96 protein-coding genes and 1 pseudogene (1 of these 97 only partly in view) are annotated in these 114,243 nt (G+C 70.5%); 54 read left to right on the forward strand and 43 right to left on the reverse strand.

Annotated elements, in window-relative coordinates:
• The 5 genes from HBB12_RS01865 to HBB12_RS01885 form a co-directional block, all read right to left on the reverse strand.
• Position 1, reverse strand: a 1-nt sliver of a protein-coding gene (locus HBB12_RS01865; protein ID WP_236987797.1) for an ABC transporter ATP-binding protein. 1,619 nt of this gene lie to the left of the window's left edge; a 1-nt sliver of its 1,620-nt coding sequence is all that appears in the window; its start codon straddles the left edge of the window (only 1 of its three bases is visible, at position 1); the stop codon falls past the left edge of the window.
• A 1-nt stretch (position 2) separates the two neighbouring features.
• Entirely contained in the window at positions 3-881 is an 879-nt protein-coding gene (locus tag HBB12_RS01870; protein WP_236987798.1) for an ABC transporter permease, read from the reverse strand.
• Positions 881-1,849 carry an ABC transporter permease gene (locus HBB12_RS01875; RefSeq protein WP_236987799.1) on the reverse strand — a complete coding sequence of 323 codons (969 nt, stop codon included), beginning with the start codon at positions 1,847-1,849 and terminating at the stop codon, positions 881-883. The genes HBB12_RS01870 and HBB12_RS01875 overlap by 1 nt, the downstream gene beginning before the upstream one ends.
• Before the next feature lie 32 nt (positions 1,850-1,881).
• Entirely contained in the window at positions 1,882-3,432 is a 1,551-nt protein-coding gene (locus tag HBB12_RS01880) for an ABC transporter substrate-binding protein (protein WP_236987800.1), read from the reverse strand.
• 306 nt (positions 3,433-3,738) lie between these two features.
• Positions 3,739-4,506 carry a class II aldolase/adducin family protein gene (locus tag HBB12_RS01885; RefSeq protein ID WP_236987801.1) on the reverse strand — a complete coding sequence of 256 codons (768 nt, stop codon included), beginning with the start codon at positions 4,504-4,506 and terminating at the stop codon, positions 3,739-3,741.
• A 235-nt stretch (positions 4,507-4,741) separates the two neighbouring features.
• Between HBB12_RS01885 and HBB12_RS01890 the strand changes: the two genes are divergently transcribed.
• The 3 genes from HBB12_RS01890 to HBB12_RS01900 are packed head-to-tail and all read left to right on the forward strand — an operon-like array spanning position 4,742 to position 6,807.
• On the forward strand, positions 4,742-5,425 hold the full coding sequence (locus HBB12_RS01890) for a GntR family transcriptional regulator (protein WP_236987802.1): 684 nt from the start codon (positions 4,742-4,744) through the stop codon (positions 5,423-5,425).
• A gap of 17 nt (positions 5,426-5,442) precedes the next feature.
• Complete coding sequence (locus tag HBB12_RS01895; protein ID WP_236987803.1) at positions 5,443-6,471, forward strand: histone deacetylase family protein; 1,029 nt, start codon at positions 5,443-5,445, stop codon at positions 6,469-6,471.
• 15 nt (positions 6,472-6,486) lie between these two features.
• Positions 6,487-6,807: a cupin domain-containing protein gene (locus tag HBB12_RS01900; protein ID WP_236987804.1), complete on the forward strand. Its 321-nt coding sequence runs from the start codon at positions 6,487-6,489 to the stop codon at positions 6,805-6,807.
• 70 nt (positions 6,808-6,877) lie between these two features.
• On the opposite strand, the gene HBB12_RS01905 is transcribed toward HBB12_RS01900, so the two are convergent.
• Together HBB12_RS01905 and HBB12_RS01910 are read right to left on the reverse strand one after the other, a co-directional pair.
• Positions 6,878-8,761, reverse strand: a complete 1,884-nt coding sequence (locus tag HBB12_RS01905) for a flagellin N-terminal helical domain-containing protein (protein WP_236987805.1) — start codon at positions 8,759-8,761, stop codon at positions 6,878-6,880.
• A 1,027-nt stretch (positions 8,762-9,788) separates the two neighbouring features.
• The gene (locus HBB12_RS01910; protein ID WP_236987806.1) at positions 9,789-11,672 is read right to left on the reverse strand and encodes a flagellin N-terminal helical domain-containing protein; all 1,884 of its coding nucleotides are present in this window, start codon (positions 11,670-11,672) and stop codon (positions 9,789-9,791) included.
• Positions 11,673-12,116: 444 nt separating this feature from the next.
• Here HBB12_RS01910 and HBB12_RS01915 point away from each other — a divergent pair, with 444 nt between their 5' ends.
• The 4 genes from HBB12_RS01915 (at position 12,117) to HBB12_RS01930 (ending at position 15,840) form a co-directional block, all read left to right on the forward strand.
• Entirely contained in the window at positions 12,117-12,521 is a 405-nt protein-coding gene (locus HBB12_RS01915) for a flagellar biosynthesis repressor FlbT (RefSeq protein ID WP_236987807.1), read from the forward strand.
• A gap of 58 nt (positions 12,522-12,579) precedes the next feature.
• On the forward strand, positions 12,580-12,795 hold the full coding sequence (locus tag HBB12_RS01920; protein ID WP_236987808.1) for a hypothetical protein: 216 nt from the start codon (positions 12,580-12,582) through the stop codon (positions 12,793-12,795).
• A gap of 94 nt (positions 12,796-12,889) precedes the next feature.
• Positions 12,890-14,440 carry a cation:proton antiporter gene (locus HBB12_RS01925; RefSeq protein WP_236987809.1) on the forward strand — a complete coding sequence of 517 codons (1,551 nt, stop codon included), beginning with the start codon at positions 12,890-12,892 and terminating at the stop codon, positions 14,438-14,440.
• 218 nt (positions 14,441-14,658) lie between these two features.
• The gene (locus HBB12_RS01930; RefSeq protein WP_236992631.1) at positions 14,659-15,840 is read left to right on the forward strand and encodes an alpha-hydroxy acid oxidase; all 1,182 of its coding nucleotides are present in this window, start codon (positions 14,659-14,661) and stop codon (positions 15,838-15,840) included.
• A gap of 69 nt (positions 15,841-15,909) precedes the next feature.
• On the opposite strand, the gene HBB12_RS01935 is transcribed toward HBB12_RS01930, so the two are convergent.
• Positions 15,910-16,173, reverse strand: a complete 264-nt coding sequence (locus tag HBB12_RS01935) for a hypothetical protein (RefSeq protein ID WP_236987810.1) — start codon at positions 16,171-16,173, stop codon at positions 15,910-15,912.
• Between the two features lie 252 nt (positions 16,174-16,425).
• Between HBB12_RS01935 and HBB12_RS01940 the strand changes: the two genes are divergently transcribed.
• Positions 16,426-16,569 carry a hypothetical protein gene (locus HBB12_RS01940; protein WP_236987811.1) on the forward strand — a complete coding sequence of 48 codons (144 nt, stop codon included), beginning with the start codon at positions 16,426-16,428 and terminating at the stop codon, positions 16,567-16,569.
• A 4-nt stretch (positions 16,570-16,573) separates the two neighbouring features.
• Here the strand turns inward: HBB12_RS01940 and HBB12_RS01945 are convergent, their stop codons facing one another.
• Complete coding sequence (locus HBB12_RS01945; protein WP_236987812.1) at positions 16,574-17,344, reverse strand: IclR family transcriptional regulator; 771 nt, start codon at positions 17,342-17,344, stop codon at positions 16,574-16,576.
• A gap of 85 nt (positions 17,345-17,429) precedes the next feature.
• On the opposite strand from HBB12_RS01945, the gene HBB12_RS01950 reads away from it, so the two are divergent.
• From HBB12_RS01950 to HBB12_RS01960, 3 genes are read left to right on the forward strand one after another with little or no spacing between them, the layout of a single operon-like run.
• Complete coding sequence (locus tag HBB12_RS01950; protein ID WP_236987813.1) at positions 17,430-18,743, forward strand: MFS transporter; 1,314 nt, start codon at positions 17,430-17,432, stop codon at positions 18,741-18,743.
• A 14-nt stretch (positions 18,744-18,757) separates the two neighbouring features.
• Entirely contained in the window at positions 18,758-19,651 is an 894-nt protein-coding gene (locus HBB12_RS01955) for a polysaccharide deacetylase family protein (RefSeq protein ID WP_236987814.1), read from the forward strand.
• 1 nt (position 19,652) lies between these two features.
• Positions 19,653-20,783 (forward strand): M20/M25/M40 family metallo-hydrolase, encoded by a 1,131-nt coding sequence (locus HBB12_RS01960; protein ID WP_236987815.1) that lies wholly within the window; start codon positions 19,653-19,655, stop codon positions 20,781-20,783.
• A 71-nt stretch (positions 20,784-20,854) separates the two neighbouring features.
• Here the strand turns inward: HBB12_RS01960 and HBB12_RS01965 are convergent, their stop codons facing one another.
• Both HBB12_RS01965 and HBB12_RS01970 read right to left on the reverse strand, forming a co-directional pair.
• The gene (locus HBB12_RS01965; RefSeq protein ID WP_236987816.1) at positions 20,855-22,027 is read right to left on the reverse strand and encodes a glycosyltransferase family 4 protein; all 1,173 of its coding nucleotides are present in this window, start codon (positions 22,025-22,027) and stop codon (positions 20,855-20,857) included.
• Entirely contained in the window at positions 22,012-23,091 is a 1,080-nt protein-coding gene (locus tag HBB12_RS01970) for a B12-binding domain-containing radical SAM protein (RefSeq protein WP_236987817.1), read from the reverse strand. Before HBB12_RS01970 ends, HBB12_RS01965 begins: the two co-directional genes overlap by 16 nt.
• 645 nt (positions 23,092-23,736) lie before the next feature.
• Here HBB12_RS01970 and mdoH point away from each other — a divergent pair.
• Positions 23,737-25,656 (forward strand): glucans biosynthesis glucosyltransferase MdoH, encoded by a 1,920-nt coding sequence (gene mdoH / locus HBB12_RS01975; protein ID WP_236987818.1) that lies wholly within the window; start codon positions 23,737-23,739, stop codon positions 25,654-25,656.
• Positions 25,657-25,911: 255 nt separating this feature from the next.
• Here mdoH and HBB12_RS01980 read toward each other — a convergent pair whose 3' ends face one another.
• Positions 25,912-26,376 carry a hypothetical protein gene (locus tag HBB12_RS01980; protein ID WP_236987819.1) on the reverse strand — a complete coding sequence of 155 codons (465 nt, stop codon included), beginning with the start codon at positions 26,374-26,376 and terminating at the stop codon, positions 25,912-25,914.
• A gap of 71 nt (positions 26,377-26,447) precedes the next feature.
• On the reverse strand, positions 26,448-27,602 hold the full coding sequence (locus HBB12_RS01985; protein WP_236987820.1) for a trans-sulfuration enzyme family protein: 1,155 nt from the start codon (positions 27,600-27,602) through the stop codon (positions 26,448-26,450).
• Positions 27,603-27,705: 103 nt separating this feature from the next.
• Between HBB12_RS01985 and HBB12_RS01990 the strand changes: the two genes are divergently transcribed.
• On the forward strand, positions 27,706-28,227 hold the full coding sequence (locus HBB12_RS01990; protein ID WP_236987821.1) for a TspO/MBR family protein: 522 nt from the start codon (positions 27,706-27,708) through the stop codon (positions 28,225-28,227).
• 213 nt (positions 28,228-28,440) lie between these two features.
• On the opposite strand, the gene HBB12_RS01995 is transcribed toward HBB12_RS01990, so the two are convergent.
• Positions 28,441-29,421 carry a quinone oxidoreductase family protein gene (locus HBB12_RS01995; protein WP_236987822.1) on the reverse strand — a complete coding sequence of 327 codons (981 nt, stop codon included), beginning with the start codon at positions 29,419-29,421 and terminating at the stop codon, positions 28,441-28,443.
• Positions 29,422-29,532: 111 nt separating this feature from the next.
• On the opposite strand from HBB12_RS01995, the gene HBB12_RS02000 reads away from it, so the two are divergent.
• Positions 29,533-30,432, forward strand: coding sequence for a LysR substrate-binding domain-containing protein (locus tag HBB12_RS02000; protein ID WP_236987823.1), 900 nt, complete (start codon positions 29,533-29,535; stop codon positions 30,430-30,432).
• 9 nt (positions 30,433-30,441) lie between these two features.
• On the opposite strand, the gene HBB12_RS02005 is transcribed toward HBB12_RS02000, so the two are convergent.
• From HBB12_RS02005 to HBB12_RS02015, 3 genes are all read right to left on the reverse strand, one after another.
• Complete coding sequence (locus tag HBB12_RS02005; protein ID WP_236987824.1) at positions 30,442-30,822, reverse strand: response regulator; 381 nt, start codon at positions 30,820-30,822, stop codon at positions 30,442-30,444.
• Positions 30,823-31,030: 208 nt separating this feature from the next.
• Positions 31,031-31,600, reverse strand: coding sequence for a hypoxanthine phosphoribosyltransferase (hpt, locus tag HBB12_RS02010; protein ID WP_236987825.1), 570 nt, complete (start codon positions 31,598-31,600; stop codon positions 31,031-31,033).
• Positions 31,597-32,331, reverse strand: coding sequence for a zinc-ribbon domain-containing protein (locus HBB12_RS02015; protein WP_236987826.1), 735 nt, complete (start codon positions 32,329-32,331; stop codon positions 31,597-31,599). The genes hpt and HBB12_RS02015 overlap by 4 nt, the downstream gene beginning before the upstream one ends.
• Before the next feature lie 162 nt (positions 32,332-32,493).
• On the opposite strand from HBB12_RS02015, the gene ftsE reads away from it, so the two are divergent.
• The 3 genes from ftsE (at position 32,494) to HBB12_RS02030 (ending at position 35,269) form a co-directional block, all read left to right on the forward strand.
• A complete protein-coding gene (gene ftsE / locus HBB12_RS02020; protein WP_236987827.1) occupies positions 32,494-33,213 on the forward strand; it encodes a cell division ATP-binding protein FtsE in 720 nt (239 codons plus the stop codon).
• A gap of 18 nt (positions 33,214-33,231) precedes the next feature.
• Entirely contained in the window at positions 33,232-34,191 is a 960-nt protein-coding gene (locus HBB12_RS02025) for a cell division protein FtsX (protein WP_236987828.1), read from the forward strand.
• Positions 34,192-34,465: 274 nt separating this feature from the next.
• On the forward strand, positions 34,466-35,269 hold the full coding sequence (locus HBB12_RS02030) for a YdcF family protein (protein WP_236987829.1): 804 nt from the start codon (positions 34,466-34,468) through the stop codon (positions 35,267-35,269).
• A 256-nt stretch (positions 35,270-35,525) separates the two neighbouring features.
• Here the strand turns inward: HBB12_RS02030 and HBB12_RS02035 are convergent, their stop codons facing one another.
• The 5 genes from HBB12_RS02035 to lptB form a co-directional block, all read right to left on the reverse strand.
• Positions 35,526-35,840 carry a hypothetical protein gene (locus tag HBB12_RS02035; RefSeq protein WP_236987830.1) on the reverse strand — a complete coding sequence of 105 codons (315 nt, stop codon included), beginning with the start codon at positions 35,838-35,840 and terminating at the stop codon, positions 35,526-35,528.
• A 19-nt stretch (positions 35,841-35,859) separates the two neighbouring features.
• Positions 35,860-36,324: a PTS IIA-like nitrogen regulatory protein PtsN gene (gene ptsN / locus HBB12_RS02040; protein WP_203153008.1), complete on the reverse strand. Its 465-nt coding sequence runs from the start codon at positions 36,322-36,324 to the stop codon at positions 35,860-35,862.
• Positions 36,325-36,415: 91 nt separating this feature from the next.
• Positions 36,416-37,027, reverse strand: a complete 612-nt coding sequence (hpf, locus tag HBB12_RS02045) for a ribosome hibernation-promoting factor, HPF/YfiA family (RefSeq protein ID WP_236987831.1) — start codon at positions 37,025-37,027, stop codon at positions 36,416-36,418.
• A 162-nt stretch (positions 37,028-37,189) separates the two neighbouring features.
• Entirely contained in the window at positions 37,190-38,752 is a 1,563-nt protein-coding gene (rpoN, locus tag HBB12_RS02050) for an RNA polymerase factor sigma-54 (RefSeq protein WP_236987832.1), read from the reverse strand.
• A 339-nt stretch (positions 38,753-39,091) separates the two neighbouring features.
• On the reverse strand, positions 39,092-39,958 hold the full coding sequence (gene lptB, locus HBB12_RS02055) for an LPS export ABC transporter ATP-binding protein (protein WP_236987833.1): 867 nt from the start codon (positions 39,956-39,958) through the stop codon (positions 39,092-39,094).
• A gap of 229 nt (positions 39,959-40,187) precedes the next feature.
• On the opposite strand from lptB, the gene HBB12_RS02060 reads away from it, so the two are divergent.
• Positions 40,188-41,432, forward strand: coding sequence for an amidase (locus HBB12_RS02060; protein ID WP_236987834.1), 1,245 nt, complete (start codon positions 40,188-40,190; stop codon positions 41,430-41,432).
• A 7-nt stretch (positions 41,433-41,439) separates the two neighbouring features.
• On the opposite strand, the gene HBB12_RS02065 is transcribed toward HBB12_RS02060, so the two are convergent.
• The 5 genes from HBB12_RS02065 to HBB12_RS02085 form a co-directional block, all read right to left on the reverse strand.
• A complete protein-coding gene (locus tag HBB12_RS02065) occupies positions 41,440-44,160 on the reverse strand; it encodes a bifunctional diguanylate cyclase/phosphodiesterase (RefSeq protein WP_236987835.1) in 2,721 nt (906 codons plus the stop codon).
• A gap of 281 nt (positions 44,161-44,441) precedes the next feature.
• Positions 44,442-45,728 carry an NAD(P)/FAD-dependent oxidoreductase gene (locus HBB12_RS02070; RefSeq protein ID WP_236987836.1) on the reverse strand — a complete coding sequence of 429 codons (1,287 nt, stop codon included), beginning with the start codon at positions 45,726-45,728 and terminating at the stop codon, positions 44,442-44,444.
• 13 nt (positions 45,729-45,741) lie between these two features.
• Positions 45,742-46,473 (reverse strand): amino acid ABC transporter ATP-binding protein, encoded by a 732-nt coding sequence (locus tag HBB12_RS02075; RefSeq protein ID WP_236987837.1) that lies wholly within the window; start codon positions 46,471-46,473, stop codon positions 45,742-45,744.
• Entirely contained in the window at positions 46,470-47,126 is a 657-nt protein-coding gene (locus HBB12_RS02080) for an amino acid ABC transporter permease (RefSeq protein ID WP_236987838.1), read from the reverse strand. The genes HBB12_RS02075 and HBB12_RS02080 overlap by 4 nt, the downstream gene beginning before the upstream one ends.
• A 17-nt stretch (positions 47,127-47,143) precedes the next feature.
• Positions 47,144-47,926, reverse strand: a complete 783-nt coding sequence (locus tag HBB12_RS02085; protein WP_236987839.1) for an ABC transporter substrate-binding protein — start codon at positions 47,924-47,926, stop codon at positions 47,144-47,146.
• A 157-nt stretch (positions 47,927-48,083) separates the two neighbouring features.
• Between HBB12_RS02085 and HBB12_RS02090 the strand changes: the two genes are divergently transcribed.
• Positions 48,084-48,644: a cupin domain-containing protein gene (locus tag HBB12_RS02090; protein WP_336886923.1), complete on the forward strand. Its 561-nt coding sequence runs from the start codon at positions 48,084-48,086 to the stop codon at positions 48,642-48,644.
• Between the two features lie 104 nt (positions 48,645-48,748).
• Complete coding sequence (locus tag HBB12_RS02095; protein ID WP_236987841.1) at positions 48,749-49,516, forward strand: EAL domain-containing protein; 768 nt, start codon at positions 48,749-48,751, stop codon at positions 49,514-49,516.
• Between the two features lie 6 nt (positions 49,517-49,522).
• On the opposite strand, the gene HBB12_RS02100 is transcribed toward HBB12_RS02095, so the two are convergent.
• A complete protein-coding gene (locus tag HBB12_RS02100) occupies positions 49,523-52,921 on the reverse strand; it encodes a DEAD/DEAH box helicase (protein WP_236987842.1) in 3,399 nt (1,132 codons plus the stop codon).
• Between the two features lie 187 nt (positions 52,922-53,108).
• Between HBB12_RS02100 and HBB12_RS02105 the strand changes: the two genes are divergently transcribed.
• On the forward strand, positions 53,109-54,530 hold the full coding sequence (locus HBB12_RS02105; protein ID WP_236987843.1) for a phospholipase D-like domain-containing protein: 1,422 nt from the start codon (positions 53,109-53,111) through the stop codon (positions 54,528-54,530).
• A 351-nt stretch (positions 54,531-54,881) separates the two neighbouring features.
• On the opposite strand, the gene HBB12_RS02110 is transcribed toward HBB12_RS02105, so the two are convergent.
• The 3 genes from HBB12_RS02110 to HBB12_RS02120 all read right to left on the reverse strand — a co-directional run bounded on the left by HBB12_RS02110 (position 54,882) and on the right by HBB12_RS02120 (position 57,608).
• Entirely contained in the window at positions 54,882-55,892 is a 1,011-nt protein-coding gene (locus tag HBB12_RS02110; RefSeq protein WP_442919215.1) for a lysylphosphatidylglycerol synthase transmembrane domain-containing protein, read from the reverse strand.
• Positions 55,889-56,650 (reverse strand): endonuclease/exonuclease/phosphatase family protein, encoded by a 762-nt coding sequence (locus HBB12_RS02115; RefSeq protein WP_236987844.1) that lies wholly within the window; start codon positions 56,648-56,650, stop codon positions 55,889-55,891. Before HBB12_RS02115 ends, HBB12_RS02110 begins: the two co-directional genes overlap by 4 nt.
• A gap of 163 nt (positions 56,651-56,813) precedes the next feature.
• A complete protein-coding gene (locus HBB12_RS02120) occupies positions 56,814-57,608 on the reverse strand; it encodes an SDR family NAD(P)-dependent oxidoreductase (RefSeq protein ID WP_236987845.1) in 795 nt (264 codons plus the stop codon).
• Between the two features lie 106 nt (positions 57,609-57,714).
• On the opposite strand from HBB12_RS02120, the gene HBB12_RS02125 reads away from it, so the two are divergent.
• Positions 57,715-58,611, forward strand: a complete 897-nt coding sequence (locus tag HBB12_RS02125; RefSeq protein ID WP_236987846.1) for a LysR substrate-binding domain-containing protein — start codon at positions 57,715-57,717, stop codon at positions 58,609-58,611.
• A 308-nt stretch (positions 58,612-58,919) separates the two neighbouring features.
• On the opposite strand, the gene gcvA is transcribed toward HBB12_RS02125, so the two are convergent.
• Complete coding sequence (gene gcvA / locus HBB12_RS02130; protein ID WP_236987847.1) at positions 58,920-59,861, reverse strand: transcriptional regulator GcvA; 942 nt, start codon at positions 59,859-59,861, stop codon at positions 58,920-58,922.
• Between the two features lie 109 nt (positions 59,862-59,970).
• On the opposite strand from gcvA, the gene HBB12_RS02135 reads away from it, so the two are divergent.
• Complete coding sequence (locus HBB12_RS02135) at positions 59,971-60,201, forward strand: DUF1127 domain-containing protein (protein ID WP_236987848.1); 231 nt, start codon at positions 59,971-59,973, stop codon at positions 60,199-60,201.
• A 294-nt stretch (positions 60,202-60,495) separates the two neighbouring features.
• On the opposite strand, the gene HBB12_RS02140 is transcribed toward HBB12_RS02135, so the two are convergent.
• Positions 60,496-61,527, reverse strand: a complete 1,032-nt coding sequence (locus HBB12_RS02140) for a cysteine synthase A (protein WP_236987849.1) — start codon at positions 61,525-61,527, stop codon at positions 60,496-60,498.
• 227 nt (positions 61,528-61,754) lie between these two features.
• On the opposite strand from HBB12_RS02140, the gene HBB12_RS02145 reads away from it, so the two are divergent.
• Entirely contained in the window at positions 61,755-65,246 is a 3,492-nt protein-coding gene (locus HBB12_RS02145; protein ID WP_236987850.1) for an indolepyruvate ferredoxin oxidoreductase family protein, read from the forward strand.
• 341 nt (positions 65,247-65,587) lie between these two features.
• Positions 65,588-66,439 (forward strand): urea carboxylase-associated family protein, encoded by an 852-nt coding sequence (locus HBB12_RS02150; RefSeq protein ID WP_236987851.1) that lies wholly within the window; start codon positions 65,588-65,590, stop codon positions 66,437-66,439.
• 87 nt (positions 66,440-66,526) lie between these two features.
• On the opposite strand, the gene HBB12_RS02155 is transcribed toward HBB12_RS02150, so the two are convergent.
• On the reverse strand, positions 66,527-67,282 hold the full coding sequence (locus tag HBB12_RS02155) for a TSUP family transporter (RefSeq protein WP_236987852.1): 756 nt from the start codon (positions 67,280-67,282) through the stop codon (positions 66,527-66,529).
• Between the two features lie 195 nt (positions 67,283-67,477).
• On the opposite strand from HBB12_RS02155, the gene ruvC reads away from it, so the two are divergent.
• The 6 genes from ruvC to HBB12_RS02185 all read left to right on the forward strand — a co-directional run bounded on the left by ruvC (position 67,478) and on the right by HBB12_RS02185 (position 74,742).
• Complete coding sequence (gene ruvC, locus HBB12_RS02160; protein ID WP_236987853.1) at positions 67,478-68,035, forward strand: crossover junction endodeoxyribonuclease RuvC; 558 nt, start codon at positions 67,478-67,480, stop codon at positions 68,033-68,035.
• 379 nt (positions 68,036-68,414) lie between these two features.
• Complete coding sequence (locus tag HBB12_RS02165) at positions 68,415-69,587, forward strand: isovaleryl-CoA dehydrogenase (RefSeq protein WP_236987854.1); 1,173 nt, start codon at positions 68,415-68,417, stop codon at positions 69,585-69,587.
• Positions 69,588-69,807: 220 nt separating this feature from the next.
• Positions 69,808-71,415 carry a carboxyl transferase domain-containing protein gene (locus HBB12_RS02170; RefSeq protein ID WP_236987855.1) on the forward strand — a complete coding sequence of 536 codons (1,608 nt, stop codon included), beginning with the start codon at positions 69,808-69,810 and terminating at the stop codon, positions 71,413-71,415.
• Positions 71,416-71,433: 18 nt separating this feature from the next.
• A complete protein-coding gene (locus HBB12_RS02175; protein WP_236987856.1) occupies positions 71,434-73,380 on the forward strand; it encodes an acetyl/propionyl/methylcrotonyl-CoA carboxylase subunit alpha in 1,947 nt (648 codons plus the stop codon).
• Positions 73,377-73,871 carry a MaoC family dehydratase gene (locus HBB12_RS02180; RefSeq protein WP_236987857.1) on the forward strand — a complete coding sequence of 165 codons (495 nt, stop codon included), beginning with the start codon at positions 73,377-73,379 and terminating at the stop codon, positions 73,869-73,871. Before HBB12_RS02175 ends, HBB12_RS02180 begins: the two co-directional genes overlap by 4 nt.
• A gap of 4 nt (positions 73,872-73,875) precedes the next feature.
• Complete coding sequence (locus tag HBB12_RS02185) at positions 73,876-74,742, forward strand: HpcH/HpaI aldolase/citrate lyase family protein (RefSeq protein ID WP_236987858.1); 867 nt, start codon at positions 73,876-73,878, stop codon at positions 74,740-74,742.
• Between the two features lie 241 nt (positions 74,743-74,983).
• Here the strand turns inward: HBB12_RS02185 and HBB12_RS02190 are convergent, their stop codons facing one another.
• Together HBB12_RS02190 and HBB12_RS02195 are read right to left on the reverse strand one after the other, a co-directional pair.
• Positions 74,984-75,256 (reverse strand): helix-turn-helix domain-containing transcriptional regulator, encoded by a 273-nt coding sequence (locus HBB12_RS02190; RefSeq protein ID WP_236987859.1) that lies wholly within the window; start codon positions 75,254-75,256, stop codon positions 74,984-74,986.
• Complete coding sequence (locus HBB12_RS02195; protein WP_236992633.1) at positions 75,257-75,547, reverse strand: type II toxin-antitoxin system RelE/ParE family toxin; 291 nt, start codon at positions 75,545-75,547, stop codon at positions 75,257-75,259. It lies immediately after the preceding gene.
• Positions 75,548-75,690: 143 nt separating this feature from the next.
• On the opposite strand from HBB12_RS02195, the gene HBB12_RS02200 reads away from it, so the two are divergent.
• A complete protein-coding gene (locus tag HBB12_RS02200; protein ID WP_236987860.1) occupies positions 75,691-76,881 on the forward strand; it encodes a phenylacetate--CoA ligase family protein in 1,191 nt (396 codons plus the stop codon).
• Between the two features lie 48 nt (positions 76,882-76,929).
• Here HBB12_RS02200 and HBB12_RS02205 read toward each other — a convergent pair whose 3' ends face one another.
• Both HBB12_RS02205 and HBB12_RS02210 read right to left on the reverse strand, forming a co-directional pair.
• Positions 76,930-78,606 (reverse strand): methyl-accepting chemotaxis protein, encoded by a 1,677-nt coding sequence (locus HBB12_RS02205; RefSeq protein WP_236987861.1) that lies wholly within the window; start codon positions 78,604-78,606, stop codon positions 76,930-76,932.
• Positions 78,607-78,944: 338 nt separating this feature from the next.
• On the reverse strand, positions 78,945-79,634 hold the full coding sequence (locus HBB12_RS02210) for a TetR/AcrR family transcriptional regulator (protein ID WP_236987862.1): 690 nt from the start codon (positions 79,632-79,634) through the stop codon (positions 78,945-78,947).
• Positions 79,635-79,826: 192 nt separating this feature from the next.
• Between HBB12_RS02210 and HBB12_RS02215 the strand changes: the two genes are divergently transcribed.
• From HBB12_RS02215 to ycaC, 7 genes are all read left to right on the forward strand, one after another.
• Complete coding sequence (locus HBB12_RS02215) at positions 79,827-80,636, forward strand: ABC transporter ATP-binding protein (RefSeq protein WP_048429763.1); 810 nt, start codon at positions 79,827-79,829, stop codon at positions 80,634-80,636.
• Positions 80,633-82,567 carry an AMP-binding protein gene (locus HBB12_RS02220; protein WP_236987863.1) on the forward strand — a complete coding sequence of 645 codons (1,935 nt, stop codon included), beginning with the start codon at positions 80,633-80,635 and terminating at the stop codon, positions 82,565-82,567. Before HBB12_RS02215 ends, HBB12_RS02220 begins: the two co-directional genes overlap by 4 nt.
• A 13-nt stretch (positions 82,568-82,580) precedes the next feature.
• Positions 82,581-83,474, forward strand: coding sequence for a branched-chain amino acid ABC transporter permease (locus tag HBB12_RS02225; RefSeq protein ID WP_048429761.1), 894 nt, complete (start codon positions 82,581-82,583; stop codon positions 83,472-83,474).
• The gene (locus HBB12_RS02230) at positions 83,474-84,547 is read left to right on the forward strand and encodes a branched-chain amino acid ABC transporter permease (protein WP_236987864.1); all 1,074 of its coding nucleotides are present in this window, start codon (positions 83,474-83,476) and stop codon (positions 84,545-84,547) included. The genes HBB12_RS02225 and HBB12_RS02230 overlap by 1 nt, the downstream gene beginning before the upstream one ends.
• A gap of 259 nt (positions 84,548-84,806) precedes the next feature.
• Positions 84,807-86,078, forward strand: coding sequence for an ABC transporter substrate-binding protein (locus tag HBB12_RS02235; protein ID WP_236987865.1), 1,272 nt, complete (start codon positions 84,807-84,809; stop codon positions 86,076-86,078).
• Between the two features lie 234 nt (positions 86,079-86,312).
• Complete coding sequence (locus tag HBB12_RS02240; protein ID WP_236987866.1) at positions 86,313-87,149, forward strand: ABC transporter ATP-binding protein; 837 nt, start codon at positions 86,313-86,315, stop codon at positions 87,147-87,149.
• Positions 87,150-87,657: 508 nt separating this feature from the next.
• Positions 87,658-88,290 (forward strand): isochorismate family cysteine hydrolase YcaC, encoded by a 633-nt coding sequence (gene ycaC, locus HBB12_RS02245; RefSeq protein ID WP_236987867.1) that lies wholly within the window; start codon positions 87,658-87,660, stop codon positions 88,288-88,290.
• Between the two features lie 19 nt (positions 88,291-88,309).
• On the opposite strand, the gene HBB12_RS02250 is transcribed toward ycaC, so the two are convergent.
• Entirely contained in the window at positions 88,310-89,239 is a 930-nt protein-coding gene (locus HBB12_RS02250) for a DMT family transporter (protein ID WP_236987868.1), read from the reverse strand.
• A 546-nt stretch (positions 89,240-89,785) separates the two neighbouring features.
• On the opposite strand from HBB12_RS02250, the gene HBB12_RS02255 reads away from it, so the two are divergent.
• Complete coding sequence (locus tag HBB12_RS02255) at positions 89,786-90,043, forward strand: helix-turn-helix domain-containing protein (RefSeq protein WP_236987869.1); 258 nt, start codon at positions 89,786-89,788, stop codon at positions 90,041-90,043.
• 161 nt (positions 90,044-90,204) lie between these two features.
• Here the strand turns inward: HBB12_RS02255 and HBB12_RS02260 are convergent, their stop codons facing one another.
• Complete coding sequence (locus tag HBB12_RS02260) at positions 90,205-91,869, reverse strand: alpha-amylase family protein (protein WP_236987870.1); 1,665 nt, start codon at positions 91,867-91,869, stop codon at positions 90,205-90,207.
• A gap of 271 nt (positions 91,870-92,140) precedes the next feature.
• On the opposite strand from HBB12_RS02260, the gene urtA reads away from it, so the two are divergent.
• The 5 genes from urtA to urtE all read left to right on the forward strand — a co-directional run bounded on the left by urtA (position 92,141) and on the right by urtE (position 98,009).
• A complete protein-coding gene (gene urtA, locus HBB12_RS02265) occupies positions 92,141-93,433 on the forward strand; it encodes an urea ABC transporter substrate-binding protein (RefSeq protein ID WP_236987871.1) in 1,293 nt (430 codons plus the stop codon).
• Positions 93,434-93,781: 348 nt separating this feature from the next.
• Positions 93,782-95,371, forward strand: coding sequence for an urea ABC transporter permease subunit UrtB (gene urtB / locus HBB12_RS02270; RefSeq protein ID WP_236987872.1), 1,590 nt, complete (start codon positions 93,782-93,784; stop codon positions 95,369-95,371).
• A 2-nt stretch (positions 95,372-95,373) separates the two neighbouring features.
• Positions 95,374-96,510, forward strand: a complete 1,137-nt coding sequence (gene urtC / locus HBB12_RS02275) for an urea ABC transporter permease subunit UrtC (RefSeq protein ID WP_236987873.1) — start codon at positions 95,374-95,376, stop codon at positions 96,508-96,510.
• Positions 96,507-97,298, forward strand: a complete 792-nt coding sequence (gene urtD, locus HBB12_RS02280) for an urea ABC transporter ATP-binding protein UrtD (RefSeq protein ID WP_236987874.1) — start codon at positions 96,507-96,509, stop codon at positions 97,296-97,298. Before urtC ends, urtD begins: the two co-directional genes overlap by 4 nt.
• A gap of 15 nt (positions 97,299-97,313) precedes the next feature.
• Positions 97,314-98,009 carry an urea ABC transporter ATP-binding subunit UrtE gene (gene urtE / locus HBB12_RS02285; protein WP_236987875.1) on the forward strand — a complete coding sequence of 232 codons (696 nt, stop codon included), beginning with the start codon at positions 97,314-97,316 and terminating at the stop codon, positions 98,007-98,009.
• A 74-nt stretch (positions 98,010-98,083) separates the two neighbouring features.
• Here urtE and HBB12_RS02290 read toward each other — a convergent pair whose 3' ends face one another.
• Both HBB12_RS02290 and HBB12_RS02295 read right to left on the reverse strand, forming a co-directional pair.
• Positions 98,084-98,569, reverse strand: coding sequence for a HEPN domain-containing protein (locus tag HBB12_RS02290; RefSeq protein WP_236987876.1), 486 nt, complete (start codon positions 98,567-98,569; stop codon positions 98,084-98,086).
• Positions 98,544-98,900 (reverse strand): nucleotidyltransferase domain-containing protein, encoded by a 357-nt coding sequence (locus HBB12_RS02295; protein WP_236987877.1) that lies wholly within the window; start codon positions 98,898-98,900, stop codon positions 98,544-98,546. Before HBB12_RS02295 ends, HBB12_RS02290 begins: the two co-directional genes overlap by 26 nt.
• 304 nt (positions 98,901-99,204) lie before the next feature.
• On the opposite strand from HBB12_RS02295, the pseudogene rimP reads away from it, so the two are divergent.
• The 7 genes and pseudogenes from rimP to HBB12_RS02330 form a co-directional block, all read left to right on the forward strand.
• Positions 99,205-99,801 (forward strand): annotated as a pseudogene (gene rimP / locus HBB12_RS02300) (ribosome maturation factor RimP); the annotation flags it as partial.
• A 71-nt stretch (positions 99,802-99,872) separates the two neighbouring features.
• Positions 99,873-101,594, forward strand: coding sequence for a transcription termination factor NusA (gene nusA / locus HBB12_RS02305; RefSeq protein ID WP_236987878.1), 1,722 nt, complete (start codon positions 99,873-99,875; stop codon positions 101,592-101,594).
• Between the two features lie 15 nt (positions 101,595-101,609).
• Positions 101,610-102,401, forward strand: a complete 792-nt coding sequence (locus tag HBB12_RS02310) for an RNA-binding protein (protein WP_236987879.1) — start codon at positions 101,610-101,612, stop codon at positions 102,399-102,401.
• Between the two features lie 114 nt (positions 102,402-102,515).
• Positions 102,516-105,560 carry a translation initiation factor IF-2 gene (infB, locus tag HBB12_RS02315; RefSeq protein ID WP_236987880.1) on the forward strand — a complete coding sequence of 1,015 codons (3,045 nt, stop codon included), beginning with the start codon at positions 102,516-102,518 and terminating at the stop codon, positions 105,558-105,560.
• Positions 105,561-105,745: 185 nt separating this feature from the next.
• Positions 105,746-106,153: a 30S ribosome-binding factor RbfA gene (gene rbfA / locus HBB12_RS02320; protein ID WP_442919337.1), complete on the forward strand. Its 408-nt coding sequence runs from the start codon at positions 105,746-105,748 to the stop codon at positions 106,151-106,153.
• Positions 106,154-106,372: 219 nt separating this feature from the next.
• The gene (gene truB / locus HBB12_RS02325; protein WP_236992634.1) at positions 106,373-107,452 is read left to right on the forward strand and encodes a tRNA pseudouridine(55) synthase TruB; all 1,080 of its coding nucleotides are present in this window, start codon (positions 106,373-106,375) and stop codon (positions 107,450-107,452) included.
• 14 nt (positions 107,453-107,466) lie between these two features.
• Positions 107,467-107,898, forward strand: a complete 432-nt coding sequence (locus HBB12_RS02330; RefSeq protein WP_236987882.1) for an acyl-CoA thioesterase — start codon at positions 107,467-107,469, stop codon at positions 107,896-107,898.
• A 214-nt stretch (positions 107,899-108,112) separates the two neighbouring features.
• Here HBB12_RS02330 and HBB12_RS02335 read toward each other — a convergent pair whose 3' ends face one another.
• Positions 108,113-111,757 (reverse strand): AsmA-like C-terminal region-containing protein, encoded by a 3,645-nt coding sequence (locus HBB12_RS02335; protein ID WP_236987883.1) that lies wholly within the window; start codon positions 111,755-111,757, stop codon positions 108,113-108,115.
• Between the two features lie 232 nt (positions 111,758-111,989).
• Between HBB12_RS02335 and HBB12_RS02340 the strand changes: the two genes are divergently transcribed.
• Together HBB12_RS02340 and HBB12_RS02345 are read left to right on the forward strand one after the other, a co-directional pair.
• A complete protein-coding gene (locus HBB12_RS02340) occupies positions 111,990-113,741 on the forward strand; it encodes a carbamoyltransferase family protein (protein ID WP_236992635.1) in 1,752 nt (583 codons plus the stop codon).
• A gap of 221 nt (positions 113,742-113,962) precedes the next feature.
• Positions 113,963-114,145, forward strand: a complete 183-nt coding sequence (locus tag HBB12_RS02345; protein WP_236987884.1) for a hypothetical protein — start codon at positions 113,963-113,965, stop codon at positions 114,143-114,145.
• Positions 114,146-114,243 lie beyond the last annotated feature (98 nt).

Genomic DNA, 114,243 nt, shown 5'->3' on the forward strand with positions numbered 1-114,243 from the left:
TCTCAGCGCTCCCGGGACAGGCGCGGGTTGAGGGCATCGTTCAGCCCCTCGCCGATCAGGTTGAGGGCGAGCACGGTGAGCAGGATCAGCAGGCCCGGAAAGGCGGTGATCCACCAGGCCTGCCGGATCACCGTGCGGCCGGCCCCGACCATGAAGCCCCAGGACATTCGGTTCGGGTCGCCGAGGCCGAGGAACGACAGCGAGGATTCGAGCAGGATCGCGGTCGCCACCATCAGCGAGGCCAGGACCACGATCGGCGACAGGGTGTTGGGCAGCACCTCCCGCCGCAGGATGGTGAAGGTGGTCTGGCCGGTCACGATCGCCGCCTGGACGTATTCGCGCGAGCGCAACGACAGCACCTCGCCCCGCACCAGCCGGGTCACCGGCGGCCAGCTCACCAGCGCGATGGCGAGGATCATCGAGGACAGGGAGGGCTGCAGGATCGCCACCAGCACGATGGCGAGCGCGAAGCTCGGCACGGTCTGGAACAGCTCGGTGAAGCGCATCAAGGCGTCGTCGACCCGGCCGCCGAGATAGCCGGCGAGCGCGCCGAGCGGCACGCCGATCAGCAGGGCGGCGAGCGTCGAGACCAGGCCGACGATCAGCGAGACGCCGGCCCCGTGCATCAGCCCGGCGGCGATGTCGCGCCCGAGCGCGTCGGTGCCGAGCGGCACCCGCTCCAGGGTGAAGGGCGGCACGAAGGGCCGCTGCACCATGCGCCAGGGCGAGGTCGGGTAGAGGACCGGCGCCAGCAGCGCCGCGGCGACGACGAGAGTCAGGATCACGAGCCCGAACACCGCGCCCGGATGGCGCAGGAAGGCGGCGAGCGGCCCGCGGCGGCGCGACCGGACCGGGGCGGCGAGCGGAACGGCATTCTCCATCACGCCACCTCGATGCGGGGATCGACCGCGCGGTAGACCACGTCGGTGACGAGGTTGAAGACCAGCACCATCGCGGAGGAGACCACGAAGACGCCCAGCAGCAGGTTGTAGTCGCGCTGGAGCAGCGCCTCGTACATCAGCCGCCCGATCCCCGGCCAGGCGAACACCGTCTCGGTGAGCACCGCGCCGCCGACGAGCGTGCCGGCCTGGAGGCCCGCCAGCGTCACCACCGGCAGGAGCGCGTTGCGCAGGATGTGCCGGCGCTGGATCACCCCCTCGGTCAGGCCCTTGGCCCGCGCGGTCTTCACGAAGTCGAGGCGCGAGACCTCCAGCATCGAGGAGCGGGTCATCCGCACGTAGACCGCCATGAAGAACAGCCCGAGGGTCATGGCCGGCAGCACTAGGTGGTGGGCGATGTCGAGGGCACGACCGAGCCCGGTATAGCCCGCCCCCACGGTCTCGAAGCCGAAGCTCGGCAGCCAGTCGAGCCGGACCGAGAACAGCAGGATCGCCATCAGCGACACCCAGAACAGCGGCGTGGCATAGAACAGGAGCGCGACGCCGGTGATCGCGGTATCGGCGAGCGTGCCTGCCCGCCGCGCGGCGAGAGACCCCAGCAGCACCCCGAGCGAGAGCGAGATCGCGAAGGCGCTGCCGGTCAGCAGCAGGGTCGCCGGCAGCCGCTCGCCGATCAGCGTCGCCACCGGCATCTGCTGGCGCACCGAATAGCCGAGATCGAGCCCGGCCATGCTGCGCAGGTAGGCGCCGAGCTGGCTCGGCAGCGGCTGGTCGAGGGCGAATTTTTCCCGGAGCTGGGCGATGAAGGCTTCGTCGCCCGCCCCCGCCTCGCCGGCCATCACCAGGGCCGGGTCGCCGGGGGCGAGGCGGATCAGGAAGAAGTTCAGGACCACGATGGCGAGGAGCACCACGATGCCCTTCGCGATCCGCCGCGCGATGAAGCCCAGCATGCTTTATCCTTCAGCCGTCGATCCGAGAGCCTTCAGCGGTCAATCCAAGCATCGCGAAACCCGTCATTGACTCCGATGCCGGTGGTGACGAGGTCGTGGACCTTGCAGCGGGTGATGGTCGGGAATTGCAGCTCCAGGAGCCAGGCCACCGGCGCGTCCTCGACGAGCGTCTTCTGCACCGCCTCGTAGATCGGCCGGCGCTGGTCGTCGCCGACCGCGACCGCGCCCTTCGCGAAGGCCTCGTCGACGCTCGGGTTGGAGTAGCCCTCGACGTTGTTGAACGGCGAGCCTTTGGCGATCTGCGACGAGACGTAGTTGCGGCCCACCCCGAGCGCCGGGTCACCGTACTGGTAGAGATACGTGAAGGCGATGTCGTAATCCCACTCGGAGGTCTTCTGGTTCCAGCCGGCGACGTCGGTCGCCACCAGCTCGACCTTGATGCCGACATCCTCGAGGTTCTGCTTCACGGCCTCGGCCCAGCGCTGCCAGGTCTCGCCGTAGGGCAGCGGCAGGAGGCGCACGGTCTCGCCCTTGTAGCCGGATTCCTTCAAGAGCGCCTTGGCCTTGGCCGGATCGTAGGAATACTTCGCGGCCTTCGGATCGTGGTAGCGCACGGTGGAGGCGAACGGGCCGGTGGCCGGCTTGCCGAGCCCGTTCCACACCACGTCGCGGGCGAAGTCGCGGTCCAGCGCGTAGGACACCGCCTGGCGGAAGGCCTTGTTGGCCATCGGGCCCTTGCGGTTGTTGAGCCAGAGCCAGGACATCGGGCTGAAGAACTCCCAGCCCTTGGTGGTCGAGCAGGCCCCCTTGAGCGCGGACAGGCGCTGCACGTCGAAATTCTCGACCGAGCCGCCGGGCAGGATGTCGACCTTGCCGGTCTCGAACGCCACCGAGCGGGCGGCGGCGTCCGGGATCACGTGCCAGTAGATCTCGTCGAGATAGGGCTTTCCGGCGACGTGGTAGTTCGGGTTCTTGACCAGCCGGATGTAGGAGCCCTTCTTCCACTCCTTGAACATGTAGGGGCCGGTGCCGATCGGCGTGTTGTTGGCCGGATTGGTCTTGTAGTCGGTGCCGGCATAGATGTGCTTCGGCACCATCGGCAGCGAGCCGACCTCGAAGATGCCGAGGAACGGGCCGAACGGCTCGGAGAGGGTGAAGACCACGGTGTACGGATCGGGCGCCGTCACGCTCGCGACGCGGGCGAGGTTGCCGCGGGCGCGGGCATGGGTCTGGCGCAGGAGCTCGACCGAGAAGACCACGTCGTCGGCGGTGAACGGCTTGCCGTCGTGCCAGGTGGCGTTCCTGACGAGCTTGAAGGTGTAGGTCTTGCCGTCGTCGCTCATGCTCCAGCTCTCGGCGAGGCCGGGCAGGGGCTTGAGGGCGGAATCGTAGCGCAGCAGCCCTTCGTAGATGTTGCCGGCCACCATCTGGGTCGGCCCGTTCTGCACCATCGCCAGCATCAGGCCGGGCGGCTCGGGCTGAATCACCGCGTTGGCGGTACCGCCGGGCTTCGGGGTTTGTGCGAAGGCCGTGCCGGCAAGCGCCAGGGAGAGCACGGTGCCGGCCATGAGCGTCTTGAGCATCGAGAGTGTCCCCGTTGGTCCCTTTGGCGGCGTCGTGAGACGGTGAACGCGCGGGTTGCGCGCATCTCCCCTCTCCCCGCGGGCGGGGAGAGGGCTCCGGCGACCTTGTCGTCGACGGAGCGAGGCGTCAGCCGAGGGTGAGGGGGTGTCTCCGGAAGAGGCTCACGCGTCGAGACCCCCTCACCCTCGCTTCGGCTTTCGCCTCCGCTTGCCGCGGACCCGACAAGGGGTCCGCAGCCCTCTCCCCGCCTGCGGGGAGAGGGGAAACCCGCGCTCGTCTCGGCAGCGGGCGGGTCGGGCGTCGCCCTATTCTCTATAATCCGGGTCGCTGCGCTCCAGCATGCGCTTGAAGGCGTCCCATTCGGGGTCGGGCAGCCGGCCCGTCTCCATCTTGTCGTAGAACGAGGCGTATTGCCCGGCGGTCTTCGTGGCCACCGCCACTGACGGGCGGATCACCGGGGCGCCCGAGGCTTGCAGCGCGAGCTGCGCCCGGCACGAGCGCTCCAGGTTGTGCATCAGCTTGAACGCCTCGGCGACCGAGCGGCCGCAGGTCAGCATGCCGTGGTTGCGCAGGACCATCACCGGCTTGTCGCCGAGATCGGCCACCAGGCGCTGGCGCTCGTCGAGGTCGAGGGCGATGCCTTCGTAATCGTGGTAGGCGAGGCGGCCGGCGAACTGCATCGACCACTGGTTGAGCGGCAGCAGCCCCTCTTCCTGGCACGACACGGCGACGCCCGCCACCGTGTGGGTGTGGAGCACGCAGAGCGCATCGTCCCGGGCGGCGTGGACCGCGCTGTGGATGGTGAAGCCCGCCGGGTTGATGCCGAGCCCGCAGGGGTCGTCGACCACGCGGCCCTCGAGATCGACGGTGACGAGGTTGCCGGCCTTCACCTCCTCGAACCGCAAGCCGTAGGGATTGATCAGGAAGCGGTGTTCCGGTCCCGGCAGCCGGGCCGAGATATGGGTGTAGATGCTGTCGTCGAGGCCCAGCCGATGGATCAGCCGGTAGGCAGCCGCGAGGTCGACGCGGATGCGCTGCACCTCGTCGGCCTGCGGATGAGCGGATGACGACATCGGACCTCCTCACGGACAGGTTCGCGGCGGGTTCGTGCGCCACGACATCTTCACGTCTACGGACGGCGCGGCGCGAAGATATGCGCGACGACGGCCGGATGCAGAGCCGGTCGGACCACGACATCACCCGGCATGAGCCTAGACTGACCCGGCCTTGCGTGACGATCAAGCTGAAAGTGTCGACAATCGACGCCTACGCATTGCACAATGCCCGGACGGAGGTGCGATGCGCGCGATGTCCCCACCCGTCGGATTGCCGCTGCTGGCCGAGAGCGATCTCGTGCGCCAGGTCGCGCGCCGGCTCACCGACGCGATCGTGCAGGGGCAGCTCGCTCCCGGCGCCAAGGTGGCGGAGGCGGCGGTCGCCCGCGAGCTCGGCATCAGCCGGGCGCCGGTGCGGGAGGCGGCCCGCCTCCTCGAGAGCCAGGGCCTGCTCAAGGCCTCGCCGCGGCGCGGCTTCTTCGTGCGCGAACTCTCGGCGCAAGACGTGGACGAGCTCTATGCCTTGCGCCTGTGCATCGAGCGCCACGCGGCGGTGGAGGCGGCCCGGCGCCAGACGCCGGAGATCCGCGCCGCCCTGCGCCGCCAGCTCGACCTGATGCGGGATCTCGCCCGGCGCGACGATCCGGCGACCATCGTCGAGGCCGATTACCAGTTCCACCGCCTGATCTGCGAGGCCGCCGGCAATGCGCGGTTGCTGCGCCTGTTCGACGGGCTGGCCTCGGAATTGCGGATCGTGATCGGGCTGATCGGGCGGCTCTACGACGACCCGGACGAGATCGCCCGCACCCACGAGCCGGTGCTGGAGGCCATCGAGGCCGGCCACCCGGAGCGGATCGTCGCCCATGTCGACCACCATCTCGGCGTCGCCCGCCGGGAGGTCGTCCGGCTGGTGCAAAGCCTCGCCCCCACACCCTGAGAAACACGGGAGATTCCATGAAGGCCGTCCATTCCGAGGACCACCGCCGCCACGACCCGAAGTTCTTCCTGGTGCGCGGCCAGGTGAAGCCCGCCGCCGATCAGCCCGAACGGGCCGACCGGCTGCTCGCCGGGCTCAAGGCCGGCAACCACGCGATCGTGGCGCCGCAAGGCCACGGCGCGGGCGCGCGGGCGCGGGTGCACAGCCCCGATTACCTCGCCTTCCTGGCGGAGGCCTGGGAGGAATGGGAGACGCTGCCCGACCACGGGGCGGAGATGATCGCCAACATCCACCCGGTGCGGGAGGCCGCGACCTACCCGACCCACATCGTCGGGCGGCTGGGCTGGCACACGGTCGACACCGCCTGCCCGATCGGCCCGGGCACCTACGCGGCGGCGGCGAGCGCCACCGACGTCGCCGCGAGCGCGGCGCAACTGGTGCTCGACGGCGAGGACGCGGCCTACGCGCTCTGCCGCCCGCCCGGCCACCACGCCTATCGCGACCGGGCCGGGGGCCATTGCTACTTCAACAACAGCGCGGTCGCCGCCGCGCATTTGCGCCAGACGCACGCCCGGGTCGCGGTGCTCGACGTCGACGTGCATCACGGGAACGGCACGCAAGGCATCTTCTACCGCGATCCGAGCGTGCTCACCGTCTCGCTCCATGCCGATCCGCGCGGCTTCTACCCCTTCGTCTGGGGCTACGCCCACGAGCGCGGGGAAGGGGAGGGGATCGGCGCCAACCTCAACCTGCCGCTGCCGCTCGGCACCGGCGACGATGCGTATCTCGACGTGCTGGAGGGCGTGGCGAGCCGCACGGTGAAGGCCTTCGCCCCGACGGCGCTGGTGGTCGCGCTCGGCCTCGACGCCTCGGAGCACGATCCGCTCGCCGGCCTCGCCATCACGACGCCGGGCTTTCGCCGCATCGGCGCGGCGCTCGCGCGTCTCGGCCTGCCGACCGTGCTGGTGCAGGAGGGCGGCTACCTCTCCGACCTGCTCGGGGAAAACCTGACGGCGGTCCTCGCCGGCTTCGAATCCGCCCGCTGAGGAGTTTTTCGCCCGATGGCCTTCGCCTGCACGATTCCCGCGATCCCGACCGTCCAGCACGACGACGACACGGTCCGCATCACGCGCTGGGACTTTTCGCCCGGCGCGGTCACCGGCTGGCACGAGCACGGCTGGCCCTATTTCGTGGTGATGATCACCGCCGGCACCCTGCGGGTCCACGACGGCACGACCGTCACCGAGGTGCCGCTCGCCCACGGCCAGTCCTACCGCCGCCCGGCCGGCATCCGCCACGACGTCCAGAACGGCTCCGACCACCCGATCGCCTTCGTGGAGATCGAGGTGAAGAAGCCGGAGGGGCTGGCGGGTCTCGCCTGAGAGCCCCCCGAAACGGGAACGGCCGGGGCGTGAGCCCCGGCCGCTTCTTTCGTGAGGTGTTGTTCGCCGATCAGCGCAGGAGCTGGAGGATGCCCTGCTGCGACTGGTTGGCGAGCGACAGGGCCGAGATGCCGAGCGAGTTGCGGGTCGAGAGAGCCTGCGAATTCGCTGCCTCCTCGTTGAGGTCCGCATTCGTCAGGTTCGCCGCGCCCGCATCGAGCACGTTGATCATCTGCTTGGTGAAGTCCTGCCGGTTCTGCACCACCGCCAGGTTGGCGCCCAGGGTCGAGGCCTGGTTCTTCAGCTGGCTCGACGCGCTGTTGATCGTCGAGATCACGGCGTTGATCGAGTTGCTGTCCTGGAAGTCGGTCTGGCCAACCGCGACCATGCCGAGCAGCGAGGCCGAGACCTGAGTGCCGGCGATCTTCAGCGAGGAGGTGCCCTTCTCGTTGAAGCTGACGTTGACGGTGTCGCCGGCCAGCAGGTTCGTGCCGTTGAAGCCCGAATCCGCCGCCATCTGGTCGATCTGGGAAAGCAGGTTGTTGTAGGTGCTCACCAGGTTGCTGCGGGTGTTGGCGCCGTCGCCGCCGATGATCGCGCTCGAGGTTGCAGAGCTGAACGGGTTGCCTGCGCCGCTCGCCGACAGAGTCAGGTTATCCGCGCCCGCCTCGTTGGTGGTGGTGATCTTGATCGCGCCGGTCGTGCTGTCGATGCTCGCCATCGCGTTACCCGGAGCCAGGGCAGCGTTGAGCTGGTTCAGGGTCGAGATCTGGCCCGCAGCGGTGCCGAAGGACAGGTTGATCGTATTGCTGCCTGCGACCTTGACGCTGATCGTCTTGCTGTCGAGCGCACTCTTGGTGAAGGTCTGGGTCGGGGGGGTGCCGGCCGTCGCGACCGTGGTGCCCTGCCCGGCGCCATAGCTCTTGATGAGCGAGAAGCCGAGGTTCGACATCTTCGCGGTCGAGGTGCTGCCATCGCCGAGCACGATCCCGGTCGCCGAGTCCGCCGCCGTGAAGCTGAACTTCTTGGCGGTGGCGTCGTACGTCGCGCTGACTGCACCGGCGGTGGCGGTGCTGACCTTTTGGGCGAGAGACGACAGGGTGTCGCTGCGGCCGACCGTGACGGCCTGGCCGTTGACCATGAAGGTGTCGCCGGCGACGAAACCGGCGCCGGTGGCCAGGCTGGTGGCGGTCGGCACGAACACACCCGCCGTCCGGTTGGCGCCGGTGGCGAACGCGGACGTCGTGACCGAGTCTGTGCCGAGCGCGAAGGCACCGCCGTCGGTGGTACCCTTGAGCGTGATCACGTTCGTGGCCAGGGTCGCCGTGACGGCCGATCCGGCTGCCTTGAGCTGGTTGTTGATGGCGTCGGTGACGGCCTGGCTGCTCGCGCCGTCGGTGGCCTGGTTCAGGGTGACGTTGACGCCATCGATCGAGAGGGTCGCGGTGCTGCCACCGGCGGCGGTGAAGATGGCCGCGATGCCGGTGGAATCGAGGGTGTTGCTGACCGCCTGCTGCCTCGTCACGCTGGCGCCGCCGATCGCCGCCTCGGCCACCGCGGTGGTCGCACCGACCGACAGGAGGTTGTTGGCGGTGGCGCCGCTCAGGGCGGTCGAGCCGACGCTGGCCTTGGCGGTGAAGGCGTTCGAGGCCGAGAGGGCCTGCTGAGCGACGGACTTGAGCTGGTCGGTTAGGCCCTGCAGCTTGGTGATGCCGGTATTGGCGGCCTGGATCGTCTGGATGCCGTTCGACACACCGTCGAGCAGGGTGGTCAGCGCCGACGAACGCGAGGACAGGCCTTGAGCAGTGAAGTAATTGCTCGGGCTATCGAGGGCGGTGTTGACCTTCTTGCCGGTCGAAAGGCGGGACTGTGTGGTCGACAGTAGGTCGGCGGTGCCCTGGAGCGACAGGAGGTTCTGGCGGGTGGCGGCCGAGAGGGTGATTCCGGAAGACATTGGGCGATCCTATTGATCGGTAGACCTTCGTGTTTTGAAGGCGAGGTCAGATTGGCCCCGTCGCCCTTGCCCGGTCCTTACCGCAAAGCTGAAAAGGCCTCCGTTCCCCTGGTTCCAAAGGTCATGACTTTCAGAACGTTAATGACCGTACCCATCTCGACTGATCGATTTACCTTAATGCCGAAGTTACCATGATTCACGCGCAGCTGAGAGCGAATGGTCGAGGGATCGAATGAGGGGTGGCAATGGGTTGCGCTGCTTGAGGACACGTCAGGCGTCAGCGACCACTGGAAGCATGCCACTGTGCTGTCCATGGCAAGCGTAGCCGCTCCAGTGGCTGGCCGATCTGGCTGCCCGTCCTGCAAGATCAGGCTCGGCGGCACCCTTTGCGATCCGCTGAGACACGATCGCCGGAGGATGCATTCACAGAGATGGTCAGGGCCTGTTTGAGTTGGTCGACAAAAGCCAACCCGTCCATTTCATCCCAGGTTCTCATCTTCGACGAGCCCCGGGATGGCGAGAAGAAATATCGACGTCTGCTGCAGATAACTCGAACTGCACGACGCGGGAGGCCGCCGGGGTGCCAGAGCGACGGCCGAGAGCATGAACCCTCCCCCGCAGTGGGGGGAGGGTTCATGCTTTCGGCCGTCTCTCCCACACTGCGCAACCCGCTGTGTCGTGTCCTGTGCAGGTAATCGGCGCGACGATTCGGGCGGGCTCGGGCACAATGAAAGAATCCCAAGCAGATGCGCATCATACGCATCTGCTTGGGATTTCTCGGAATCGGCGCCGTACGGCGTGAAGCAACGACACGCATGTCCCGTGGCCCGTCGTAGAGAGGCCGTTCGGGATGCACGAAAGGCTCAGGCTTCTCGTCTCTCATACGATTTCCGACTGATCGCTTCGCGATGCGGAAATCGGCTTCGCTCACGCGCCGCGCGGGCTGGTGATACGAAATCCGGAAGTGATCTTCCGGATTTCGTATCACACGAGAGGCGGGGAGCCTGAGCCTGTTCCGCTCGCGTGATCAGCCGCGCAGGAGCTGGAGGATGCCCTGCTGGGCCTGGTTGGCGAGCGACAGGGCCGAGATGCCGAGCGAGTTGCGGGTCGAGAGGGCCTGCGAGTTCGCCGCCTCCTCGTTCAGGTCCGCATTCGTCAGGTTCGCCGCGCCCGTATCGAGCACGTTGATCATCTGCTTGGTGAAGTCCTGCCGGTTCTGCACGACCGCCAGGTTGGCACCCAACGTCGAGGCCTGGCTCTGGAGCGCGGTGTTCGCGCTGTTGATCGTGGCGATCACGGCGTTGATCGAGTTGCTGTCCTGGAAGTCGGTCTGGCCGACCGCGATCAGGTTCAGACCTGACGCCGTCACCGCCGTACCGGACACCTTGAGCGAGGAAGTGCCGCGCTCGTTGAAGCTGACGTTGACGGTGTCGCCGGCCAGCAGGTTCGTGCCGTTGAAGCCCGAATCCGCCGCCATCTGGTCGATCTGGGAGAGAAGGCCGTTATAGGTGTTGACCAAGTTGTTACGGGCATTGGCGCCGTCACCGCCGATGATCGCGCTCGAATTACCGGAGCTGAACGGGTTGCCGGCGCCGGTCGCCGTCAGGATCAGGTTGTCGGCGCCCGCCTCGTTGGTGGTGCTGATCTTCAGCGCACCGGTCGTGCTGTCGATGCTCGCCATTGCGTTGGCCGGAGCCAGGGCAGCGTTGAGCTGGTTCAGGGTCGAGATCTGGCCCGCAGCGGTGCCGAAAGTCAAGCTGGTGAAGCTGCCGCCTGCGACCTTGACGCTGATCGTCTTGCTGTCGAGCGCACTCTTGGTGAAGGTCTGGGTCGGGGGGGTGCCGGCCGTCGCGACCGTGGTGCCCTGCCCGGCGCCATAGCTCTTGATGAGCGAGAAGCCGAGGTTCGACATCTTCGCGGTCGAGGTGCTGCCATCGCCGAGCACGATCCCGGTCGCCGAGTCCGCCGCCGTGAAGCTGAACTTCTTGGCGGTGGCGTCGTACGTCGCGCTGACTGCACCGGCGGTGGCGGTGCTGACCTTTTGGGCGAGAGACGACAGGGTGTCGCTGCGGCCGACCGTGACGGCCTGGCCGTTGACCATGAAGGTGTCGCCGGCGACGAAACCGGCGCCGGTGGCCAGGCTGGTGGCGGTCGGCACGAACACACCCGCCGTCCGGTTGGCGCCGGTGGCGAACGCGGACGTCGTGACCGAGTCTGTGCCGAGCGCGAAGGCACCGCCGTCGGTGGTACCCTTGAGCGTGATCACGTTCGTGGCCAGGGTCGCCGTGACGGCCGATCCGGCTGCCTTGAGCTGGTTGTTGATGGCGTCGGTGACGGCCTGGCTGCTCGCGCCGTCGGTGGCCTGGTTCAGGGTGACGTTGACGCCATCGATCGAGAGGGTCGCGGTGCTGCCACCGGCGGCGGTGAAGATGGCCGCGATGCCGGTGGAATCGAGGGTGTTGCTGACCGCCTGCTGCCTCGTCACGCTGGCGCCGCCGATCGCCGCCTCGGCCACCGCGGTGGTCGCACCGACCGACAGGAGGTTGTTGGCGGTGGCGCCGCTCAGGGCGGTCGAGCCGATGCTGGCCTTGGCGGTGAAGGCATTTGCGGCCGAGAGGGCCTGCTGGGTGATGGCCTTGAGCTGGTCGGTCAGGCCGCGCAGCTTGGTGATTCCGGTATTGGCGGCCTGGATCGTCTGGATGCCGTTCGACACGCCGTCGAGCAGGTTCGTCAGGGACGACGACCGCGAATTCAGGTTCTGGGCGGTGAAGTAGTTCACCGGGCTGTCGAGCGCGCTGTTGACCTTCTTGCCGGTCGAGAGGCGCGTCTGCGTCGTGGAGAGCAGCGCGGCCGTATCCTGGAGCGACAGGAGGTTCTGGCGGGTGGCGGCCGAGAGGGTGATGTCGGACATGGGTGGCGACCTTTTTGATCGTCGGGCGAGGCGTCTTTTTGACGACGCCGTCACCATCGCCGCACAGGCCTTTCGTCTTTCTTAAGCCTAACGGTCGCGCCGATCATGCCCATCCTGTTATGGTTAATGTTGGATAAATCTATCGCCGGGGCAGTCGTTTCGGTCGTCGCTACAGTGAATTCTTAATCGTCCGCGCCCTAGCGTCGGGCCCATGTTCACCCATTCCCTCCCTTACGCCCCGCCTCGGGGGCAGGCCCGCCGGTCGCTTCCATCTCCGGATGGGGCGGCGCCGGTCGTGCCGCCCGCGTGCCCCGGCGAGGCGTCGGAGCGGGACGGGCGGCGGGGGGCGGCGCGGTCCTCCGCCGGCCCGTCGGGGTGACGGACCGGATGCAACCCAACTCGTAAAGGCGCACCCTTCGCCCAAGATCATACGGACAGACGCCCATGCCCCTGCGCATCCACCTGAAGCCGTTCGAGCGCCTGATCATCAATGGTGCTGCGCTCCGCAACGGCGAGCGCTCGACCAACCTGCTGATCGAGAACACCTGCAAGTTCCTGCGCGAGAGCGAGATCATCCCGGAGAGCGGAGCCGACACCGCCTGCAAGCGCCTGTGCGTCACGCTCCAGCTGATCTACCTCGCCGACCATCCGATGGAGGCCGACGACCTGCTGGTGCGGCAATCGATGGAGATCCTGCGCGGCATGCCGACGAGCGCGCCCTACCTGGTGGCGATCCAGGACGAGCTCGCGAACAAGCAGTATCATCGCGCGCTCAAGGTCGGCCGCGAACTCGTCGCCTACGAGCGCAGCCTGATGGAGCGGCTCGCCGGCGCCACCAACGCCGCCTGACACGCCCTCGCAACGAATTCGCCCCGGCCCGGCCGCAATGGGGTGTGATGACGCGGCCATGAGCGACCGCACCCGCATCGACTGGAGCACCCCCGCGCAGCTCGTCGTCTGGCCGGGCGACGACACGGCCGAGAGACCCACCGTCACCTTGCGCGAGGCCGTGGCGGAAGCCGGCCGGATCGAGGGCGGCGTGGTGTGGATCGTGCTCGCCGACGGGCATATCCTGCGGCCCAACCAGATCGCCGAATTGCAGGCCGCCCTGCCGCGATCTTGAGCGCCCCCGGTCCCGCTCATCGCGCCCAGCGACGTCATCGCCCCCAAACCTCCCCAGCCCCGCGCGCGTTGCCCTCCTTCAGACTGGAGGGGTGATGCTGATCTTCGAATGGATCGCCGGCGTGCTCGTCGTCGCGGTCCTGCTCGCCGGGGTGGCGCGGCGCCTGGGGGCGCCGTTCCCGGCTTTCCTCGCCATCGGCGGGGTGGTGCTGGCCTTCGTGCCGCAGGTGCCGCGTCCCGGCCTCGATCCCGACCTGGCGCTGGCGCTCTTCCTCGCCCCGGTCCTGCTCGACGCGGCCTATGACACCAGCCTGCGCGACCTCAAGCGCAACTGGATGCCGATCGCCGGCCTCGTCGTCGGGGCGGTCGGGGTCACGACGGTCGCGGTGGCGCTGGTGGCGCGCTGGCTCGTGCCCGACCTGCCGCTCGCCGCCGGCATCGTGCTCGGTGCCATCGTGGCGCCGCCGGACGCGGTGGCGGCGCTCTCGGTGCTGGCCCATCTCCGGCTGCCCCACCGCCTCGTCACCATTCTCAAGGGCGAGAGCCTGTTCAACGACGCCTCGTCGCTGCTGATCTACCGCCTCGCTTTAGGGGCGGTGGCGACGGGCTCGTTCTCGGTCGCCGAGGTTGCCCCGACCTTCCTGATCGGCGTCGTCGGGGGACTGGTCGCCGGGCCGGTCCTGGCGATGCTCTACGTCCGGCTGATGCGCCGGGTCACCGATCCGCCGAGCCTCGTGGTCCTCCAGTTCGTCGCCACCTTCGGCCTCTGGCTCGCCGCCGAGCGGGTCGAGGTCTCGGGCGTGCTGACGGTGGTGAGCTTCGGGCTCACCGTCTCGCGGCTCTCGCCCCAGACCATGCCGGCGCATCTGCGCGTCACCTCCAACACCGTCTGGGAGACGGCGGTGTTCGTGCTCAACGTGCTGGCCTTCGTGCTGATCGGCCTCCAGATCGGCCCGATCCTCGAGGGGTTGAGCCCGGAGGAGCGCCGCCACACGGCGGTCGTCGCCGCGGCGGTGTTCGCCACCACGGTGGTGGTGCGGCTCGCCTGGGTGCTCGGCGCCCGGGCCGTCGCCCGGCTCTGGCACCGCCTGTTCGGTCCGGTCGGGCCGGCGCCGATCGGCCTGCGCTCGGGCACGACGGTGGCGTGGTGCGGGATGCGCGGCGTCGTCACCATCGCGCTGGCGCTGGCGCTGCCGGGCGATTTCCCGCATCGCGATCTCGTGGTGCTGACGGCGTTCTGCGTCGTGCTCGGCACCCTGGTGATCCAGGGCCTGACCTTGCGCCCGCTGCTGGCCTGGTTCTCGCTCGGCGACGACGATCCGGTCGGGATCGAGATCGGCCGGGCCCGCGCCGCGGCCTACCGGGCGGCCCGCGACAGCCTGGCCGACGAGACCTCGCCCCATGCCGAGGCCCTGCGGCGGGAATTCGACGCGGCGCTCAGCGAGGCGGAGGACCATGACGAGGGCCTCGCCCCGGAGAGCCTGCCGGCCGACCGCTTGCGCCGCCGCGCCGTCGAGGCCGCCCGCGCGGTCATCCTGTCCTTGCGCGAGCGCGACGAGATCGGCGACGACGCTTACTTGCGCCTCGAGGAGGAGCTGGACTGGACCGAGCTCAGCGCGACGCCGCGGGAGGAGGTCGCCCCTTGATCCACGCGGTGCCGGGCCGCGCCGGGCGCACGGCGAAAACGATGGTCAGACCCGAACGGTTGATTGTATCCCGGGCGGGCTTGAGACCAAAAACCTGCGCGCCGGGCCAGAGGGCCGTCCCCGCCAAGGCTGTTCCCCGCGCAGGGCGAGAAGAGACGTCAAACGAGCGAGACGCCATGCACGCCACCCGAATGCCCTCGTCGCGGCCGCCATCCTGGATGTCGCGGTTCTTCACGAGCGGGCCCGTCACCTGCATCGAGGACCTGCGCGTGCTCGCCGAGCGGCGGGTGCCGCGGATGTTCTACGACTACGCCGATTCCGGCTCGTACACGGAGGGCACCTACCGGGCGAACGAGGACGATTTCTCCAGGATCAAGCTGCGCCAGCGCGTCGCCGTCGACATGACGAACCGGACGCTCGCCAGCACCATGGTGGGCCTTCCCGTCAGCATGCCGGTGGCGCTGGCGCCGACCGGGCTGACGGGCATGCAGCACGCCGACGGCGAGATCCTGGCGGCGCGCGCCGCCGCCAAGGCCGGCGTGCCGTTCACGCTGTCGACCATGAGCATCTGCTCGATCGAGGACGTGGCCGAGAATACCGACGCGCCGTTCTGGTTCCAGCTCTACGTGATGCGCGACCGGGACTTCATCGACCGGCTGATCGACCGCGCCAAGGCGGCGCAATGCTCGGCGCTCGTGCTCACCCTCGACCTCCAGATCCTGGGCCAGCGCCACAAGGACGTGAAGAACGGCCTCTCGACCCCGCCCCGGATGACGATCCCCAACATCGTCAACCTGGCGACGAAGCCGCGCTGGTGCCTGAACATGCTGCGCACCCAGCGCCGCACCTTCCGCAACATCGTCGGGCACGCGCAAGGGGTGGGGGACCTGCGCTCGCTCTCGTCCTGGACCGCCGAGCAGTTCGACCCGCGCCTCAACTGGGACGACGTCAAGCGCATCCGCGACCGCTGGGGCGGCAAGCTGATCCTGAAGGGGATCCTCGATCCCGAGGATGCGGAACTGGCGGCGCAGAGCGGCGCCGAGGCGATGATCGTCTCCAACCACGGCGGGCGCCAGCTCGACGGCGCGATCTCGTCGATCGCGGCCCTGCCCGAGATCGTCCGGACGGTGGGCGACCGGATCGAGGTCCTGATGGATGGCGGCATCCGCTCGGGCCAGGACGTGATCAAGGCGCTGGCGCTCGGGGCGCACGGCGTCTTCATCGGCCGCGCCTTCCTGTACGGGCTCGGGGCCGGCGGCGAGGCGGGCGTGACCCAGTGCCTCGACATCATCCGCAAGGAACTCGACGTCACGATGGCGATGTGCGGCCTGCGGGACGTGCGCCAGGTCGACGAGCGGATCCTGGCGGGTCAGCCGGCTCCGACGAACCGGCCGTTCTGACGCGAGACATCTGACGAAGGAAGGCTCCGCCCGGCCGCGGGACGACAGGGCCGGGCGGAGCGAAAACCCTTACATGCGGTGCATGTGGCGGTGCATCATGCGGTGACGCATCATGTGCCGCCGGTGCATCATGTGGCGGCGATGCATCATGTGCCGGTGCATGCGGTGGTGGCGCATCATCCGGCGCTCGCCGCGGGTCATCTGCACCGTCTCCACCATGGGAGCGGCCTGGATGCCGGCCGGGCTCGCCGGGGCGGCGGAGGCCGCGCCGACGCCGAAGGAGAGCGTTCCGAGAACGGCGGCTGCCGCGAGGCCCAGAGTCAGCTTCTTCATCTTTGGTGTCTCCTCTTGCGCGGCCCTCAAGCCCTCAAGGGCGCGGACCGGCCCGCCGGAGCGGGAGGCTTTTCCCGCTCGGGGCGGGTCACGAGAAAGGTTCATCCAACGGCATAGGTTCCGGCGACACGATCATTTTTCGTGCGAGCGATGGTTTAAAAAATGTGAGCCGGCGCCGTACCCTTCGGCGCCCCCGCGCGTTTTCCCTCGCGCCCCGCAGCGGTGACGCAACGACAGGGGAGGGGGCAGGCCATGCAGCACGAGGGCATCCGGATCCAGGCCGACGCGGACGGCACCTTCACCCTCTACAGCGATGCCCGGGTGATCCTGCGCGGCCTCACCCGCGAGCGGGCCTATCGCCTCGCCGGCCGTCTCGGCGAGTTCGTGCGGTACTGAAGTCTCACGCCGCGCCGCTCACCAGGGCGGCGGCACGCATCAGCCCCGGCAGGGCCCGGGCGACGGCCTCCGGATCGCTCCAGCGTCCGGCCTCGCCGGCGACATGCAGGGCGCCGAACGGCCGGCGGGCTCCGTCGAGGAGCGCCACCGCGACCACGACCTCGTCCTCGATCACCTCGTGGGCGGCGACCGCGTAGCCGTCGCGCCTGGCCACCGCCACCGCCTCCATCACCGCCTCGGCCTCCGTGCGGGTGAACCGGGTCAGCGGCCGGCGATCCTCCGCCTCCACCAGGGCGCGGGCCTCCGGCTCCGCGAGGGCCGCCAGCACCGCGCGACCGCCGGCACTGCAGAAGAGCGGAATCCGGCGCCCGACCAGGTTGGTGTAATAGGGCTCGGCCCGCGCCTGCAGCCGCAGCGCATAGACCAGCGATGCCCGCGAGAAGAAGCTCAGGTCGACCCGCGCGTCGCAGGCCCGGCGCAGGTCCATCAGGATCGGGGTCGCCCGCTCGATCAGCGGGTGGTTGCGCAGCAGGTGATAGCTCAGATCGAGCACCCGGTCGGCAAGCACATAGCGCCGGGTCGTCTCGCATTGGTCGAGATAGCCGAGCTGCGCCAGCGTGTGGGCCATGCGCTGGCACGTGCTCTTGTCGTGGCCGCAACGCTGGCTGATCTCCTGCAAGGACAGATAGCGGGCGCCCTGGAACGCTTCGAGTACGGCGAAGCATTTTTCGACGGATTGCACAAAGAGCCGGCTTCGCGCGGTTTCGCCGCTCACGTCCGTTGACATCGCCTCGTCCCCTGAACCAGCATATCATGCAATGCAGCGTATTGCATGGCAATACAGACGAGCGGAGTTCGGCATGGACGGCACGGTCGCGACGAGGGAGGCCCGTCGATCCCGGCCGGGCCTCGACCCCCGGGCGCGCAAGGCGATCGCCGCCGCCTGCATCGGCAACATGCTCGAATGGTATGATTTCGGGGTCTACGCCTTCCTGGCCGGGTCGATCTCGGCGGCGTTCTTCCCCTCGAGCGACCCCACCGCCTCGCTGCTCGCGACCTTCGCGGCCTACGGCGTCGGCTTCCTGGCCCGGCCCTTCGGCGGCGCGGTGATCGGGCGCCTCGGCGACCGGCGCGGGCGCAAGGTCGCGCTGGTGCTGACCCTGCTGATGATGGCGCTCGGCACGATCGGGCTGGGCCTGCTGCCGACCTACGCCCGGATCGGGATCGCGGCGCCGGCCCTGCTGGTGACCTTGCGCATCCTCCAGGGCATCGCGGCCGGCGGGGAGTGGGGCGCCTCCACGGCCTTCATCATCGAATGGGCGCCGGAAGGGCGGCGCGGGCTGTTCGGCTCGTTCCAGCAGGTCAGCACCGCCTCCGGCATCCTGCTCGGGTCCGGCGTCGCGGCCCTGCTGACCTCGCTCCTCAGCCCCGAGGCGATGCTGGCCTGGGGCTGGCGCATCCCGTTCCTGCTGGGCGCCTCGCTCCTCGTCGTCGGCATCCTGATCCGCCGCAGCGTCGACGAGACCCCGGTCTTCGAGGCAAAGGTCCAGCACGGCAAGGCCGCCGCGGTGCCGCCCGCGGGCGAGAGCGGCCCGCGCTTGGGGCTGCGCGCCTTCGGCTTCACGATCTTCTGGACCGTGTCGTACTACATGCTGCTGTCCTACATGCCGACCTTCACGCAGAAATACGGCGCGCTCTCCGCCTCGCAGGCCCTGTGGTCGAACACGATCGGGCTCGTGGCGATGGTGCTGACCGTTCCGGTCTTCGGCCATCTCTCGGATCGGATCGGCCGCAAGCCGCTCCTGATCGCCAGCGCGGTCGCGGCGATCCTCCTGTCCTACCCGCTGTTCCGGATCGTCGCCGACGGGGCGGGCTTTGCCACCGTGGTGGCGATCCAGGTCGTGTTCGGCATCATCGTCGCGCTCTATTCCGGCCCCGGCCCGGCGGCGATCTCGGAGATGTTTCCGAGCCACCTGCGCTCGACCTGGATGTCGATCGGCTACACGCTCGCGGTCGCGGTGTTCGGGGGCTTCGCGCCCTTCGTCGCCACCTGGCTCATCGCCGCGACCGGCTCGGCGCTGGCGCCGAGCGTCGCCTACCTGATCCCGATGGCGGCGGTCACGCTCGCCGTCCTCGTGCGGATGCCGGAGACCGGCAAGACCCGGCTCGCCTGATCGGAGTGCCCCCCATGACCGATTCCGCCGCCCTCAAGCCGTGGCAATGGCCCGAGAGCCACTGGCGCCAGCGCGTGAACAAGGTCCGGGCCGGCCGCACCCTGGCCCCGGCCTGGCCCGGGGCCAAGCGGTGCGCGGTCGCCCTGTCCTTCGACGTCGACCACGAGACCAACGAGTTGCGCGACGGCGGCAAGTCGCTCGGGCGGCTCTCCTGGGGCCAGTACGGCAACCGCCAGGGCATGCCGCGCATCCTGAAGCTCCTCTCCGAGCATGATGTCCCGGCGAGCTTCTACGTGCCGGCGGTGGTGGCGATGCTCTATCCCGACGAGCAGCGCGCCGTGGTGGCGGCCGGCCACGAGATCGGCATCCACGGCTGGATCCACGAGCTGAACTCGGTGCTGCCGCGGGAGGCCGAGCGCGACCTGATGCTGCGCAGCGCCGACGCCCTGGAGGCGATCACGGGCACGCGCCCGGTGGGCCTGCGCACCCCGTCCTGGGACTATTCGGACGCGACCTTGGCGATCATCCGCGAGATGGGTCTGCGCTACGATTCGTCGCTGATGGCCGACGATTCCTGCTACGAACTCCTGGAGGACGGCGAGCCGACCGGGGTGGTCGAGATTCCGGTCGAATGGATCCGGGACGACGCGCCCTACTTCATGATGAGCCGGTTCGAGGGCTTGCGCCCGCATATCGGGCCCGAGGACGTGCTCGCGATCTTCATGCGCGAGTTCGAGGGCGCCTATCGCGAGGGCGGGCTGTTCCAGCTCACCATGCACCCGCACATCATCGGCTACCGCTCGCGCCTGTGGATCGTCGAGGAGCTGATCCGCGCCGCCAAGGCGAAGGGCGACGTGTGGTTCGCCACCCATGCCGACATCGCCGCCCACGCGGCGACGGCGTTGTGACGTGCCCCAGGTTCCTCTGATTCCGGGCCCGGCGGACCTCGCGCCCGCCCTCGACCGCCTGCGGCGCCTCGTCCTGTGCGAGACGCCGAGCTACGCCCCCGACGCGCTTGCCGCCGGGCTCGCCCTGATGCGGGCGGAACTGGGGGCGGACGGCCTCGCGATGTCGGACCCCGCCCCCGATCTCGACGCCGCCGGGGCCGTCCGGGCCAGGTACGATCGGGGCGGGGCGCTGACCGGCCCGCCGATCCTGATCCTCGGCCATCTCGACACCGTCCACCCGGTCGGCGAGCTCGCCGCCAATCCGTGGCGGATCGAGGGGAGCCGTGCCTTCGGGCCCGGCATCCTCGACATGAAGGGCGGGATCGTGCTGGCTCTGGAGGCGCTCCGCCGGGCCGGCCCGCATCTCGCCCGGCCGGTCGAGATCCTGATCACCTCCGACGAGGAGATCGGCTCGCCCCGCTCCCGCGGGCTGATCGAGGCGCGGGCGAAGGCGGCGGCCTGCGTCCTGGTGCCGGAGCCCGCCCGCGACAATGGCGGCCTCGTCGTCGGCCGCCACGCGATCCTGCGCTACGCGCTGTCGGCGACCGGCCGGCCCGCCCATGCCGGCCGCGACCCCGCGAAGGGAGATTCCGCGATCCACCGGCTCGCCCGCGCGATCGTCGCCCTGGAGAGCCGGAGCGTGCCGGGCGCGAGCCTCGGCGTCGGGGTGATCGGCGGGGGCACGTGGGTCAATTGCGTGCCCGAGCACGCCTCGGCCGAGATGCTATGCGTTGCCGCCGACGACGCGCGGCGCGCGGAGATCGCCGGGATCGTCGCCGCGGAGGCGGATGAGCGGCTGGCGATCGACCTCGCGAGCGAGCGCCCGCTCTGGCGCACCGGGACGGGGGACCGGGCGCTCTACGAGGCGGCGCAGGCGGTGGCGGCGGCGCTCGGGGTCGTCGTCTCGCCGGAGGTGTCGGGCGGCGGCTCGGACGGGAACTTCACCGGCGCCCTCGGCGTGCCGACCCTCGACGGGCTCGGTCCCTGCGGCGCGGGGCTCCACGCCCATGACGAGCATCTGGATCTCGCGAGCCTGGGGCCGCGGATCGGCGTGATGGCGAACCTGCTGGTGCGGGTCGGTGGGACGGCGTGAGCGCTTGCGGCTCGGGTGCCGCGACCGCGTGGCCGTGGTTCCAGCACGAGCGCGGGCACGCGACACGATCCTCAACCCGGAACCCCGGCCCGCAGGGGCGGGGCCTCCAGCACCGCCCGGTAGGCGTCGAGGACGCCCGCCGTCATCGCCTCGACCGTGTAGGCCTCGGCCCGGGACCGCGCCTCGGCGCCGAGTCGCGCGCGGATCGCGGGGTCGCCCGCCACCATCTCGATGGCGTGGGCGAAGCCGGCCTCGTCGTCGGGCGCGATGAAGATCGCGGCCTCGTCCCACAATTCGCGGAAGGTCGGGATGTCGGAGAGCACCAGGGCACAACCGGCGCTCGCGGCCTCCAGCACGCCGAGGCCGAAGGGCTCGTAGCGGGCGGCGGAAGCGTAGATCGGGGCGCCGGCGAGCCAGCGCGCCACGTCCTGGTCGCTGAGCCGACCGAGGGGGCGCAGGTGCTCGGGCGAGAACTGCGCCGCGTTCGGGCCCTTGAGGTCGCCGGCGGCGAGCAGCGGCAGCTGCATCCGGGCAGCGGCCCGGTCGAGGGTGCGGGCGTTCTTGCCCTCGTCCCAGAGCCGGCCGGCGGTGAAGGCGAAGGGCGAGGCGGCGGCGCCTGCCGGGCTGCGCTGGCCGCGGTCGGCGGGCTTGCGCCGGCCGTTCGGCACCACCCGGGGCGGGGCGATGCCGTAGGTCGCGGCGGTGGCTTCCGCGAAGGCGCGGGTCGGGCTGAGCAGCATGTCGACCCGCCGGTAGCCCTCCGCCACCAGGCTCGCCCGCCAGGCGAGGTCGGGGGGCAGGGGGCCGGGGCGCATCGCCGCCCACCAGGTCGCCACGCAGGAATGCGCGACCGCGATGACGGGGGCGCAGAAATCGGTGATGGCGGCGAGCGCCGGGCTGTTGAGGTGGATCAGGTCGGCGCCGGCCCGCTCGGCCTCGCGGGCGACCAGGGTGGCCGCCGCCTCGACCTCGCGGCGGGTCAGCGCTGTCCAGTCGAGGCTGGCGCCCAGCGGGCACAGGGCGAGGCCGCGGATGGCACGGGCGGCGCGGAGCTGGTCCTGGCTCGGCTCGGGGCCGAGCACCGCCAGGGTCACGCCGACGCCCTGGCGCGTCAGCTCCTCGGCGAGGTCGAGCCCGTATTGCCAGATTCCGCCAACCGCATCGACGGTCATGAACAGGTTGAGGGCCGGCGCCCCCCGATAGGGGAGGGGGCGTCCGGCCGGGACCGTCAGGCTGGGCAGCATGCCGCCTCCAACTCGCGCAACGGGGCCGGCCGTTCTTCTTGACCGTCGCCGAAGCGGTCGAACTGGCCGAGGTCATGGGCGCGTGCCCGCTCCCAGGCCTCGCCGTCCGGCTCGCCCCAGAGGCGGCGGTAGTCGGGCGAGGACGGGGAGAGCGGCACGGGATCGTTGGCCCGGATGCCGGCGGCGCGCCGGCGGTCGCGCCGGGCCGCGACCGTCTCGGGGTCGTCGCCCGCGACCTTGATCGGGTTTGCCTGCACGAAGGGCACCGAGCGGCGGGCATGGACCAGGCGCAAGGCGAGGTCGTCGGTCGAGGCGCGGCAGGTCTTGTCGCGCATCGCGCGGCCGCCTTCCGTCCGGCCCTCGACGCCGGCCTCGATCGAGACGCAGCCGGCAGCGCCCAGCATGTCGAGCATGCCGGGCTTCCACAGGTCGATCCGCGTCCGCACCCCGAACTCCACCGCGCGGGCTGCGAGCGCCTCCGGCAGGGCTCTTCGGGGCAGGAAGATCTCGTCGATGAAGGAGAGGTCGCTCAGCCCTTGCGCGATCAACCGGTCGACCTCCTCCAGGATGGCCGGCAGCGCGCGCCGCCGGTATTTGTCCCGGAAGTCGATCTCGGCGCAAAAGGTGCAGGAATAAGGGCGGCCGCGCGAGACCTCGACCTCGGCGCCCGGCCCCTCCGGCGCCCGATCGAAGCCGAGCTTGCCAAGCGTCGTCGCCGGGGTGACCGAGCCGTGCGGGCCGACCGCCACGGTGCGGCCGCCGCGGCCGGCGAGCGCGTCGAGGAAGGCGCGGGGGACCCGCGATTCCGGCTGGGCGCAGCGCCGGAACAGGGAGGTCGAGGCGGTGGTCACCACCGTCATGGCGGGGGCGAAGTCCGCCACCCGGTCGGCGAGGCCTTCGAGCGAGAGACCGTCGAGGGCGCCGTCCGGCATCAGCACGTCGTGGCCGGCCCGCTCCAGCAGCACCTTGCAGGCCCCGAACTCCAGGGGGAGGCGCAGCGAACGGCACCCGCAATCGGTGCTGTTCTCGAAGCTCCAGGTCGGGTTGACGAGGGCGATTCTCAAAGCGGCTGTCCTGGACCGGAAACGGGCATCGCAGATACTGGTGGCGACTATGTGCGAAGTGGCGGGTCCGCTCCGGACGACAAGGGCTTTTCGCCCGAATGCGGTTAAGCGATTGATACCGATGAGGCGTCCGCCATGCAGCCGGCGCATGGCACGGGGCCGACCATGCCGCAGCCGCAGGCCCCGAGCTGGAACCGAAACGCGTTTCGCGCGTGTCTCAGGCTGGCACGGCCGTCCGCAGGCCCCGGCTTCCGGCGAGCCAGGCGGCCAAACGCGTGAGGCCCCGCCGCGAGGGCAGCGGCCGGGGCAGCCCGAGATCGGCGGCAGCGCGGCGAGTATCGGAGACGTAGCAGTGCCGGTCGCCGGCGCGCCGGTCCTCGAAACCCGGATCGAGGAAACCCAGGTCGAGGGGATGGCCTCCCTGCGGCGCCCGTCACGCTCCTCGAGTTGCCGACCGTCGCCGGCGCAGACGCTCCGGCTGTCTCTACCGGGCGAGAGTGCCGCGAACATGTGTCATCGTTCTGGCGTCATTCAGCCCGATTGATCCACAAGAACGATCAAAGCGATGCCAGCGGGATAGCGCAGCCACGGCGCGTCTTCCGGAGTCCCGCTCCGGCCCCCTCCACCGAGTTCACGCGACCCTCCATGCCCCTCGTTCCCCCGTCGCACGATGCGGCGCCGGCTGCGCCCGGCGCGGACCCTTGCCCCCGTGAGACCGCCGACTTGCGTCGGCGCCGGCTGGCCCTGTTCCTGCCGACGGTGGCGACGGCCCTCGCCCTCGCGCTCGCGGCCCTCGCCGTCACCGGCGTGCCGGACGGGCTGCTCGAAGGCGCGGTGCTGATCCTGTTCTGCCTGGCGATGGCCTGGCAATCCTACATCGCCTGGACGTATCTCTACGGCGCCGTTGCCGCCGGTCTCGGGACGCGGGTGATGTCGCGGGTGGAGCGGCAGGCCGCCGAGATCGCCCCGCAGGCGAGCGGCCGCAGCCGCACCGCGGCCGTGGTGGCGATCCACGCCGAGGACGCGGCGGCGGTGTTCGCGGCGATCCGGGTGATGGCCCGGTCGCTCGCCCGCACCGGCGGCGACGGGCGCGACCTCGACATCTTCGTCCTCAGCGACACGCGCGACCCGGAGATCGCGGCGGCCGAGGAGCGCGAGTTCGCCCGGATCCAGGCGTGGCGCCAGACCGCCGGACCCGGCCTCCCGGCGATCCGCTACCGCCGCCGCCAGGAGAATAGCGGCCGCAAGGCCGGCAATGTCGGCGAGTTCTGCCGGACTTACGGCGGTGATTACGACTTCATGATCGTGCTCGACGCCGACAGCCTGATGACCGGTGCCGCCATGCGCCGCCTGGTGCGGCTGATGGAGGAGAATCCCCGCACCGGCCTGATCCAGACCGTCAGCTACGCCGCCGGGCGCGACACCCTGTTCGCCCGCATCCAGCAATTCGCCGTGCGGCTCTACGCCCCGCTCTCGATCCGGGCGCTGGAGACCTGGCAGGGGCCGGATGGGGGCTATTGGGGCCACAACGCCATCCTGCGCATCGCGGCCTTCGCGGCCAATGCCGAATTGCCGGTGCTGCCGGGCCGCGCGCCGCTCGGCGGCGAGATCCTGTGCCACGACACGGTCGAGGGCGCGTTCCTGCGCCGGGCCGGCTGGGAGCTGCGCCTGCTGCCGGAGGAGCCCGGCACCTGGGAGGAGATGCCCACCAACCTCATCGACCTGCTCGGCCGCGAGCGGCGCTGGTGCCAGGGCAACCTCCAGCATCTCGGCATCATCCGCTCAGCTGGCCTCACCGCCGGCAGCCGCTGGCATCTCGGCGCCGGCATCCTGTCCTACCTCGCCTCGCCGGTCTGGGTCGCCTTCTTAGGCCTGGGAACCTGGCAGGCGATCCGCAGCGGCGATCTCGGGCTCATCGCCTACGGCCTCACCGGCGAGGGGCCGGCGTCAGTCATCCTGGCCTCCTTGAGCCTCGCCGTCCTGGCCCTGCCGAAGCTCCTCAGCCTCGGCCACGTCCTGCTCTCGCCGGAGCGCCGCGCCGCCTTCGGGGGCACGCGCCGCCTGCTCGTCAGCGCCGCCCTCGAACAGGCCCTTTGGGTGCTGCTCTGGCCGGTCATGACCCTGTTCAATGCCGGCGCGGTCGCGACGACCTTCGCCGGACGGGTGGTGCGCTGGGACACCCAGGTCCGCGACGACCGCCGGGTACCGTGGTCCGAGGCCTGCCGGCTCCAGGCCGATTCTCTGGTGGCGGGCGGCGTGCTCGCGGCGGCGCTCGCCTATGCCGCCGATCCGTGGCTGGCACTGTGGATGGCGCCGCTGGTCCTCGCCTTGCTGGCGAGCCCCGCGCTCAGCGTGCTGACCAGCCGCGCCGATCTCGGCCAGGCGGCGCGCCGCCGCGGCCTGTTTCTCACCATCGACGACACCGCCCAGGCCCCGGAGCTGCGCGACCTCATGATCGCCCGCGCCGCGCCGCAAGGCGCCGCACGGGCGCACCCGGGTCGCGGCGAGGCGCCGGTCTGGCTCGCGACCGCGACGGATGATGCGAAGGCGTCGCCGCCACGCTAAGAACTATGAGCCCGGTTGAGTTGGCCGACTGAATTGAAACCAGCAATGTCATCCCGGGGCCGCGCAGCGGAGCCCGGGATCCATGAACGCTGAGGTTTCGGGACGAGGCGGAACGCTGTCAGCGTTTTCAGGATTCGTCGGCGTTCATGGATCCCGGGTTCTCGTCTTCGGCGAGCCCCGGGATGACGTGGCGAGATGTCAACGTATGCGCCGGATCGATCGGCACAACTGCTCGAACAGGCTCTCAGCACAGTCTCATTTCGCCGGCTTACCCAGCACCTTGAGCGGGTCGGTGCGCTGGCTCGGCGAGGGCTCGGCGGTCAGGCTGTCGGCGCGCTCCTCCGGGCGGCCGCGGACGCTGCCGGTGGTGGCGGGGCTGCCCTGGCCGGCGGTGGCGCGGTTGGTCGGGCTCGTCACCGGCACGGCGCCGCTGGCGAGTTCGAGGCAGGTCAGCATCTCGACGTAGCTCGGGAAGCCGCCGGCCGTCGATTGCTGCGAGCACTGGGTCTTGGCCGAGCCGGAGAACTGGCCCCAGCGCTTGCGCAGCTCGTCGCCGGCCGAGCGCTCTGAGCGCAGGCAGCCATCGGCGCCGGCCTCCTGGCTGACCGAGGCGCGGCCGGGCGAGTTGCAGGTGGCCGCAATATCGAGCCGCGGCGGTCCATCCGCCGCGACGAGAACGAGCTGCGCACCGAGGAGCGCGAGGGGCAGGGCGGCGGGCATGGCGGGTCTCCCGTGAGCCGGAGAAGGAAAAGCTTCGCCGGTTCAACGCGCAAACCGCGCCGGAGGCTCCCTCAACCCTGTTGCAGGGCCTGATCGAGGTCTGCGAACAGGTCGTCCGCATCCTCGATGCCGACGGAGAGGCGCAGCAGGTCCGGCGGGCAGGGGGTGCCCGGGCCCTCGATCGAGGCGCGGTGCTCGATCAGGCTCTCGACGCCGCCGAGCGAGGTGGCGCGCTTCCACAGACCCACCCGGGCCGCCGTCCGGATCGCCGCCGCCTCGCCCGCCGCCACCCGGATCGACAGCATGGTGCCGAAGCCGCCGGTCATCTGCCGCGCCGCCACCGCGTGGCCGGGATGCTCGGGCAGTCCCGGATACAGCACCTGCGCCACGGCGGGATGGGCCGAGAGCCGCCGGGCGAGGTCGCCGGCATTCGCCATCTGGGCATTGATGCGCACGTGCAGCGTGCGCATCCCGCGCATCAGGAGGTAGGCCTCGAACGGCCCCAGGATCGCGCCGTTGCCGGAGCGGATGCGCTGGATGCGGGCCCAGAACGCATCCGCCTTCGCCCCGGCAAGGGCACCTGCGATCACGTCGGAATGGCCGTTGAGCACCTTGGTGGCGGCGTGCATCACCACGTCGGCGCCCAAGGACAGGGGCCGGGTCACCACCGGGGAACTCGCGGTCGAATCGACGGCGAGCCGCGCGCCGGCCGCATGCGCGATCTCGGCAGCGGCGGCGATGTCGGTGATCGTCCAGAGCGGGTTCGAGGGGGTCTCGAGCCAGACGAGCTTGGTCTGCCCGGGTCGCACGGCCTGCTTCAGGGCAGCAAGGTCGTCGGTGGCGACGAAATCGACCTTGAGGCCCCAGCGGGTCGCCTCCTCTGAGAGCCAGCGGCGCAGGGCCCAGTACATCACGGTCGGCGCCACGATGTGGTCGCCCGGATCGAGGGCGCCGAACACCGCCGTGGCGGCGGCCATGCCGGAGGAGAACAGGAGCGCGCCGGCCTGCGCCTCCTCCAGCATCGCGATCACGGCTTCCGCCTCGCGCACCGTGGCGTTGTCGGGCCGGCCGTAGACGTAGCCGGAGGAATACTGGTTGTCCTCGTCGCGGATGTAGGTGGTGGCGACATGGATCGGCGGCACCACGGCCTTGGTGATCGGATCGACATGGCCGAGCGCCTGCGCGGCGAGGCTCTTCTTCGACCAGTGGCGCGGGGCGTGGCTCATGCCGGGACTCCAGGGTGCGGGGGAATTGTTTTGCTCCCCCGCCGCCCTTGCAGAACCGGTGCCGGCGCGCAACCTCCATCCCGGTATAGCACCCGAGCCAACGATGCCGCCGACCGCCACGCTGACCGATCCCAGACCCGTCCTCTCCCCCGTGCCGCGCCTGCTTGCGGCGATCGCGCCCGTCGCCGCGGTCGCGGTGGTGGGGAGTCTGGCGACCACGCCGAACATCCCGACCTGGTATGCGGGCCTCGCCAAGCCCGGCTTCACGCCGCCGAACTGGCTGTTTCCGGTCGCCTGGACGATCCTCTACACGCTGATCGCCTTCTCGGGCTGGCGCGTGCTCGGCACCGCCCCGGCGACCGGCGGGTTGCGCCGCACCCGGACGCTCGCCCTGTGGGCGTTCTTCGTCCAGCTCGCCCTCAACGGTGCCTGGACGCCGGTGTTCTTCGCCCGGCACGATCTCGGCGGCGGCCTCGTCGTGGTGGTCGCCCTCCTGGTGATGATCCTGTGGACGATCCGGCTCTTCGCCCCACTCGACCGGATCGCCGCCCTCGTCCTCGTCCCCTACGCCGCCTGGGTCGCCTACGCGACGGCGCTCAACGCGGCGATCTGGTGGATGAATTGAGGGCGCAGGCACCCGCGTTCGTCCTACCCGCAACCTCATCCTGAGGTGTCAGCCCATCGAAGATGGACTGACCTCGAAGGAGGGCTCCAGATAGCTCGGAGATTTCTGGAGCCCTCCTTCGAGGCTCCGCGATCTTCGATCGCTCCACACCTCAGGATGAGGTTGTGTGTAGGAGAAGCGAACCCTTCTCATGTCACGAACAGGGGAGGTGCCTCACGGCACCAACACGATCGCGCCCGTCACCGCCCGCGCCTCTGCCGCCTCGTGCGCCTCCACCACCTTCTCCAGGGCGAACCGCGCCCCGATCTCGACCGAGACGTGGCCGCGCGCGATCGCGTCGAACAGGTCGGCGGCGTTGGCCCGGAAGGTGGCCGGGTCGGCATTGTGCGGGAAGACGGAGGGGCGGGTGAGGAACAGGCAGCCCTTCTTGTTGAGAAGCTCCGGGTCGATCGCCGGCGAGGGGCCCGAGGCGGCGCCGTAGGAGACGACGAGGCCGAACGGCGCGGCGCAATCGAGGGACTTCAGCAGCGTGTCCTTGCCGACCGCGTCGTAGACCACCCGCGCCTTGGCGCCGCCGGTCGCCTTCAGGAAGGCCTCGGGCCAGTCGGGATCGGTGAGGTCGATCACCGCCGCGCAGCCGGCGGCCAAAGCCGCATCGCGCTTGCCCGGCGAGCCGGTGGTGCCGACGACCCTGGCGCCGAGCGCGGTGGCCCAGCGGGTCAGGATCTGGCCGACGCCGCCGGCGGCGGAATGGACCAGCAGCAGGTCGCCCGGCTGCACCGCATGGGTCTTGCGCAGCAGGTACTGCGCCGTCATGCCCTTGAACAGCAGGGCGGCGGCTTCCTCGTCGGTGATGCCCTCGGGGATCCGCACGAGCTTCGCCGCCGGCAGGTTGCGCCGGTCCGCATAGGCGCCGACCCCGGCATTCATGTAGGCCACCCGGTCGCCGGGCTGGAACTCAGCGACCTCCGGCCCGACCGCCTCGACCACGCCCGCCGCCTCGAAGCCGAGCCCGGTCGGGCGCTCCAGCGGGTAGACGCCTCGGCGCTGGTAGACGTCGATGAAGTTGAAGCCGATGGCGGTCTGGCGCAACCGCACCTCGCCGGCGCCGGGCGCGGCCAGATCCCCGCTTTGCAGGGTCATGACCTGCGGCGGGCCGAACTCGGTGAGCACCACGCGGCGTTGGGTCGACATGTCGGGCCTCTTCTCTGGCTCTGTCCAACTCGTGCGCCCGGTATGGACCGGGCCGGCGGCGTGATAAATCCGGACCCGCCTTCGACATTCGAAACGCCGGGTTTGCAATCGATGGACCGTCTCTCGGGCATGGAGGCCTTCGCCAAGGCCGTCGAGACCGGGTCGTTCTCGTCGGCGGGCGAGATCCTCGGGCTCTCGCCGCAGGCGGTCGGCAAGCAGGTGCGCCTGCTGGAAGACCATCTCGGTGTCCGGCTGATCCACCGCACGACGCGCCGGCAGAGCCTGACCGAGGCGGGGCGCGAGCTCTACGAGCGGGTGCGCGTCATCCTGGCCGAGGTCGAAGCGGTGGAGGCGCTGGCGGCGAGCAGCCAGGCGGTGCCGCGGGGCCAGATCCGCGTGAACGCCCCGGTCACCTTCGGCGCCTACGACCTCGCCCGGGTGCTGCCGGCCTATCTGGCGGCTCATCCGAAGGTCGATGTCGCGCTGACCCTCTCGGACCGGAAGATCGACCTGATCGAGGAAGGGGACGAGGTGGTCTTCCGCGTCGGTTCGCCGGTCGACAACGGTCTGGTCGCCCGGCCCTTGCGCCCGATGGATTTCGCGCTTTGCGCCGCGCCGTCCTACCTGGCGGCGCGAGGCGCGCCGCGCGCCCCGGCCGAGCTGCGCCAGCACGAATGCTTGGGGTTTGCCCATATGGCGACGGGGGATCAGTGGCTGTTCACCGGGCCGGAGGGACCGGAGGCGGTCGAGGTGTCGTACCGGCTCCTGGTCAACAATGGCCAGGCCCTGCTCACCGCGGCGCTCGCCGGCCTCGGCCTGCTGCTGCAGCCGACGGCGCTCGTGCGGGACGCGGTCGCGGCGGGCCACCTGGTGCGGGTGCTGCCGGCCTACCGGCCGGTGTCACGGCCGATGCACCTGCTCTACGCACCCGATCGGCGGATCACCCCGAAGCTGCGCTCGTTCATCGATTTCGCGCTCGCCCACTTCGCCGGCCCGGCTCCCGCGGGTTGACGAGACCCGTCAGCGCGCCGCCACCACCCCGGCGCTGCGCAGGGTGCGGGATACGGTGGCGCGCATGTCGGCGAGGGTGAAGGGCTTCGTCAGCACGTCGGCCACGATCGCGTCGAGGCCGCGGGCGCGCTCGCGCTGGTCGGCAAAGCCCGTCATCAGCAGGATCGTGAGGTCCGGGTAGTCGCGCTTGGCCGCGAGCGCCAGGGCGATCCCGTCCATCAGCGGCATGCGGATGTCGGTCAGCATCAGGTCGAAAGCGGTCTCGGACAGGCGGTCGAGACCGTCGCTGCCGTCGACCGCCGTCACGACCATGTGGCCGTCCATCTCCAGCCCGCGCTTCAGGAAGCCGCGGATCGGTTCCTCGTCGTCGACCAGCAGGATGCGCGCCATGTCCTCTCGTCTCTCTGGGCCGAAAAACCGCGCGGATACGGCAGATGTGATCGGCCCGGCGCTGCCGGGTCAAGCCACCGCCGCAGCTGAGGTTCCGATTTCGTGCGGCGACGCCGCACGAAGCCCGGCGACGTTGCAATCGCGCATCGCTCCGGGCCCGCAACCCTGAGCCCAGATATCCTGATCCCGAAGCCCCGACCCGGGAATTTCAATCCTTGTCGAACAGATCGGGGCCCCCGTCGCCGTAATCGACGAGGCCGACATAGGGCAATTGCCGGAAGGCGTGGGCCACGTCCATCCCGTATCCGACCACGAACACGTCCGGGCAGGTGAAGCCGACGTAATCGGCATCCATCGTCACCGCGCGCTTGCCGGGTTTTTCCAGCAGGACGGTGGTGAGCACCCGCCGCGCGCCGCGGGCCATCAGGAGGTCCTTGGCGTAGACGAGGGTGCGGCCGGATTCGAGGATGTCGTCGATCAACAGCACGTCGCGCCCGCGCACCTCGCTCTCGACGTCGCGCAGGATCGCGACCTGGCCCGACGACACGGTCGCGGCGCGGTAGCTCGACAGGTGGATGAACTCGACCTGCGGCGCGAGGCCGGCCCGGTGCAGCGCCCGGATCAGGTCGGCGGCGAACATGAAGCTGCCCTTGAGCACTGCCACCACCAGAAGGTTCTCCAGGGGCTGGCTGGCGATGGCGCGGGCGATCTCCTCGTTGCGCTGCGCGATGGCGGATTCGTCGAAGAGGACGCGGACGCGGGGCAGGGGCGGGGTCATCGGTCTTTGAGGTTCGCCTGGGGGTTCATCGGAGCCCTCAGGCTGACGGCAGAATCCCCGCTGTCAACCGCGGCAAAGCGGACCAGCACCGCGCGCCCCTTGGCCGGAGCGTTCGGAAGCTCGGCGCGGAAGCGGGCGGATTCCTCGGGCTCCAGCCGGTCCCGCGGCGCCTCTGCGGTCCAGCGGAAGATCACCTGGCCGTGCTCGTCGCGCAGTTCGACGCGCAAGGGCGGCACCGGCACGGCCTCCTTCGAGGCGCTCACCACGTCGCCCTCGACCACGAGGCGGCCGACGCCTGAGGCATCCGGCACCTGGTAGGCGGCGACGTCCCGGAAGGTCAGGCCGCGCAGGTTCACCGGCAGGCCGATGCCGGCATAGAGCCGGGCGGTCTGGGGCAGGGCGCGCACGATTGCAGCGCGTCCCGCCGGCATGAGGGACAATCCGATCGCCGCACAGCCCGCGACCGCGAGCGCCGCCACGGCGAGGCGCCGGCGCGCGGGGGCCGCCTTCGCCTTCGCGGTGCGGGGGCCGGCCCGGCGCGGCGGGGCGGTCTCGGCGGCCGAGAACACCGCCTCGCCGGTGGGCGAGAGCTCGAGGCCCGGCTCAGGCGGGGGGGCGGCGACGAACCAGGGTTCGCGGCAGGCCGCGCAGCGCACGGTGCGCCCGGCCGGGCCGATCTGCTCGGGATCGAGCGTATATTCGCTTGCGCAGGCGGGGCAGACGATCAGCATGGCGAATCAGTCGGGCGCGGCACCGGGGCCGGACCACGACTCCTCACGCCACAGCCTTAATGCGTGGTAAAGCGGCGCGGACTATGAGGCGCCGGCGCATCGAAATCGCCCGAGCGTTCGCGGATCGGGACGCCTCGTGAGGCGATCGCGCATGGAGACCGGATGGACGCGAGAACGGACCGGGGGACCGGAAGCAGCCTGCTCGGCGGGATGGACGAGCCGGTGGTCCGGTTCGAGAATGTCGGGATGCGCTACGGGGTCGGCCCCGAGATCCTGAGCGACATCAGCTTCACCATCGCGCCGCATTCGTTCCAGTTCCTCACCGGCCCGTCGGGCGCCGGCAAGACGACGCTCTTGCGCCTGATCCTGCTCTCGGTGCGGCCGAGCCGCGGCCTCGTCTCGGTGTTCGGCGAGGAGGTGAGCGGCATCTCGAGCGGCGCGCTCACATCCTTGCGCCGGCGCATGGGCGTGGTGTTCCAGGATTTCCGCCTGCTCGACCACCTCACCACCTACGAGAACGTCGCCCTGCCTCTGCGCGTCCAGGGCCGGGCCGAGACGAGCTACCGGGCCGAGGTGGTGGAGCTCCTGCGCTGGGTGGGTCTCGGCGAGCGCATGCACGTGTTGCCGCCGCTCCTGTCGGGCGGGGAGAAGCAACGCGCGGCGATCGCCCGGGCGCTGATCGCCCGGCCGGAACTGCTGCTCGCCGACGAGCCGACCGGCAACGTCGATCCCCAGCTCGGCCGGCGCCTGCTGCGCCTGTTCGTCGAGCTCAACCGCCTCGGCACCTCGGTGCTGATCGCCACCCACGATTTCGCCCTGATGGACCTCGTCGACGCGCGCCGGTTCGTGCTCGGCAACAACCGCCTGCGGATCGAGGGATGAGCCGCGGGGAGACGCATCATGTCTGATGGAGCCACCCTGGAGCGGGCGCCGCGGCGCGAGGCCCCGGCCTCCGACCTGCCGCCGACCCTACGCCGCAACGCCCCTCTCGTGCCGACCGATACCAGCGCCGGCCGGGCGCTGGCGGCGGTGATCGCGATCCTGACCTTCCTCGCCGCCCTCTGCGCCGGGGGCGCCGAGATCGTCGCCTCGAGCGCGGCGCAGTGGCAGGGCTCGGTGGCCCAGGAGGTGACGATCCAGATCCGTCCGGGCCCGGGCCGCGACACCGACGCCGATGTCGCCAAGGCCGCGGCGCTCGCCTCCAGCACCCCCGGCATCGCGGCGACGCGGCCCTTCACCAAGGCGGAATCCGAGCGCCTGCTCGAGCCCTGGCTCGGCAGCGGCCTCGATCTCGGCGACCTGCCGGTGCCGCGGCTCATCACCGTGCGGCTGGGCGCGAGCACGCCCGATCTCGGCGCCTTGCGCCAGCGCCTCGCCGAGGCCCTGCCCGGGGTGGCGAGCCTCGACGACCACGCGCTCTGGCTCTCGCGCCTCTCGACCATGGCCAACACCGTGGTGGGCGTCGGCGTGGCGGTCGTGGCGCTGGTGCTGCTCGCCACGGGGCTCGCCGTCACCTTCGCGACCCGCGGCGCCATGGCGGGCAACCGCGAGGTGGTGGAGGTGCTGCACTTCGTCGGCGCCGATGCCGATTTCATCGCCCGCGAGTTCCAGCGCCGCTTCTTCCGCCTCGGGTTGCGCGGCGGGGCGATCGGGGCGGTGGCGGCGCTCGCGGTGATCGGGGCCGGCGGCGCGCTCGCCCGGCTCTGGCGCGCGGGACCGGCCGGCGACGAGATCGAGGCCCTGTTCGGCGGCTTCGCCATCGGCTGGCGCGGCTATGCCAGCGTGGTCCTGATCGGGGTGATCGCCTCGATCGTCACGGCGGTCGTCTCGCGCCTCACCGTGCGGCGCTTCCTCGACTGAGCATCACTCCGCCGGCCGGGGGCGGCCGGCGCCGAAGTGGCTGCCGGTTCGGCGCAAAGAATGATGCCAAAGCCGATAGCCTCGACAGGGTTGCGTCTCGCAACCCTGCCGAGGCCAGCCCGGCGCCAGCCAGGGGCGGTAGCGTCGATCCTTGCCCGCTCTCCACAGGGCCGGCCCGGTTGAACGAATCGCCCTCCGGGGCGGTTGCCTCTCGGCCGCCGTAATCGGCACTATGCTCGGCACGGGTGAGATGACCTCGCGGATGCAGCGCGACATGACAACGCGAACCGGGGACGTGGTGGGCTGGTCCTGGTCGGGCGATCGGCCCGACGGCATGCCGCCTGCCAAGTTGCCGGCGCCCAAGTTGACGGCCCCCAAAACGCCCGACCCCGAATCGTCGTCCTGGAGCCTGCGCCGTCGCCTGGCCCTCGGGGTCGCGGGGCTGGGCCTCGTCGCCGGGATCGCCCTCGGCGCCGGCTTCCTCGCCTTCGTGGCCCATCTCGCCCGGTCGGAGCAACTGCCGCTCGGCCCCTCCGACGGCATCGTGGCGCTCACCGGCGGCGCCCAGCGCATCGAGGATGCGATGGATCTGCTCGCCGGCGGCTACGGCCGGCGCCTGCTCATCACCGGGGTCAACGAGCGCACCAGCCGCGACGAGATCGCCCGGCTCAATCCGGGCCAGCAGCACCTGATCGCCTGCTGCGTCGACCTCGACTACCGGGCGCGCAACACCATCGGCAACGCCATCGAGATCCGGCGCTGGATGCGCGAGAACGGCTTCCGGAGCGTCGCGGTGGTCACCTCGAACTACCACATGCCACGCACCCTGGTGGAACTCGACCACGCGCTGGCGGAAGGCCACCAAGTGGTGCCGCATCCGGTCGTCCCGGAGGGGATCGACCCGGACCAGTGGTGGCGCCACCCGGCCTCGGCGCGCCTGCTGGCCTCCGAATACGCGAAGTTCCTGGTCGCCTGGGTCCGCACCCGGTTCGAGACCGACCCCGAGCATTCGCGGGCGGCGGTGCTGGTCAGCCGTGGGCACCCGGTGAAGGTGGTGGCCGAGCCGCTGGTGCGGTGAGGGGTGATTTCGATTGGCCTGGCGCGCACTGCACGACCCAGGAGGCTGGGCGGGTGCTGCCCTGCGCCAAACCCTCCCCCCTCTGCGGGGGAGGGTGCCCGGCGGAGCCGGGCGGGAGAGGGGGCGACGCTTCCGGCAATGTCGCGACCGTGGTGACGGGCGCCCCCTGGATCAGCGTTGCGCTGCCCCTCTCCCGGCTCGCTCCGCTCGCCACCCTCCCCCGCAGAGTGGGGAGGGTTTTGGCGCGGCGGTCGCCTCACCGCCCCTTGCAGCGGCTCCGCAGCAACTCCGAAAATTCCTTCTCCGAGCCCTGGACCTGGGCCAGGCGCTCGCTGCGCTCCGCCCCCGAGAGGCAGCGGCCGTAGACGGTCGCGGCGCGGCGCATCGTGTCGACGTGCTGGCGCCAGCCGCGGCAGCGGTCGGCGTCGCTGTCGCCCAGGGTCTCCAGGCGCTCGATCGCCGTTTTCTGCGAGGATTGCGCCACCAGGAGATCGCGGGCGCAGGTGCCGTCGGCGCGCGCGACGGTGGTCGCGGCGAAGAGGAACGCCGCCGCGCAGAGAGAGGTCCGCATGGTCAGGCCGGCTTTACGGTCACGCCGCTTGGGCGGGGGATTGGGTCAGGAGGGCATAGAGCGCGTCGGCGTCGCGGGCGGCGCGGATGCGGTCGATGATGCCGGGCTCGCGCAGCACCCGGGCGACCCGGGCCAGCGCCTTCAGGTGGTCGGCGCCGGCGCCCTCGGGGGCCAGCAGCAGGAAGGCGATGTCGACCGGCTGGCCGTCCAGGGCCTCGAAATCGACCGGACGCTCCAGGCGGGCCATCAGGCCGAACAGCGTGCCGAGCCCCGGCAGCTTGCCGTGCGGGATCGCCACGCCCTCGCCGATGCCGGTCGAGCCGAGGCGTTCGCGCTGCAGCAGCGTCTCGAAGATCTCGCGCTCGTCCAGGCCCGGCAGGTGGCGGGCCGCCTGGGCGGCCAGCTCCTGCAGAACCTGCTTTTTCCCCTGCGCGCGCAGCGCCGGGAGGACCGCCTCCGGCTTCAGGAATTCCAGCAATGGCATCGAGACCGCTGCCTCATCGGCGGGAAGCGCCCACGGCGCCCCGCACTTGTTCCAGGACCGGAGGCCTTCCGCGAGAAGGATTTGAGCCCGCTCACGGAGTGCCGCGTTCCGGCGGATCGATCCAGCCGATCGCGCCGTCGCCCCGACGATATACGACGTTGACCCGCTCGGTGCCAGCGTGAACGAAGACGAGGACGGGGACACCGGTGAGATCGAGCTCCACCACCGCCTCGCTCACCGTGCGCCGGTGCAGGGTGCGGGTGCTCTCGGCGATGATCGGCGGGTGCTCGCCGGTATCCTCCTCGGGCGCCTCCATCACCGAATAGGCCGCCTCCATCACGGCCGTATCGGGCATGGCGGCACCCGGCAGGCCGCCGTCGACGGCGATGTCCTTGGCGTGGCCGTTCGGGTGGGCCTTGAGGCGGTGCTTGTAGCGGCGCAGGCGCTTCTCGATCCGCTCGGCGGTCTGGTCGAAGCTCGCATGCGCGTCGTGGGCCGAGCCCGAGGCCTCGAGGGTGATGCCCGAGGGCAGGTGCAGCACGCAGTCGGTGCGATAGGCGCTGCCGTCGCGCCCGACCGTCACATGACCGTTGTAGGCACCGTCGAAGTACTTGGCGAGGGCCGCGGAGATCCGCTCCTCCACCCGGGTTCTCAGGGCTTCCCCGAGATCCACGCCACGACCCGACACGCGCAACGCTGCCATCAGCTCCCTCCGGTCTCGTCGTTCGCCGCCCTTGGTTTTCCGGGGACGTCTCCGGCGCAAGGGCCAGCCCTCAAGAGCTAGGAACGTCCGGACGCGAAGTCAACGAAGCCGGTCCCGATGCGGCAGGGGCCTTTCGGAGGGCTCGCCCTCAAGGTCGTGCGCTCACCGCGCCGGCATCGCGGCGCGCTCGCGCCGGCGCTCGATCGAGGACGGGATACGCAAGGATTCCCGGTACTTCGCCACCGTGCGGCGGGCGATGTCGACGCCCTCGCCCTTCAGGCGCTGCACCAGGGCGTCGTCCGACAGCACGTCGTCGGCCTCCGCGTCGATGAGCTGCTTGATGCGGTGGCGCACGGCCTCCGAGGAATGGGCCGCCGCGCCGGCCGCCCCGGGGATCGCCGCGGTGAAGAAGTACTTCATCTCGAAGGTGCCGCGGCTGGTGCCGATCGACTTGTTCGAGGTCACCCGCGAGACGGTGGATTCGTGCATGCCGATCGCGTCGGCGACGGTCTTCAGGTTGAGCGGCCGCAGATGCGCGACGCCGTTGACGAAGAAGCCGTCTTGCTGGCGTACGATCTCGCTCGCCACCTTCAGGATGGTGCGGGCGCGCTGCTCCAGGCTGCGGGTGAGCCAGTTGGCGGTCTGGAGGCATTCCGACAGGAAGGCCTTGTCGGTCTCGGTCGCCGCCCCGCGCGAGACGGTGGCGTAGTAGCTCTGGTTGACGAGCACCCGGGGCAGGGCCTCGCTGTTGAGCTCGACGAGCCAGGAGCCGTCCGGGGCCGGGCGGACGAATACGTCGGGCACCAGCACCTCGACCGGGCCGGCGCCGAAGGCGCGGCCGGGCTTCGGGTCGAGGCGGCGCAGCTCGGACAGCATGTCCGCCAGATCCTCCTCGTCGACCCCGCACAGGCGGCGCAATCCGGAAAAATCGCGCTTGGCGACGAGATCGAGGCGCGAGACCAGCGCCTGCATCGCCGGATCGAACCGGTCCTGCTCGCGCAGCTGGATCGCCAGGCACTCGGCGAGGTCGCGGGCGCCGACGCCCGAGGGGTCGAAGCCCTGGACGATCCCCAGCACCCGCTCGACGATCGCCGGAGCGACGCCGAGGCGCTCGGCCAAAGCCGCCAGATCCTCGCGCAGATAGCCGGCCTCGTCGATGGCATCGACCAGGAAGCCGCCGACCAGGCGCTCGACGGGATCGCGGGTGGCGAGATCCAGCTGCGCCGACAGGTGCTCGTGCAGCGACGATTCGGCCGTCAGCGTCGCCTCGAAATCCGGCGTCTCGCCGTCGAAGCTGCCGCCGGTACCGCTCCAGGGTGCCGGGGTGAGCGACAGCCCCTCCGATCCCGTCGGCAGCTCGCGGGCCACCGGGCCCTCGTCGGGAAACACGTTGTCGAGCCGGGTGCCGAGATCGCCCTCGATCTCGCTGCGGCTCGGGTTGAGATCGTGGGACAGCCAGGGCTCCGCGGCCCCATCTCCGTCGAAGCCGCCGCCGTCGAAACCGTCGCCGTCGCCGCCCTGATCGGCCGCCTCGCCGCGGGGCTCGCCCGGCTCGGGCACCTCGACCTCGGCCCGCTCCAGGAGCGGATTGCGCTCCAGCTCGGCATCGACATAGGTCGCGAGGTCGAGATGGGAGAGCTGCAGAAGCTTGATCGCCTGCAGGAGTTGCGGCGTCATCACCAGGGCCTGGCCCTGGCGCATCTCGAGCCGTTGCAGCAAACCCATCAGCCAGCCCCGCCCTGCGACGCCCCGGTTCGCGCCGGGGTCGGCACAACTCTTGCTTCAGACATCCCGTAGCAGCTTTAAACCGAAGCGGGACTCGCGTCAAAGCGGACGTGGTCCTCCCCGTGCGTTTCTCCGTCAGGGTGGCGCAGGGCGGGGTGGGTCGCCAGTGGAAAAACGGCTCGTCGGCGCCGCCGTCATGGACGAGACGCTGGGTGAGGCAAGTCCGCCGGGAGCCGGACGAAGCAGAGTGCCGTACCGAGGTTCCGGTGAGCGCCCATCGACGGTTCGGGGATTTCGGTTGCGGCGGAGCGGCGAACCCGGATGACGCCCGCTTCTTGGCTACAGCCGGAAATCTTCGCCGAGATACAGCCGGCGCACGTCCTCGTTGGCGACGATCTCGTCCGGCGTGCCCTCGGTGAGGATGCGGCCGGAATGGACGATGTAGGCCCGGTCGATCAGGCCGAGCGTCTCGCGCACGTTGTGGTCGGTGATGAGCACGCCGATGCCGCGGCCCTTGAGATGCATCACCAGTTCCTGGATGTCGCCGACCGCGATCGGGTCGATGCCCGCGAAGGGTTCGTCGAGCAGCATGAAGGAGGGCGAGGAGGCCAGCGCCCGGGCGATCTCGCAGCGCCGCCGCTCGCCGCCCGAGAGCGCGATCGAGGGCGACTTGCGCAGGCGGGTGATGTTGAACTCCTCCAGCAGCGAATCGAGCTTGCGCTCGCGCGCCTTGCGGTCGGGCTCGACCACCTCGAGCACCGCCCGGATGTTGTCCTCGACGTTGAGGCCGCGGAAGATCGAGGCTTCCTGCGGCAGGTAGCCGATGCCGAGCCGGGCGCGCTGGTACATCGGCAGCCGGGTGATCTCGTGCCCGTCGAGGCTGATCGTCCCGCGATCGGCGGAGACGAGGCCGGTGATCATGTAGAAGATCGTGGTCTTGCCGGCGCCGTTGGGGCCGAGCAGGCCGACCGCCTCGCCGTTGCGCACGGTCAGGCCGGCATCGTGCACGACGGTGCGGGCGCCGTAGCTCTTCTTGAGGCCGGCCACCGCCAGGATGCCGGGCCCGCCGAAGGCCTCGGCGGCGCCGTCCCGCTCCGCCGCGGCCTCGGCCCTGCGCCCGCGGCCGAACAGGCGCCCGAGGCGCGAGACGGGCCGCGGAGCAGGTATGGCCTGGGCTTGCAGGGGCAGGGCGGAGGGAAGGGTCACGGGCTCTCTCGCGAAGGATGCCGTTTTCGGCGCCCCGCCGCGTCGGCCTGATCCGCCCCAGGCGGCCGTGCGGCGGGTGAACGGCGCCGGTTTAGCCGAAGCGGGACCCTGGCCGCAACGCGCTCGGAGTTTCGCCGGGCCATGCCAGGCCTCGCTTCGTGTTCTGGAACACACTGCCCGAATGCGCTTACAAAGTCGTTCATCCGACTCCTCCCGCCCGGACGGCCCGATGCTCCCGCTCCTCGACCTCTGCGCCCGAATCGATGCCGGCCGGCTGACGCCCGAGGGGGCGGTCGGCCTCGTGCGCGAGGCGATCGCGGCCCGCGAGCCGGAGGTCGGCGCCCTGGTCTGCGTCGATCCCGCGCCGGCGATCCCGGCCAAGGGCCCGCTCGCGGGCATCGCCGTCGGGATCAAGGACATCATCGACACCGCCGACCTGCCGACCACCATGGGCTCCCCGATCTACGAGGGCTGGCGCCCGCGCGCCGACGCGCCGGTGGTGGCGCGGCTCAAGAGCCTCGGCGCGGTGCCGCTCGCCAAGACCACCACCACGCCCTTCGCCTTCCTCGACCCCACCGCGACCCGCAATCCCCATCACCCCGGGCACACCCCCGGCGGCTCCTCGGCCGGCTCGGCCGCCGCGGTGGCGGCCGGGATGCTGCCGCTGGCGCTCGGCACCCAGACCGGGGGCTCGATCATCCGCCCGGCGGCGTTCTGCGGCGTCGTCGGGGTCAAGCCGTCGTTCCGGCTGCTGCCGACGGTCGGGGTGAAGTGCTATTCCTGGGCCCTCGACACGCTCGGCCTGTTCGCGGCGGGCGTGGCGGATGCCGCCCACGCCCTGGCGCTCATCGCCGACCGGCCGGCCATCGCGCGGACCGGCGAGGCCGGCGCGCCCCGGATCGGGATCCTGCGCCAGGAGTTCTGCGCCGCCCCCGAACCGGAGGCGGAAGGAGCGCTTGCCCGGGCGGCGCAGGCCGCCGAGCGGGCGGGAGCCGTGATCCGCGACCTGACCCTGCCGGCCCGGTTCGGCGAGGCCTTTGCGGCCCACGGCACGCTCCAGGATTACGAGGCGCGCCAGGCGCTGGCCTGGGAATACGCGGCGCACCGCGACGCCCTGCCGCCGCGCCTGCGCGCCGCCCTCGACGCGGCGCAAGAGATCGAGACCGCAGCTTACGACGATGCGCGCCGCACCGCCCACCATGCCCGCCGCGGCCTCAAGGACGTCTTCTCCGAGGACGGGGTCGACGTGCTCCTGACCTACGCGGCGCCCGGCGCGGCGCCCGCCGGCCTCGACCACACGGGCGATTCGCGCTTCAACCGCCTCTGGACCCTGATGGGCGTGCCCTGCGTCACCCTGCCGGTCGACCGGACGTCCGCCGGCCTGCCGGTCGGCGTGCAGGTGATCGCCCGGTTCGGCGACGACGGGCGGGCGCTGGCGGCGGCGGGGCTGATCGAGCGGGCGTTGCGGGGATAGGGCGGGATCAGGCGGCGGCTGGGATCCGGCCGCCGTCCGCCGCGACTCCCTGCACCTCCCCGATCGGGCAGGGCCGGCCGAACAGGTAGCCCTGCAATTCGTCGCAGCCCGCCTCGCGCAGGACCGCGGCCTGGATCTCGGTCTCGACGCCCTCGGCCAGCACGACCATGCCGAGCGCCTTGCCGAGGCCGATCGTGGCGCGGACGATCGCGGCGCTGCCGTCCTCCTGCCCGAGATCCTGCACGAAGCAGCGGTCGATCTTGATCTTGTCGAAGGGGAAGCGGCGCAGGTAGCTCAAGGACGAATAGCCGGTGCCGAAATCGTCCATCGCGGTGCCGACCCCCAGCGCCCGCAACCGGTGCAGGATCGCGAGCGTGGCCGCGTCGTCCTGGAGCAGCACCGATTCGGTGATCTCCAGTTCGAGCCGGTCCGGCGGCAGGCCGCTCGCCTTGAGCGCGCCCATCACCTCCTCCACGAGCCCGTCGCCGACGAACTGCGCCGGGGAGAGGTTCACCGCCACCTTGATCTCCGCCGGCCAACCGGCGGCGTCGCTGCAGGCCCGGGCCAGCGCCCAGGCGCCGAGCCCGCGGATCTGCCCGGTCGCCTCGGCGATCGGGATGAACTCTCCCGGGCTGACGAACCCCTCGCGCGGGTGGCGCCAGCGCAGCAGCGCCTCGCGGGCGCGCAACGCCGACCCGTCGGCGGCGACGATCGGCTGGTAGTGGAGATCGAGCTGCCCCTCGGCCAGGGCGACGCGCAGGTCGGCACCGAGCTGGCGGCGCCGCTGGAGGTCGGCATCCATCGCCGGGTCGAAGAAGCGCCAGCCGTTCCGCCCCGAGGATTTCGCCTGGTAGAGCGCCACGTCGGCCCGGCGCTGCAGTTCGGCGGTGCTGACCTCGGGCTCCTCCGTCGTCGCGACGCCGATCGAGGTGCCGATGCCGACCTCGTGGCCCTGGACCTCGAAGGGCCGTCGCAGCAGCCGCACGATCCGCTCGGCGAGCGCCGCGATACCGGCCGGGTTCGAGGGCGCGCAGCGGATCACCGCGAACTCGTCGCCGCCCAGGCGTCCGACCAAAGCCGTGGCGCCGACCGCCTCCCGCAGCCGCCGCGCCACGAGGCGAAGCAATTCGTCGCCGACCGGGTGGCCGTAGGTGTCGTTGACCTCCTTGAAGCCGTCGAGGTCGAGGCAGAGCACGCTCACCGCATCGTCGGCGCCGCGCTCCGCCAGCGCCGCGTCGAGGCGCTCCTGCAACTGGGTGCGGTTCGGCAGGCCGGTGAGGGCGTCGTGGCCGGCCATGTGGGCGATGCGCGCCTCGTTGCGGCGGCGCTCGCTCACGTCCTCGTGGGTGCAGATCCAGCCGCCGCCCGGGATCGGCACATGCACGACCGCGATGGCGCGCCCGTCGGTGAGGTCGCAGGTGAAGCTCGCCGGCCCGCCCGTGGCGATACGGCGGCGCGCCGCCGCCACCAGGGCCGCCCGCGTCCCGTCCGCCCCGAGATAGTCGAGGAGGGCTGCGAGCGGCGTTCCCTCCCGGCGCAGGGCCTCCGGCACGGCGTGCAGCGCGGCGTAGCGCGCGTTCATCACGATCAGCCGGTCGTCGCGATCGAACAGGCACAGGCCCTGGGTCATATGGTCGAGGGCGATGCCGAACTTCGCCCGCTGGGCGCCGAGCTTCCGCTCGCCCTGCTCCCGCGCCTCGGCAGCGGAGCGTGCGGCCTCGGCCGCGGCGAGCCGCCCTTGCGCCCGCGCCTGGCGCAGCCCGAGCAGCACCAACCCGGCGATGCCGAGATCGAGGAGCAGGGCGGCCGCGCCGATGATCCACGCCTGCTGGCGCCAGGCCGCGAGGCTCGCCTCCGCGGTGCGGCTGACGCTCAGGAGCATCGGGTAGCGCGTCAGCGTCCGGCTGGCGATGATGCGGTCGCGCCCGTCGACCGGGCTGAGCGCGCGGATCACGCCCTCGGCTCGTTTCTTGAGCGCGACGGGGGAGGCTCCGACTCTCTGGAAGGTCTTGCCGACGGCGCCGTCGTGCTGGGGATGGCGTACGAGGAGCGTCCCGTCGTCGCGGAACAGCGAAATCACGTCATCCCGGATCGGGGCGATCGTCCGGTAGAGTCGTTCGAAGTAGCCGAGTTCGACGGCGCCGAGAACCAGGCCGAGGAAGGATCCGTCCGGGGCGCGAACCTTGCGGGCGATGTAGATCGTCCACACCCCGTCGCCGCGGTTCTGCACCGGCTGGCTGATATAGCGATCGAGCCCGGGATCGGACGCCAGCACCTTGAAGTAGTCCCGGTCGGCGATGTTGACCGTCGGGATCGGCCAGTAGCGACTGAAGTTCAGGAGCTTGCCGTGCCGGTCGATCACCGTGATCGCGTTCGCTTGCGGCAAGCCGGCGATGCGCGTCTTCAACGCGTCGTGCAGCACCTGCTGCGAGGCCAGGACGGAGTAATCCTCGTCGCTGGCGACTCCCGCCGTTCGGAACTCGCCGATCAGGCTGTCCTGGACCAGCTCGATCGATTGCAGCGCCCGGTCGGCCTGGTCGGCCAGCACCGTGGAGAGTCCGACGAGATTGCCCTCCGCCTCGGTGATCGCGTGCCGGTGCAGGCTGCTCACCAAAAGCCCCGAGGAGACCGCGATCACTGCCGCCAGAAGGCCGGCGGACGCGACGACGATCCGGAAGGAACGGCCGCGCGAGGCGCCGGCCGGCGGAGTGTCGATCGTCGGGCCCACGGCTCTCGTCTGGTCGGTGCGGCGAACGCTTCCCTATGTACCGCGGAGCTTTAAGAAGCGATGAAAATCGGCTGGCGGAATCTGCGCGCCGAGGGGGTATGTCTTTGGGTCAATCGCGGTATCGATTTCGGCGATGATGAAAGAATTTCGGTCTTCTTGCCGGGTTCGATCTCCTTGCCGGGAATGCCGCCGGCGGCGCAGATCCGAGATCGATCGACGGGGGAGGTTCGAGGCGTGCGGATCTCGCGGCCGCTCCGGACCGTCTCCGCGCCGGCGCTTCGCTACAGCCCCCCATCCTGCAGCCGGTACCAGGCCACCACCGCCGAGGCGTAGAGCCGGTGCAGCCCGTGCAGCGGCAGCGGGGTGATCGGTGTCGGGGCGATCGGCAGCGCGTCGGCATCGTCCCGGGCGATGAAGGCGGCGATCGCCTGGCCCATCCGGGTCTGGAGCCCGACGCCGCGGCCCTGGCAGCCGATATCGATGAGGAGGCCGGGCGCGGGCGCGTGCAGGTGGGGCAGGTAGTCCCGGGTGACCGCGACCCGTCCGCACCAGCGATGGTCGAAGCCGATGCCGGCGAGCTGCGGGAACAGTTTCGGGACGATCCGCTCCAGATGCGACCAGTCGCCGGACCCCTTGGGCTCGCGGAACGGCCCGCGCCCGCCGAGCAGCAGCCGGCCGGTATGGTCGAGGCGGAAGTAGAGCAGCAGCTTGCGGGTGTCGGAGCAGACCTGGCCCTCGGGCAGCACCGTGCGGCGCAGGTTGTCGGAGAGTGGGGTCGTGGCGACCTGGAACGAGTTCGCCGCGATGATGGTCTGGCGCAAGGACGGCCACAGGTCGCCGGAATAGCCGTTGGTGCACAAGACCACCCGCTCGGTGGTGAGGCTCGGGCCACGTCCCGTCCCGACCGTCCAGGTGCCGCCCTGGCGGGACAGGCCGGTGACGGGGGTATCGGTATGGATGCGTGCGCCGGCCGCCAGCGCCGCTCGTGCGAGCCCGCGGGCATAGGCGAGCGGCTGCACCGCGCCGGCGCGCCCGTCGAGCCAGCCGCCGAGATACCGCTCGGTGCCGAGCAGCCGGTCGGTCTCGGCCTTGTCGAGCAGGCGCACGGGCGCGCCGCGGCGGGACCATTGCTCGGCCCGGCGCTCGGACAGGGCCAGACCCTCGGCGGTATGGGCGCCCTGGATCCAGCCGGTGCGGATGTGGGGCACGTCCATCCGGTGCTTCGCGATGAGGTCGAACACCGCATCCGCCGTCCCGGCCCCGAAGGCGGCGAGGCGCTCGCCGCGCTCTCGCCCGAACATCTGCACCAATTCGTCGGGATCGTGCTTGAGGCCCGGGATCACCTGGCCGCCATTGCGGCCCGAGCCGCCGAAGCCGATCTCGCGCGCCTCCAGCACCACGGGCTTCATGCCGGCTTCCGCGAGGTGGAGCGCCGTCGACAGGCCGCAGAAGCCGGCGCCGATCACGACGACGTCGGCCCGGCCGGATTCGGCGAGCGGCTGCGTCGCGGGGGCGGGCGGGGCGGTGGTGGCCCAGAGGGCCGGCCCTAGGGGGAAGGGTTCGGTCATCGGGTACGCCTCGTCACAGCGGGTTCAGCACGCGCCGCAGGAAGTCCTGGGTGCGGGGCTGCTGCGGGCGGCCCAGCACCTCGCGGGCCGGGCCCTCCTCGACGATCACGCCGCCGTCGAGGAACAGCACCCGGTCGGCGACCTCGCGGGCAAAGCTCATCTCGTGGGTGACGACCATCATGGTCATCCCCTCCTCGGCGAGCCCGCGCATCACGCCCAACACCTCGCCGACGAGTTCCGGGTCGAGGGCCGAGGTCGGTTCGTCGAACAGGATCGCGTCGGGCCGCATGGCGAGCGCCCGGGCGATGGCGACCCGCTGCTGCTGCCCGCCGGAGAGTTGCGGCGGATGCGCCTCCTCCTTGCCGGCGAGACCCACGCGGGCGAGCAGGGCCCGGCCGCGCTCGGTGGCTTGCCCACGGTCCTCGCCCTTCACGAAGATCGGCCCCTCGATGACATTCTCGAGCGCCGTGCGGTGCGGGAACAGGTTGAAGCGCTGGAACACCATCGAGACCTGGACCCGCACGCTCCGGATCGAGCGGTCGGACCGGTCGACCTTGCGGCCGTTCACCGTGATGGTGCCGCCCTCGTAGGATTCGAGCCCGTTGATGCAGCGCAGCACCGTCGACTTGCCCGAGCCCGACGGCCCGATCACGCAGACCACCTCGCCCTTCGAGACCCGGGCGGTGATGCCCTTGAGGACGGGCAGCGCGCCATAGGATTTGCGGACGTCGTCGAGCTCGATCATCGCCGGCCGGCCTGCTGCTTCTCGAAGTGGCGCACGATCAGGATCAGGGGCAGGCTCAGGCCCAAGTACATCAGCGCCACCAGGGTGAACACGCTGGTGTTCTTGAAGGTCGACGAGGCGATGAGCTTGCCCTGGAGCGCCAGCTCGGCCACCGTGATGGTCGAGGCCTGCGACGAATCCTTCAGCATCATGATCATCACGTTGCCGAAGGGCGGCAGGGCGGCGCGGAAGGCCTGCGGCAGCAGCACCCGCCGCATCGTCAGCCCCCAGCCCATGCCAATGGTCTGCGCCGCCTCGACCTGGCCCTTGTCGATCGCCTCGATGGCGGCGCGGAAATTCTCGGCCTGGTAGGCCGAATAGGCCAGCCCGAGCCCGATGATGCCCGCCTGCACCCCCGTGAGGGACACCCCGAAATCCGGCAGCACGAAGTAGATGTAGAACAGCTGCACGATGATCGGGATGCCCCGGATCACGTTGATGAAGCTCGCGGCGAGGAACGACAGGACGGGCACCCCTGAGACCCGCATCATCGCCCAGACGAGGCCGAGCGCGGTCGAGACCACGAGCGAGCCCGCCGTGATCAGGATCGTCAGCCCCACGCCCTGGAGCAGGATCGGCATGAACTCGCGGGCGTCGGACAGGAAACCGGACATGGGACGGTCTCAGCCCGTCAGGACGGGTTCACCGACGGTTGCAGGCCCCACTTCTCCAGGATCTTCGCCAGTTCGCCGTTCTCCTTGATCTTGGCCAGCCCCGCATTGATCTTGGCGAGCAGCGCCGTGTCGTCCTTGCGCACGCCGATGCCGACCGAGCCGACGACCACCGGCTTGTACGAGGCGACGAGGTGGGCGTTGGGGAAGTTGCCGCTCTTGAGGTTGTAGGCGATGATCGGCGCGTCGGCGAAGACCGCCTTGACCCGGCCGGCATTGACGTCCCGCAGCATGTCGGGGAACGTGTCGTAGGCCTTCACCTCGCTGAACTCGCCCGATTTCTTGAGCGCATCGACGAAGGCGGTGCCGACCTGGGCGCCGACGACCTCGCCCTTCAGGTCGGAAAATGCCGTGTAGGCCTTGGTGTCGGCCTTCGGCACCACCAGCCCCTCGCCATAGGCGTAGACCGGCTCCGAGAAGGCGATCACCTCCTTGCGCGGCGCCGTGATGAACATCGCCGCCGAGATCGCGTCGATCTTCCTGGCGTTGAGCGCGGCGATCAGGCTCGAGAACTGGAACGGCTCGATCTGCACCGAGAAGCCGGCCTGCTTGCCGATGGCCGTGATCACGTCCACCATCACGCCCTGGATGGTGTTGGTCTTGGTGTCGAGGAAGGTGAAGGGGACGCCCGTCGGCGTCGAGCCGACCCGGACCGTCTCCTGCGCCAAAGCGGGGCGGGCGAGCGCGCTTCCCGCGAGCAGCACCAGGGCCGCGCCCGCGGCCCGAATCAGACGCCTCGTCATCCTCTGCTCCCCTGACGGTTGTGTGCGGCTCGCCGTCCCACCGCATAAATTTCATTGACATGAACATCAGGCCATAATTCGTTGCATCACGCAATCGAATTTCATGCACATGAAACAGGCGGCAGATCGGCAATCGAACGGGCAGGCAAGCGAGCCGATGGCGGCCGATCTCGCGGTCGGCCGGCGGCTGCGCTCCCTGCGTCAGGAGCGCGGGCTCTCGCTCAAGGCGGTGGCGGCGCTGACCGGGCTGTCGATCGGCTATCTCAGCCAGGTCGAGCGCGGCCTGTCCTCGCCGTCCTTGCGGGTGCTGACGCAGGTCGCGGACCTGTTCGGGGTCGGGCTCGGCGCCCTGTTCGGCGCGCCGGAGCATGCGGCCGCCGACGGGATCGTCACCCGGGCCGGCGAGCGGGCGGCGCTCACGCTGTGGCGCGCCGGCATCACCAAGCAGTTGCTCACGCAAGGCGACGCGGCCCTGAGCCTGTTCCTGATGCAGCTCGCGCCCGGGGCCGGCACCGGCGACGAGCCCCTGGTCCATGACGGCGAGGAGGCCGGGCTGGTGATGGAGGGGGCCCTCGTCCTCACGGTCGAGGGCACGACGGCGGAACTGAGGGCCGGCGACAGCTTCCGCTTCGCTAGCCGGCGCCCGCACCGCTACCGCAACCCGTCCCCCGACCGGATCGCCTTGGTGCTGTGGGTCAATGCCGTGCCGCGGGCCTGAGGCTATGACGGGACAATTATCTTAATTCCGCATCCGCAAGGCCGGTTTCATCTTGCGTCAAGATAACGGTGGGAGGGTATCCGTCGACGGAGCCGGACGGTACCATGACCAAGCGCAGCGAGTGTGGGCAGTGCCGGAGCGGCGAACCGCTACCCTTCACCTTCACGATGGCGTTCCACCCGATCGTCGACCTCGAGAGCGGGAGCGTCTGGGGCTACGAGGCCCTGGTGCGCGGCACCGAGGGGCAGGGTGCGGGCTATATCCTCGGCCAGGTCGACGACGACAACCGCTACCGCTTCGACCAGGCCTGCCGCACCAAGGCGATCGAGCTGGCCGGCGGGCTGTTTCCGGCCGGCGACGTGCGGCTGTCGATCAACTTCCTGCCCAACGCCGTCTACGAGCCGGCGGCCTGCATCCGGGCGACCCTGGAAGCGGCGCGCCGCATCGGGTTCGCCCACCAGCGGATCATGTTCGAGTTCACCGAGAACGAGCGCATGACCGACGTGGCCCATGTCCAGCGCATCATCACCGATTACCGCCAGCGCGGCTTCCTCACCGCGCTCGACGATTTCGGCGCCGGCTATGCCGGCCTCGGCCTCTTGGCGCGGTTCCAGCCCGACCTGATCAAGCTCGACATGGAGCTGATCCGCGGCATCGCCGAATCGCCGGCCCGGCGGGCGATCGTGTCGGGCGTGATCGCCATCGCCCGGGCGCTCGGCGTCGCGGTGATCGCCGAGGGGATCGAGACGCCCGACGAACTCGCGGCGCTCCGCGAGGCCGGCATCACCCTGTTCCAGGGCTATCTCTTCGCTCGGCCCACGGTCGCGGCCCTGCCGGAGCTGAACCTGCCGGGGATGCGGCAGGCGGCGTGAACGCAGTCACCCCTCCAGCAGCACGTCGAGATCGGCCTGGGTCAGCGCGCTCGTCGGGGCGCCCTCGTGGTCGAAGAGGGAATCGGCGAGCGCGCTCTTGCGCGCCTTCAACTCCTCCATCTTCTCCTCGATGCTGCGGGCCGCCACGAGCTTGTGGACGAAGACCGGCTTGTCCTGGCCGATCCGGTGGGCGCGGTCGATCGCTTGCGACTCCACCGCGGGGTTCCACCACGGATCGTACAGGATCACCGTGTCGGCGGCGACGAGGTTGAGCCCGGTGCCGCCGGCCTTCAGGCTGATGAGGAACACCCGCGCCTCGCCGGTCTCGAAGCGCCGGATCGCCCCCTCCCGGTCGCGGGTGCGGCCGGTCAGCTCGGTATAGGCGATGCCTGCCTGCTCCAGCCGCGGCTTGATCAGCGCGAGCATCGCGGTGAATTGGGAGAAGACCAGCACCCGACGCCCCTCGGCCAGGAGCGCGTCGAGCAATTCCTCCAGCCGCTCCAGCTTGGCCGATCCGGCCTCACCTGCCCGGTCGAGCTTCAGGAGGCGCGGGTCGCAGCAGGCCTGGCGCAGCTTGAGCAGGGCGTCGAGGATGACGATCCGGCTGCGCTCCCAGCCCTTGGCGGCGATGGCCTCCCGCACCCTCGTATGCATGGCGAGGCGAATCGACTCGTAGAGGGCGCGCTGGGCCTCGCCCAGCTCGACCTCCTCGGTGATCTCGGTCTTGGGCGGCAGGTCGCTGGCCACCTGCTCCTTGGTCCGCCGCAGCAGGAACGGCTTGATCCGGCGGGCGAGCAGCCGGCTGCGTTCGGCGTCGCCGTGCTTCTCGATCGGCGTGCGCCAGGTCCGGGCAAACGTCTTGCGCTCGCCGAGCAGGCCCGGGCAGGCGAAGGAGAACAGCGACCACAATTCGGCGAGGTTGTTCTCGAGCGGCGTGCCCGAGAGGCAGAACCGGTGCCGGGCCGACAGGCCGTGGATCAGCTGGGTCGTCGTCGCGTCCGGATTCTTGATCGTCTGCGCCTCGTCGAGGATCAGGAGGTGCCAGTCCTGGGCGGAGAGCACCGCCTGGTCGCGGACCACGAGGGGATAGGTCGTCAGCACGAGGTCGTGGCCCTCGATCGCGTCGAAATGCTCGTGCCGGCCCTGGCCGTGCAGCACCAGCACGGAGAGGTCGGGGGCGAAGCGCTCGGCCTCCCGGCGCCAGTTCGCCATCAGGCTCGTCGGGGCGATCACCAGGGCCGGCCGGTCGAGGCGCCTTTGCGCCTTCTCGCAGGCGATCAGCGCCAGGGCCTGCACGGTCTTGCCCAGCCCCATGTCGTCGGCGAGGATGCCGCCGAGGCCGGCATCGCGCAGGAAGGCGAGCCAGGACAGCCCTTCCGCCTGGTAGGGCCTCAAGGATGCGCGAAAGGTGTCCGGCGGTGCGACCTGCGGGATGCCGCCCTCGGCGAGCAGCATCCTTCCCATGGCGCGCAAGGCCTCGCCGCCGCGCCAGGCCAGCATCGCCGCCTCGCTCATCCGCTCCAGGGCCGCGAGCGTCGCGGCATCGACGAGGCCGAGCCGCAGCCGCCCGCCCTCGCCCGAGGCGCCGCCGAGGCTGAGTTCGCGGAGCGCGAGCAGGATCGGCTTCAGCCGCGCGCCCGGCAGGGCCAGGAGCCGCCCGTCGCCGAGCGGCAGCATCACCGGCTCGGGCGAGGCCTCGTCGATCGACTCGATCGTGAAGTCGGGACGCGCCAGCAGCGCGGCGACCGGCTCGGCGAGGGGGATGCGTTCGCCCTCGATCTCCACCCCGAGATCGAGTTCGAGCCAGTCGATTCCGGAACTCTCGTGGATCGCGAACTCGACCGCGGCATCCGGGTGCAGCACCCGGCCGCGAAAAGCCGGATCGGTCACGATCTCGAAGCCTGCGGCCTTCAGGGCCGGCAGCGCGTCGGACTGGAGCGCCGTCCAGGCCTCCTCGCCGCCATCGGGCAGGAAATCCCGGGCATGGGCCTGCGGCAGGTCCATGCGGCGCTCCTGGGCCGGCGACAGGCCGTGGGCGAGAAGCCGCGCCACCGCCCGCCGCTCGGCCGGGCCGTCGCGCTCGACCACGTAGAGCCGGCCGTTCGAAAGCCGCGTCGGCTTGGCCCGCAGGTCGCCGAACGGCACCGTCACCGGGCCGTAGCGGAAGGAGAGGGCGGCGAGGCGCACGGATTCGGGCGGCGGCTTCTCGCCGAGGCCGAAATAGTAAGCGGGCGCCGGCAGCTCGATCTGGGTCAGGCGCAGCACCGGCACCGGCGCCTGGTCGACCACATTCTCCCGCGGCGGTTCCGGCAGGCGCAAGGTCAGGCCCGGCATCTGCCGGGCGAGGGCGGCGTTGAGGGCCGGCGCGGCGGAGGCCGGCACCGGCGGTCCGGCCAGCAGGGCGGCCGCGAGGTGCGGCGGCAACCCGACCTCGATCGGCCCGACCTGCCCGGCTTCAGGGTCGAGATAGGCCGGCGGCTGGGCGGCCAGCGCCAGAACCTGGCTGTCCCCGTTCTCGCCCTCGAGGACGGGCCGAGGCGTCAGCGTCTCCTCGCCCTCGACCCAGGCGAGGTGGCCGGGCCGGGGCGGGCCGGCCGCCAGCGCCGGCCCCAGCACGGTCCCGGACCGGGCCCGGCCGGTGGCCAGCACCTGGTCCAGGATCTCGGCGCCGGCCTGGTCGATCAGGGGATAGGCCGGCGGCCCGTCGCCGTCGGTCTCGCGCATCCGCCCGTTGAGCGACTTGAGGATGCGCCGGTCGGACGGGCGCAGGTACTGGGCCGGGCTCGCCGCATAGGCGATGCTCTGCGGATCGACCGGGCGCGCCTTCGCCGACATCGCCCCGCTCTTCAGGATCCGGGCCTGCATCGGCGCGACGGCGAGCCGGGGTGCGGTGCCGCCGCGGCCGGGCAGGGCCAGGATGACGTAGATCAGGCGCCGGTCGATGTCGGGCGGGAACTCCTCGCTGCCGGTCTTGCGGACCTGGTCGAGGCGCGCCAGCCAGTTCGTCAACTCGGGCGACAGGGTGTCGTCGGTCGCGGAATCCTGGAGCCGGAGCAGGCGGGCCGCCCGCTCCTCGGGGGTTGGCGGCGGGGGTGGTGGCGGCCGCACGGCGGTGCCGTTCAGCGCTGCGAGCAGTACGGCCGCCACGTGCCGGCAATTGAAGCGGTCCCGGCAGGTGCAATCCCCGCGGATCGAGATGCCTTGGGAATCTCGCCCGATGGAGATCGAGACGCTGTACACCGTTCGCCCGCTGCGGCTCTCGACGTCGCCCTCGACGTACTCGTCCCCGTCGGCCTCGATGTCGAGCACCCGGCCCTGCGCCAGGTCGCGGGCGCCGTCGTGGAAGGAGGCGTGGCCGCAGTTGCGCAGGATGTCGCGTTCGGTGAAGGACGGCCTCCTGCGCATCGAAACGGGATCCACCTCCGGCCTGCCCTGCCGGGCCTCCTTGGCGAAGGTAGGAAGCCGGGCCGGTCTTGGGAACCGTTGCGGCCGTCTTGCGGGCGAATCGCCTGTGCGTTTCCCTTGGTCCCGGAACGGACGGCCCCGCCTGCCGTTCCGGGATCAAGGGAATGTGAGGAGTCCACGAGCGCTCATGACCATCGACCCCGCGCGCGACGAGCCCGACAGCCTGTTCCAGCCCGGCCGCACCTGCTGGTGCGTGGCGCGGGCCGAGCGGGTCGCGGTGATGATCGATTCCGCCGAGTATTTCGCCCGGCTGGAGGACGCCTTGCGCCAGGCGCAACGCTCGATCCTGATCGTCGGCTGGGATTTCGACGGGCGCATCCGCCTGCGCCACGAGGCGAGCCCGGAGGAATCTCCGCCCTTGGGCCCGCTCCTGCGCGACCTCGCGGCGCGGCGGCCGGAGCTCGAGGTGCGGGTGCTGGTCTGGAGCGTCGCCACCTTGCACGGGCCGGGCGCGGCTTTGCCGCTGCTGTTCGGGGCCGAGTGGGAGGCGCATCCGCGCGTCGAGGTGCGCCTCGACACCCACCACCCGCTCTACGCCGCCCACCACCAGAAGCTCGTCTGCATCGACGACCGGGTCGCGTTCTGCGGCGGCATCGACCTCACGGTCGGGCGCTGGGATACCCCCGCCCACACGGCCGGCGATCCCTTGCGCACCAATCCCGACGGCGACCTCTACCCGCCGGTGCACGACCTCCAGATGGCGGTGGACGGCGAGGCGGCGGCAAGGCTCGGCGATCTCGCCCGCGCGCGCTGGCGGGCCGCCACCGGCGAGGGGCTGGCGCCGGTAGCGGCCGCCGCTCCGGTCTGGCCTCAGGGACTGGCGCCGCTCGTCACCGACGCGCCCGTCGCCATTGCCCGCACCATGCCGCTCCAGGGCGACGAACCCTCGGTCGAGGAGGCGGCGGCGCTCACCGCCGCGTCGCTCGCGGCGGCCAGGGAGACGATCTACCTCGAGGCGCAGTACCTCACGGCGGATTTCGTCGCCGATGCGCTGGCCGCCCATCTCGCGGCGGAGGCGGGCCCGGAGATCGTGGTGGTGCTGACGCGCCGCTCGCACAACTTCACCGAGCGCGTCGCCATGGGCACGCCGCGCGACCGGGTGCTGCGCCGCCTGCGCGAAATCGACCGCTTCGGCCGTCTCCTCGTGGCCTATCCGGTGGTGCCGGGATCCGAAGGAGATTGCGAGATCGAGGTCCACGCCAAGCTCGTCCTGATCGACGATTCTTTCCTGCGCATCGGCTCCTCGAACCTCAACAACCGCTCCGTCGCCCTCGACACCGAGTGCGACCTCGCGGTCGAGGCCCGCGACCCGGAGGAGCGTGCCGCGCTCCGTCGTTTGCGCGCCCGCCTGGTGGCCGAGCATCTGGGCGTGGCGCCGGAGGTGGCGGAAGAGGCGATCGCGGAATTCGGCCTCGTCGCGGCGATCCGCCGGCACATGGGGGGCCCACGCTCCTTGCGGGTCTGCGAGGTGCCGGAGGAGGAGGGGCTGCTCGACCCGCTCGTCAGCTCCGAGTTGCTGGACCCGGAGCGGCCGTTCGGGACGGCGTAGGGGGGCTTGCGCCCAGCGACGGGTCGCGATTCCGCGGTGTGCGTTCATGCTCGGAGCTTGGTCGGATGCTCCATGTCAATCATCCCACCCTCAACCTCATCCTGAGGTGGGAACGCAGTGAGCCTCGAAGGAGGGATCCAGTGATCCCGGAGAGTTCTGGAGCCCTCCTTCGAGGTTAGTCGATCTTTGATCGACTAACACCTCAGGATGAGGTTGCTGGTGGGATAGAGTATGTTGATCGGTCAAACAGGCTCTGACACATCAGGATGAGGTCGAGGGTCGGGATGGAAAAGAGACCGGCGATTCCGCTCGTGCCAGGCGACAGGGCACGCGGTCATCGCCACGCTCCGGTCACGACGACCGCACGGACGCGACCTCCCGCGCCGCTCCACCCGCATCCCGCCACCGGAACACCGCCTCCGTCACCGCGAAGACGATGAGGCCGAGCGCCAGGGGGCCGAGGAAGTACAGGCACCGGAAGGCGATCAGCGGGCCGATCACGTCGGTCTTCGGCAGGAGGTGGACGACCACGCTCTCGATCACCCCGACGCCGCCGGGCACATGGGTGACGAGCACCGCCGCGTTGGCGATGACGAAGACCGAGGCGACGGCGAGAAAGCCGACATCGGAGACCGCCGCCAGCACCTGGTGCAGGCAGGCCGAGACCAGGGCGAAGTTGACCGCTCCCAAGCCTACCTGCGCCGCCGCGAGGGGAAGCGGCGGCATCTCGATCGACCAGCGCCGGAAGGTCACCGGCTTGCGCCACCAGGCGGCGAGGCCGAGATAGGTCGCGACGCCGCCCGCGCAGGCGAGGCCCGCCGCCAGTACCGCACCCTGGCCGAGGCCCGTCACCTCCCGGGCGAGGCCGGGATGGACCAGCACCGCGACGGCGCCGAGCGCCATCAGGCCGACCGCCACGGTAACGCCGCAGAACAGGACCGCCTTGGCGACGTCCGCGGTCCTGAGGCCCCAGCGGGTGTAGAAGCGGTAGCGGATCGCCCCGCTGCTCAGGCCCGCGAATCCGATGCTGTGGCCGAGCGACAGGCTGATGAAGGCCGCGAGCGCCACCCGGGGATAGGGCAGGGGCTTGCCGGCGGCGCGCAACGCCAGCCAGTCGATCCCGGTGAGGCAGAGATAGCTCGCGGCGGCGAAGCCCCCGGCGGCGGCGAGCCGGCCGGCGGGGAGCGCCCGCACGGAGTCCACGAGTTGCGCCAGGCTGTAGCCCGCGAGCGTCCGGTACAGCAGGTAGCCGCCGAGCGCGACGCTGAGGATCGTCAGGAGGATGGTCCAGAACCGGCGGCGGGCGGACGTCTCGTGTTCGTCTTCGGGTCGTTCTTGGGTTCGGTCTTGAGCCTGCGTCACGCGGGTTCCTCCCGGGGCACGGAGATGCGGGGGCCGAGGGCCGGCGCGAGGTCGAGGTCGGCGACGAGCGGCAGGTGGTCGGAGGCGACCCGGGCGAGCCGGCCGCCGAGCGGGCTGACCTGCCGCACCGCGACGCCGCGGCTGACGAAGACGTGGTCGATGCGCAGGAGCGGCAGGCGGGCCGGGAAGGTCGGCCGCATCCAGACCCGTTTCCCGTGCGCGTCCGGCAGCCGGGCGGCGAGGCGGCGATGGACGTGCGATCCCGGCAGGGCGTTGAAGTCGCCGAGCAGCACCACGGGGTCGCGGCAGGCCGGATCGCCGAGGAAGGCGGGCCCGAGCAGCGCCTCGGCCTGCGCCCGTCGCTCGTGCCGGCCGAGGCCGAAATGCGTCGTGACGACCTGCACCTCGGCGTCGCCGGCGGTGACGGCGACCCAGAGCGCGCCGCGCGGCTCGCAGCCGTCCCGCCCCGGCAGGCCGTTCGCCCGCACCAGCCGGGAGGGGAGGGAGGTCAGGATCGCGTCGCCGTAGAGTTCCTCCCTCACCCGCATTGCCGGATGGAAGTGGGAGCGCATCCCGAGATGGCCGGCGATCACCTCAGCCTGGTCGATCCCGCCGCTGCGGGCGCGGCCGACATCGAGCTCCTGCAACGCCACCACGTCCGGCCGGCAGGCGGCGATCACCGCGGCGATGCGCTCCGGGGCAAGCCGGCCGTCGGCGCCGAGGCAGCGGCGCACGTTGTAGGTGAGGACGCGGAGCAACCGGGGGCCTTTTCACGACGGGACGAACCTCCCTCAACGGCCGAGCCTGGCTGTGGTTCGGAGCCCCCGGGCGCCGTCGGAATGTTAGATCATGAGCGGATCACGCCGCCGGGTGGCGCCTCTCGCTGGGCGGCCCGGAGGCGCAGGCGGTGGTCTAGGGGGATCAGGCGATGGTCGGCACGATCCCGCCCTCGACCCGCAGGCTCGCACCGTTGGTCGCCGCCGCAAGCGGGCTCGCCAGATAGGCCACGAGGCCTGCGATCTCCTCGGGCTCGATCATCCGGGCAAGCAGCGAGAGCGGGCGGTGGACCCGGAAGAACTCCGCCTCCAGTTCGGCCGGCGGGGCGTCCGGGTCCGAGGCGACGCTCTTCAGGAAGTCCACGATGCCCTCCGAGCGGGTCGGGCCGGGCATCACCGCGTTCACCGTCACGCCGGTGCCGCGGGTGCGCTGGGCCAGGCCCCGGGTGATCGTCAGCTGCGCGGTCTTCGACACCGCGTAGTGCAGCATGTCGGGCGGCGGCACGAGGCCGGATTCGCTCGACACGAACACGATCCGCCCGGAATTTTTTTCCAGCATGCCGGGGAAATAGGCCTGGGCCAGCCGCGCGCCCGAGACGACGTTGACCTCGAACAGGCGGTGCCAATCGGCGTCGGTGATCTCCTCGAACGCCTTGGCTTCGTAGATGCCGAGGTTGTTGACCAGGATGTCGACCGCCGGCAAAGCCGCGACCAAAGCCGCCGCGCCGTCCGCGGTCGCCGGATCGGCCAGCACCGTGCGGGGCGCCCGCGCGCCGGGCTCGGCGGCGATCACGGCCGCGGCCGCATCGAGCTTGCCCTGGTTGCGGCCGGGCAGCACCACCTCGGCGCCTTCCGCGGCGAGGCGGCGGGCGATGGCGAGCCCGATGCCCGCGGTGGCGCCGGTGACGAGGGCGATCTTGCCGCCGATCTTCAGGTCCATGGTCGGTCTCCGTCTCTGGAGGTCCCGAGATGACGATGCCGGGGATTGATGACCAGCGCGCGGGCCGGCACGATGATCGTGCATCGGACGCAACAATGGACCGGCGATGGACAACCGCCTCGGCGAGATGGAGGCCTTCGTGCAGGTGGCCCGCCGCGGCAGCTTCGCGGCCGCCGCCAAGGCCCTGCGCTGCACCCCCTCGGCGGTGAGCCGGGCGGTGGCGCGGCTGGAATCACGCCTCGGCGTCGGCCTGATCCGGCGCACCACCCGGGCGATGACCCTGACGCCGGAGGGCGAGACGTACCTCGTCCGCGCGGGCGAGCTGATCGCCGAGTTCGACGCGATCGAGGACGGCTTCGGCCGCGACGCCGCCCAGCCGAGCGGGCTTCTCCGGGTCAACGCCTCGGTGCCGTTCGGTATGAAGGCGATCCTGCCGGTGCTGCCGCGCTTTCTCATCGAGCAGCCGCGGATGCGGGTCGATCTCGCGCTCACCGACGACGTGGTCGATCTCGTCGAGGCACGCGCCGACGTGGCGATCCGCATCGGCCCTCTGCGCGACACGAGTCTGCGGGCGAAGCGTTTAGGCCGCAGCCGCCTCGCGGTGGTGGCGGCTCCCGCCTACCTGGAGCGCTGCGGCACGCCCGCCCATCCGGACGCGCTTGGCCCTCACAACTGCCTCAATTTCAGCTTCCGCCGCTCGCTGGACACCTGGCCGTTCCTGATCGACGGGGCGGTGGTGCAGCGGCCGGTCCACGGCACCTTCTTCGGCAATTCCGGCGAGGTGGTGCGGCTGATGGCGCTCGGCGGCGCCGGGCTTGCCCGTCTCGCCCGCTTCCACGTCGACGAGGACATCGCGGCCGGCCGCCTCGTGCCGGTGCTCGAAGAGTTCAGCCCGGGCGACGCGGAGGACATCCATGCCCTCTATGCCGGGCACGAGCGGCTGTCCTCGCGTATCCGCTGCTTCGTGGATTTCCTCGCGGCGCACGCGGTGGTCCGCGGGTGAGGCCGCCCCGGCAGGCCGGCGCGGTCGGTCCGCGTCGTTTGGACGTGGGGTCTACGAAGTGGGACGTACGAGCATGGAGGACACGGTCACGCTCGGGCACACTCCGGACTTCACCGGAGCGCGCGCCGACCGCGCCCGAACGCGGCGGAGTCTGTTTGTCATCATGTCGTCCTGGTTCTTACGGCTCGTCGCCGCCCTCCTCGGAAAGCTGCCGGGGCGTCCGTCCTCCGATCGCTGCGCCTGCATCCTGCTCGGCGACGGGCGTGGCGTCTCGTGGTCTGGGAACAGCGAGGCGGCCGGCCCGACGCTCAGCGGTCCGACTCCGCCACCTGCGCGGTGATCCACTCCCGGAAGCGGGCGACCTTCGGGGCGTCGTCCTCGGTCGGGGTGACGAGGAAGAAGCTGTAGGGGCTCGCCACCTCGTCGGGGAAGGGCCGGACCAGTCCGGTACCGGTGACGAGATCACCGCCCAGCACCCGTGTGGCGAGGCCGACCCCGCCACCGGCGGTGGCGACCTGCAGGATCATGAAGGTGTGGGTGAAGCGGGGCCCGCGCGAGGCATCGATGCCGGTGACGCCCGCCGCGGCGAGCCACTGCGACCAGTCCACCGCCTCGACGTCGATCGGGTCGTCGTCGTGAAGCAGCGTGTGGCGGGCGAGATCCCCGGGTGAGCGCAGCGGCGGCTCGCCGTCGCGCAGGGCCGGGCTGCAGACCGGGAAGACGACGTCGTGCATCAGGAGGTCGGAGCGCAGGCCCGGATAGCGCCCGCGCCCGTGCCGGATCGCCACGTCCGCGTCGTCGCGGGAAAAGTCCACCAGCCGGTTGTTGGCGACGACCCGCACGTCGAGGTCGGGATTTTGCGTCCGGAAGCTGCTCATGCGCGGGATCAGCCACAGGCTGGCGAAGGAATGGGTGGTGCTCACCGTCAGCACGTGGTCCTGGCCTTGACGCCGCAGCCGGGCGGTCGCCTCGGCGAGCCCGTCCAGCAGCTCGCCGGCGGCGACCGCGAAGCGCTGGCCCGCCGGAGTGAGGACGACGCCGCGGCTCGGCAGGCGGCGAAAGAGGGCGAGGCCGAACCAGCCCTCCAGGATCTTCACCTGTTGCGCCACCGCGCCGGCACTCACCCCGAGCTCGTCCCCGGCCTCGTGGAAGGTGGCGTGGCGCGAGGCGGCCTCGAAGGCCCGCACGGCATTGAGCGGCGGCAGGCGGCGGCGGGGAGTCCGGTCGAGGGCCACGATGCGATCCTCCAAGTGACCCAGATTTCCTGGGGCGACGGACGAGTCGATCTGGTTTGATCGGCGGGCTCCGAAAAGGCAATCTCCCTCCATCAGCAACACCCCGTCCGACTTGGAGAGAGCCATGACGACCCTCGTCGCTGGCCGAGGAAACCTGCGCCTCGTTCCCACCATCCGTGTCGGTGCGCCGCGCCGGCGCTCCGCCGTCTCGCTGCTCCAGCGGCTCGAATTGTGGGCCGACCGCTGGCACGAGCGCCGCGCGCTGCTCGCCTGCCCCGACGAACTGCTGAAGGATGTCGGCCTGTCGCGGGCCGATGCGGCGCGCGAGGCGGGGAAGCCGTTCTGGATCGAGTGAGGTCGCCGTGTGAGGCGCGGGCATTCCCCTCTCCCCGACAGATCCCGGGCTTGCCCGGGATCTGCAAGCGACGGACGAAGTCGGGCAAGCCCGACTTCGTTGCGGGGAGAGGCCTGAGCTCCGGAGGGGCTCAGGGAGCCCGGCAGCGAACCGCAGGTTCGCCGCGAGGGTGAGGGGGTGTTTCCGGAGGCGTCTCCTACGCTTTCCGATTGATCGCTTCGCGATGCGGAAAGCGGCTTCGCTCAGGCGCCGCGCGGCCCGCACAACGCCTCAGCCGAACCCCCTCACGCCCCCTTACGCCACCAACCCCGGATCGATCGCCCGCGGGTGCGCCAGCCAGTGCGGCACCGGCAGGTCGCGGGCGCGCAGGAAATCGGGATCGAACAGCTTCGAGGCGTAGCGGGTGCCGTAATCGCACAGGATCGTCACGATGGTGTGGCCCGGGCCGAGATGGCGGGCGAGCCGGATCGCGCCTGCCACGTTGATCCCCGACGAGCCGCCGAGGCACAGGCCCTCCTCCTCCAGCAGGCCGAAGACCAGCGGCAGTGCTTCCGCGTCGGGGATGCCGAAGGAGATGTCGGGCCGAAAACCCTCGAGGTTGCCGGTGATGCGGCCCTGGCCGATGCCCTCGGTGATCGAGGTGCCCGAGGCCTTGAGCTCGCCGGTGGCGTAGTACGGGTGCAGCGCCGAGCCGTCGGGATCGGCGAGCCCGATCGTCACCCCGGGATGGCGGGCGCGCAACGCCGCCGCGGTGCCGGCAAGCGTGCCGCCGGTGCCGGCCGCGCAGATGAAGCCGTCGACCTTGCCGTCCGTCGCCTCCCAGATCTCGGGCCCCGTCGTGGCGATGTGCGCCTCGCGGTTGGCGAGGTTGTCGAACTGGTCGGCGAAGAAGGCGCCGCCGGGCTCGGTCGCGGCGAGGCGCTCGGCGAGGCGGCCTGCCACCTTCACGTAGTTGTTGGGGTTGGCGAACGGCACCGCCGGCACCTCGACGAGGTCGGCCCCGGCGAGACGCAACGCCTGCTTCTTCTCCGCCGACTGGGTCTCCGGGATCACGATCACCGTGCGATAGCCGCGCGCCGCGCCGACGAGCGCGAGGCCGATGCCGGTATTGCCCGCCGTGCCCTCGACGATGGTGCCGCCCGGCCGCAAGCTGCCGGCGCGTTCGGCCGCCTCGACCATGGACAGGGCGGCGCGGTCCTTGACCGACTGGCCCGGATTCAGGAACTCGGCCTTGCCCAGGATGGTGCAGCCGGTCTCCTCCGAGGCGCGCTTGAGGCGGATCAGCGGCGTGCCGCCAATCGCGGCGAGGATGTCGGAGCGGATCATCGCGAAGGTCATCCGGGGCTGGCGGGCCTTGCGCCCGCGGGGGTGGCGGTGATGCCGTGAATGCGAGTGGGCGGCAAGGAGCGCCTGCCTGGAATACCTCCAAGCCGTGTCGTCCGAGCCGCGTTGACGGGGCTGGCCGCAAATGTCAGCCTTCCTGACTTAATCGGCGTGGTCCCGAGAGGCCGGTGAAACCGGCCCGCACCGCGCGAGGAGGAGAGGAACACGCGATGGGTTCGCCCGCGACCACCCCGTCCCTTCGGCCGGTCAGCCTCGACGACAAGTACGATCTCTCCCGCGATCAGGTCTTCGTCACCGGCACGCAAGCCGTCATCCGGATGCTGCTGATGCAGCAGGCCCGCGACCGGGCGGCGGGGCTCAACACCGCGGGTTTCGTGTCGGGCTATCGCGGCTCGCCGATCGGCGGGCTCGACCAGAACCTGGTGCGGGCCAAGACAGTGCTCGATCGGGCCAACATCGTGTTCCAGCCCGGCCTCAACGAGGAACTGGCCGCCACCGCCATCTGGGGGGCGCAGCAGGCCGAGATGCGGGGCGAAGGCCGCTACGACGGCGTGTTCGGCCTCTGGTACGGCAAGGGCCCGGGCGTCGACCGCTCCGGCGACGTGTTCCGCCATGCCAACATGGCCGGCACCGCGCGCCACGGCGGCGTGCTGGCGCTGATGGGCGACGACCACACGGCGGAATCCTCCACCGTCGCGCACCAGTCGGAGTTCCACTTCGTCGACGTGATGAGCCCGATCCTGAACCCGGCCGGCGTGCAGGAGATCCTGGATTACGGCCTCTACGGCTACGCGATGAGCCGCTATTGCGGCACCTGGGTCGCCTTCAAGTGCGTGAAGGAGAACATCGAATCGACCGCGAGCGTGGATGCGCGCCTCGACCGGGTGAAGATTCACCTGCCCGACGACTTCCTGATGCCGCCGGGCGGGCTCAACATCCGCACGCCGGACGGCATCCTGGAGCAGGAGGCCCGCCTCCAGGACTTCAAGCGCGACGCGATGCTGGCCTTCGTGCGGGCCAACAACCTCAACCGGATCGTGCTCTCAGGGGGCCGCCAGCCGAAGATCGGCATCATCACGGTCGGGAAGTCGTATCTCGACGTGCGCCAGGCGATGGACGACCTCGGCCTCGACGAGGTCAAGGCCAACGACATGGGGGTGCGGCTCTACAAGGTCGCCTGCCCGTGGCCGCTGTCGCGGCGCGAACTGGCGGAGTTCGCCGACGGCCTCGACCTCGTGATGGTGGTCGAGGAGAAGCGATCCTTGATCGAGGTGCAGCTGCGCGAGGAGCTCTACGGGTCGCGCCACCAGCCGGTCTGCATCGGCAAGCGCGACGAGGACGGAAATTCGCTCTTCCCCGTCAAGGGCGCCCTCGATCCCAACGACATCGCGGTGGCGCTCGGTGAGCGGCTGCTGCGCTACCACCGCAACGACGACCTCGCGGCCCGCGTCGCCCGCCTCAAGGGCGCGCAGGAGCGGCTGGCGGCGACCGCCGACATCGCGGCGCGCATCCCGCATTTCTGCGCCGGCTGCCCGCACAATTCCTCGACCAAGGTGCCCGAGGGCATGCGGGCCTATGCCGGCATCGGCTGCCACTACATGGCGCAGTGGATGGACCGCAGCACCGACGGCTTCACCCAGATGGGCGGCGAGGGCGCGAACTGGATCGGCGAGAACGCCTTCTCCAAGCGCGGCCACGTCTTCCAGAATCTCGGCGACGGCACCTACAACCATTCGGGCTCGCTGGCCCTGCGATGGGCCGTCGATACCGGCACCACCATCACCTACAAGATCCTGTTCAACGACGCGGTGGCGATGACCGGCGGCCAGCCGCACGAGGGCGGGCTCACCGTCGACCGCATCGCCGCGCAGGTGCGGGCGGAGGGCGTCGAGCGCATCGCGCTCGTCACCGACGAGCCGGACAAATACCCCTCGACGGTGAGCTGGCCGCACGGGCTGACGATCCACCACCGCGACGAGCTGGACGCGGTCCAGCGGGAACTGGCCGGGGTGCCGGGCGTCTCGGTGATGATCTACGACCAGACCTGCGCCTCCGAGAAACGCCGCCGGCGCAAGCGCAACGCCTATCCCGATCCCGACAAGCGGGTGATCATCAACGAACTCGTCTGCGAAGGCTGCGGCGATTGCTCGGTGCAGTCGAACTGCGTCGCGGTGCAGCCGGTCGAGACCGAGTTCGGCCGCAAGCGCCGCATCGACCAGTCCGGCTGCAACAAGGACTTTTCCTGCGTGAAGGGCTTCTGCCCGTCCTTCGTGACGGTGCATGGGGCGAAGCCCCGCAGCCGGCCGCCCGGTGTCCCGGTGACGACCGACGCGGCGCCGGATGCGGGTCTCCCCGAGCCCGCGATTCCGGAGATCGCCGGCACCTACAACCTGATCGTCACCGGCGTCGGCGGCACCGGCGTGGTGACGATCGGGGCGATCCTCGGCATGGCGGCGCATCTCGAGGGCAAGGGCCTCGGCATGATCGACATGGCCGGCCTCGCCCAGAAGGGCGGGGCGGTGTTCAGCCACGTGCGGCTGGCGAACCGCCAGGAGGACATCCACGCCATCCGGGTCGGGGCGGGCGCGGCCGATCTCGTGCTCGGCTGCGACCTCGTGGTCAGCGGCAACCGCAAGGTGCTGTCGGCGATTGCGAAGGGCCGCACCCACCTCGTCGTCAACACCGCCGAGGTGATGCCGGGCGAGTTCACCCGCCGGCCCGATTTCTCCCTGCCGGCCGAGCGGATCAAGCGGGCGATCCGCGAGGCCGCAGGCGCCGACGCCGCCGATTTCACCGATGCGACGAGCCTCGCGGTCTCGATGCTCGGCAATGCGCTCGCCGCCAACATGTTCATGTTGGGCTACGCCTGGCAGCGCGGGCGGGTGCCGCTGTCGCGGGACGCACTCCTGAAGGCGATCGAGCTCAACCGCGAGGCGGTGGCGATGAACCTCGCCGCCTTCGCCTGGGGGCGGCGCGCGGCGGCTCGACCCGAGACGATGCGGGCGGTCGAGGCCCCCGCCCCGGAGCAGGCGCCGGATCTCGACGGCGTCATCGCCAGGCGCGTCGCCTTCCTCACCGCCTACCAGGATTCGGCTTATGCCGACCGTTACGGAAAGGCCGTGGCGGCCGTGCGGGCTCGCGAAGCCGCGATCGTGCCGGGCCAGTCGGCGCTCGCCGAGGCCGCCGCGCGCTCGCTGTTCCGGCTCATGGCCTACAAGGACGAATACGAGGTCGCGCGGCTCTACACCGACGGCAGCTTCCAGGCGCAAGTTCAGCGCACCTTCGAGGGCGAGACCCTTCGCTACGAGTTCCACCTCGCCCCGCCGCTGCTGGCCCGCCGCGACCCCGCCACCGGCCGGCCGCGCAAGATGACCTTCGGGCCGTGGATGATGAAGGCGTTCGGGGTGCTGGCCCGGATGAAGGCCTTGCGCGGCACCGCCTTCGATCCGTTCGGCTACACGCAGGAGCGGCGCGAGGAGCGGCGGCTGGTGCAGGATTTCGAGGTGCGGATGGCCGAGATCGCCCGCGACCTGACGCCGGCCAACCACGCCACGGCAGTGGGCCTCGCCGGCCTGCCCCAGCGCATCCGCGGCTACGGGCCGGTGAAGGCGAAGAACCTCGCGGCGGTACGGGAGGAGGAGGCGGCGCTGCTGGCACGGTTCCGCAACAAGGACGCCCCGCTCGCGACGGCGGCGGAGTAGGCGCCTTCCTCCTCTCCCCGCGGGCGGGGAGAGGCCCGAGCTCCGAAGGGGCTCGGGGAGCCCGGAGGGCGAGGGTGAGGGGGTGTTTCCGGAGGAGCCTCACTCGTCGAGACCCCCTCACCCTCGCTCCGGCTTTCGCCTCCGCTTGCCGTGTCTCTTGGACAGAGACACGGCCCTCTCCCCGCCCGCGGGGAGAGGGGAAGCCCGCGCCTCTTCTTTTCCCCGGACAGCTTCGCGCCGGGCGGGAAACGCGGGACTCGCGCCCGCCCTGGCTCGGTATTTGCCCCTCTCCTCCGCGTCTGCCACTCCCGGCGCATCCCACCCCACCCGGAGCCCCCGGCATGAAGGACTTTCCCGCCGCCTATCAGGTCAGCGAGGGCTCGGCCCTGTCGGTCGACCGGCCGTTCTACGAGCGGATCGCCGCCGAGACCGGCGGGCGCACCCTGGTCGACGGCTTCACCATCCCGATCCGCTTCGGCCGGGCCTGGAGCGTGCCGGCGGGCCATGTCTTTCGCATCGTCGCGCCGGAGGGGCCGCAGGTCGGCGACCTCAACATCTGGAACCGGCACGATCCGCGCGAGCGGCTCTGGGCGGCGCGGACCCGCCAGCTCCAGGGCGCCCATGTCACGACCTTCGACCGGCTGTGGTCGACCCTGCCGTTCCTGCGCCCGCTCGTCACCATCACGGCCGACAGCTTGAGCCATTACGGCACCGACGAGTATGGCGGCCGGATCCACGATCTCTTGGGAACCCGCTGCGACCCCTATATCAACAAGCTGCTGACCGGCCAGGACTTCCACTTCCACTGCCACTCGAACCTGGTCCGCGCGGTGATGCCGTTCGGCCTGACCGAATTCGACGTGCACGACGTACTCAACGTGTTCCAGGTCACCGGCCTCAACTACGACGACCTGTACTTCATGCGCGACTGCCCGGCGAAAGCCGGCGACTATCTGGAGTTCTTCGCCGAGATCGATTTGCTCTGCGCGCTCTCGACCTGCCCGGGCGGCGATCTCTCGGTGCCGCTCTGGGGGCCCGACGCCCGCGACCCGATCGACGTCTGCCGGCCGCTCGCCGTCGAGGTCTACCGGCTGGACCCGGAACTGACCGAGGGGTGGCAGAGCCCGGCCGTGGCGTCGTATCGCGGCCAGCACGGGCTGCACGCGGAAAAGGGCTGGTGGGACAAGGCCTGAGCATCATTCGCCGAAGTGGTCGCCGGTTCGGCGACAAAGATGATGCAAGAAGGCAAAGCCAAGCAGAGGTGCCCCGTGCAACTTTGCTTAGTGCACCGGGAGCGCCAGGCAGACCGCCACCAGGATCACCGCATAGGCCACCACCCTGAACATCCGGTCGGAGGCGCGGGCAAAGCCGTGCGATCCGATCCAGAGGCCGAACCCGTAGGGCAGGAGCAGCGGCACGGCTTCCGCGAAGCGGGGGCCGGTGAGCACCCCGGTCGCCGTGAACACCACCCCCGAGACCAGGGTCGAGAGGCCGAAATAGGCCATCAGGTTGTCGCGCACCTGGCGCGCCGAGGCGCGCTGGCTGGCGAGCCAGAAGACGGCGAGCGGCATGCCCCCGAGCGCGGCGAATCCGCTCGCCAGCCCCGAGGCGCCCCCCGTCGCGAGCGAGAGCGGCAGCGAGGGATCGCCCTTGTAGCGCCATCCCGAGACCAGGGCGGCGAGCGCCAGCAGGATGGCGCCGGCGGTGATCCAGCGGGTCAGGGTCGGATCGAGATGGGTGAGGAGCTGGACGCCGAGCGGCAGCAGGAGGGTGGAGCCGATGAGGAGCGGCACCACCTCGCGCCAGACCGCCCGCGGGGCGGAACGGGCGCCGAACCACAACGAGAACGGCGCATCGACCACCCAGATCAGCCCCACCGCCGCCGCCGGGCCGACGGCGGCCGCGGCGACCGGCACGAACACCATCGCGAAGCCGAAGCCGGTGAAGCCGCGCACCAGCCCGCCGACGAGGGCGGCGAGGAACAGGGCGGCGGCCCGGGCGTCGAGCGGCAGCAGGGTGGCGAGATCGAGCGACATGACGTCACCACGCGCGCCACGGCTACGATTCGTCAAGGGTCTCGCCGCATGAGTGGTCCGGGCGTGTTCACGGAACGTCCCGTGGTGGCGGCGCAGCCGTTTCCCGGCTAAGATCCGACGCTCTTCGCGCCGGGGCGGTTTTTCGGCATGATGCGGGCGCCGCCTGCACCGGTTGACAAGGAACTTCGAGCGGCGATGAGCGAACCGATCCGCATCCTCGGCATCGATCCGGGCCTGCGCCGCACCGGCTGGGGCCTGATCACCGTCACGGGCACCCGCCTCGCCTTCGTGGCGAGCGGCACCGTGACGTCGAACGGCGATGACGACCTCGCCACCCGCCTGCGCACCCTGCACGAGGGCCTGACCAAGGTGGTCGCGACGCTGTTGCCCGACGAGGCGGCGGTGGAGGAGACCTTCGTCAACAAGGACGCGCAGGCGACCCTGAAGCTCGGCCACGCCCGCGCCGTGGCGCTGCTGGTGCCGGCGCTTGCCGGCCTGCCGGTGGCCGAATACGCCGCCAACCTGGTGAAGAAGACCGTGGTCGGCGCCGGCCATGCCGAGAAGGACCAGGTCGGCGCCATGGTGCGCTTCCTCCTGCCGAAGGCCACCGCCGACACCGCGGATGCGGCGGACGCGCTCGCCATCGCCATCACCCATGCGAGCCACCGGGCGGCGCGGATGCGCACGGCCGCCCATGCCGCCGCGGCCGGGCCGGGGGCGGCGCGGATCGCCCGGGCGGTGGCGCGGGGGTGAGGGGAAGGCCGGCAAGAGCAGTGGACCAGAGGCGATCAAACGACTGAAACCCTCCGCGTCATACGCTTTCCGATGGATCGCTTCGCGATGCGGAAACCGGAATCCCGAACCGCGGATCGTTCGGGAAAAGGCGAATGGCGTTCCGCTCGATCCTCCACGCACCTGAGTTTCTGGATCCCGGGCTCCCGCCTGCGGCGAGCCCCGGGGTGACCCTGTGAGGCGGAGAGGTCGAGTCCGCGCTCGGATCGCTCGACCGACACGGCGCCGTCACCCGGCCGCCGTGCCGGAATGTCCGCTCGGCACCGCGCCCTCGGCTCTCTCCCCGCTTGTCTTAAAAAACGATCGTTCGTATGAATGGGGAAAATCTGGGAGGGCGCCGATGATCCCGAACGCCGCGCGAGCATTCAATTTCGGCCTGGGCGAGACTGCCGAGGCGATCCGCGACAGCGTGCGCGGGTTCGCGCAGGACAGGATCGCGCCACGGGCCGAGGAGATCGACCGCACCAACACCTTCCCGCGCGACCTGTGGCCTGAGATGGGGGCGCTCGGCCTCCACGGCATCACGGTCGAGGAGGAGTACGGAGGGCTCGGCCTCGGCTACCTCGCCCATTGCGTGGCGATGGAGGAGGTGTCGCGGGCCTCGGCCTCGGTCGGCCTGTCGTACGGCGCGCACTCGAACCTGTGCGTCAACCAGATCACCCGCAACGGCTCGGACGCGCAGAAGCGGAAATACCTGCCGAAGCTCATCTCCGGCGAGCATGTGGGCGCGCTCGCGATGTCGGAGCCAGGCGCCGGCTCGGACGTGGTGTCGATGAAGACCCGCGCCGAGAAGCGGGGCGACCGTTACGTCCTGACCGGCTCCAAGATGTGGATCACCAACGGCCCCATCGCCGAGACCCTGGTGGTCTACGCCAAGACCGATCCGGCGGCGGGACCCCGCGGCATCACCGCCTTCCTGGTCGAGAAAGGCATGAAGGGGTTTTCGACCGCCCAGAAGCTCGACAAGCTCGGCATGCGCGGTTCCGATACCTGCGAGCTGGTCTTCGAGGAGTGCGAGATTCCGGAAGAGAACGTGCTCGGAGAGGTCGGCCGCGGCGTCAACGTGCTGATGTCGGGGCTCGACTACGAGCGGGCGGTGCTGGCGGCGGGGCCGCTCGGCATCATGCAGGCCTGCCTCGACGTGGTCGTCCCTTACGTCCACGAGCGCAAGCAGTTCGGCCAGGCGATCGGCGAGTTCCAACTGGTCCAGGGCAAGCTCGCCGACATGTACGTCTCGACCAACGCCGCCAAGGCCTATGTCTACGCGGTGGCGCAGGCCTGCGACCGCGGCGAGACCACCCGCGAGGACGCGGCCGGCGCGATCCTCTACGCCGCCGAGCGGGCGACGCAATGCGCCCTCGACGCGATCCAGCTGCTCGGCGGCAACGGCTACATCAACGACTACCCGACCGGGCGCCTGCTCCGCGACGCCAAGCTCTACGAGATCGGCGCCGGCACCAGCGAGATCCGCCGGATGCTGATCGGCCGCGAGCTCTTCGCCAAGTCCGCCTGAAGGCCTGTTTGAGCTATTGTTCCAGTAATCGACCTCATCCTGAGGTGCCCGCGAAGCGGGCCTCGAAGGAGGCCTCCAGAGATCGCCGCGTCTTCTGGAGGCCTCCTTCGAGGCCCGCTTCGCGGGCACCTCAGGATGAGGAGAGAGGGTGGAGACGCCGAATGATGTTCAGCTCTCGTCAGATCAAGCCGCTCACACAGGCTCCGAGGTTCTGAAGCCGATGCCGGTCATCCCCACCAGCGCCGACCTCACCTCCGGGGCGGCGGAGCAGAACCGTGCCGCCTGGGCCGATCTGCGCGCCACCTTGAAGGCTCAACGCGCCAAGGCCGCCGCCGGCGGGCCGGCGCGGGCCCGCGAGCGCCACGTCGCCCGCGGCAAGCTCCTGCCCCGCGACCGGGTCCTGCGCCTGCTCGATCCGGGCTCGCCCTTCCTGGAGGTCGGGGGGCTCGCCGCCCACGGACTCTACGGCGAGGAGATCCACGCCGCCGGGATCATCACCGGCATCGGCCGGGTCGCCGGCCGCGAGGTGATGGTGGTCTGCAACGACGCCACCATCAAGGGCGGCACCTATTACCCGCTGACGGTGAAGAAGCACCTGCGGGCGCAGGAAATCGCGCTCCAGAACCGGCTGCCCTGCCTCTACCTCGTCGATTCCGGCGGCGCCAACCTGCCGCAACAGACCGAGGTGTTCCCCGACCGCGAGCATTTCGGCCGCATCTTCTACAACCAGGCGCAGATGTCGGCCGCCGGCATCCCGCAGATCGCCTGCGTGATGGGCTCCTGTACCGCCGGCGGCGCCTACGTGCCGGCGATGTCGGACGAGAGCGTGATCGTGCGCCGCCAGGGCACGATCTTCCTCGGCGGTCCGCCGCTCGTGAAGGCCGCGACCGGCGAGGTCGTGAGCGCCGAAGACCTCGGCGGCGCCGACGTGCACGCGCGGCTGTCGGGCGTCGCCGACCATTACGCCACCGACGATGCCCACGCGCTCGCCATCCTGCGCCGTATCGTCGGGGGCCTCAACACCGTCAAGCGGCCGGACCTCGACATCGCGGCCTCCGTCGATCCGGCCTACGCGGCGGGCGATCTCGACGCCCTGGTGCCCACGGACCTGCGCAAGCAGTACGATGCCCGCGAGTTGATCGCCCGCCTCGTCGACGGCTCGGAGTTCGACGAGTTCAAGCGGCTCTACGGCACCACGCTCGTCACCGGCTTTGCCCGGCTCCACGGCATGCCGGTCGGGATCCTCGCCAATAACGGCATCCTGTACTCGGAGAGCGCGCTGAAGGGCGCGCACTTCATCGAATTGTGCTGCCAGCGCCGGATCCCGCTGATCTTCCTCCAGAACATCTCCGGTTTCATGGTCGGGCGCGAGGTCGAGGCCGGGGGCATCGCCAAGAACGGCGCGAAGCTCGTCACGGCGGTCGCCACCGCGGCGGTGCCGAAGCTCACGGTGATCGTCGGCGGCTCCTACGGCGCCGGCAATTACGGCATGTGCGGCCGGGCCTATTCGCCGCGCTTCCTGTTCGCCTGGCCGAATTCGCGCATCTCGGTGATGGGCGCCGAGCAGGCGGCGAGCGTGCTCGCCACCGTGCGGCGCGACAACATCGAGGCCGGTGGCGGCGCCTGGAGCCCGGAGGAGGAGGAGGCGTTCAAGGCCCCGATCCGCGCCGGGTTCGAGGAGGAGGGCTCGCCCTACTACGCCACGGCGCGGCTGTGGGACGACGGCATCATCCTGCCGGAGGAAACGCGCCGGGTGCTCGGCCTGTCGCTCTCGGCCTGCCTCAACGCGCCGGTGCCGGAGACCCGGTTCGGCCTGTTCCGGATGTGAGGACGCCAGAGGACAGTCATGACCATACGCCGTCTCACTTCCGTCCTCGTCGCCAATCGCGGCGAGATCGCCTGCCGGGTGATCCGCACCGCCAAACGCCTCGGCATGCGCACCATCGCAGTCTACTCGGAGGCCGACCGCGACGCCCTCCACGTCGCGCTCGCCGACGAAGCCCGTTGCATCGGCCCGGCGCCCGCGCCCGACTCGTACCTGCGCATCGACCGCATCCTGGAGGCGGCACGGGCGAGCGGCGCCGCGTGCATCCATCCGGGCTACGGCTTCCTGTCGGAGCGGCCGGACTTCGCCGATGCTTGCGCGGAAGCCGGCATCGTCTTCGTCGGCCCGCCCGCTTCCGCCATCCGCGCCATGGGCCTCAAGGATGCGGCGAAGGCCCTCGTCGCCGAGGCCGGCGTGCCGGTGGTGCCGGGCTATCACGGCGCCCGCCAGGACCCGGATTTCCTCGCCGCGGAAGCGGCGGCCATCGGTTACCCCGTCCTCATCAAGGCGGTGGCCGGCGGCGGCGGCAAGGGCATGCGGCGGGTCGAGGGGCCGGCGGACTTCGCCGACGCGCTGGCATCCGCGCAGCGCGAGGCGAGAGGAGCCTTCGGCGATCCGCGGGTGCTGGTCGAGAAATACATCCTCTCGCCGCGCCACGTCGAGATCCAGGTGTTTTGCGATGGCCACGGCAACGCCGTCCACCTGTTCGAGCGCGATTGTTCGCTCCAGCGCCGGCACCAGAAGGTGATCGAGGAGGCGCCCGCCCCCGGCATGCCCGAGGAGGTCCGTGCGGCGATGGGCCGGGCCGCCGTCGAGGCGGCGAAGGCGGTCGGCTATGTCGGCGCCGGCACGGTCGAGTTCATCGCCGACGGCCGCGAGGGCCTGCGACCCGACGGCTTCTGGTTCATGGAGATGAACACCCGGCTCCAGGTCGAGCATCCGGTGACCGAGGCGATCACCGGCCACGACCTCGTCGCGTGGCAGTTCCGCGTGGCCTCCGGCGAGACTTTGCCGGTCGATCAGGCGGGTCTCGCGATCCACGGCCACGCCGTCGAGGCGCGGCTCTATGCCGAGGATCCGGATCACGGCTTCCTGCCCTCGACCGGCCCCTTGCGGGCGCTCCAGCTTCCGGAAGGGGAGGGGATCCGGGTCGATACCGGCGTGCGGGCGGGCGACCGGGTGACGCCGTTCTACGATCCCATGATCGCCAAGGTGATCGCCCACGGCGCCACCCGTACCGAGGCCCTGGACCGGCTGGCGGGGGCGCTCGGCCGCACCCTGGTGGCGGGGCCGAAGACCAACGTCGCCTTCCTCAAGGCGCTCGCCGAGGCGCCGGATTTTCGCGAGGGCCGCTTCGATACCGGCTTCATCGACCGCGACCTCGGTGTCCTGACGGCGCCGAGCCCGCATCGCGACGCCGCGATCCGGGCCGGGATCCGGGCGCTGGTGGCACGGGAGAGTTCTGCGCGCACCGGCTCGCCCTGGGACGCGGTGGACGGGTTCCAGCTCGGCGAGGCCCGGCGCCAGGTGTGGCCGTTCGTGCTCGAAGGCGAGCCGGCCGAAGCCGTGCTGCACTGGGGCCCCTCCGGGCCGAAAGTGGACTATGGCGAAGCCGGTCTCGAGCCCGACGCCGTCACGGTGGTCGACGCGCCGCCCGGCGTGCTGGTGCTGGCCGAGGGCCGCCAGATCGCGCTTCAGCCCCCCGATCCCTTCGCGGTCGATCTCGACCACATCGACCAGGGCGGCACCATCAAGGCGCCGATGCACGGCCGCCTCGTCGCCGTGCTGGTCGCCCCCGGCGACACGGTCGTGCGCGGCCAGCGCCTCGCGGTGGTCGAGGCGATGAAGATGGAGCACGCGCTCACCGCCCCCAGCGACGGCATCGTCGCCGAGGTCGCGGGGCAAGCCGGCCAGCAGGTCGCCGAGGGCGCCCGCCTGATCACCCTGACCACGGAGGACGCCGCGTGAGCACGATTCCGGCTTCGACCCACCCGCGCGGCGGGCTGTACTTCGAGGATTTCGAGGTCGGCGCCACGCTCCGCCATCGCCTCACCCGCACGGTGACGCAGATGGACAACATGCTTTTTTCCAACATGACGCTCAATCCGCAACCGCTCCACATCGACGCGCATTTCTGCGCCACCGAGACGGAGTGGGGCAAACCCCTGATGAACTCGCTGTTCACGCTGGGGCTGATGATCGGCATCTCGGTCAACGACACCACGGTCGGCACCACCATCGGCAATCTCGGCATGACCGAGACCCGCTTCCCCGCGCCGCTCTTCGAGGGCGACACGGTGAGCGTGACGACGGAGGTCGTCGCCAAGCGCGAATCGCGCTCGCGCCCGACCGCCGGCATCGTCGACCTCGTCCACCGCGCCTACAATCAGGACGGCACGCTGGTGGCGGAATGCCGCCGCCAGGCGATGATGCGCAAGCGACCGGTGGCGGAGGCTTGAGACGATGCGCTCGCTGCTGTTCGTCCCCGGCGATTCCCCCCGCAAGCAGGAGAAGGGCCTGGAGGTCGGCGCCGACGCCCTGATCCTCGACCTGGAGGATTCCGTCGCGCTCGCCGAGAAGCCGAAGGCCCGCGAGGTCGCGGCCGGCTTCCTGGCGCGGATGCGGGATCGGGCCACGCGCCCGAAACTCTATGTCCGGGTCAACGCCCTCGATACCGGCCTCACCGAGGACGACCTCGCCGCGGTGATGCCGCACGCCCCCGACGGGATCATGCTGCCGAAGGCCGAGGGGGGCCTGAGCGTGGCGCATCTCGGCGCGCGTCTGGCGGTCCACGAGGCCGAATACGGGTTGGAGGACGGCGCCACCCGCATCCTGCCGATCGCCACCGAGACGGCCCGGGCGGTCTTCGCGCTCCAGAGCCTGCCGGGAGCGAGCCCGCGGCTCTCCGGCATCACCTGGGGGGCGGAGGACCTCTCCGCCGACATCGGCGCCGAGACCAACAGGGCTGAGGACGGTGCCTGGACCGCCCCGTTCGCGCTCGCCCGCAACCTGACCCTGATGGCGGCGGCCGCCTCGGAGGTGGACGCCATCGACACCATCAACGCCCAGTTTCGCGACCTCGACGGCCTGGCGCGCGAGTGCCGGGCGGCGCGCCGCGACGGGTTCGTCGGCAAGATGGCGATCCATCCGGCGCAAGTTTCGGTCATCAACGAGGCCTTCACGCCGACCGAGGCCGCCCTCGCCCAGGCCCGCCAGGTCGTGGCCGCCTTCGCGCAATCGCCGGGGGTCGGCGTGGTCGGGATCGACGGCGAGATGTTCGATCGGCCGCACCTGCGCCGGGCGGAGCGGCTGCTGGCGCGGGTGGGGTGAGGCGGGGAGACCCGCACCGCGCTCGACGCCGTTCTGAAGGAGAGAGGCGTCTAGAGCGCTTCACGATCGCATTGCAATCGCGAAGCTCTCTAGGTCTTTGATCTCGCCGCATTTTCTGCGACGAACCGGTATCCACTTCGTCGGAAAATGCTCTAGACTGATTATGATCATGCAGACCTGATGCAGGATCCGCGTGATCTCGACCGCCTAGGCCTGTGACTCCGTGGCGGTGCCGGCCCTCTCACGGGACTTCGAGCGGGGCGACACTCATCCTGAGGCCGAGACGGTTCAACAGATCGATCACGGCGGTCAGTTGCGGCGCTCCCGCCTGCACCTCGCCGCGAGCGAGGCCGCGGGCCCGTGCGACGGCGTCGAGCGCGCGGGCGACCAGGGCTGGATCGTCCTCGGCGAGCGCGGCGTCGAGATAGGCGGCGATCCGTTCTGGGCTATCGAGGTAGTCCGCCGTATCGTAGGGGGTGAGCAAGACATCGGTCATGGGCGTCACCATCGACATTCAGAGAGAAGCTGCCAAGGCCTTCGCTCGGCGGATATCGCGCGGCGGAGAGGATTTGTCACCGCCGCACGGGAGAATGACCATCTCCTCGCCGCGACGCACGAAATAGACTCCATACCCGGGGCCGCCATGAATGCGCATTTCGCTCACGCCATCGCCAACAGGTGCCACGTCGCCCGGATTCCCGAGTGCCAGCCGAACGATTCTTTTCGCGATCTGAGCGAACGCCGTCGCATCGCGCAGCCTTGAGAACCACGCCGCGAATTCGGAATGCTGCCGTATGCGCGCCATGACGTTGCGACAGTTGCCGCTCTCGGCTTGCCGGGCCTCGGATCGACGGGCAACGACGCCGACGGTACCGTGATCACGAATCCTTCGTTTCAATCGTGACGCACCGCGCGACCAACGCGCGGGCTTCAGGGAGTACGCCGCATATGCCACGCCACGAAGCCCCTCAGACTCCCGAATCCACCCTGTTCGCCCGCCTCCCGGCCGCCCTCGCCGCCGCCCGTCAGGCCCCCGCCTACGCCGCCCACCTCGCAGGCCTCGACCCCGCCGCCGTGACCGACCGGGCGGCGCTCGCCCGCCTGCCGGTCCTGCGCAAGGGCGAGATGCCGGCGCGCCAGCGCGAGGCGCTGCCCTTCGGCGGCTTCGTGCCGGGGGCGGCCGGGGCGTTTCCACGCCTCTTCACCTCGCCCGGACCGATCTTCGAGCCGCAGCGGGCGGGCGAGGACCCGTGGGGCGGGGCCCCGGCGCTCGCCGCCGCGGGGTTCACGGCCGGCGAGGTGGTGCTCAACACCTTCGGCTATCACCTGACGCCGGGCGGCTTCATCTTCGATACCGCCGCCCGGGCGCTGGGCTGCGCGGTGATCCCGGCCGGGCCCGGCAATACCGAGCAGCAGCTCGACCTGATCGAGGCCTACCGCCCGGCGGGCTATGTCGGCACGCCGGACTTCCTCAAGGTGCTGCTCGATGCAGGCCAGAAGGCCGGGCGGGACGTGTCGTCGCTCGTGAAGGCGCTGGTCTCCGGGGCCGCCTTCCCGCCCTCGCTCCAGGCCGAATTCCGGACGCGCGGCATCGCCGCAGCCCAAGCCTACGCCACCGCCGATGTCGGCTTCATCGCCTACGAGACGCCGGGAGAGCCGGGCCTCCTGATCGGTGCCGGGCTGATCCTCGAGATCGTCCGGCCGGGCACCGGCGATCCGGTGCCGGAGGGCGAGGTCGGCGAGATCGTCGTCACGGTGCCCGACCTCGACCGGCCGCTGATCCGCTACGCGCTGGGCGACCTCACGGCGTCCATGCCCGGCGGCCGCATCCGCGGCTGGATGGGCCGGGCCGACCAGGCCGCCAAGGTGAAGGGCATGTTCGTGCGCCCCGAGCAGGTCGCCGAGATCGCCCGCCGCCATCCCGAGCTCGGCCGCCTGCGCCTGGTGGTGACCCGGGCCGACGAGGCCGACGTCATGACCCTGCGGGCCGAGGCCGGGACGACCGAGGCCGCCCTCGCCGAGGCCGTGGCCGAGACCCTGCGGGCGGTGACGAAGCTGCGCGGCACGGTCGCCCTCGTTCCCCCCGGCAGCCTGCCGAACGACGGCAAGGTCATCGCCGACGAGCGGCCGGTGGGCTGAGCGATCCGGGCGGCCCTCGGGCCGGCCGGGTTCCAGGGCCTTCGGTCCTCAGGCCGCCCGGACCTGCGCCAGGAAGCGGTCGACCTCGGCCGAGAGGCGCTCGGACTGGCGCGACAAGTCGGAGGCCGAGACCAGCACCTGGCTCGCCGCGGCGCCGGTCTCCTCCGCCGCCCCTGCCACGCCGGCGATGTTGCCCGTCACCTCGCCGGTGCCGGCGGCGGCCTGCGCGACGTTGCGCACGATCTCCTGGGTCGCCGCGCCTTGCTCCTCCACCGCCGCGGCGATCGAGGTCGCCACCGTCGAGATCTCCTCGATGCGCGCGGTGATCTGGCCGATGGCCCCCGCCGCCTGGCCGGTCGAGGCCTGGATCGTGGCGATCTGGCTGGTGATCTCCTCGGTCGCCTTCGCGGTCTGGCCGGCCAGTTCCTTCACCTCCGCGGCCACCACGGCGAAGCCCCGTCCCGCCGCGCCCGCACGCGCCGCCTCGATCGTGGCGTTGAGCGCGAGCAGGTTGGTTTGGGCGGCGATCGACGAGATCAGCCCGACCACGTCGCCGATCCGGGCCGTGGCTTCGGTCAGCGCCTGGACCTGGCGGGCGGTCTGCCCGGCTTCCGCCACCGCGGCCTTGGCGAGCTGCGCCGAGCCGTCGACCTGGCGGCCGATCTCCTGGACCGAGGCGCCGAGTTCTTCCGCCGCGACCGCGACGGTCTCGACGTTGGCGGAGGCCTGCTCGGCGGCCGCCGCCACGGTGGTGGACTGGGACGCGGTCTGGGTGGCGGTGGCGGTCATGGCCTGGGCGGTGCCGCGCAACTCGCCCGAGGCGGCGGCGACGCCCGCCACCACGCCGGTGATCGAGGCCTCGAAGCCCTGGATCAGGTCGTTGAGCGACGCGGCGCGGCGCATCCGGCGCATCTCCTCGGCCTCGCTCTCGCCGCGCAGGCGCTCGCGCTCGATGGCGTTGTCGCGGAAGACGAGGACGGCACGGGCCATCGCCCCGACCTCGTCGCGCCGCCCGGCCTCCGGCACCGCGAGGTCGGTGCGTCCCTCGGCGAGGGTGCCCATCGTGGCGCGCAGGCGCGCCATCGGCCGCACCACCGAGCGGACGATCAGCAGCGAGGCGCCGCCGAGGACCAGCATGATGAGGAAGCCGGCGACGGCGAGACGCTCGACCTGCTCGACGATCATCGCCCGCAGGTCGCTGACATACTCGCTGACGCCGATATAGATGTCCCACGGCGCGTAGTAGCGGAAGAGGCCGATCTTCGGCACGGGCGCCGCCTGCCCCTCCTGCGCCCAGACGTAGCGGAACGTCGCCACGCCGTCGCGCTTGGCGCGGGGCATGACGTCGGCGACGAAGCGGAAGCCGGTGGGATCGGCCATGCCCATCAGGTTGCGGCCGACCACCTTCGCGGAGGGATGGGCGACCACCGTTCCGGCGGCATCGTTGACGTAGACGTAGTTGTCGCGCCCGTGCCGCATCGCCGCGATATCGGCGAGCGCCGCCTCGCGGGCCGCCGCCTCGGCCATCTCGCCCTTGTCCACCTTCTGCCGGTAGCGCTCGACGATGTTGGCCGCCGCCTCGGTCATGACCGACAGCCGATCGATGCGCTGCGCCATCATCGCGTCGTACTGGTAGGTGAGCGCGATCCCCCCCAGGGCGATCAGGCTCAAGCCTGCGAGCGCGATCAGGAGCGCGAACTTGCGGGGGAGGGTGAGCACGAACATCGAAAGGCCGCTCCGGTTCCGGGTCTCGCCGGACTACCCGTCGAAATAGCCGGGAAAGCGTGAATGGGCGGTATATGCTGTTCGTGTAACAAGCATTCCGGCGGATGATGTTTTTGGCACGCCGCTAAAAAAATCGTCATGGCAGAAGACGAAAAACAACGTGAAATCATGGCGGAATCGAACGTGAAACAAGCAGGGCGCGAGCGCAAATGCGTCGACCATGCCGTTGCGGCAGCGGACGCACGGGACCCGCAAGCATGACGAGGGGGCATCGCCAGCCGAAGACTGGCGATCGACGGCGAGAGATCATCCGTACGGTCGGTCGCCGATCCCCGCGCCTACCCGATCCCCGCCCGGAGCGCCCCGCGCCGCCGCGGCGGCACGGCGACCTCATCGCGGGCGAGCGCCTGCGTCTCGCCTCTGGCGAGCGCCTGCGTCTCGCCTCTGGCGAGCGCCAGCACCATCCCGGTGAAGATCTCCTGCAATCCGTCCGTCGAGAGACGCCCGCCCGGCTTGTACCAGGTGCAGATGCCCGACAGCATCGCCAGGATGGCGAGCGTCGCCATCCGGGTATCGGCCAGGCGGAACTCGCCGGTGGCGCAGCCGTCATCGAGGATGTCGCCGAGCTTGCGCTCGTAGTCGCGCCGCATCGCCACCACGGCGGCGAGGTTGTCCGGCTCGAGGCTGCGCAACTCCGAGTAGCAGATGAACACCTCCTGCGGCCGCTCGACGTGGTAGGCGACGTGGAACGTGGTGAACCGGGTCAGCCGCTGTTCCGCGCTGCCCTCCGCCAGCAAAGCCGCGTCGAGGGCCGCGTGCAGGTCGAGCATGTGGCCGCGGATCAGGTCGAACAGGAATTCCTGCTTGTTGCGAAAGTAGTTGTAGAGCGAGCCCTGCTGGATGCCGACCTCGGCCGCGAGCTGGCGCAGGCTCATCGCGGCGTAGCCGTGGGTGGCGATGAGCCTGAGCCCCGCCCGCCGGATGGATTCTTCGGTCCGCGGTCCCGACGAGCCTGCGATACGCGCCATGCTGGCCCCTAACCCCACCCTCACGGGGCCTGCCGCCCCACGACTTTCGTCGCGCCAGTGTAGCACTTGACGCTCGGAAAAAAACAGTCGAACGTATTTTCAAGGCGGATGACCGGGACGCATACCGGGCATCCGCCACAGGCAGAGCGGCGCCGGACACGAGCGCGGCCGCCATCCCAGGGAGGATCAGGCGTGGCGGAAACCCTCGCGGTTCGCCAGATCTCGTTGCGCTTCGGCGGCGTGAAGGCGCTGACGGATGTCAGCTTCGCGGTCGAGAAGGGCGAGCTGTTCTCGATCATCGGCCCCAACGGCGCCGGCAAGACCTCGATGATCAACTGCATCTCGGGCCGCTACAAGCCGTCTGAGGGCCAGATCTTGCTCGACGGCCGCGACATCACCAAGGCGACGCCGAACCAGCGCCCGAAGCTCGGCATCGGCCGGACCTTCCAGAACCTCGCGCTGTTCCACCACATGACCGTGCTCGACAACATCCTGGTCGGGCGCCACCACCTGATGCGCAACAACTTCGTCACCGGCTCGCTCTACTGGCTGCCGGGGGTGCGGAGCGAGGAACTGGCGCATCGCCGCCGGGTGGAGGAGATCATCGATTTCCTCGATCTCCAGGCCTACCGCAAGGCGCCCGCCGGCACCCTGTCCTACGGCTTGCGCAAGCGGGTGGAACTGGCCCGCGCCATGGCGCTCGAGCCCAAGCTGATCCTCCTCGACGAGCCGATGGCCGGCATGAACCTCGAGGAGAAGGAGGACATGGCCCGCTACATCGTCGATCTCAACGAGGAGTTCGGCATGACGGTCGTGATGATCGAGCACGACATGGGCGTGGTCATGGATATCTCGCACCGGGTGATGGTGCTCGATTTCGGCCGCCGCATCGCCCTCGGGCGACCGGAGGCCGTTCTGGCCGATCCGCACGTGCGAAAAGCCTATCTCGGCGAGGACGACGAGGAGCCCGCAACCCTCGAACCCGCGAGGGCCGCGTCGTGACGACCGATTTCTCTGCCATCGCCCGTGAGGCCGACACCTTCCCCAAGCTCCTGCGCCGCAACGCCGCCGCGCATCCGGGCGAGGTGGCTTTGCGCGAAAAGATCTTCGGGCTGTGGCGCCCGACGACGTGGGGCGAGTACCACGCCCGCACCCGCGCCTTCGCGCTCGGCCTGTCCGATCTCGGGATCGATGGCGGCGACGTGGTCGGGCTCATCGGCGACAACCGGCCCGATTGGGTGGCCGGCGAGATCGCCGCCCACGCGCTCGGCGCCCTGTCGCTCGGCCTCTACCGCGACGCGCTCGAGGACGAGGTCCAGTATCTCCTGGCCTTCGCCGAGGTGAAGGCGGTGATCGCCGAGGACGAGGAGCAGGTCGACAAGCTCCTGAACCTCGCCGATCAGGTGCCGAGCCTGCGCCACATCGTGTTCTGCGATCCCCGCGGGATGCGCAAATACGACGATCCGCGGCTGATCTCGGCCGATGCGCTCGCCGCGAGGGGCGAGGCCCTGCACGACGCCGATCCCGGCCTCTACGACCGGATGGTCGATGCGACCGACGCCGAGGCGGTGGCGATCCTCTGCACCACGTCGGGCACCACGGCGCGGCCGAAGCTCGCCATGCTGAGCGGTGGCCGGGTCCTGCGCCACTGCGCCCGCTACCTCGCCGCCGACCCGAAGGGGCCGCAGGACGATTACGTCTCGGTGCTGCCGCTGCCCTGGATCATGGAGCAGGTCTATGCGCTGGGTCAGGCGCTCCTCTCTCGCATGAAGGTCAACTTCGTCGAGGATGCCGACACGCTCATGCACGACTTCCGGGAGATCGCCCCGACCTTCGTGCTGTTCGCCCCCCGCGTCTGGGAGGCGGTCGCCGCCGACGTGCGCGCCCGGATGATGGACGCGTCCCCTTTCAAGCGCGCCCTCTACGAGCGCGGCATGAGGATGGGCCTCTCTGCCCTCGACAAGGGCACGCGCTCGGGTGCCGCCGAGGCCCTGCTGTTCCGAGCCCTTCGCGATCGCCTCGGCTTCACGCGGCTGACCTCCGCCGCGACCGGCGGCGCGGCGCTCGGCCCCGACACGTTCCGGTTCTTCCGCGCCATGGGCGTGCCGTTGCGCCAGCTCTACGGCCAGACCGAGACGCTCGGCGCCTACACCCTGCACCGGGGGAAGACGGTCGATTTCGACACGGTCGGCGTGCCGTTCGACGACAGCATCGAGATCCGGGTGCTGGATCCCGACCGCAACGGCATCGGCGAGGTGCTGGCGCGCCACGCCAACATGTTCCACGGCTACTACAAGGCCGGCCCCGACACCCCGAGCGACGTGCGCGACGGCTGGATGCATACCGGGGATGCCGGCTACGTCGACAAGAAGGGCGAACTGGTCGTCATCGACCGGATCAAGGACCTCGCCGTCAACATCCACGGCGAGCGCTTCTCGCCGCAATACATCGAGAACAAGCTGAAGTTCTCGCCCTACGTGGCCGAAGCGGTGATCCTCGGCGCCGGGCGCGAGTATCTGGCGGCTCTCGTCTGCATCCGCTACGCCGTGGTGGCGAAGTGGGCCGAGAAGAACCGCATCGCCTTCACCACCTATTCCGACCTCGCCTCGAAGCCGGCGGTGATCGAGCTGATCCGCCGTGAGGTCGAGAAGGTCAACCAGGGCCTCACCGACGTGCAGCGCGTCGCCAAGTTCGTGCTCCTCTACAAGGAGCTCGATGCCGATGACGGCGAATTGACCCGCACCCGCAAGGTCCGCCGCGGCGTCATCAACGAGAAGTACGGAGACCTGATCGACACGATCTATGCCGGGGCGCCGAGCTACCGGGTCGATACGGTGATCCGGTTCCAGGACGGCACGACGCAACGCATCCGCACCACCCTGCCGGTGATCGACCTCACGGCGGCCCCCGCCACCCTCGCCGCCGCCGAATAGGGGCCTTGAGGCCATGAACACCCACCTCCTGCTCCAGCTCGTCGTCAACGGGCTGATCGTCGGCGCCCTCTACGGGGTGGTCGCGATGAGCTTCGTCCTGATCTACAAGGCGAGCCAGGTCGTGAACTTCGCGCAAGGCGAGTTCCTGCTGATCGGCGCCTGGGTGTGCTGGTGGCTGCTCACCACCTACCAGCTGCCATTCCTCGTCGGCATGGGCATCACCTTCGCGTTCATGCTGGTCTTCGGCATCGCGCTCCAAGTGGTGGTGCTGCGGCCGCTGATCGGCGAGCCGATCATCTCGGTCATCATGGTGACGATCGGCCTGTCGATCTTCTTCCAGGCCCTGTGCAAGTGGCTGTTCGGCGTCTTCGCCCAGCCCTTCCCGCCGATCTTCCAGACCCAGTCGGTGTCGTTCCTCGGGCTCGAGATCCAGACCGTCTATCTCATGAGCCTCGGCATCTCCGTCGCCATGATGGCGGGCTTCGCCTGGTTCTTCCAGTATTCGAAGCACGGGCTCGCCATGCGGGCCACCGCCTTCAACCAGCAGGTGGCCCAATCCCTCGGCATCTCGGTCCGCAACGTCTTCGCGATGGCCTGGGCGATCTCGGCGGTGGTGTCGTCGGTCGCCGGCATCGTGGTCGGCATCGTCAACGGCGTCTCGTCGGCCCTGTCGCTCTACGGCATCAAGGTGTTTCCGGCCGTCATCCTCGGCGGGCTCGACTCGGTCGTCGGCGCGGTCATCGGCGGCCTCGTCATCGGGGTGCTGGAGAACGTCGCGCAATATGTCGACGGCCAGTACCTGCACTGGGGCAACCTCTACGAGATCGTTCCCTTCTACGTCCTGGTGGTGATCCTGATGATCAAGCCCTACGGCCTGTTCGGCACCCGCGACATCGAGCGCGTCTGATGGCGACCCAGAGCCTGATCCCCGCCGGCGACTACCGCACCACGTACGCCGCCGACACCACCATCTTCCCGACCGCCGGCAGCCGCTACGCGGTCTGGGCGGGGCTGGCCTTGCTCTGCTGCGCGCCCCTGGTGCTCGACCGCTACTGGCTGAGCCTCCTGATCCAGATCGGCTACTTCGCGGTTGCGGCTCTGGGCCTCAACATCCTGGTCGGCTTCACCGGGCAGATCTCGATCGGGCACGCCGCCTTCTTCGGATTCGGCGCCTTCGCCTCGGCCTGGCTGTCGAACAATTACGGGATTCCCGTCTTCTTCGCGATCCCGCTCGCCGGCGTCATGACCACCGCGGTCGGGTTGATCTTCGGCCTGCCGGCGGCCCGACTCAAAGGGCTCTACCTCGCCATCGCGACGCTCGCCGCGCAATACATCCTCCAGGATTTCTTCGCCCGGGCGAACTGGTTCACCGGGGGCGTGGCCGGCACGGCGGCGGACGCCTTCTCGATCTTCGGGTTCAGTTTCGACACCGACCACCGCTACTTCTACGTGGTGCTGGCCTATCTGGTGCTGACCTTCGTGCTCGCCACCAACCTGATGCGCTCCCGCGACGGCCGGGCGCTGGTGGCGGTGCGCGACCACTACCTCTCGGCGGAGATGATGGGGATCAACCTCACCCGCTACCGCACCCTGTCCTTCGGTCTCTCGGCCTTCTTCGCCGGCATCGGCGGCGCGCTCTACGCGCATTACCTGCAATTCGTCTCGGTCGAGGGGTTCGGCATCCTGCTCTCGATCCAGTTCCTCGGCATGATCATCATCGGGGGCCTCGGCTCGATCATGGGCACGCTGATGGGCACCGCCTTCATGGTGCTGGTGCCGGAGGCCATGGGCTGGATCACCGACGCGGTCCGCGGCTCCGCCCTCGACCGGGCCTTGTCGCTCAAGGACAACCTGTCCTTCCTGCGCGAGATGGCGATCGGTCTGGTGATCGTGCTCTTCCTGATGTTCGAGCCCGACGGGCTCGCCCATCGCTGGCGCCAGATCAAGGCGTACTGGAAGCTCTACCCGTTCTCGCACTAGACCTGTCTTGACCCGGGGCGCCAGCGCCGTGAGCATCCCTCTTATCCCACCCGCGACCTCATCCTGAGGTGCCGCATAGCGGCCTCGAAGGAGGGCTCCAGCAAGCTCCGAGACTTCTGGAGCCCTCCTTCGAGGCTCGCTTCGCTCGCACCTCAGGATGAGGTTGTGGGTGGGATAAGGTGGTCAAACCCGTCCCGCGATTTCTGAATTCACCGACGAGGCTGGCGAACCAGCCCATCCACCGGAGGAAACCAGACCCATGCTTCGCCTGTCCCTCGCCTCGGCTACTGTCCTCGCCCTGGCCGTGCCCGCCCTCGCCGCCGAGATTCCGATCGGCCATCTCGCCGACCAGAGCGGCGCCACCTCGGATGTCGGCGTTCCCTACGCCCAAGGGGTGGCCGATGCCCTCGCCTACGTGAACCGCAAGGGCGGCATCAAGGGCGAGAAGATGAACGTCGAGATGGTCGATTACGGCTACCAGGTGCCGCGTGCCGTCGCGCTCTACAAGAAGTGGACCGGCGGGCGCGACAAGGTCGCGGCGATCCAGGGCTGGGGCACCGCCGACACCGAGGCGCTGTCGGCCTTCGTCACCAAGGACGAGATCCCGTACATCTCCGGCTCCTACGCCGCCCAGGTCAGCGACCCGACCGGCGCCAGCGGCAAGGCCAAGGCCGCGCCCTACAACTTCTTCTACGGCCCGTCCTACTCGGATGCGCTTCGCGCCATGCTGATGTGGGCCGCCGACGACTGGAAGGCCAAGGGCAAGACCGGCAAGCCGAAATACGTCCATATGGGCGGCAACCACCCCTACCCGAACTCGCCCAAGGAAGCCGGCGAGGCGATGGCGAAGGACCTCGGCTTCGAGGTGCTGCCGGCGATCGTCTTCGCGCTGGCACCCGGCGACTACACGGCGCAATGCCTCACCGCCAAGAACGCGGGCGCGAACTACGCCTATCTCGGCAATACCGGCGGCTCGAACATCTCGCTCTTGAAGTCCTGCAAGTCGGTCGGCACCGACATCCAGTTCATGGGCAACGTCTGGGGCATGGACGAGAACGCCGCCAAGGCGGCCGGCGAGGCGGCGAACGGCGTCGTCTTCCCGGTCCGCACCGCGGCGGTAAGCGGCAGCACCGCGCCCGGCATGGCGATGGCGGCCGAGATCTCGAAGGTCTCGGACGCCGCCGGCACCGCCTACCGGCCGGTTCATTACTATACCGGCATCTGCGCCGCCCTCTACATGACCGAGGCGCTGGCCTGGGCCAAGGACAATGGCGGGCTCGCCGGCCCCAACGTCCGCAAGGGCTTCTACCAGAAGAAGGACTGGGTGCCGGCCGGCATGGAGGGCGTCTGCGTTCCCTCGACCTGGTCGCCCACCGACCATCGCGGGATGATGGAGGTGCACATCTACCGCGCCAAGGTCTCGGGTCCCACCGACGGGGCGCTGCCGGACCTGATGAAGGCCGGCACGATCAAGCTTGAGCCGGTCAAAACCGTGACGCTGCCGCGCAAGAGCGAGTGGCAGGGCTGGTGAGGGCCGTCCTCGACAGATGACCCGCCCGTAACCCTCCCCCCTCTGCGGGGGAGGGTGCCCCGCGGATGCGGGGCGGGAGAGGGGGCGACGCTTCCGGATAAAGCGGACCTGTTCTGAAGGGCGCTCCCTGGAATAGCGTCGCGCTGCCCCTCTCCCGGCTCGCATCCACTCGCCACCCTCCCCCGCAGAGGGGGGAGGGTTCGACGTCGCATCTCGCTGACTGAAAGCCATCCGATGTCGCAGGTCACGACCCTGGAGCGCCCGATTCCCGACGCCGCGCAGGCCCCGCTCCTCTCCCTGCGCAACGTCGAGGTGGTCTATGACGACGTGATCCTGGTCCTGCGGGGCCTCAGCCTCGACGTGCCGGCAGGCTCGATCACGGCTTTGCTCGGCGCCAACGGCGCCGGCAAATCCACCACGCTGAAGGCCATCTCGGGGCTCCTGCGCTCGGAGGACGGCGAGGTTACCCGCGGCGAGATCGTGTTCGACGGCGCCCGCATCGACGGCATCGAGCCCGACAGGATCGTGCGCCGCGGCATCTTCCAGGTGATGGAGGGCCGCCGCATCGTCGCCGACATGACGCCGATGGAAAACCTTCGCCTCGGCGCCTTCTCGCGCCGCGACCGCGAGATCGGCCAGGACCTCGAGCGGGTGCTGACCTACTTCCCGCGCCTGAAGGAGCGCACGGGAGCAGCCGGCTACCTCTCGGGCGGCGAGCAGCAGATGCTGGCGATCGGCCGCGCCCTGATGGCCCGGCCCCGCCTGATCCTGATGGACGAGCCGTCGATGGGCCTCTCGCCGCTGCTGGTGAAGGAGGTGTTTTCCATCATCCGCCAGATCAACCAGGATCTCGGCGTCACCATCCTGCTCGTCGAGCAGAATGCCCGCGCCGCCCTGTCGGTCGCGGATCGCGGCTACATCATGGAGCAGGGCAAGGTGGTCCTCGACGGCACCGTCGAGGAACTGCGCACCAACGAGGACGTCAAGGAATTCTATCTCGGCGGCGCCGGCGATCAGCGCAAGAGTTTTCGGAACCTGAAGAGCTTCAAGCGGCGCAAGCGGTGGATTTGAGGCTCTTTATCCGTCCTGCCCGCGACCTCATCTGAGGTGGCGGCGATCGGAGATCGCACACGGTCGCAGATCGACTGACCTCGAAGGAGGGCTCCAGAACTCTCAGCTGTTCCTGGAACCCTCCTTCGAGGCCGCTACGTGGCACCTCAGGATGAGGTTGCGGACGGGACGATCGCGGTTGGCTGACGGGACCGGCTCGAAGCGAGGTGCCTTGGGGGCGCCATCCCCCAACAGCAAGACCGATCAGGACGTTCTCGGCTCCCTCCGTCATGATGACGGCATGGATCGAAAGCCCCTCCCGCTCCCAGTGCGACGGACGGATGCGCCCATCGCAGGAGACGGCCTGACGGCGAGCGTCGTCAGATCCGGCCGGATTCCGCCATCCAGATCCATAGTCGCGCTCCCGGAAACGATCGGTTTCCATCGGTTCTCTGTTCAGTCAGAAACCTCCCGGACATACTCCCCCCATCGACACCGCGCCGCACCGGCCGCCACGATGGAGACGACGATGACGAAGCCCTACAATCGCCTCGACCTCGACCGGGCCGTCGTCCTTCTGGTCGATCACCAGGCCGGCCTGATGTCGCTGGTGCGCGACTTCGATCCCGATCGTTTCAAGAACAACGTGCTGGCGGTCGCCGACCTTGCTGCCTACTTCAAGCTGCCGACCATCCTCACCACCAGCTTCGAGGACGGGCCGAACGGGCCGATCATGCCCGAGCTGAAGGCCAAGTTCCCGGACGCGCCCTTCATCGCCCGGCCCGGGCAGATCAACGCCTGGGACAACCCCGATTTCGTCGCCGCCGTGAAGGCGACGGGGCGCAAGCAGCTCGTCATCGCCGGCGTCGTCACCGAGGTCTGCGTCGCCTTCGTCGCCCTGTCGGCGATCGCGGAGGGCTACGAGGTCTTCGCCGTCACGGACGCGTCGGGCACCTTTAACCCGGTGGTGCGCGACGGGGCCTGGAACCGGATGTCGGCGGCCGGCGTGCAACTGGTCAACTGGTTCGCGGTCGCCTGCGAGCTGCATCGCGACTGGCGCCGGGATGTCGAAGGTCTGGCGACGCTGCTCGGCGACCACATCCCGGATTACCGCAACCTGATGACGAGCTACGCCGCGATGCAGGGTAAGCACGGCGCCTGAACACCCCCGCCCGCGGCGGCTACTCGGCTGCTGCGGGCCTCTTGCGCCGCAGCAACCGCCCGTCGATCGCCACCAGCCCGGCCCCGATCAGCGCCATGCCGAGGAGCTGGCGCGGCACGACCGGCTCGCCGAGCACCAGGGCGCCGAGGACGAGCGCCGAAACCGGGATGAGGAAGGTGACGAGCATCAGGTTGGTCGCCCCGGCGCTCGCCAGCAGGCGGAAGAAGATCACGTAGGCGAGTGCCGTCGAGAGTGCCGCGAGGCCGAGCACCGCGGCCACGGCGGTCGGGGGCGGCGGCGCCAGGGTCCAGGGCCGGTCGACCGCCAGCGCCATCGGCAGGAGCAGCACGGTCGCGGCGGTGACCTGCCCGGCGGCGGCCGAGAGCGGCGGGATACCCATGCGCTTGAACCGCCGGCCGTAGATCCCGGCGAAGGCGTAGGAGAGGGCGGCAAGCAGCACCGCGCCCTGGGCCAGCGCCTCGCCCCCGAGCCCGGTGAGGACCGACGGCCCGACCATCACGGCGACGCCCGTAAGCCCGGCCAGCACGCCGGCGAGGCGGTTCCCCGTCAATCGCTCGTCGTCGGTGAGCCCATGGGCCACCAGGACGCCGAAGAGCGGCGTGGTGGCGTTGAGGATCGCCGCGAGACCGGACGCGATGTGGGTCTGCCCCCAGGCGATGAGGCAGAACGGCACCGCGTTGTTGAGGAAGGCCGCCCCCAGGAAGGCGAGCCAGACCGGGGCGCCCCGCGGCATGGGCAAGCCCCGCACCCGCAGCACCAGGGCGAGGATCACGGCCGCGAGGCCGACGCGCAGGCTCACCAGGGTGAGCGGCGGCAGCGCCCGCAAGGCGACCCCGACGAAGAAGAACGAGCCGCCCCACAGCACCGACAGGCCGAGGAGCAGACCCCATTCCGACGGGGCCATGGGGCGGTTGGCGGCAGGCTGCATCGCGGGCTCTCCGGTGGGGGAGGCCGCACTCTGGCGCGAGGGCGCACCCATCGGCATCCCGTTCCTTGCGCGGCAATCGGCGCCACCGGCCCGGAGCGGCGCCGGGCGAGGGCAGGGCGCCGTCTCGATCAAGATCCGCGGGCGACCTGACCGAGGTGACGGGGCCTCGTATTCGGTGCCGCTGCGGTCCTGCAGCCCCCGGACGATCCTGCCGGCAGCCCCCGCCCGGACCGAGCGACGGCCCGGACGCGATATCGGTGCGCCTCGTCACGACACGTCTTGCGCCGCCGGCCCGGCAGACCTCGCCGGGCGCGCCCGGCCGCTGGCGAATGCCGGAACGGGCCGGCCTTCCTCCTGTCGAGGACCGGATCTCATCGATCGACGATGGATCGTATTGTTTGCCGTTCTGCCTTCGGGGGAGCAAGCACAGAAGGGCGCATATCGGCCCGATAGTACCGTTAACGACTTATTAACCGCGATTGCGCAGCTTTTACGGGTCGCAAGAACAAATATACCCGGGGGCCCTCGAACCAGGAGGAACACAGCATGGCGCCAGCGACCACCCTCGCGGAGGCCGAGCGCAAGCTCGTCATCGAGACGCTCATCCGTTGCCGCGGCAACCGCACCCACGCCGCCAAGATGCTCGGCATCTCGGTCCGCACGGTGCGCAACCGGATCGCCGAATACAGGAGGATCGGCGTCTGCCTGCCGATCTACCGCGACGTCGTCTGGTCCGACTGGCCGGAGGGGGAGTTCTCGCCGGAGGAGGCCGGGATGCTGACGGCGCCGGCGGAGGTGGTTTGAGGGGCGGTCTCCGCCTTGCTCATGCAAAGGCCCGCAGCCTGCAAAGACTCGGGGCCTGATGGCCCACTATCCGTCCCCGAACCCTCCGCGTCATTCCGGCTCCGCTTTCGCGGCCCCGGAATGACGCGGAGGGTGGCAAAATTGGCGAGTGCAGCGACGGCTTAGATCTCCGTCCGCCGCAACAGGTAATCCAGCCCCCCGACCCGGAACCACCGATACCCGTAGCCCTCCATGAGCACGCAGTGGCAGCCGTCGTCATTGGCCAGGCTGCGCTGGCCGGTCAGCAGGTCGATCAGGTTGCGGCCGTCGCCGTCGAGGCCGGTGGCGAAGGTGATCTCCTTCGGCTCGGCCGCGAGGTTGTGCAGGCACAGGACCGCGTTGTTGCGCCAGTCGTAGCGCAGCGCCAGGATGCTCGGGTCGCCGGTCTCGAGGGCGGTGAAATCGCCCCAACCGATCTCCGGCACCTCCTTGCGCATCCGGATGACCCGCTCCATCCAGTTGAGGAGCGATTCCGGCGCGCAGCGCTGCGCCGCCGCGTTGACGTGGGTGAAGGCGTAAGCGCCCTCGTGGATCGGCGGCGATTCCGGGTGATCGCTCAAGGTGAAGCCGCCCTGCGGCTCGTCCGACCATTGCATCGGCGTGCGGGCGCAATCGCGCTCCGGCAGCGAGAGGTCGTCGCCCATGCCGATCTCGTCGCCGTAGCGCAGCACCGGGGTGCCCGGCAGGGTGAACATCAGGCTGTAGGCCAGTTCGATCCGCCGCCGGTCGCCGCCGAGCATCGGTGCCAGCCGTCGGCGGATGCCGCGGCCGTAGAGCTGCATGTCCGGGTCGGGGCCGAATTCCTGGAAGACGGTCTGGCGCTGCTTCTCGGTGAGCCGCCCGAGGTCGAGCTCGTCGTGGTTGCGCAGGAAGACCGCCCATTGCGCCGAGGGCGGCCGGTTCCAGGTCTTCTGCAGCGCCTTCACCAGCGGGCGCGCGTCCGCCGAGGCGAGCGCGTAGAACAAGGCCTGGTTGACCTGGAAGTTGAACATCATGTGCATGCGGTCGGCGTCGTCGCCGAAATAATCGAGGTCCTGGCGCGGCAGCACGTTGGCCTCCGCCAGGATGATCGCGTCGCCCTGGCGCCATTGCAGGAACTCGCGAAACAGCCGCAGCAACTCGAACTGCTCGCGCGGCTCGCCCGAGACCTCCGGCCCCTTCTCGGCGATCACGAACGGCACCGCATCCATCCGGAAGCCCGACACGCCGAGCTGGATCCAGAACCCCATGATCTTCAGGATCTCGGCCTGGACGTGGGGATTGGCGGTGTTGAGATCGGGCTGGAAGTCGTAGAAGCGGTGGAAGTACCAGGCCTTGGCCTCCTTGTCGTAGCTCCAGGTGCTCTTCTGCACGCCGGGGAAGACCATGCCCTCGTGGGCGTTCGCCGGTTTGGTCTTCGACCAGACGTACCAGTCGCGGGTGCGGGCATTCGGGTCGGAGCGGGCGGCCTTGAACCACGGATGCTGGTCGGAGGTGTGGTTGACCACGAGGTCGATCAGCACCCGCATGCCGCGCTGCTTGGCGGCGTGGGTGAAGGCGACGAAATCGCCGAGCGTGCCGTAGCGCGGATCGACGCCGTAATAATCGGCCACGTCGTAGCCGTGGTCGCGCCCCGGCGAGGGCTGGAACGGGTGCAGCCAGATCGCCGTCACCCCGAGGCCGAGCAGATAATCGAGGCGCCGTTCCAGTCCCTCGAAATCGCCGATGCCGTCGCCGTTGGCATCCATGAAGGAGCCGACCGAGAGGCAGTAGATCACCGCGTTCTTGTACCAGAGGTCCTCGATCACCGCGGTTCTCCTCACGCCTCGTCGATTGTGGCTCGACTGGACAACTAGGGCAGGCGCAGCCCGAGCGTAGCCTTGGCGTCGACTTGGCGCCGGCTTAGGCAGAATGGCGCCGCGACGGGCATCCGCGGTGGCGAAACGTGGGCAGACGGCCCCGAAATCCGGCGCTTGCCCACAAAATGAGCCCGGGAGCACGGGAACCTTTTCAAAAAATTCCTTGGCACGAGCTTTGCGGATCGCTGCCCGGCCGCATCGGCCCAGGGAGACGATGACGATGACGTGGAAGGGTTGGCTCTCGCGCGCTGCGGTTGCGGGCGGCGTGGCACTCGGCACGCTGGCGAGCACGGCCGCCTCGGCGCAGGAGACCATCAAGGTCGGCATCCTGCACTCGCTCTCGGGCACGATGGCGATCTCCGAGACAACGCTCAAAGACGCCATGCTGATGCTCATCGACGAGCAGAACAAGAAGGGCGGCGTGCTCGGCAAGAAGCTCGAGGCGGTGGTGGTCGATCCGGCCTCGAACTGGCCGCTCTTCGCCGAGAAGGCCCGCGAGCTGATCGCCAAGGACAAGGTCTCGGCGGTGTTCGGCTGCTGGACCAGCGTGTCGCGCAAGTCCGTGCTGCCGGTGTTCAAGGAACTCAACAACATCCTGTTCTACCCCGTCCAGTACGAGGGCGAGGAGAGCGAGCGCAACGTGTTCTATACCGGTGCGGCGCCGAACCAGCAGGCGATCCCGGCGGTCGACTACCTGATGTCGGAGGATGGCGGCGGCACCAAGCGCTGGGTGCTGGAGGGGACGGACTACGTCTACCCGCGCACCACCAACAAGATCCTCGAAGCCTACCTCAAGTCCAAGGGGGTGAAGGACGAGGACATCATGATCAACTACACCCCGTTCGGCTTCTCGGACTGGCAGACGGAGGTGTCGAAGATCAAGGCGTTCGGCTCCGCCGGCAAGAAGACCGCGGTGGTCTCGACCGTCAACGGCGACGCCAACGTGCCGTTCTACAAGGAGCTCGGCAACCAGGGCATCAAGGCCACCGACATCCCGGTGATGGCCTTCTCGGTCGGCGAGGAGGAATTGGCCGGCATCGACGCCAAGCCGCTCGTCGGCCACCTCGCCGCGTGGAACTACTTCGAGTCGATCAAGACGCCGGAGAACGAGGCGTTCATCAAGCAGTGGCAGGCGTTCAAGAAGAACCCCAAGGCCGTCACCAACGACCCGATGGAGGCGAGCTACATCGGCTTCAACATGTGGGTGAAGGCGGTCGAGAAGGCCGGCAGCACCGATCCCGACAAGGTGATCGACGCGCTGCCCGGCATCGAGCAGGCGAACCTCACCGGCGGCACCGCCAAGATGCTGCCGAACCACCACATCACCAAGCCCGTCTTCATCGGCGAGATCGAGGCCTCCGGCCAGTTCGACGTGGTGTGGAAGACCAAGGACCTCATCCCCGGTGAGGCCTGGTCGAAGCAGCTCGAGGGCTCGAAGGACCTCGAGGCCGATTGGGTGAAGCTCAAGTGCGGCAACTACAACACCCAGACGAAGAAGTGCGGCGGCGCGTGAGCGCATGACCATCGGCGAGCGCCCAGGCGCTCGCCCATCTAACGCGGGACTCCTCCCCCGGGACGGGCCAGCGGACACACACTTCGCCCATTAAGCCCACGCCGGTGTAAGTGCGCGCTCTTCCCCTCCCCCCTGTGGGGAGGGGCTAGGGGTGGGGGTAGTGCAGATGGCACCCCTCAGCTCTACGCGGCACCACCCCCACGCGGGATCTTCGATCCCCCTTACCCCTCCCCACAGGGGGGAGGGGAGGCGCGTGACTTTGAAGGGTAGAAGCTCTCAGGCGAGATGTGTCTCTGCGTTGGCCCGCACGGGAGTGGGAATACGCCACATCATTTTGGACCCCCCTGCATGCGCCGCTGCCTCGTCCTTCTCCTCGCTGCCTGGTGCGCCGCCTGGGCCTTCGCGGCCGCGGCGCAGACCGGGGCCGACGCCGCCTATTCCCGGCTCGCCAGCGACAGCTATTCCGACATTGATGCCGGCGTCGCGGGCCTCGCCACCAGCGGCGATCCGAAGGCCGGGCCGGTGCTGCGGGCGCTGGCCGACAGCCGCCTGCTCTATCGCCCGGACGACAAGGCACTCGCCATCAAGGACGGCGCGGCCCTCGCCGATGCCCGCACCGGCGCCGCGGTGAGTCCCGACGGCTTCAAGCCCGTCCGCGTCAACAACCGGGTGCGGCGCGTGATCGATGCGGCGCTCGGTACCCTGAACCTGCTCGCCCCCGACGCCGCCACCCGCCGCAACGCCGCCGATGCGGTGTTCAAGGCCCGCGACGCCGCCGCGCTCCCGGCCCTCGATGCGGCGCTCGCCCGCGAATCCGACGCGGGCGTGAAGCGCAGCCTGCAGGAGGCCCGCGCCGCCGCGCTCCTGGCGAAGTCCGGCGCGCCCGAGATCGACCGGCTCGCCGCCGTCGACACCATCCAGGCCCGCGGTGATTCGGAGGCGCTCGGCATCCTGCGCGGCCTCGCGACCGATCCCGCCCAGAGCGTGCGCGACGCCGCCGCCCGCGGCGTGTCCAGCATCGAGACCCGCCAGGCGCTGATGGCGAACGTCCAGAACGCCTGGTACGGCGTGTCGCTGGGCTCGGTGCTGCTGCTCGCGGCCATCGGCCTTGCCATCACCTTCGGGGTGATGGGCATCATCAACATGGCGCACGGCGAGATGGTGATGCTCGGCGCCTACACCACCTACCTGGTGCAGGAGCTGATCCGCCAGAAGGCCCCTGGCCTGTTCGACTGGTCGCTGCCGATCGCGATCCCGCTCGCCTTCCTGGCCGCCGGCGCCGTCGGCATCCTGATCGAGCGGACCGTCATCCGCCACCTCTACGGCCGGCCGCTCGAGACCCTGCTCGCCACCTGGGGCATCAGCCTGATCCTGCAGCAGGCGGTGCGCTCGGTCTTCGGCCCGACCAACCGCGAGGTCGGCGCACCCTCCTACATGTCGGGCGCCTTCGACCTGTTCGGCCTCTCGATCACCTGGGGCCGGCTGTGGATCGTGGTCTTCGCGATGGCCGTGTTCGTCGCCCTCAACCTGATCCTGAAGGCGACCTCGTTCGGCCTGAAGACCCGCGCCGTCACCCAGAACCGCCGCATGGCCGCCGCGATGGGCATCCGCACGCCCTGGATCGACGCCTTCACGTTCGGCCTCGGCTCCGGCATCGCGGGCGTGGCCGGCGTGGCACTCTCGCAGATCGACAACGTCTCGCCGAATCTCGGCCAGGGCTACATCATCGATTCGTTCCTGGTCGTGGTCTTCGGCGGCGTCGGCAACCTGTGGGGCACGCTGGTGGCCGCGCTCACGCTCGGCGTCGCCAACAAGTTCCTCGAGCCCTATGCCGGCGCGGTGCTCGGCAAGATCCTGCTCCTCGTCTTCATCATCCTGTTCATCCAGAAGCGGCCGCGCGGCCTGTTCGCGCTCAAGGGCCGGGCGGTGGAGGCCTGACCATGCTGCTCTCCCGCATCGACAAGCCCGGCTGGATCTTCCTCGCCATCCTGACGGCGGCCTGCCTCGTGGTGCCGGCCCTCAACCTCCTCACCGCGCCGGGCTCCGCCCTGCACGTCCCGACCTACGCCGTCTCGCTGATGGGCAAGTACCTCGCCTACGCGATCCTGGCCCTCAGCCTCGATCTCGTCTGGGGCTATTGCGGCATCCTCTCGCTCGGCCACGGCGCGTTCTTCGCGCTCGGCGGCTACGCGATGGGCATGTACCTGATGCGCCAGATCGGCCCGCGCGGCGTCTATGGCAACCCGATCCTGCCCGACTTCATGGTCTTCCTGAACTACAAGTCCCTGCCCTGGTACTGGCACGGCTTCGATTGGTTTCCCTTCGCCGCCGTGATGGTGCTGCTGGTGCCGGGCCTCCTCGCCTTCGTGTTCGGCTGGCTCGCCTTCCGCTCGCGTGTGACCGGCGTCTACCTGTCGATCATCACCCAGGCGATGACCTTCGCGCTGATGCTCGCCTTCTTCCGCAACGACATGGGCCTGGGGGGCAACAACGGGCTGACCGACTTCAAGGACATTCTGGGCTTCAACGTCCAGGCGCAGGGCACCCGCGTCGTCCTGTTCGTCCTCACCGCCGTGGCACTGGCGCTCGCCTACCTCGTCGCCCGCTTCATGACGACCTCGGCCTTCGGCAAGGTGCTGGTGGCGATCCGGGACGCCGAGTCCCGCACCCGGTTCCTCGGCTACCGCACGGCGCATTACAAGGTGCTCGCCTTCACCGTCTCCGCCATGATGGCGGGGGTGGCCGGCGCCCTCTACGTGCCGCAGGTCGGCATCATCAACCCGTCCGAATTCGCCCCCGCCAACTCGATCGAGGCGGTGATCTGGGTCGCGGTGGGCGGCCGCGGCACCCTCGTCGGCGCGGCCCTCGGCGCGGTCCTGGTCAACTACGCCAAGACGCTGCTCACCGGCGCCATGCCGGATGCCTGGCTGTTCGCCCTCGGCGCCCTCTTCGTCGTCGTCACCCTGTACCTGCCCAAGGGCATCCTCGGCACCCTCGCCGAGCGCCTCGGGGCGCGGCGGGCCAAGGTGAGCACGGACATTCCCCCCGCCCTGGCCGAGGAGGGCCGCGGATCATGAGCGCGGCGATCGCCCTTCCCCCCTCCGACCCGGTTCACGAGAAGCGCCTCACCCAGGCCCTGCTCTACGTCGACGACATCAAGGTCACGTTCGACGGCTACCGGGCCCTGCGCGGCCTGTCCCTGACCCTGATGCCCGGCGAGATGCGGGCGATCATCGGTCCGAACGGCGCCGGCAAGACCACGATGATGGACTGCATCACCGGCAAGACCCGGCCCGATACCGGCCAGGTGATCTATGACGGCGTCCACGACCTGACCCGGATGGACGAGGCGGCCATCGCCGAACTCGGCATCGGCCGCAAGTTCCAGAAGCCGACGGTGTTCGAGAGCCAGTCGGTCGCCGACAACGTCCTGCTGGCGCTGAAAGGACCCCGCGCCGCGACCGCCTCCTTGTTCGGCTGGCGCAACCGGGTCGAGCGGGCGCAGATCGACGCCATCCTGGAGACGGTGGGGCTCACCGCCCACCGGGCCCGGCCGGCGGCCGACCTCTCGCACGGCCAGAAGCAGTGGCTGGAGATCGGCATGCTGCTCGCCCAGGACCCCAAGCTCCTCCTCGTCGACGAGCCGGTGGCCGGCATGACCGATGCCGAGACCGAGGCGACCGCGACGCTCCTGCGCCGCATCGCGAAAGACCACGCGGTCATCGTGGTCGAGCACGACATGCATTTCGTGCGGGCGCTGCAATGCCGCGTCACCTGCCTGCACGAGGGCGCGGTGCTCGCCGAAGGCTCGATCGATTCCGTCTCGGCCGACCCGCGGGTGGTCGAGGTCTATCTCGGCCGCTGAGGATCTTTTTCAGTCATGCTCTCCGTCGAGACCATCGATCTCCATTACGGCGCGGCGCAGGCCCTGCGCGGCGTCTCGCTGAGCGCCGAACCCGGCAAGGTCACGGCCGTGCTCGGCCGCAACGGCGTCGGCAAGACCTCGCTGATGCGCGCCATCGTCGGCCAGCAGCCGGTGTCGAAGGGCGCGGTCAGGCTCGACGGCCGCGACATCAGCCGGCTCGCGCCCTACGACCGCGCCCGCCAGGGCATCGCCTTCGTGCCGCAGGGACGCGAGATCTTCCCGCTCCTCACCGTCAAGGAGAACCTGGAAACGGGTTTTGCGCCCTGCAAGCGCGCCGACCGCTACGTGCCGAGCGAGGTCTACGACCTCTTCCCGGTCCTCAAGGACATGCTGGGCCGGCGCGGCGGCGACCTCTCGGGCGGCCAGCAGCAGCAGCTCGCCATCGGCCGCGCCCTGGTGACCCGCCCCCGCGTCCTCGTCCTCGACGAGCCGACCGAGGGCATCCAGCCCTCGATCATCAAGGATATCGGCCGGGCGATCGACTACCTGCGGGGCAAGGGCGACATGGCGATCGTGCTCGTCGAGCAATATTTCGAATGGGCCCGCGATTTGTGCGACACCTACGCGGTGATGGATCGCGGCCAGGTGGTCGAGGCCGGGCCGCGCTCGGGCATGGTCGAGGCGCAGGTCAGGCGGTGGCTGTCGGTGTGAGGGCGGCGGCCTGAGAAGGCCCATGACAATGATGACGGGATCGAGGCTTCATCCTGTCGTCATGTCTTGAAGGGTTACAACGACCGAGGCTCGGCCTTCAGGCGCATCGGGCTCGTATTTGCCGCCGGCACGTCGTCTCCGGCCTCCAAGTCGACCTGGAAATGCCGAGCACTGGCGTCGATGAGACGGCGGAGAATACCTGAGGCAAGGTCGAATTTATCGTCAGGAATCGTCGCAGGCAACCTGCCGCCCGTCTTCGGGTAGCGGAACGCAGTGGCGTAGGTCTTGAGGTAGCCCAGCCCCTGCATCGCGGTCCGGAGAGGATGGTTCTCGGGAAGCCGGTCGGCCAGACGGTCGAGGATGTGGACATCCTTGATCTGGACGTGTTCGCCTTCCGAGGTAAGCAGGGCGAGAAGCAGCTTCTCTGTCGCTTGCTCCAGATGGTAGGCGTCGTTCCTGCTTCTGCAGCCGTGCAGGACGATTGCGTCCTTCAGGTCGCGGTCCGCGAGCCTGAGATGGTTGGCGATGTGAAGACTAGCGGCTGAAGACACGGACGGCATGCCCGGCAATGTCCCGCGTCCGCGAATTGGCAACGGCCAGGTCCGATAGGAACTCGCTCTTGAGAGAGCACAGCACGTCCGCGTAGACGCCCGAGCCCCTTTGGGTCTCGTAACCGAGGAGAGGGTCGAGCAGGCGCTCGTCGGCATCGTCGGGCAGAACCACGAGGATGTCCCAGTCGCTGTCGGGTCCCGCCGTGCCCTTCGCGCGGCTGCCGAACAGCAGCACGTCCTCGGGGGCGTAGACGGCCTCGATCCGCTCCAGGAGTGTCTTCAGCACGGGATACTCGCCCGTGGCGGGCACGAGTTCCGCCACGGATGCCGGAAGCGCCATGATCTGATCCTCCGGGCCGCGATCTTAGCAAGGGCTCGGCATCTCGTCATCCTGACGCGAGGTAGAGGGCGCGGAGCCGGCTCGTCTGCGGCGCTCCTCGGCCGTGACGGGCGCAGACCACCTTGCATTCCGCCCCCACCCGGATTATCTCCTCTTCATCAGTTCTGTTCGTGGCCGATGAGGCTGCGGTGCGGGAGTGGGTCCCCCCGGGGCCCGCTCTTTTTTATTGCCGCAAGCCTCCCCGGGCGCGAGCCGAACGCCAGATTGCCTTCCCTCACGGGACCGCGCCACGGCTTTTCGATCCATGACCGACGCCCCAGACCATGACCCGGCCGAGAAGCGCCTCATCACCGAGACCGGCATCGCCGCGCGCGTCGCGCAGATCATCGAGCCCGCCATCGAGGGCCTCGGCTTCCGCCTCGTGCGGGTGAAGGTGTCCAGCCAGAACGGCTGCACGGTGCAGATCATGGCCGAGCGGCCGGACGGCACCATGTCGGTCGACGAGTGCGAGACCGTCAGCCGCACGATCTCGCCGATCCTCGACGTCGACGATCCGATCGGCGGCGCCTACTACCTCGAGATCTCCTCGCCGGGCATCGACAGGCCGCTGGTCCGGGCCGGCGATTTCGCCCGCTGGGCCGGCTACGAGGCCAAGGTCGAGCTGGCGATGCCGATGGATGGCCGCAAGCGCTTCCGCGGCATCATCCGGGCGCCGCAAGGAGACACGGTCCGCATCGAGCTGCCCGACGTGAAGGAGGGCCTGCCGTCCTCCTACGACATCCCGTTGCGCGACATCGGCGAGGCCCACCTCGTCCTCACCGACGCCCTGGTGCGCGAATCCCTGCGGCGCGGCTCGGCCCCGCCGCAGGACGACGAGGAGGATGACGAGGACGAGGGCGCGAGCCCCTCCGTCAGCCACTAGAAACCGCCCCAGACCCGTAAACGAACGAGAAACCAGGAAGGACTGATCCGATGGCCGTCGTCAGCGCCAACAGGCTCGAACTCCTCCAGATCGCCGAGGCGGTCGCCCGCGAGAAGGTGATCGACCGCTCCATCGTGATCGGCGCCATGGAGGAGGCGATCGCCAAGGCCGCCCGCTCGCGCTACGGCGCCGAGACCGACGTCCATGCCGAGATCGATCCCCGCACCGGCGCGCTGCGCCTGTCGCGCCACCTCCTGGTGGTGGACGAGGTCGAGAACGATTCCCGCGAGATCGACCTGCCGTCGGCGCGGCGCCACAATCCGGCCGCCCAGGTCGGCGACGTGATCTCCGACACCCTGCCGCCGTTCGATTTCGGCCGCGTCGCCGCCCAGTCGGCCAAGCAGGTCATCGTCCAGAAGGTCCGTGAGGCCGAGCGCGAGCGCCAGTACGACGAGTACAAGGACCGTATCGGCGAGGTCGTCAACGGCCTGGTCAAGCGCGTCGAGTACGGCAACGTCATCGTCGATCTCGGCCGCGGCGAGGGCATCGTGCGCCGCGACGAGTCGATCCCGCGCGAGACCTTCCGCCCCGGCGACCGTATCCGCGCCTACCTGTTCGACGTCCGCCACGAGGTGCGCGGGCCGCAGATCTTCCTCTCGCGCTCGCATCCGCAGTTCATGGCCAAGCTCTTCGGCCAGGAAGTGCCGGAGATCTACGACGGCATCGTCGAGGTGAAGGCGGTCGCCCGCGATCCGGGCTCGCGCGCCAAGATCGCGGTGATCTCGCGCGATTCCTCGATCGATCCGGTCGGCGCCTGCGTGGGCATGCGTGGAAGCCGCGTCCAGGCGGTGGTCGGCGAGCTGCAGGGCGAGAAGATCGACATCATCCCGTGGTCGCAGGACCAGGCGACCTTCATCGTCAACGCGCTCCAGCCGGCGGAAGTCGTCAAGGTGGTGCTCGACGAGGAGGCCGACCGCATCGAGGTCGTGGTGCCCGACGACCAGCTGTCGCTCGCCATCGGCCGGCGCGGCCAGAACGTCCGGCTCGCCTCCCAGCTCACCGGCTGGGACATCGACATCCTGACCGAGGCCGAGGAATCGGAGCGCCGGCAGAAGGAGTTCGTCGAGCGCACCAACACCTTCATGCAGGCCCTCGACGTCGACGAGACCGTCGGCCAGCTGCTGGCCGCGGAAGGCTTCCGCTCCGTCGAGGAGATCGCCTATGTCGAGCCGACGGAACTCGCCAACATCCAGGGCCTCGACGAGGAGACCGGCGCCGAGATCCAGGCCCGCGCGCTCGATTACCTCAACCGCATCGAGGCCGAGAACGACGCCCGCCGGATCGAGCTCGGCGTCGCCGACGAACTGCGCGACATCGACGGCATCACCACCCCGATGATGGTCGCCCTCGGCGAGAACGACGTGAAGAGCGTCGAGGATCTTGCCGGCTGCGCCACCGACGACCTCGTCGGCTACACCGAGGGCCGCGGGCCCGAGGCGGTGCGTCATGCCGGCTACCTCGACGGGTTCGAGGTCTCCCGCGCCGAGGCCGAGGCGATGATCATGGCCGCCCGCGTCCATGCCGGCTGGGTCGAGGCGCCCCCGGTCGAGGAGACGCAGGAGGAAGACGAGGGCCAGGAAGAAGGTCAGGACGACGAGGCTCAGGGTCCGGACGGCGCGGATTCCGCGGCGGAGCACGCCGAGGGTGAGGAGTCCGAGACCGTGCCGGTCGAGGAGGACGCCGCCGCGACCGCCGAGCGGCAGCCGACCTGAGGCGCGTAAGGAGCGATGGACCCGACCATGCAGGATGACGCTCACGACGCGGATGCGCTGCCGCCGGACGTCCTCGACGCCGGCGCCGGTCGCGGCCGTGCCAACGCGGAGCGCACCTGCCTGGTCACGCGGCAGGCGGGCAGGCCGGATCGGATGATCCGCTTCGTGCTCGGCCCCGACAACCAGGTGGTGCCCGACCTGCGTGCCCGGCTCCCCGGCCGCGGCGCGTGGGTCACCGCGACCCGGGCCATGGTGCAGGAAGCGGCCAAGAAGCGCCTGTTCCAGCGCGCCTTCCGGCAGAAGGACGCCCGCGTCGCCCCCGATCTCGCCGATGTGATCGAGGCGGGGTTGCGCGACGACCTGCGCCAGGGTTTCTCGCTCGCCAACAAGGCGGGCTGCGTCGTCACCGGCTTCACCAAGGTGGAGAGCGCGGTGGACAGCGAGACCGGGGTCAAGGCCCTGGTGCATGCCAGCGATGCAGCCCCGGACGGGCGCCGCAAGCTCGCCCAGGCATTGCGAAGGCGCTACGGCGATGCCATATCGCGAATCCCGGTCGTTGATGACCTGTCCGGTGAAGAATTGGACATGGCCTTGGGCCGGGATCATGTGATACACGCTGCCCTCGTCGCGGGAGCCGGCACGACCGGCTTGCTCGCGCGTTGGCGTCGGCTCCACGTCTTCCGCGGCGGGACGGCGACGTCGGGACGCACCGGAACGGAGCCCCCAGGCTCCGACGCGGCGCTCCCGGACGCTGTCCAGGATGGTGGAACATCGCTGCGGACCGGCCCCCCGGAGGCCGGTGGTTGAGTGAATCGAATGGGATCGGCCCGATTGGCGGGTGCGCTCCCGGGAACACGATGGGAGGCGGCCGCCGGGAGGCCGGGTCCCGGGACGGACGAGAACCCCCAGGGTCTGAACTGAATGAGTGAGACGAAGAATCCGGGCGACAAGACGTTGCATACCGGTCCCTCCAAGACGCTGTCGATGAAGCGTCCGGTCGAGCAGGGGACGGTGCGCCAGAGCTTCTCCCATGGCCGCTCGAAGGCGGTCGTGGTCGAGACGGTGAAACGTCGCCCCGGCGGCGCGCCGGCTCCGGCCGCGCCGAAGGATGCCGCGCCGAACCAGGCGCGCTCCGCTCCCCAGGGGCAGGGCCGTCCGGGCGGGTCGCGTCAGGACCGCCCGGCCGCCTCGCGGTCCGGCGTCGTGCTGCGCACCCTGAGCGATCAGGAGCAGAGCGCCCGCATGGCCGCCCTCGTCGACGCCAAGCGTCGCGAGGAGGAGGACCGCCGCCGCGCTGCCGAGGAGGCCCAGCGCCGTGCCGAGCGCGAGGCTGCCGAGATCCGTGAGCGCGAGGCTGCCGAGGCCCGCAAGCACGAGGAAGAGGAGCGCCGCCGCCAGGAGGACGCGCGCAAGCGCCGCGCCGCCGAGGAGGCCGAGCGCCGCGCCCACGACGATGCGGCCCGCGCGGCCGCTGCTGCCGCTTCCGCTCCGGCCGCCCCCGATGCATCGGCTCCGGCGGCTGCGCCCGCCGTCGCCGCTGCTCCGCGTCCGGCGGCGCCTGCCGCTGCCCGTCCGGCCGCCGCGGGTGCGGCCCGCCCGGCAACTCCGGCCGGCGCCCGGCCTGCCGCGGCCGCGGGCGCTCGTCCCGCCGCGGCGGCAGGGGCTCGTCCGGCCGCCGCCGGTGCCCGTCCGGCTGCCCCCGCCGGTGCGCGTCCCGTGGTGCCCGCCGGCACCCGTCCGGCGACCCCGAGCACCGGGATCACCCGTCCGAGCGCCCCGGCCGAGCCGCGCCGCACGCTGACGGCCGATGCCCGCAAGCCGCGCGACCTGAACTTCATGGCCCGCCCGGCGCCGAAGCCCGAGCCCGAGCCCGCCAAGCCCGAGCCGGCGGCGGCGAAGGCCGCGACGACGGCCAAGACCGCCACGGGTGCCGCCGGCGCGGCGCGCCCCGCCACCGGTCGTCCGGCCGCGGCGGAGGAGGAGGCCGAGACCAAGCGGGTCATCCGCCGTCCCGGCATGCCGCTCAAGGTCATCACCCCGCCCAAGACGCCGAAGTCCCCGGGCGGCGACCGCAACCGCGGCCGCCTGACCATCGCGACCGCGACCTCGGGCGAGGACGAGCGCACCCGTTCGCTCGCCTCGTTCCGCCGCCGCAACCAGCGCCTGACCGGCCACCGCCAGGTGGAGCAGAAGGAGAAGCTGGCCCGCGAGGTGGTCATCCCGGAGACGATCACCATCCAGGAGCTCGCCAACCGGATGAGCGAGCGGGCGGTCGACGTCATCCGCATGCTGATGAAGCAGGGCCAGATCCACAAGATCACCGACGTGATCGACTCGGATTCGGCGCAGCTCATCGCCGAGGAGCTCGGCCACACCGTGCGCCGCGTCGCGGAGTCGGATGTCGAGGAAGGCCTGTTCGACGAGGCCGATACCGACGACGACACCCAGCCGCGCCCGCCGGTCGTGACCATCATGGGCCACGTCGACCACGGCAAGACCTCGCTGCTCGATGCGATCCGCAACGCCAACGTCGTCTCCGGCGAGGCGGGCGGCATCACGCAGCATATCGGTGCCTACCAGGTGACCTCGCCGTCCGGCGGCAAGATCACCTTCATCGACACCCCCGGCCACGCCGCCTTCACCTCGATGCGCGCCCGCGGCGCCCGGGTGACGGACATCGTGGTGCTGGTGGTGGCGGCCGATGACGGCGTCATGCCCCAGACGATCGAGGCGATCTCCCACGCCAAGGCGGCCGAGGTGCCCCTGATCGTGGCGATCAACAAGATTGACAAGCCCGACGCGAACCCGCAGCGGGTCCGCACCGAGCTGCTGCAGCACGACATCCAGGTCGAGTCGATGGGTGGCGAGACCCTCGAATTCGAGGTCTCGGCCAAGACCCGGGACGGTCTCGACGAGCTCTTGGAGGGTCTCGCCCTCCAGGCCGAAATCCTGGATCTGCGCGCCAACCCCGATCGTTCGGCGGAAGGCACCGTGATCGAGGCCAAGCTCGATCGCGGCCGCGGCCCGGTGGCGACGGTCCTCGTCGAGCGCGGCACCCTGCGCACCGGCGACATCATCGTGGCGGGCGCCGAGTGGGGCCGCGTGCGCGCCCTCGTCGACGATGCCGGCCGCAACGCCAAGGAAGCGGCCCCGTCGGTTCCCGTCGAGGTGCTGGGCTTCAACGGCACGCCGGAGGCGGGCGACCGCGTCGCGGTGGTCGAGAACGAAGCCCGGGCCCGCGAGGTCACCGAGTACCGGGCCCGCGTGAAGCGCGAGCGCGCGGCGGCCACCGGCAGCGGTGCCGGCCGGACGCTGATGGACATGATGCGCGACCTCAAGGAGGGCGCCGGCCGCAAGGAGTTCCCGCTCGTCATCAAGGGCGACGTGCAGGGCTCGGTCGAGGCCATCGCCGGCTCGCTCGAGAAGCTCGGCAACGACGAGGTGGCGGCCCGCATCCTGCACACGGGTGTCGGCGGCATCACCGAGTCGGACATCACCCTGGCCCAGGCCTCGGGTGCGGTCGTGGTCGGCTTCAACGTCCGCGCCCACAAGGAGGCGAGAGAGGCCGCCGAGCGGGCTGGCGTCGAGATCCGCTACTACAACATCATCTACGACCTCGTGGATGACGTGAAGGCGGCGATGTCGGGCCTGCTGCCGCCGACGCTCCGCGAGGAGCGCCTGGGCGAGGCGCGCATCCTCGAGATCTTCAACGTCTCGAAGGTGGGCAAGATCGCCGGTTGCCGGGTCGAGGACGGAAGGGTCGAGCGCGGCGCCCATGTTCGCCTCATCCGCGACAACGTGGTGGTGCACGAGGGCAAGCTCTCGCAGCTCAAGCGCTTCAAGGACGACGCCAAGGAAGTGGCGGCGGGCCAGGAATGCGGCATGGCCTTCGAGAACTACCAGGACATGCGTCCCCGCGACGTCATCGAGTGCTACATCGTGCACGAGGAGCGTCGCACGCTCTGACGCGAACCCCGCTGCCATCGGCCGTCCGCCGTCGTGGCGGCGGCCAACGAAAGACACCGCGAGCCCGGGACGCCAGCGTCCCGGGCTCGTCGGTTCATGAGACGACAGCCGCGAGGGCCTGACGGCCGAGAAGGCCAGACCCGGATGACCGCCCCGCGGCCCGGTCCGAGCCCGGAGAGACGATGGTGCGCAAACCCCAGGAATCCGCAGGCCCCTCGCAGCGCCAGCAGCGCGTGGCCGAACTCGTGCGGCACGCCCTCGCCGAGGTGTTGAGCCGCGGCGACATCCAGGATCCGGTGCTGAGCCAGCACGTGATCACGGTACCGGAGGTCCGGATGTCGCCGGACCTCAAGCTCGCCACCGCCTACGTCATGCCGCTCGGCGGCCAGGACGAGCGCCCGGTGATCGAGGCGCTGGAGCGCAACAAGAAGGTGCTGCGCCAGGAGGTGGCCCGCCGGGTGGCGCTGAAATTCGCCCCCGACCTGCGCTTCCGCCGCGACGAGACCTTCGATGAAGCCGCGCGCATCGACGCGCTCCTGCGCAGCGACAAGGTCCAGCGCGACCTCGGATCCGACGAGGACTCGGAGGACTAGGCATCCCCGGCCGAATCGGTCACCGGTTCGGCGACGACCGCGAGGCGAAGCCGGTCGGCCGGGCGAAAACCCGCGATGCGGCGTTCGACCCGCACAGGCGCCCGGGCCGGTGAACCGGCCCACGGGTGGCGACTTGGGACATCACAGGATTGGCAGGGACGACAAGCGGGCGGCACGTCCCGCGGCGACCGCCGTTCGAGAACGGATATACAGATGACGATGCACGAGGATCAGCCCGCAGAGCCCGGGCCGCAGGCGACCCGCCCCGCCCGCGACGACGCTCCGCGCGATGGCCAGCGCCAGGATGGTCAGCGCCCCGAGGGCCAGCGTCAGGACCGCCCGCGGCACGACCGGCCGCGCGGCCGCGGCCGCCCGCCGGGCGACAGGCCCAAGCGCCGCGAGATCAGCGGCTGGGTGATCCTCGACAAGGGCGTCGGCATGACCTCGACCCACGCGGTCGCGGCGGTGAAGCGCGCTCTCAACGCCAAGAAGGCGGGCCATGCCGGCACTCTCGACCCGCTGGCCTCCGGCATCCTGCCGATCGCGCTCGGCGAGGCGACCAAGACCGTTCCCTTCGTGATGGACGGCCGCAAGGCCTACGTCTTCTCGGTCACCTGGGGCGTCGAGACCGATACCGACGACGCCGAAGGCCGCCCGGTCGCGACCTCAGACGAGCGTCCGACGCAAGGCGAGGTCGAGGCGATGCTGCCGCGTTTCGTCGGGGCGATCGAGCAGGTGCCGCCGCGCTACTCGGCGATCAAGATCCAGGGCGAGCGCGCCTACGATCTCGCCCGCGACGGCGAGGTGGTCGAGCTGGTTGCCCGCCCGGTGCAGATCGACCGGCTGGCGATCGTGGCGCACACGCCCGAGCGCACGGTGATCGAGGCCGAGTGCGGCAAGGGCACCTATGTGCGGGCCATCGCCCGCGACCTCGGCCGTGCGCTCGGCTGCTACGGCCACGTCTCGGCTCTGCGCCGCACCCGCGTCGGCCCCTTCGCCGAGGACCAGTCCTGCACCATCGGGGCGCTGGAGGCTGCCGAGGCCGAGGCCAATGCCGCGGTGCTCCGCCCGGTCGAGACGGCGCTCGACGCCGTGCCGCACGTCCCGGTCTCCCGCGACATGGCGATGCGGCTGATGCGCGGCCAGCCGGTGATCCTGCGTGGGCGCGACGCCCCGACCGAGGGCAAGGCCTACGCGACCTGCGGCGGCGTGCTGGTGGCGGTCGGCGATGTCGAGCGCGGCGAACTCGTGCCGCACCGGGTGTTCCACCTCGGCGGCACCGCCCCGCGCAACGGCTGAGAGGGGGCAGGGCGATGACCGACGGGTTCGAGGCCGATCCGCGGGTATTGTGGAGCGAGGACGTCCTGCGCTACCGCGACACCGACGCCAACGGCCACGTCAACAACGCGGTCTTCGCCGCCTTCTGCGAGAGCGGCCGGGTGCAGTTCTTCGCCCACCACCTGACCCCGCTGCTCACGCCCGACACCTTCTTCGTCATCGCCCGCTTCGTCATCGATTACCGGGCCGAGCTGCACTATCCGGGCCGGGTCCGCACCGCGACCTGGCTCGCCCGCACCGGCCGCACCTCGCTGGGTTTTCGCCATCGGATCCTCACCGGCGACGTCGTGGCGGGCGAGGCGGAGTCGATCTGCGTGCTGATGGCCAAGGACACCCGCCGGCCGTCGCCGCTCGGCGCGGCCGGCGAGGCGGCTGCGCGGCTGGTGGTCGAGGCGCCGGCGGGGTGAGGCGGGATGGGCCTGGGGCTGGCTCGCCGCATCACCTGTCAAAGCCCGTTCGTTTCGCCCAACACAATTCACACCCTCCTCGTCATTCCGGGCTCCGCTGCGCGGCCCCGGAATGACTCGGTGGGTTTCAGATCTGTAGAGGTTCATCGCACAGGATCTCAGTGCGATGTCCGGGGAGCGAGGGCGGCTAACCGCGCTCGTTCCGCCCCAGCGGTCACGGCCCGTTCGCCTCCGGCGCCCCGGCGCCCTGGCGGCGCGCCTCGTCCTCGGCCTTGCGGCGGGCCGCTTCCGCCGCCCGCGCCTCGTCTGCCGCGCGAGCCGCTTCGGCCGCCCGGGCTGCTCGGGCCGCCTCGGCCGCCCTGGCCGCTTCCGCCGCGCGCGCAGCCTCCGCGGCCCTGGCCGCTTCTTCCGCCCTCTGCCTGGCCTGTCGGGCTTCCTCGGCCGCCCGCGCCGCTTCCGCCGCGCGCGCGGCCTCCGCGGCCCTCACCGCCTCCTCCGCCCGCTGCCTGGCCTGCCTGGCCTCCTCGATCGCCCGGGCGCGGTCCATCTCCAGGCGGCTGCGGCGGCGGGCGAGTTCGTTGCGGTCGGCCTCGACGGTCTCGATCTTGTCCAGTTCGCGTTGAAGCACGACCGCTGCCAGCAGGTTGCCGAGCGGGACGACGTCGAGCTCGCGCTGCGGCCGGGCGAGGGGGCCGACGAGGGCGAGGCCGAGGGTCGGCGCAGGCGCCGTCCAGGCCCGGGGCGTCGCGGTGGCGGTGAGCGTACCGCGGGCGTCGAGGCGCCAGGTCTTCGCATCGACCTGCACCAGGCCGGCCCAGGTGGCGGGACCGAGATCGAGGGTGAGGCTCCCGGTCCGTAAAATGCCGCCGACCACCGAGGCCGGCACCGAAACGGGCCCCGCCAGCACCAGCGGCCCGCGGTCGAATTCCTCCGACACCACCCGCTCGACGCGGCCGGCCCGCAGCGGGTCCTCCTCGGCCAGCAACCGGGTCAGGGCACGCTGCACCGAAGCGGGGTCGAGGGTGGGGAGCGTCAGCCCGGCGAGTTCCAGAGCGCCGCTGCCGGCGAGGTTGCCGACGAGCGCCGCCGGGCTGTCCCCCGCCGCGCCGAGGCGCAGGCGCAAGGTGACCTGGCCCCGCAAGGCGTCGCCGCCGGTGAGCGCCGGAAGGGCTGCCGCCGTCAGGCTGCCCTCCGCCGACAAGGTCGCTTGGGCGCCCTGGCGTGCCAGGGTGGCGTGACCGGCAAGCCGCCCGCCCGCGAGGCCGGCGGCGAAGTCGCGGAAGGAGAGGCCGTCGGACCCGAGCCCGAGGTCGAACCGCGCCCAGTCCGCCGCGAGGCCGCGGCCGAGATCGAGCCGCCGCACGGTCATGGCGACCTGACCGGTGGCCGGTAGGGCCGGGACGGAGCCGAAGCGGGCGGCGGACCAGGAATCCGGGCCCGCCGGCGCCGCTCCGGGATTCAGCATCAGTGCTCCGGCGAGCCACGGCAGGGACAGCCGTTCGAGCGAGACGCTGCCGGCGATCTCGCCGCCGGCCGGGCGGGTCAGCGTCGCGTCCACCGCCGACCCGGCGATCGTGCCGGTGGCGACGAGGCGCGGCACGTCGCCGGCGCGGCCGAAGCCGAGGCTGAGCCGGGCCGGGACCGGGTCCGGCAGGGCGGGGCCGCCGCCGAGGAGGCCGGCGACCGGCCGCAGATCGGGCGCGGCGAGGGTGAGCGCCCCGTCCTGAAGCGGGCCCGAAGCGGGCAGCACCAGCGGCCGGGCGGTGGCGATGGCGGCCCCGGCGATCTCGGCATCGACGGTCAGGCTCAAGGGGCGGGTCGCGTCGGGCCCGCCCGCCCGGCGTCCGGTCAGGTGCAGGGTCGCCGGCATCGCCAGGGCCGGATCGGTGGGCCGGCCGAGCCAGCGGCCGGAGGCGACGCCGTCGAGGCGGGCATCGAGCTCGTCGAGCCGCCCGGCCCGGGCGGCCAGCGACAGGCCGAGGCGGCCGCCGGCGGCGCTGCCGCGGGCCTGGCCGCGCAGCCGGCCCGCCTCGGGCCCGGAATCCCGCTCCAGCGTCACGTCGAGGGCGACCGGGCCGTCGCGCAGGAAACCCGGCAGGAGCCGCGCCTCGTCCACGAAGGTGCGCGCGACGAGATCGATCAGCGGGGCGGCCACCGGGGCGCTCACCCGCCCGGTGATGCGCCCGGCGCCGTCGGCGCCGATCCGGCCCGAGAGGCTGGCCTTGGCCCCGGCGAGGTCGCGCACCTCCAGGCTGTCGAGGCGGAGCGCCGCGCCCTCGGATTGCAGGCTGGCGGCGATCTCGCCGGTGCGGGTGCCGGTCGGGCCGTAGCGCAGGTCGCGGGCGAGCAGCGTCAGCCCGACATCGTGGTCCTGGAGGGCGGCGATGGCGCCGCGCATCGGCGGCAATTCGGCGATGTCGAGCCCGTCGGCGATGATCTGGGCATCGAAGCGCGGGCGGGCCTGGTCCGGTCCGGCCGGGCTGTAGCGGGCGCTGCCGGTGATCTTCGCGGTTCCCAAGGCCACCCGGGCGTTGCGCAGCGACAGGACCGGGAGGGCCGCCGCCACGTCGGCCTCGGCCGAGAACGGACGGCCGTCGAGGAGCCCGGTGAGCGGGCCGCTCAAGCCCAGCCGGTCGAGGAGCCGCGCCAGCCGGTCCGAGGCGGGGGCATCGACCGCCGCATGGCCCGAGAAGCCGCCGCTCGGCGTCACGTCGCCGTCGAGCGCCAGCTTCAGGCCCCCCGCGGCCGTGCCGGCGAGACGGCGCAGGGTCACGGCGCCGGAGGGGCGCAGCACGGCGCTCAACGCCGCACCGCTCCAGTCCTCGCGCGCGAGCGTCAGGTTGTCGACCGCGACGTCGAGCGCCAGGGTGCCGGGCATCGAGGCCGTCGACAGGCCCCGGCCGAGCAGGGCCTGCCCGGCGGCGCTCATCAGGAAGCCGTCGAGGTCGAGGCGGCGGGCCTCCAGGCTCATCGTCGCCCGGGCGGCGGCGAGGTCGAGGCTGCCGCGGCCGGCAAAGCGCAGGGGCGTCTCGCCCGGCACCTCGACGTTCAGGGTCTCGAAGGTGGCGAGCCGGCCCTTCGCCTTGAACGCCCCCTGGACCGAGACCGGCAGGGCGGCGCCCGCCGCCTGGGCCGGCGGCCCCACCACCAGGCGGGCGGTGCCGCTCGCCTCCGGCACGCCGCCGCCCTCCGGGCCGGGGGCCACGCTCACACGGGCGTCGAGGTCGAGCCGGGGCACCGTGTCGCCGCCGGCGCCGAGCTTCACCGGCACCGCCCCGTCGGGCGCAGGGACTCCGGTGGTCAGGCGGAACGGCACCGTCTCGACGGTGCCCTCGGCCCGCCACGGGCCGGCGAGGCGCGGCGCCGAGAGCCGGACATTCTCGGCATAGACCTGGTCGGTGCGCCCGGTCGCCGCCACCCGGGTGGTGACGAGGAGCTGGGAGACCCGCAGATCCTCGACGGCGAGGTCGCGGCCCTCGCCGAGGGCGGGCGGCGGCAGGAAGCTGCCGGCCTCATTCATCGGCAGGGTGACCTCGCCGCGGCCGATCCGGGTCTCGGTAAAGCGGATCTCCCCGGAGAGGAGCGGGGTGAGCGCGATCTCGGCCTTGACGAAGCGGGCATCGAGGGAGGGCCGGTCCCGCCCGGTCGCGAGCCGCAGGTGATCGATCCGCAGGCGCGGCGAGGGCAGCAGGCGCACCTCGAGCCGGCCGTCGCTCTGCGCCTCGACCCCGAGCGAGCGGCCGAGCGCCGCGTCGAAGGTCGAGCGGTAGGCTTCCCACGGGATGAAGGGCGGCGCGATCAGGGCCGCGGCGAGGATCAGGATGACGAGGCCCGCCAGGGCTGTCAGGATGTCGCGCACCGTGAAGCCATCCGTGCCGCCCCGCGAGGAGAGCGCCGCCCCTTTCGTCGACGGCCCGACGGGCCGTACCCCGATGACAGCGCTAGCATATCGATACCGGACACACGGGCGAAATCCGGCAGGATCACGCAGCGAGAGCCGCCCCCCGATGCACCCGCGCCACGCTGCCGCCCGGCCTGACAGGGTCGGCGGACACTGTTAGAGCGGCGGCTTGAGAATGCAGATGGATCCGATGCGCTACTATCTCGGCCTCGCCACCACCTTCCACGACCCGGCCCTCGCCCTGGTCGGGCCGGACGGCACGGTGCTCTTCGCCGAGGCGACGGAGCGCTACCTGCAATACAAGCGCGCCCCGAATTGCGAGCCGGATTCGGCGCCCCGCATGGCCGGCCTGCTCAAGGCCCACCTGCCGCCGGGCGCCGAACTGGTGATCGCCACCACCTGGGGGCCGGATTTCAGCCGCTACCTCGCCGGCCAGGCCGGGGCCGGCGCCTTCGGGCTCGAGACGCTGAAGGGGCATTCTCCCGCCCTCAACCGCTCGCTGGTGCCGGAGCGGGCCGAGCGCACCTTCATCGCCGAGCTGGCCCTCGCCCAGGGCCGGGCCGGCTACGGCACGCTGCTCGGCCTCGACCGGGCCCATGGGGGCCGCTCGACCATCGCGGGGCTCAAGCGCTACCCCCACCACCTGACGCACGCGGCCTACGGCCTGTGGGGCTCGCCGTTCCGGGACGCCACCTGCCTCGTCGTCGACGGCATGGGCGAGACCGGCGCCTCGGCCATCTACCGCATGGAGGCGGGGCGCCTCCGGGAGGTGAAGCGCCATCGTGGCCGCGAATCGGTCGGCTTCTTCTTCGGCTTCGTCACCGATCTCGCCGGCTTCGACCAGGCCAAGGGCGAGGAATGGAAGATCATGGGGCTCGCCCCCTACGGCCGGCAGGATCCCGAGCTGATGGCGCTCCTGCGCCGGCTCTACCGGATCGAAGGCGGGCGCCTGCGCTTCGCGGAGGCCGCCACCGTGCAGGCGGTGGCCGAGGAGATCCGCGCCCGCCGCCCGGCAGAGGCGGACGAGGAGGGCTGGGCCGATCTCTCGGCCTGCGGCCAGGCGATCTTCTCCGAGATGATGGACGTGCTGGTCGCCGAGGCCTGGCGCCTCAGCCCCCACGAGAACCTCGTCGTCACCGGCGGCTGCGCGCTGAACTCGTCCTATAACGGAAAACTGCTGACGCGCAGCGACTTCCGGCGCCTGCACGTGCCCTCCGCGCCGGCCGACGACGGCAACGCGCTGGGGGCGGCCTGGCTCGCCTTCCAGGAGGACAACCCCGGCTGGACCGGGCCGGGCGCGCTCGCCACCCCCTATCTCGGCTCGCGCGTCTCGACCGAGCCGCTGGAGCGGATGACCGATTGGGAGCCGCGGCTGCGCCGGCTCGGCCATGACGGCGTGACGCAGGCCGCTTCCGGCATCCTGGCGGCGGGCGGGCTCGTCGGCTGGGTGCAGGGCCGGGCGGAGTTCGGGCCCCGCGCGCTCGGCAACCGCTCGATCCTGGCCGATCCGCGCCCCGCCGACGCCAAGGCGATCCTGAACGCCAAGGTGAAGTACCGCGAGGCCTTCCGGCCCTTCGCGCCCTCGATCCTGGCCGAGGCCGGGCCGGACTGGTTCGAGGATTACCAGGACAGCCCCTACATGGAGCGCACCCTGGTCTGGCGGCCGGAGGTGCGCGAGAGGGTGCCGGCGGTGGTGCACGAGGACGGCACCGGCCGGCTCCAGAGCGTGACCGACGAGCGCAACCCGGCCTATGCCGCCCTGATCCGCGCCTTCGCGGAGCGGACCGGCGTGCCGATCCTGCTCAACACCAGCTTCAACGTGATGGGCAAGCCGATCCTCCACACCGCCGAGGATGCGATCCTGATGTTCTCCACCACCGGGCTCGACGCCGTGGTGATCGAGGACTGGATCCTGGTGAAGGACGGGGTGAAGACGTTCTGAGCTTTGTTCGCCGAGGCGGGCGCCGCTTCGGCGGCGGAGATGATGCGCGAACGCGGAACCTGCTCAGAAACGCGTTCCACCCTGCCACATGGGATCGAGGCTCGATTCGTTCGGCCCTACCTGCGGTCGGCCTCCGACGTCGGTCAGCCCTTTCGTTTGAGACCCGCGAGGTGATCCCACGGGCTCAGCCGTGAGAGGTATCGCGCGCGATCCACCGTCCCATGCTCAGCCTCATCGTTGCGAGGGACATGAAAAAGCATCCGAAAAACACCATGAGGAAGACCAACGCGGCGAGGCAGACAATCGCGCCGGCCGGAGGCATGAAGCATATGATCGGCACGGAAGGCAACGCGGCAATCGCCGCCGAGGTCGTCATGCATCGTCCGAAATTTGTGCTCCTGTAATTGATCATCAAGAATATGCAATTAGACATCGTCAATACTAAAAGAGGAAACCAAACTATCGGTGCCTTGAGGCCAAGTTCTTTAATCGTCATAAATAG

The sequence above is a fragment of the Methylobacterium sp. SyP6R genome, from assembly GCF_019216885.1.
Lineage (GTDB): Bacteria > Pseudomonadota > Alphaproteobacteria > Rhizobiales > Beijerinckiaceae > Methylobacterium.

Bases quoted from the DNA above. Each gene is read 5' to 3' on its own strand.
- rpoN (WP_236987832.1), bottom strand. From the start codon at position 38,752: ATGGGTTTGCTGCAACGGCTCGAGATGCGCCAGGGCCAGGCCCTGGTG.
- ruvC (WP_236987853.1), top strand. From the start codon at position 67,478: ATGAGCGAACCGATCCGCATCCTCGGCATCGATCCGGGCCTGCGCCGC.
- HBB12_RS01950 (WP_236987813.1), top strand. From the start codon at position 17,430: ATGGACGGCACGGTCGCGACGAGGGAGGCCCGTCGATCCCGGCCGGGC.
- HBB12_RS02155 (WP_236987852.1), bottom strand. From the start codon at position 67,282: ATGTCGCTCGATCTCGCCACCCTGCTGCCGCTCGACGCCCGGGCCGCC.
- HBB12_RS01875 (WP_236987799.1), bottom strand. From the start codon at position 1,849: ATGCTGGGCTTCATCGCGCGGCGGATCGCGAAGGGCATCGTGGTGCTC.
- HBB12_RS02250 (WP_236987868.1), bottom strand. From the start codon at position 89,239: ATGCAGCCTGCCGCCAACCGCCCCATGGCCCCGTCGGAATGGGGTCTG.
- HBB12_RS01885 (WP_236987801.1), bottom strand. From the start codon at position 4,506: ATGTCGTCATCCGCTCATCCGCAGGCCGACGAGGTGCAGCGCATCCGC.
- HBB12_RS02200 (WP_236987860.1), top strand. From the start codon at position 75,691: ATGCCACGCCACGAAGCCCCTCAGACTCCCGAATCCACCCTGTTCGCC.
- HBB12_RS02255 (WP_236987869.1), top strand. From the start codon at position 89,786: ATGGCGCCAGCGACCACCCTCGCGGAGGCCGAGCGCAAGCTCGTCATC.
- HBB12_RS02290 (WP_236987876.1), bottom strand. From the start codon at position 98,569: ATGCCGTCCGTGTCTTCAGCCGCTAGTCTTCACATCGCCAACCATCTC.
- hpt (WP_236987825.1), bottom strand. From the start codon at position 31,600: ATGACCCCGCCCCTGCCCCGCGTCCGCGTCCTCTTCGACGAATCCGCC.
- HBB12_RS02170 (WP_236987855.1), top strand. From the start codon at position 69,808: ATGCCGGTCATCCCCACCAGCGCCGACCTCACCTCCGGGGCGGCGGAG.
- HBB12_RS02100 (WP_236987842.1), bottom strand. From the start codon at position 52,921: ATGCGCAGGAGGCCGTCCTTCACCGAACGCGACATCCTGCGCAACTGC.
- HBB12_RS02030 (WP_236987829.1), top strand. From the start codon at position 34,466: ATGACAACGCGAACCGGGGACGTGGTGGGCTGGTCCTGGTCGGGCGAT.
- nusA (WP_236987878.1), top strand. From the start codon at position 99,873: ATGGCCGTCGTCAGCGCCAACAGGCTCGAACTCCTCCAGATCGCCGAG.
- HBB12_RS02165 (WP_236987854.1), top strand. From the start codon at position 68,415: ATGATCCCGAACGCCGCGCGAGCATTCAATTTCGGCCTGGGCGAGACT.
- HBB12_RS02330 (WP_236987882.1), top strand. From the start codon at position 107,467: ATGACCGACGGGTTCGAGGCCGATCCGCGGGTATTGTGGAGCGAGGAC.
- HBB12_RS02235 (WP_236987865.1), top strand. From the start codon at position 84,807: ATGCTTCGCCTGTCCCTCGCCTCGGCTACTGTCCTCGCCCTGGCCGTG.
- HBB12_RS01870 (WP_236987798.1), bottom strand. From the start codon at position 881: ATGGAGAATGCCGTTCCGCTCGCCGCCCCGGTCCGGTCGCGCCGCCGC.
- ycaC (WP_236987867.1), top strand. From the start codon at position 87,658: ATGACGAAGCCCTACAATCGCCTCGACCTCGACCGGGCCGTCGTCCTT.
- HBB12_RS02225 (WP_048429761.1), top strand. From the start codon at position 82,581: ATGAACACCCACCTCCTGCTCCAGCTCGTCGTCAACGGGCTGATCGTC.
- HBB12_RS02090 (WP_336886923.1), top strand. From the start codon at position 48,084: ATGGCGGCCGATCTCGCGGTCGGCCGGCGGCTGCGCTCCCTGCGTCAG.
- HBB12_RS01930 (WP_236992631.1), top strand. From the start codon at position 14,659: ATGTCGCGGTTCTTCACGAGCGGGCCCGTCACCTGCATCGAGGACCTG.
- HBB12_RS02230 (WP_236987864.1), top strand. From the start codon at position 83,474: ATGGCGACCCAGAGCCTGATCCCCGCCGGCGACTACCGCACCACGTAC.
- HBB12_RS01940 (WP_236987811.1), top strand. From the start codon at position 16,426: ATGCAGCACGAGGGCATCCGGATCCAGGCCGACGCGGACGGCACCTTC.
- HBB12_RS01905 (WP_236987805.1), bottom strand. From the start codon at position 8,761: ATGTCTTCCGGAATCACCCTCTCGGCCGCCACCCGCCAGAACCTCCTG.
- HBB12_RS02095 (WP_236987841.1), top strand. From the start codon at position 48,749: ATGACCAAGCGCAGCGAGTGTGGGCAGTGCCGGAGCGGCGAACCGCTA.
- HBB12_RS02140 (WP_236987849.1), bottom strand. From the start codon at position 61,527: ATGATCCGCTCCGACATCCTCGCCGCGATTGGCGGCACGCCGCTGATC.
- HBB12_RS02080 (WP_236987838.1), bottom strand. From the start codon at position 47,126: ATGTCCGGTTTCCTGTCCGACGCCCGCGAGTTCATGCCGATCCTGCTC.
- HBB12_RS02005 (WP_236987824.1), bottom strand. From the start codon at position 30,822: ATGGCGCGCATCCTGCTGGTCGACGACGAGGAACCGATCCGCGGCTTC.
- HBB12_RS02125 (WP_236987846.1), top strand. From the start codon at position 57,715: ATGGACAACCGCCTCGGCGAGATGGAGGCCTTCGTGCAGGTGGCCCGC.
- HBB12_RS01880 (WP_236987800.1), bottom strand. From the start codon at position 3,432: ATGCTCAAGACGCTCATGGCCGGCACCGTGCTCTCCCTGGCGCTTGCC.
- HBB12_RS02145 (WP_236987850.1), top strand. From the start codon at position 61,755: ATGGGTTCGCCCGCGACCACCCCGTCCCTTCGGCCGGTCAGCCTCGAC.
- hpf (WP_236987831.1), bottom strand. From the start codon at position 37,027: ATGGCAGCGTTGCGCGTGTCGGGTCGTGGCGTGGATCTCGGGGAAGCC.
- urtA (WP_236987871.1), top strand. From the start codon at position 92,141: ATGACGTGGAAGGGTTGGCTCTCGCGCGCTGCGGTTGCGGGCGGCGTG.
- ptsN (WP_203153008.1), bottom strand. From the start codon at position 36,324: ATGCCATTGCTGGAATTCCTGAAGCCGGAGGCGGTCCTCCCGGCGCTG.
- HBB12_RS02000 (WP_236987823.1), top strand. From the start codon at position 29,533: ATGGACCGTCTCTCGGGCATGGAGGCCTTCGCCAAGGCCGTCGAGACC.
- HBB12_RS02295 (WP_236987877.1), bottom strand. From the start codon at position 98,900: ATGGCGCTTCCGGCATCCGTGGCGGAACTCGTGCCCGCCACGGGCGAG.
- HBB12_RS01895 (WP_236987803.1), top strand. From the start codon at position 5,443: ATGAAGGCCGTCCATTCCGAGGACCACCGCCGCCACGACCCGAAGTTC.
- HBB12_RS02015 (WP_236987826.1), bottom strand. From the start codon at position 32,331: ATGCTGATCGTCTGCCCCGCCTGCGCAAGCGAATATACGCTCGATCCC.
- HBB12_RS02240 (WP_236987866.1), top strand. From the start codon at position 86,313: ATGTCGCAGGTCACGACCCTGGAGCGCCCGATTCCCGACGCCGCGCAG.
- HBB12_RS01955 (WP_236987814.1), top strand. From the start codon at position 18,758: ATGACCGATTCCGCCGCCCTCAAGCCGTGGCAATGGCCCGAGAGCCAC.
- HBB12_RS01980 (WP_236987819.1), bottom strand. From the start codon at position 26,376: ATGCCCGCCGCCCTGCCCCTCGCGCTCCTCGGTGCGCAGCTCGTTCTC.
- HBB12_RS02105 (WP_236987843.1), top strand. From the start codon at position 53,109: ATGACCATCGACCCCGCGCGCGACGAGCCCGACAGCCTGTTCCAGCCC.
- HBB12_RS02195 (WP_236992633.1), bottom strand. From the start codon at position 75,547: ATGGCGCGCATACGGCAGCATTCCGAATTCGCGGCGTGGTTCTCAAGG.
- HBB12_RS02085 (WP_236987839.1), bottom strand. From the start codon at position 47,926: ATGACGAGGCGTCTGATTCGGGCCGCGGGCGCGGCCCTGGTGCTGCTC.
- HBB12_RS01890 (WP_236987802.1), top strand. From the start codon at position 4,742: ATGTCCCCACCCGTCGGATTGCCGCTGCTGGCCGAGAGCGATCTCGTG.
- HBB12_RS01990 (WP_236987821.1), top strand. From the start codon at position 27,706: ATGCCGCCGACCGCCACGCTGACCGATCCCAGACCCGTCCTCTCCCCC.
- HBB12_RS02025 (WP_236987828.1), top strand. From the start codon at position 33,232: ATGTCTGATGGAGCCACCCTGGAGCGGGCGCCGCGGCGCGAGGCCCCG.
- HBB12_RS01915 (WP_236987807.1), top strand. From the start codon at position 12,117: ATGCCCCTGCGCATCCACCTGAAGCCGTTCGAGCGCCTGATCATCAAT.
- HBB12_RS01920 (WP_236987808.1), top strand. From the start codon at position 12,580: ATGAGCGACCGCACCCGCATCGACTGGAGCACCCCCGCGCAGCTCGTC.
- HBB12_RS01965 (WP_236987816.1), bottom strand. From the start codon at position 22,027: ATGCTGCCCAGCCTGACGGTCCCGGCCGGACGCCCCCTCCCCTATCGG.
- HBB12_RS02175 (WP_236987856.1), top strand. From the start codon at position 71,434: ATGACCATACGCCGTCTCACTTCCGTCCTCGTCGCCAATCGCGGCGAG.
- HBB12_RS02150 (WP_236987851.1), top strand. From the start codon at position 65,588: ATGAAGGACTTTCCCGCCGCCTATCAGGTCAGCGAGGGCTCGGCCCTG.
- ftsE (WP_236987827.1), top strand. From the start codon at position 32,494: ATGGACGCGAGAACGGACCGGGGGACCGGAAGCAGCCTGCTCGGCGGG.
- infB (WP_236987880.1), top strand. From the start codon at position 102,516: ATGAGTGAGACGAAGAATCCGGGCGACAAGACGTTGCATACCGGTCCC.
- HBB12_RS02190 (WP_236987859.1), bottom strand. From the start codon at position 75,256: ATGTCGATGGTGACGCCCATGACCGATGTCTTGCTCACCCCCTACGAT.
- HBB12_RS02070 (WP_236987836.1), bottom strand. From the start codon at position 45,728: ATGACCGAACCCTTCCCCCTAGGGCCGGCCCTCTGGGCCACCACCGCC.
- urtE (WP_236987875.1), top strand. From the start codon at position 97,314: ATGCTCTCCGTCGAGACCATCGATCTCCATTACGGCGCGGCGCAGGCC.
- HBB12_RS02310 (WP_236987879.1), top strand. From the start codon at position 101,610: ATGGACCCGACCATGCAGGATGACGCTCACGACGCGGATGCGCTGCCG.
- mdoH (WP_236987818.1), top strand. From the start codon at position 23,737: ATGCCCCTCGTTCCCCCGTCGCACGATGCGGCGCCGGCTGCGCCCGGC.
- urtD (WP_236987874.1), top strand. From the start codon at position 96,507: ATGAGCGCGGCGATCGCCCTTCCCCCCTCCGACCCGGTTCACGAGAAG.
- HBB12_RS02185 (WP_236987858.1), top strand. From the start codon at position 73,876: ATGCGCTCGCTGCTGTTCGTCCCCGGCGATTCCCCCCGCAAGCAGGAG.
- HBB12_RS01985 (WP_236987820.1), bottom strand. From the start codon at position 27,602: ATGAGCCACGCCCCGCGCCACTGGTCGAAGAAGAGCCTCGCCGCGCAG.
- HBB12_RS01925 (WP_236987809.1), top strand. From the start codon at position 12,890: ATGCTGATCTTCGAATGGATCGCCGGCGTGCTCGTCGTCGCGGTCCTG.
- HBB12_RS02060 (WP_236987834.1), top strand. From the start codon at position 40,188: ATGCTCCCGCTCCTCGACCTCTGCGCCCGAATCGATGCCGGCCGGCTG.
- HBB12_RS01910 (WP_236987806.1), bottom strand. From the start codon at position 11,672: ATGTCCGACATCACCCTCTCGGCCGCCACCCGCCAGAACCTCCTGTCG.
- HBB12_RS01900 (WP_236987804.1), top strand. From the start codon at position 6,487: ATGGCCTTCGCCTGCACGATTCCCGCGATCCCGACCGTCCAGCACGAC.
- HBB12_RS02120 (WP_236987845.1), bottom strand. From the start codon at position 57,608: ATGGACCTGAAGATCGGCGGCAAGATCGCCCTCGTCACCGGCGCCACC.
- urtB (WP_236987872.1), top strand. From the start codon at position 93,782: ATGCGCCGCTGCCTCGTCCTTCTCCTCGCTGCCTGGTGCGCCGCCTGG.
- HBB12_RS02345 (WP_236987884.1), top strand. From the start codon at position 113,963: ATGCTCAGCCTCATCGTTGCGAGGGACATGAAAAAGCATCCGAAAAAC.
- HBB12_RS02340 (WP_236992635.1), top strand. From the start codon at position 111,990: ATGCGCTACTATCTCGGCCTCGCCACCACCTTCCACGACCCGGCCCTC.
- urtC (WP_236987873.1), top strand. From the start codon at position 95,374: ATGCTGCTCTCCCGCATCGACAAGCCCGGCTGGATCTTCCTCGCCATC.
- HBB12_RS01935 (WP_236987810.1), bottom strand. From the start codon at position 16,173: ATGAAGAAGCTGACTCTGGGCCTCGCGGCAGCCGCCGTTCTCGGAACG.
- HBB12_RS02135 (WP_236987848.1), top strand. From the start codon at position 59,971: ATGACGACCCTCGTCGCTGGCCGAGGAAACCTGCGCCTCGTTCCCACC.
- HBB12_RS02035 (WP_236987830.1), bottom strand. From the start codon at position 35,840: ATGCGGACCTCTCTCTGCGCGGCGGCGTTCCTCTTCGCCGCGACCACC.
- truB (WP_236992634.1), top strand. From the start codon at position 106,373: ATGCACGAGGATCAGCCCGCAGAGCCCGGGCCGCAGGCGACCCGCCCC.
- HBB12_RS02075 (WP_236987837.1), bottom strand. From the start codon at position 46,473: ATGATCGAGCTCGACGACGTCCGCAAATCCTATGGCGCGCTGCCCGTC.
- HBB12_RS01995 (WP_236987822.1), bottom strand. From the start codon at position 29,421: ATGTCGACCCAACGCCGCGTGGTGCTCACCGAGTTCGGCCCGCCGCAG.
- HBB12_RS02205 (WP_236987861.1), bottom strand. From the start codon at position 78,606: ATGTTCGTGCTCACCCTCCCCCGCAAGTTCGCGCTCCTGATCGCGCTC.
- HBB12_RS02210 (WP_236987862.1), bottom strand. From the start codon at position 79,634: ATGGCGCGTATCGCAGGCTCGTCGGGACCGCGGACCGAAGAATCCATC.